Raw genomic sequence first — 115343 nt, 5'->3', positions numbered from 1 at the left:
TGTTGGTCGTCATGAAAATTAAACGCGGTTTTAGGGGTTGTTATTTTGTCAGCCAGTTTCTTGCCCCTGACAGCAATGGACAAATGCGGACACGTCCCAATGAACCAATGAGCTATTGAACTAATGAACAACGCGCTATTTATCCACAATTTAAAAATAACGCAAATGAGCTTGCATATTAAAAAATGTGTACCTATATTTGCAACCTCAAAATAAAGAAAAGAATAACAAGCTTAAGATGGCAAATCATAAATCATCCATAAAAAGAATCAGGTCAAACGCTGCGAAGCGTCTGCGTAACAGGTATCAGGCAAAAACCACCAGGAACGCTATCAAGAAATTAAGAGGTACCACCACTAAAGCTGATGCCACTCCTTTATTGTCTAAAGTGATCTCGATGTTAGATCGTTTGGCTAAAAAGAACGTTATTCACAAAAACAAAGCTTCGAACAACAAATCAAAGCTTACTAAATTTGTAAATACTTTAAGCTAATAGCTTAACTTAATAATATTTGAAAAGGGATAGTGCATATGCATTATCCCTTTTTTTGCGGCCTCTCCCCGGCCCTCTCCGAAGGAGAGAGAGTGAAGTCTTAAGGCTCTTGTTGTGTATCTTACCTTTATGAATGCTGCTGCTTTAGCACTGCCTCTGCTTTCCCCTTAAAAGGGGAACACTACTGCCTGTGCGGTTTGTACTTCCGTGAATAAGGGGTAAATAGACTTTGCTTTACCATAAATTCCCACTATTTTAGGCACAACAAATCCTAACCTCCCCTTGGAAGATTATCCCAATAAAATAAGCATAAAAAGCTGGGCCGAAGAAGACCGCCCGCGCGAAAAACTAAGCGGGCAGGGCCGCCGTGCTTTAACCGATGCCGAACTCATCGCTATACTGATAGGCAGCGGCAGCCGCGATGAAAGCGCTGTAGTGCTAAGCAAACGCATCCTGCACCATTACGAGAACGACCTGAACAAACTGGGCAAGGCCAGCATTGCCGAACTTTGTAAGTTTAAAGGCGTGGGCGAGGCTAAGGCGATATCAATTATAGCCGCACTTGAAATAGGCCGCCGCAGGGGCGATACCGAGATAAAAGTATTGGACGAAGTAAAGAGCAGCCGCGATGGGTACAACATTATGCGCCGCCATTTGATGGACCTTAACCACGAGGAGTTTTGGATAATGCTGATAGGCCGCTCAAGCAAAGTATTGGCTAAAGAACTGGTGAGCAAAGGTGGCCTTAGCGGCACCGTTGCCGACCCGAAGATCATCTTCCACATGGCCTTGCAGCACCAGGCCAGCGCCATTATTATGGTGCATAACCATCCATCGGGCAACCTTAAGCCCAGCAGGGAAGACCTCGTTCTCACCAAAAAGATAGCCGATGCAGGCCGCATGCTGGACATAAACGTGCTGGATCACCTTATCATTACCGATAGCGGATACTTTAGCTTTGGGGATGAAGGGCTTTTGTGAGCCTCTCCTCAACCCCTCTCCGAGGGAGAGGGGCTTTGAAAAAAAGTCTCCCCTTTCGGGGGAGATTTAGAGGGGGCTATATCAAACAACCAGCGCCCTGCTACGTTCTATCTCTACAAAACTTAAAACTACAAACCATGATAGAGCAACCAGAAGACCAGGACGATCAACTGCAACAGGACGATCAGCTAAGCCAAACCGAGAACGAAGACCAGATGAGTCAGCAGGATATTCACAGCAATGGCTTCGATGAAACCAACGAGGATATTGGCGAAACCGACGAAACACCACAAGCGCAGCGCGCCTACGATGCTGCCGAACCATCATATACCCTTAACCTGGATGATGATGACAACAGCACAGGCGATGATGAATAAATAATTCAAAAAATAATTCCCTCCCTTGGGAGGGTTAGGGAGGGGTTAATGGATAGCAAATTCGTTAACCCCTCCCTGCTATTACACAATCCAAACAGCCCCTTTTACGGTAGGGAATATTACTTCAAAAACCTTTCGCCTTTTACCTTTAACCTTTCACCTCCAAATCCTATCTTTGCCGATTATCATTCTCCTATAATGAAGATATCGTATAACTGGCTTAAAGAATTTATTGATACCGATAAAACCCCTGCGGAAATATCTACCATACTTACAGGTACCGGCTTAGAGGTGGAAAGCCTGGAGAAGGTGCAGGCCATCCCCGGCGGCTTAGAAGGCCTGGTGATCGGCTATGTAAAAGAATGTGCCCGCCACGCCAACTCCGACCACCTGCATGTTACCAAGGTAGATGTAGGTACCGGCGAAGACCTGCAAATTGTTTGCGGTGCCAATAACGTTGCCGCAGGCCAAAAGGTAGTGGTGGCAACCGTGGGTACAACTATATACCCCACAGTCGGCGAGCCGTTCAGCATCAAAAAATCAAAAATAAGGGGCGAGGTGTCCGAAGGGATGATCTGCGCCGAGGATGAGATAGGTTTAGGTACCGACCATGCCGGTATTATGGTGCTTGATGCGGATGTTCCCGTAGGCACACCGGCTAAAGACCACTTTAAGCTGAACGACGATTACATGTACGAGATTGGCCTTACCCCCAACCGTGCCGACGCTGCATCGCATTTGGGTACGGCAAGGGATATAGCCGCTTTTTTGAAGCTAAGCATAAAAAAACCGGATGTAAGCGCATTTAAGATCGTTAAAAAGGATAACCCGACCCAGGTAATAGTAGGGAACGAGGCTGCCGCCCCACGATATTCGGGCGTAAATATTTCGGGCCTAACGGTGGGCGAGTCGCCCGCGTGGTTAAAAGAGCGTTTGGCCGTAATAGGCGTGCGCAGCATTAATAACGTGGTTGATGTGACCAACTATGTACTGCACGAACTTGGGCAGCCCCTGCACGCCTTTGATGCCGCTGCCATAACAGGCAATAAAGTTATTGTGCAAAACGTAGCCGAGGGCACCGTATTTAAAACTTTAGATGATGTTGACAGAAAACTATCTGCCGATGACCTGATGATATGCAATGCCGATGAGCCCATGTGTATTGCCGGTGTGTTTGGCGGTGCAAAAAGCGGCGTAAGCGAAAGCACTACCAGCATCTTTTTAGAGAGCGCTTATTTTAACGCCGTATCGGTACGTAAAACATCCAAAAGTTTTGGGTTGAAGACAGACGCCTCTTTCCGTTTTGAGCGTGGTACAGACCCTGATATGACGGTATTTGCCCTTAAACGCGCGGCCCTACTCATCCAGCAGGTAGCAGGCGGTGAGGTGACATCAGAGATATTTGACTATTATCCTGCCCCGGTAGCGCCGTTTGCGGTTGAGATCACTTATAATACCATCGACAGGCTGATAGGCAAAGCCATTGGTAACGATACCATCAAAAGCATCATCACCGCTCTGGACATCAAAATAGAGAACGAAACTGCCGAAGGCCTATCTCTTAAAGTGCCCCCATACCGCGTGGATGTAACCCGCGATGTGGATGTGGTAGAAGAGATACTGCGCATTTACGGTTATAATAATATCGAGATACCTACACAGATCAGGGCATCATTAAACAACTCCATCCGCCCCGAGAAAGATACCGTACAAAACGTAATTGCCGATTTGCTGAGCGCGAATGGCTTTAACGAGATGCTGGCCAACTCGCTTACCAAACTGGCTTACTCGGATAATCCCGATGCTGCCGTAAAGATAGTGAACCCGCTAAGCAGCGACCTGGATGCTATGCGCCAAACCCTATTGTACTCGGGCTTGGAAGCCATTGCCTACAACCAGAACCGCCGAGCTGCCGATCTGAAGTTCTACGAGTTTGGTAAGGTGTACAGCATCAAAGAGGATAAGTATATCGAAACACAGCGTTTCAGTATCTTCATAACCGGTGCCGATACTCCAGAACGATGGAACCAAAAGCAAAAGCCGGTAACTTTTTACAACATTAAAGCTATTGTTGATGGTATCCTGAAACGCCTTAAAATAATCGATTTTGTGGTAGAAGATGCTACCTGCGGCAAGTTGGCCTTTGGTCTGCAATACATGCTTAACGGCAAGCAACTGGTTAAATTTGGCCCGGTAGGTGCAGTAGCCTTAAAAAAAATTGATGTAGATAAAGAGGTGTTTTATGCCGATTTTAACTTTGACCTGGTGCTGAACGCGGTGCGCAAGAACGTGATTGTTTACCAGGAAGTATCCAAGTTTCCGGCAGTACGCAGGGATCTGAGCATGCTGGTAGATAAAGCCGTAACCTTCGGACAATTGAAGCAGGTAGCCCAGCGGACAGACAAAAAGCTTTTGAAAGAAGTAAACGTATTTGATGTTTACCAGGGCGATAAGCTGCCTGCCGGCAAAAAATCGTACGCATTAAGCTTTACCCTGCAGGATACCGAAAAAACTTTAACGGATAAAGCGGTTGATGCCGTGATGCAGAAATTAATTTATAATTTAGGCAAAGAAGCAGGAGCGGAGATAAGGAAGTAGTTAGTGATTTAGTGATTGATTGAATTAGTGATTTAAAAAAAGATCGGTAATTCAGTACGTCGCAAAACAAAGCAATCACTAATTCGCTAATTCAATAAATCACTAATTAAACAATGGCCTCAGTAGCAGAACAATTAAGTAAGGTTGTAGAAAAAACAGAGCGGTTAATAGAGCTTTGTGCTGCGTTGCAGGAAGAAAATGACCTGCTTAAACTGGAAAGTGAAGCCCTGAACGTGGCCCTGAAAGCCAGCACCGATAAGACAAAAGACCTGGAAGAAAAGCTGCGTGTATTAAAACTTGCTAAGTCGTTTTCAGAAACAAATGAAAAAAGTGTTGACATTAAGCAAAAAATTAACGACTTTGTGCAGGAAATAGATAAATGTATTGTATTGCTTAAAAAGTAATGCAGAAAGTGAAAAGCTCAAATGGGAGAAATCTCAATAAAAATAAATATTGCTGACAGAGTTTACCCCTTAAAGGTAAACATGGAAGAAGAGGAAATTATAAGACGAGCAGCTAAGCTGATCAACGACCGTATAAAAGAATACCAGGAAAATTACGCGGTTAGGGATAAACAGGATCTGCTTTCGATGTGTGTGCTGCATTATGCAACATCCTCATTAAAAGCGGATAAGAAAGTTACTACGGATGATACCGAAGTAGCCGAAAAGGTTTACCAGTTAGATCATTTACTGACCGATTTTTTTTCGAAACAATAACGTTCTTTACATATAAACGAGCATTTTAAGATTTAACCGCAGTTAAATTTTAAGTTTCACTATTAAAAACTTAACGCTTCAATATCTTCGGATTACAAGAGGCATGCGTTGATCGTGTATTTAACGGGAACCCGTGATCCACTCCATCCGACAAGAAGTTTTTACAATACATGACACTTAGAAGTTTAGTTGCGGTTTTTTTATTATATATAACCTAAATAACCAATGAACAGTATATTATACATTATTATCGGGCTCCTTATGGGCGTCCCGACAGGAATAGTCATAGGGCGTTTCCTGCTACGTAAGCTCTTTAAAGACCAGGAAATAGGGGCTCAGAACAAAGTAAAAAAGATCCTTAAGGAAGCCGAGAACAATGCCGAGATATTGAAAAAGAACCGCCTTTTGGAAGCAAAAGAGAAGTTTTTACAAATGAAGGCCGAGCACGAACAGGATGTAAACGCCAAAAACAACGTATTAAACCAGCGCGAGAACGGCATCAAACAAAAAGAGCAATCTTTTAATCAGAAGCTGGAGAACATGACCCGTAAGGAAACGGAGATGGACAACGCGCGCAGGAAACTGGAAACCCAAACCGACATCCTTGTTAAAAAGCAGGAAGAGGTTGATGTTCTGAAAAATCAGCACGTTACACAGCTTGAAACCATTGCCGGCCTAAGCGCAGACGAAGCCCGCGAGCAACTGGTAGATAACCTGCGCGAAGAAGCGCGCAGCAAAGCCATGGCGCAAATAAAAGATATTGTTGACGAAGCCAAGCTAACCGCCACCAAAGAAGCCAAGAAAATTGTTATCCAAACCATACAGCGTACCGCTACCGAAAGCGCTATCGAAAACACGGTATCTATCTTCAACATCGAGAATGATGAGATAAAAGGCCGTATCATTGGTCGCGAGGGGCGCAACATCCGCGCATTGGAAGCAGCAACCGGTATCGAAATTATTGTAGACGATACCCCCGAGGCCATCATCCTTTCCGGCTTTGACCCGGTTCGCCGCGAGATAGCCCGTTTGGCTATGCACCGCTTGGTTACGGATGGACGTATCCACCCGGCACGTATCGAGGAGGTTGTTGCCAAAACCAAAAAGCAGATAGAAGAAGAAATTGTAGAGATAGGCGAGCGTACGGTTATCGATTTGGGTATTACCGGCCTGCACCCTGAACTCATCAGGATGGTAGGGCGGATGCGTTACCGTTCATCGTACGGGCAAAACCTGCTGCAGCACTCGCGCGAGGTGGCAAACTTTTGCGCAACCATGGCGGCAGAGCTGGGCTTAAACGTAAAATTGGCCAAACGCGCAGGCTTATTGCACGATATTGGTAAAGTACCTGATGATAACCCGGAACTGCCGCACGCTATTTTGGGTATGCAGCTTGCCGAAAAGTATAAAGAACACCCCGAAGTATGCAACGCCATTGGCGCCCACCACGACGAGGTAGAGATGACATCGATGCTATCGCCGATAATACAGGTTTGTGACGCTATATCGGGCGCAAGGCCGGGCGCACGCCGCGAAGTGGTAGAAAGTTATATCAAACGCTTAAAAGAGCTTGAGGAGCTTGCTTTATCGTACCCAGGTGTCGAAAAAACATTCGCTATACAGGCAGGTCGCGAATTGCGTGTTGTTGTCGAAAGCGAAAAGATAAGCGATGCGCAAAGCGAGATACTTGCAGCAGATATATCAAACCGGATCCAAACAGAAATGACCTATCCGGGCCAGATAAAAGTTACCGTTATCAGGGAAACCCGTTCGGTAGCGTTTGCTAAATAATTAGCCCCACCCAACCCTCCCCTTCAGGGGAGGGCTTTTTTATTTTCTGATGGGTAAACAACATTCAAATATTAAAACGCAACCGGTTAAGCCGGGCGATAAACGGAAGATCGACGTTTATTTCGACCGTTTAGATGCCAGTCACCAAAACCAAACCAACCGATTGCTGCACTGGTTTTTTGTACCCTTGATGGTACTGGGGTTGTTGGGTATGGCCTGGGCGCTGCCTTTTCCGCATATTGGCTTTTTAGGTAAGTATAACGGTTATTTCAACTGGGCATCGTTCCTTATTGCGTTTGCCATGTATTACTATTTAAAACTATCGCCGTTATTATCGTACTTTGCGCTGTTTTTACTGTTTGGCCTAAGCTATGGCGTAATGCAGCTGGAAGTTTACGAAAAAACAGGCGGTACCCCCTTGGCCATGGTAAGCGTATTAGTACTGTTTATTGGTTTAACCGGCCAATACATAGGCGGCAAAATAGAAGGTAAAGAGGCATCATTTAATGATGATACCAAACTGTTGGCTGTAACCCCGATATGGGTATTGTACAGTTTAACAAAAAGGTTTGGGTTGAGGTATTAGATTTCTCATCTAACCATGTCATTGCCGTCTGCTCCGGCTTCAGCCAAATATTTGCTGTTTCGGCTAAAGCCAAAAGATACATGCTGGTTTTCCGTCAGCTAAAGCAGACGGCAATGATATCTGTCCGGTTCGTCAATTACTCCCGCATCTATAAACCGACGGACAAAAATTTCAACCTGTCATGCTAAACGCATGTGAAGCATCTAATCGCCGCTGTGCATGTCCGACAATTAAAGTTCGCAATAGATCCTTCGCTATCGCTCAGGATGAGAAGAGGGGTGAAATGCAAATCCTTTAATCACAAAAATCCGCTTAATCTCGGTTAAAGGTTCTTCCCCAACTTCTCCAAAATATCCTGCGGTACTTTTTGCAGGTCAAGCACCAGGAAACCATCCAGGCAATCGGCAAATTTTGGGTCGATGTTGAAGCTGATGATATGGGCGTTAAGGGCCAGGTATTGGCGAAGCAGCACAGGCACCTTCATGTTATGCGTTTCTATTTCCGATATCAGATTATCAAGGCCCTTAAAACTGTCTCCGGCCGACATTAGCAGGTCGGTATCGATATTCTCAAAATTTACCTTAAACTTTTTACGGGGCTTTACATACTGCGCCATCTCGTGGTCAAAATGGTTGCGATTAATGTAATCCACAATTAACGATTTGCTGAACTGCGAAAAGGAGTTACTGATGCTTACCGGTCCGATCAGGTAACGGTAGCGCGGGTTATCTATCACAAACTTTAAGATACCCTTCCACAGCAGGAACAGGGGCAGAGGCTTGGTTTGGTACTCCTTACGGATCCACGAACGGCCAAGCTCCAGGCTTTTCTTCAACACCGGCGTAAACTGCTCCTTAAGCTTAAAAAGCTCATTGATATAAAATCCTTTTTTGCCCACCCCATAAAAGATCTCGTCGCCCAGGCCAATACGGTAGGCACCCACAATCACTTTGGCCTCGGTATCCCATATAAACAGGTGATGATAATAAATATCGTATTCGTCAAGGTCGGTAGCCTTGTTGGTGCCCTCGCCAACGGCGCGGAAAGTAATTTCGCGTAAGCGGCCAATCTCGCGGATAATGCAGGGGATCTTAGAGGTTGGCGTAATAAACACCTCGTAGTTTTTCTCCGTCCAAATCTTGTAGTCCTCGCGAAGCGGCTCAACCTCTTTTTCCAGTTTTTCGGAAAACGTTTCGGGCACAATGGCCTCAGGCAATTTCTTTATTTTGAAAAGGTTACGGGGATTGAAAAGCTTTTTCTCTTCATCCAAACCCGCACCCAGGGCGTAGGTTTTGGCACGCAGAAAGTTGAGTATTTTAGCACTGTTGGTATTATCCGGTATATCCTCCACCTTAATGGGCTTGCCAATGCGTAGTTTGATGGTTTGGCCCTGCTTATTAAACAACTCTGATGGCAGTTTGGCCGTGCGAAGGGCAGGGTGTATAAGGCTAAGTAAATTAAACAATAGGCCGTTATTACCATGAAAGTATATAGGCACAACCGGCACTTTCGCTTTGGCGATGATCTTGCCCACTACCGGGTGCCATAGCCTGTCGGTAACCTCTTGTTTCTCTAATTTAAAGGTAGATACCTCGCCCGCAGGGAAAATGCCTATAGGCGTGCCGTTAATCAGTAATTCGAGGGTATTCTTCAGCCCGCTGATGCTGGAGGAATGCTCAACATTCTCGAACGGGTTTACCGCTATAAAATAATCGCTCAGGTTAGGGATCTTCTTCAGCAAGAAATTGGCCATCAGTTTGGCATCGGGCCTAACCATGGTTAATATTTTTAACAGCACCATACCCTCAATACCACCGTAGGGGTGGTTGGCAATAGCGATAAAGCTGCCGTTTTTGGGGATGTGCTTTAACTCATTCTCATCAAAATCAATTTCGATACCGCAGCCTTTCAAAATAGCCTCAACAAACTCGGGCCCTTGTTTGGGCTGGGCTTGTGCAAACAGATCGTTCACCTGGTTTATTTTCATCAGCTCCATCAGCAAAGCGGCCAATCCGGGCATTTTAAGCTTATCCAGTTTGGTGGCTTTGGCAAACTCTTCGGTGGTTATTATTTTCATGCTAAAAGCAATAAATTCTCAGAAATTATTAATTTAACGGTTCAATGGCCCGTTTATGAAAGCGCAGTTCAAAACTTACATATCCCTTACAAAAAAGGAATGGAACGGTATGGTTGTGCTGCTGGTATTGATAGCGCTGGTGCTTGCCGCGCCATACGCTTATCAATGGTTTAGCAAAGATAATACAATAAACGTTACTGAATTTAACAAGGCTGTTGCAGCGCTTAACAACGCTAATCAGCGGCCTTTAAACGGATTTAAAACGCCCAAAAACTCCCTGTATAAGTTTGATCCAAATATTGCTTCGGCAAATGACTGGCAAAGGCTTGGCATCACTGCAAAACAGACGGCCATCATCAAAAATTACACATCTAAAGGAGGTAGGTTTCGCAAGGCGGAGGATCTGCAAAAAATATATAACCTTACCAGAGAAGACTACAATAGGTTGGCGCCGTATGTAGCTATCCCTGCAGAAAAAGCCGTTGCCACGGCTGTTGTAGAACTGAACACCGCCGATTCCGCAAAGCTAACAGCCGTTAAGGGCATCGGTCCCGCATTTTCCAAACGTATTATTTACTATCGTGAAAGGTTGGGTGGTTTTGTAAATAAAGAACAACTGAAAGAGGTATTTGGCATGGACGACCTGAAGTATAAGGAAATAGCAGGCCAGGTTAAGGTGGATGCCGGCCACATCCGCAAGATCAACATCAACACTATTAGTTTTGATAAGCTGCGCCTGATGCCATACCTCAGCTATAAACAGGTAAATGCTGTTATAGAATACCGCAAACAGCACGGCGATTATAACACTATCCGCGATCTGGAGAACATTGCCATTATTGATGCAGGAATTTTACGTAAAATTGAACCTTATTTAATTTATAAATGATAGAGCAGCAAATCAAAACCGCTATCCGCGATATTCACGATTTCCCGAAGCCGGGTATCATCTTTAAGGATATCACCCCGATACTGAAAGACCCGGAGCTTTGCACAAAAATTAACGATGCGTTTTTAGAAAAACTGCAGGGCCTGCATATCGACGCTGTTGCAGGCGTAGAAAGCCGCGGGTTTTTGTTTGGGCTAACCCTGGCAAACAAGTTAGGCGTGCCGTTCATCCCGGTTCGTAAGGCGGGCAAGCTGCCCCATACGGTTAAACAAAAAGTTTACGATCTGGAATATGGTACGGCCACCATTGAAGTGCATACAGACGCTTTTAACCCCGGCGACCGCATCCTCATCCACGACGATCTGCTGGCAACCGGCGGTACGGTTATGGCAACAAGCCAGCTGATACAGGAAATGGGCGGAGAGGTGGTTGGTTTTAGTTTTATTGTTGGTTTAAGCTTTTTAAACGGCATAGAAAGGATCTCGCCAATTAGCGATAACATTATCATACTGGCCGATTATTGATTTTCATGTATTATATACATTAATATTCTGCCTTATATTTTTGGCGCATTTAGCTATCAAAAACCCTCTAATTTTAATGATTAGGGGGTTTTTAGGTTATAAAAAATCTGTGACGATTGATATTGGTATGCCATGCGGTAAATGTGTTATAATTTCAGCCATTAATCCGGAACGATAACCAATTACGCTCCCGGTGTTAAGCAGGCCTAAAGCTGCTTGATAGTATCATAGCTAAACCGTCAATAAAAAGATGAAAACCAATCGCTGCATTGCCCTTGCTGTAATATTTACGGCCTGTGCCCAACTCTTATCTGCCCAAAGCCCCATAAAACAGGTTGGCAAGGTAACCGCTGTTACAGTAAACAACCAGGATATTGATATCACCACCGAAAATGCTTTTGTAAAGCTTACGGTGTATAGCGCCAGCATTATCAGGGTGCGTATGGATAAGCAAAAGCTGGCTGCCGATTTTTCGTACGCTGTAATAAGCCAACCCGTTAAAACCAAAGTAAATATCACGCAAACCAACGACGAGATAAACCTTACTACCGATTCATTAAAGGTCAACATCCGTAAAAACCCTTACCAGGTTACTTTTAGCACACTGGCAGGCGAGGTTATCAACCAGGATGAGGCCGGCCTCACCACCTCGTGGGTAAACGAAACGGTTACCACCTACAAACACATGCAGGATAACGAGCACTTTATTGGCCTGGGCGAAAAAACCGGTCCGCTGGATAGGAAAGGAAATGCTTACACCCACTGGAACAGCGATACTTACGCCTATACCACCGGGCAGGATCCCATCTATTCCACCATCCCATTTTACATAGGCGTACACCACAATGTACAATACGGTATTTTCTTTGATAACACCTGGCAATCAGATTTTAACTTCGGCGCCAGTAACAACCGGTTCTCGTCATTCGGCGCTAAAGGCGGCGAAATGAACTACTATTTTGTTTACAACACGCATATCGCTGATATTATTAAATCCTACACCTCGCTAACCGGCCTGATGAAAATGCCGCCGCTTTGGAGCCTTGGCTACCAGCAAAACCGCTACAGCTACTACCCCGAAACAGAGGTAATGCGCATAGCCGAAACCCTGCGCGAGAAGAAGATCCCGGCGGATGGTATTACCCTTGATATCCATTATATGGATAAATACAAAGTATTTACCTGGGATAAAACCCGCTTTCCTGATCCGGCTGGCCTCACTAAAAAGCTGAATGGCATGGGCTTTAAAGTAACCCTTATAGTTGATCCCGGTATTAAAGAAGAAAAAGGCTACGGCGTATACGATAGGGGTATAAAAGAAGATATTTTTGCCAAATACCCTGATGGTACCAACTATACAGGCCAGGTATGGCCGGGCTGGTGTAACTTTCCCGATTTTACAAACCCCAAAGGCCGCGCATGGTGGGGCAGCGAACTTAAAAAGTATGCGGATGAAGGTGTAAGCGGCATTTGGAATGATATGAACGAGTTTAGCACCTGGGGCCAAAAAGCGCCTGATAATATCCTGTTTAATTACGAAGGTAAAATGGCATCGCACCCGCAAGTGCATAATGTTTACGGGTTAGAAATGATCCGCGCCAGCTACGAGGGCTTTAAAGCGGCCCGCGACAATAAGCGTCCGTTCATTTTAACCCGTTCGGGCTATGCAGGTTTGCAGCGCTACGCCGCCATTTGGACAGGTGATAACCGCGCTGAAAACGACCACATGCTGTTGGGTGTAAGGCTGATGAACAGCCTTGGCCTAAGCGGAGTACCTTTTTCGGGTATGGATGTGGGTGGTTTTACGGGTGGTGCATCGCCTTCGCTATACGCGCGCTGGATGCAGATAGGTGCGTTTAATCCTTATATGCGTAACCATTCGGGCATTAATTCAAAAGCATCAGAGCCCTGGGCTTATGGTGAGGAAGTTTTAGAGATAACCCGTAATTACATCAATTTGCGTTACCGTTTGCTGCCATATCTGTATTCCAGCTTTTACGATGCCACCCAAACCGGCAGCCCCATTATGCGCTCGCTGACAATTGACTACACACACGACGACAATGTTTACAACGGCCAGTACGAGAACCAGTATATGTTTGGCAAGGCGTTTTTGGTGTTCCCTTTTGATGGTGTAACCAACTACGGCAAGTTTTACTTCCCGGCAGGTAAATGGTATAATTTTTACACCGGCGAGGTGCAGCAAGGCAACCAAAAAACAGCGCAGGACCTGAGTATTGCCAAATTGCCTGTTTATGTTAAAGAGAGCAGCATAATCCCCATGCAATCGCAAATACAAACCACGGTTGAAAAACCAACCGATACGCTGTATGTGCATGTTTACAAAGGCGGCATTAACAACAAATTTGTTTACTACGAAGATGATGGCGAAAGTTTTGATTACGAAAAAGGAGATTTTTACAAACGCGCCATTACCTACGATGCTGCTAAGAAGGTTATCACTTTTGCTAAAGCAGAGGGTTCAGCAAAATCAAAGTTTAATAATATAAAACTTTTACTGCATGGCTTTGGCGATAATGTAGCTGTTAAATTTAACGGTAAACAAACCAAAGCCGATAACGGTTTTGAAGCCTTGATGGTACCGATATCAAGGTTCGACCCTACGGGGTTATCTAACCCGGTAGAAGGCGAAAAGGTAAAAAGCGTAACAGTTAAAAACAGCAGCGATGAGTTTGCCATCAGCTATTAGTTTTTAGGATATTTAATTTGTGCATACATAAGCCTGCATCTTATTTATAAGTTGCAGGCTTTTTTATTAGTGTTTTTATAAAAATGTGGGTTTTGTAACAAACTTGGCGGATAATTAGTAATATTACGTTCAGGTAGATTTACCGGTTGATCTATAACTAAGCCTATATATAATCAGAGTTGCCAGCAAACTAATTTGAGGCAGAATAATTTTGAGGTACAGTTTATAGCTATTAATTTAAATCTCTATTTGTAATTAAATATGCGGTTTCTTCTAAGGCTCCTGTTTACACTTTTTCTTGCTTATCCTGCCATAACTATTGGCGCCGGTACAGATACCATCCTTACAACATTAAAAACAGAGATAAGCCGCAAAAACATATACGATAATGCAAAGCAGTCACGTATCCACCACTTAAAAAAACTGCAACGCTCAACCTCCAAACTCGATTATTCAAAACAATACGACCTGTGCCTGAAACTATATGACGAGTATAAATCGTATCAGTACGATTCGGCTTACGTTTATGTAAATAAGCTTAAGGATATCAGCGTAGCCATGAATGATATGTCGAGGGCGTACTACAGCCAGATTAAACTGGGCTTTATACTGCTGTCGTCGGGCATGTTTAAAGAAACGTTTGACAGCATGCGCGCGGTTGACCCTAAAGTGCTTAACGATTCGATGAAAGTGGAGTACTACTTTATCATGTACCGCTGCAACACCGACCTGGCCAAATACAACAGCGACAAATACTTTACACCCGATTATATTAAAAAAGGATACGCTTATATAGATTCGGCCATAAACCTGAGTAAGCCGGGGTCTGTTAGCCGCATTTACTACACCGGTTTAAAGCATGTTGCCGAAAACGATAACATTAACGGATCGCAGGAACTTAATAAACTGATAGCGCCAAACGCGCCAATATCTATGCATTTGCGTGCCATGATAACGTGTTCTTTAGGGCAGATCTATATAAACAGCGACCGCAGGCAGGAAGGGGTAGAACTGCTTGCACAGTCGGCCATTGCGGATATTAAATCATCTACAAAAGAAACTGTAGCCCTTTTTACCCTTGCCGAGCAGCTTTATAAAGCGGGAAACATAAAAGATGCCTACAGTTTTATACAATTGGCCAAAGCCGACGCAGATTTTTATGGGGCCAGGCAGCGTAAGATTCAGATCGGGGCCATTTTGCCATTAGTAGCTGCCGAAGAACTAAACCACTCTGAAAAAGAAAAGCAAACGATATTGATGTATTTACTGGCCATAACAGCCCTTGCATCGTTAGTTATTTTGTTTTTGGTAATGATATACAAGCAATTGGGCAAGCTAAAACATAAAGAGCGTATAATTGAAGATCAAAATATAGAGTTAAAGGATATTAACTACAAACTTGTAGAAGATGCCCATATTAAAGAAGAATATATCGGGCAGTTTTTCAAGATCATATCAAGTTATATATTAAAGCTCGAGAAGCTAAAAATGTCTGTCGATACCAAGCTCTCGATAAAAAAGTACGATGATATAAGGCTCATTATCAATAATATAAATATTAAAAAGGAACGCGAGGTATTATATTACAGCTTTGACCATATCTTCCTCAAGATCTTCCCCAATTTTATATCGGTGTTTAACTCCCAGTTTGACGAGAAGGACCAGATATGGCCGCACGAGCATGAAGTGCTAAATACCGACCTGCGCATATTCGCCCTTATACGCATGGGTATAAATGATAACGAAACCATCGCCAAAATTTTAGAATACTCGGTAAATACCATATATGTTTACAAAATGCGTATCAAGGCAAAGTCTAAAAATCCCGAGCAGTTTGAACAGTGTATAATGGACATTAAGGCCGTTGATACCATTGAATAGCAGGCAGGCCTAAGTGTATCATTTTAGATACTTTAAAAACTATATAGCGTACTTTTTTAACAAATTTAGCCTTAAAAAAGGTTAAAAACAGTTATATTTTTTACCTGAATTTTTCATTTAAATAATTGAAAATTAGGCATTTATATTTTATAAAGTCTATATTTTTTTATAATTTAGCTAAAGTAGTAGGGAATGATGCGCAGGACATACATCTTTGTATAGAGATAAAAAGTTTTAGCAAGCTATTAGTTTAGTAAAACAGATATCAGATGCTTTACAAAGCATAATAATAAACCAATATATACCGTACCATTTTTTTTAAGTTTTTACCGGATTGAAATACTACCCGGAAACCATAAATCTGAATTGCTGATTTTTATATGCAATCTCATGTTTATGAATTTAAATATAAACCATGTACTAAATTTTATATAACCAATTATTAATTAAACCACAAACTATGCAATTTAAACACTTACTCACATTATGTTTTTTTGCTTTAACCTGTTTCTTTGTTCAGCCCGTTCTGGCGCAGAACTCAGCAATAACAGGTAAAGTAACGGATGCCAAGACTAAGGAGCCACTTATCGGTGTATCGGTAGGCGCAACTGGCGGTGTTGGTACACTAACCAGTGTAGATGGTACCTTCAGGCTATCGGTACCGGCAGGTACAACCGCTTTAAACTTCACCTATATTGGTTACAAAAGTTTATCAGTTCCAATTAATGGCCAAACATCATTATCCGTATCGCTTGAATCATCAAACACAGCTTTAAACGAAGTTGTTGTAATTGGTTACGGTAGCCAGCGTGTACGCGATGCTACGGGTTCGGTATCATCATTAAGCCCTAAAGATTTTAACAAGGGCGTTATTGCTACTCCCGAGCAATTGTTACAAGGCCGTATAGCTGGTGTTCAGGTTACTCCTGCAAGCGGCGAGCCGGGTGCGGGTGCTACTATTAACATACGTGGTGCAAGTTCAATACGTGCAGGTACAAGCCCATTATATGTAATTGATGGTGTACCATTGGATAACGGTGGCACTGCCGGTGGTTTCGATAGTGGTGCAGGTAGTTCTTCAGCCCGTAACCCACTTGCATTTTTAAACCCTGCGGATATCGAAAATATCTCGGTTTTGAAAGACGCATCTGCTTCTGCTATATATGGTTCACGTGGTGCTAACGGTGTAATTTTAATTACAACGCGTAAAGGCCGCCAGGGCCAGGGTATACAGTTTGGCGCAAGCACAAGTATATCCAATGCAGCTAAAACTTACGATTTACTTGACCGCGACGCGTTTTTAAAAGGCGTTGAAAGTGTTGGTTCAAACTCAGGCCCTTCTTCAAGCGGTGGTGTTGACTATGGCGCCAATACAGATTGGCAGAAAGAGATCCTTCGTACTGCTGTATCTCAAAACTACAACATTGCATTTGGTGGTGCTAATAATACCGGTAACTACCGTGCTTCGGCCGCTTATGATAACCAACAGGGTATCGTAAAAAATACAAACCTTAAACGCCTTACTGCACGCCTTAACGCGTCTCAGTCGTTTTTTGGCGAAAGGCTTAAATTTGAATTGCAATCGTTGTTTTCAAATGTAAAAGACAGGTTTGCCCCGGTTACTAATAACGCCGGCTTTAACGGTAGCTTAATTGGTGCTGCACTGCAAACAAACCCAACCATCCCTGTTTATGACGATCAGGGCAGGTACTTCTCTTTAAATGGTTATGAGAATGGTTTTCCTAAAAGTAATACATTCAGAAACCCGGTTTCGCTGTTAAATCAAATTGACGATACAGATAACATTAACCGTTTCTTAAATAACCTTACTTTAACCTTAAGGCTTTTTGAAGGAATTTCTTACAAAGGCAATATCAGCATTGACAGGTCTAACGGTGCAAGAAATACCTTTTACGATCCTAAGATCGTAGGTTTTACCGATAACGGTAATATCCGTGGCTTTTCTTATCCATCGGCAACCGGCAATGGCCGCGCCATTGTTCAAAATACAGAGCTTAACAATTTAACTACCGAGCATACTTTAAATTATGATAAGAAGTTTGCTAACAATAGCTCACTTACAGCTTTGGTAGGTTATTCTTATGCTAACTATAAGAACAACCCTCATAATAATGTGGCATGGGGCGCAAAAAATCAAACTGCGTTTATTAAAGATTATCAAAATACACCAAACAAGTTCCCAAGAACTTTTGGCGATAGCTCTACCTATTCGCTGCAATCGTATTTTGCACGTGTTAACTATTCTTACAAAGACAAGTACATCTTAACAGCAACAGTAAGGCGCGATGGTTCTTCCCGTTTTGGTACCGATAACCAATATGCTAACTTCCCGGCACTTGCCGCTAAATGGCGTATCTCGGGCGAAAGCTGGGCACCTAAAGGGGTATTTGATGACCTGAGCTTAAGGTTAAACTACGGTAAAACCGGTAACCAGGATTATCCTTCACTGGCTTCAAGAGCGATCAGGTCGTATGATTATTACGGTGGTACTTCTGCTGATAATGCTGCTAACCCAACCCTTAAATGGGAAACGCAGACAGCTTATGGCGCGGGTCTTGATTTCTCGGTGCTTCGTGGTCGCTTAACCGGTACTATCGATTACTTTAACAAATCTCAAAAAGACCTGTTGTTTTTACAGGACGTTGCACAACCTGCTGCCGTATCAAGGTTTTGGGTTAACTTACCGGGTAACGTAAGAAACACAGGTGTTGAACTTGGTTTAAACTTTACCGCTATCCAGGCTTCAGATGCTAAAGGTTTCAGCTGGGATATCAACTACAACATGACCCTTATCAAAAACAGGATCGAGAACTTTGGCAACCGTAACGTTATTACAGGTAACATCGATGGCCAGGGCTTATCAGGTGCTTATGCACAGTTCTTTGGTAATGGTTACCCGCTGTACGAATTTAACGTATCGCAATACAATGGTTTAGATGCTGATGGTTTTGGTATTTACCCGGATGGTATAGATGCGGCTACGCCACATGGCAGCCCGCTTCCTACATTTTTTGCCGGTTTAAATAACACATTTAACTACGGCAACTGGTCGCTTAGCTTCTTCCTGAATGCACAAACCGGGTTTTACATATATAACAACACGGCCAACGCATTCTTTTACAAAGGCAACCTTGTTAGCGGTCGTAACGTAACTAAAGCAGTAGCACAAACAAACGAGAACGCACTTAACTCAGGTGAGGTGTCAAGCCGTTTTGTTGAAAAAGGCGATTTCTTAAGGTTACAAAATGCTGCGCTTGGGTACACGTTCCCAATGGGCGGTGGCGCTATCAAATCGCTTAGGCTTTCATTAACAGGCCAAAACCTGTTCCTGATAACCGGCTACAGCGGCCTTGATCCGGAAATTAACACAAATAAAGAAAGAAATGGCGTACCATCAAGAGGTATTGATTATACATCTTATCCAAGTGCACGTACATTCACATTAGGTTTAAATGCAAGTTTCTAAAAACATAAGTATGAAAAAATTGACTTTCAGAGCAGCAATTTGTAGCATGGCCATATTAGTCGCATCGGGCTGTGCAAAATTGGACGAAAAAGTATTAGGTAACAGATTTGAGGATAAAGGCGGTGCGCTTAGCGAATCTGACCTTGCAGGTGTATATTCTCAATTAGGCGGGCAGGCAGATCAGGGTAACACCTATGCCCTGCAGGAGCATTCAACAGACGAAATGATGGGCCCAACCCGCGGGACCGACTGGGGTGACTTTGGTACATGGCGTAAATTACACACGCACACATGGACACCGTCGCACAACCAGGTAAACGATACCTGGGATCAGCTTAACATTGGGGTGTTTCGTGCAACCCAGGTTATTGACAGGGCTGCCTCAGATCAGATAAAAGCTGAAGCAAGCTTTCTGCGTGCTTACTTTATGTTCCAGGTAGTTGACCTTTACGGGCAGGCTCCGTTCCGCGACCCTAAAAGCGCTAACACTGATATACCTAAAGTATACAGCCGCCCCGAGGCAACAGATTTTATTATAAAAGATCTTGAATTTGCTGAAGCAAACCTTGGTGCAGCGCCAAACATTGGTGTAGCAAGTAAGGCAGCTGCGCAGGCATTATTAGCCAAAGTTTACCTTAACAGGGCTGTTTATACTTCAGAAACAGTTGGCGGGCCTACTTTTACTTTTGCACCGGCAGACATGAATAAAGTGATTGAGTATGCCAACAAGATCATCGCTTCCGGCACTTATTCTATAGAGCCTGCAGGTAAATATTTCCAAAACTTTGCATGGGATAACTCAGAGCAATCTCATGACAATATATTTGGTTTGTACAATACACCATCAAGGCAAATGGGTAATGCAAAAAACCGCTGGAAAATGGGCTTACACTACAACCAAACGCCTGATGGCTGGAATGGCTTCACCACTCTTGCGGAGTTTTACAACTCTTTCCAACCTACAGATGAGCGCCGTGGTGTTGCTTATCCGGGCTTAACAGATAAAGTTGGGTTACGGGCAGGCTTTGCAGTTGGGCAACAATATGGGCCTAATAACAAAGCATTAACCCAACGTAGCGGTAAACCACTTATTTTTACACCAGAGGTTAACCTAAACTACTCAACAGAAGCACAAGGTATAAGGGTGTTTAAATATTTCCCGCATCCAAATGCTGATGGATCTGTTACAGATAACAGCGAGGATAACGATTATGTATTTTTCCGTTTTGCCGATGTATTGTTAGAAAAAGCCGAAGCAATTATGCGTGGCGGTACCGACCCTAACGGCCAAACTGCTTTAGCTCTTGTGAACGCTATACGTACACCTCGTGGTGCAACACCATTATCAGCCGTATCAGAAGCTGATTTACTTGCAGAGCGTGGCCGCGAACTTTACTGGGAAGGCTGGAGAAGGAATGACCTTATCCGTTTCGGTAAATTTAACGATCCGGTAGATCAGCGCCCATTGGCAACTGATAAATCGCGCACATTGTACCCAATACCACAACGTGCTGTTGATACTAACCCTAATCTGAAACAAAACCCGGGTTATTAATAAACAATTGAAACCAGTTTCCAATTAATTATATTTGATTTGATTTTTTAAACGTAGCGAAGCAATTCGCTACGTTTGTTTTTTGTATATTTTGCAATGGTAAAAAAGATTAGCCTTTTCCCCCTCCTTATCATAATTATCGGCATATCGGCCTGCCATAATAACGATGTTAAGAACCCACTTTTTACGCTGCAAAATAACGATAAATTAGGCGTTAGCTTCATTAACCAGCTGGTTGATAAAAACCAAACCAACGTATTTACTTTTCGTAATTATTATAACGGGGGTGGTGTTGCCATTGGCGATGTAAATAACGATGGGCTAAATGATATTTACCTTACATCAAACCAGGGGGGTAATAAACTTTATATTAACAAGGGGAACTGGAAGTTTGACGATGTTACCGATAAGGCCGGAGTAAAAGGTACAAAGTACTGGAGCACAGGTGTAACTATGGTTGATATTAATGGCGATGGCTGGCTGGATATTTATGTTTGCCACAGCGGTAACGTAATTGATAAAAAAGGTAACGAGCTTTTTATTAATCAGCACGATGGCACTTTTAAAGAAGAGGCCGAAAAGTACGGGCTTACCGATAACGGCCTGTCAACGCAAGCCATATTTTTTGATATGGATAACGATGGCGACCTGGATTGCTTTGTTTTAAATAACTCCTTCAGGCCTATTGGGTCGTTTGATTTTAGCCAGAATTTGCGTGCAGTAGTTGATAAACTGGGCGGAGCACATTTGTACCGTAACGATGGTGGGCACTTCACAAACATTACCCAGCAGGCAGGTATATTTTCAAGCGATATAGGTTTTGGGTTAGGCGTATCTGTTGCCGATGTTAACCAGGACGGCTACCCTGATATTTACGTTTCGAACGATTTTTTTGAACGCGATTACCTCTACATCAATCAGCATAACGGAACTTTTAAGGAAGATATACAAGCCGAAGCAGGGCACCTGAGCCTGGCCTCGATGGGGTCGGATATTGCTGATATTAACAACGATGGCAATCTTGATATTTTTACCACTGAAATGCTGCCCGAAGGTGATAAAAGGCTGAAACAGATAACCTCGTTCGAATCTTTTGATGTTATTAAACTAAAGCAGCACGATGGTTATTACAACCAGTTTATGCAAAACTGCCTGCAATTAAATAACGGCGATGGTACATTCTCTGAAATTGCATTTAATGCCGGCGTAAGCGCTACCGACTGGAGCTGGGGGGCATTGTTTTTTGATATGGATAATGATGGCTGGAAAGATATTTTTGTATCAAACGGCATATATAAAGACCTTACCGACCAGGATTACATTGAGTTTTTAGGTAACCGCGAAAGCATGGATAAAATTGCCGAAAAACAAAAATTTGATTATAAAAATTTTGCCGATAAAATGGTATCAACGCCGGTTAGCAGCTATGCATACCTAAATAACCGCGATTTAACCTTCACCAATAAAGCGCACGAGTTTGGTTTAGACCAATTATCGTTTAGTAACGGCGCCGCATATGGCGACTTAGATAACGACGGCGATAATGACCTGATTGTAAACAATGTAAACTCGCCACTTTTTATCTATAAAAGTAACGCCGAAAAGCTGCACAACAATTACATCCAGCTAAAACTACAGGGCGAAGGGCTCAATCGTTTTGGGATAGGTGCTACTATAAAAGTTTTTTCAAAAAATTCTTCTCTCATATATTACCAGCAGCCAACGCGCGGCTTTGAAAGCAGTACATCGCCAAACCTTGTTACTATTGGTGTTGGTAAAATTACACAGGCCGATTCGGTGCAAATTATATGGCCGGGCGGCAAATACCAGGCTGCCAAAAATATAGCGGTAAATAAATTGTATACTTTTAAAATGGCCGATGCAAAGCTGCAATACAATTTTACAAAACAACCTGTAAAAACGCTTTTTGTAGAAGCCGAAAAAACACTGTTCGACTCGGTACCCAAACACACCGAAGATGGCTTTATAGATTTTGATAACGAGCGCCTGATGCTGCAAATGCTATCAACAGAAAACCCTTACATGGCCAAAGGTGATATAAATAAAGATGGGCTTACTGATTTTTACTTCGGCAGTTCAAAGGATAATCCGGCAGCTATATACGTGCAGCAAAAAAACGGTCGTTTTAAGCAATACATCCCCGATGATCTGCAAAAGCAAACCTACCTGGAAAACGCGGGCGCAGCCTTTGGCGATTTTGATGGTGATGGAGATGAGGACCTGATCATTGGAGTGGGCGGTAATGCCGAAGAGGCCGGTACAAATATTTACTACCCACGGTTTTACGAAAACGATGGTAAGGGCAACTTGCACCGGAATGCTCAAAAAGCTATACCTGTGGCAATAAATGCCTCGGTAGTTACAGCCTGCGATTATGATAAGGATGGCCACCCCGATCTGTTTATTGGTGGCCGTAGCGTGCCAGGCACTTATGCAGTATCGCCAAACTCATACGTTATGCATAACGATGGCAAAGGAAACTTTACTGATGTAACCAAACAGGTATTAGGTGCCAATGTTAAACCGGGAATGGTAACAGCCGCCCAATGGGCCGATATCGACGGTAACGGCTACCCGGACCTGGTAATAGCAGGCAACTGGATGGGGATAAAAATTTACCGCAATAATAATGGCAAATTTACTTTAGATAAGCAGCTGGACAGCTACAAAGGCTGGTGGAGCAGCCTGGAAATTGCCGATATAAACGGCGACGGAAAATTAGATATCCTTGCAGGTAACCTGGGCTTAAATTCAAAATTCAGGGCAACACAGGCCGAACCCATGAAGATATACATAAAGGATTTTGACGGCAACGGTACCAAGGAGTGCATAACATCCATATATCGCCAGCATGTCCCATACGTGTTTCACATGAAACCAGATCTAACCGGACAGATCCCGGTACTAAAAAAGAAATACCTAAAGTATGCCGATTATGCAGGCAAGCCTTTTAACGAAATTTTTACCGACGAGATGTTAGCCGGAGCCGAAGAGCACGAAATTAACTATTTAGCTTCGGCAGTATTTATCAATGGCAGCGGCAATAAATTTATATGTAAACCATTACCATACCATGCACAGTTATCAAATGTAAGCACCATTTTGTGCGATGATATTGATAACAGCGGCGCGCCAAGTATTATACTGGGGGGTAATTTCTATGGTTTTAAACCCGAAGTTGGCCGCCTTGATGCAAGTTATGGTCAAATTTATAAGTACACTAAAAACGGATTTGCTTATATTCCACCCGCAAAAAGTGGTATTAAACTTAACGGACAAGTACGTTCATCATTGACGATAAAGAACAGTCGCGGAGATAAATACTATGTATTTGGAATAAATGATGATAAGCTTAAAGCTTACAAACTACGTTAAGCAGATATGCTAAAGGCTAACTTACACAAACAAATCGTAATATTTTGCTGCTTCGCATTCATAGGTGCTGTAATATTGGGTTCGTGCAAATCAAAAAAACGCGGCGACGGTATCTTTAAACTGCTTACTGCCGAACAAACCCATGTTGATTTTAACAACAAGAATACGGTTACCGATTCGATTAACATTTTAGATTACCTTTATTTCTACAATGGTGCCGGGGTAGCTTCTGCCGACTTTAATAACGATGGGCTTGAGGACCTGTACTTTGTGTCGAACCAGGGGCCTAACAAGCTTTATATTAATAAGGGCGATCTTAAATTTGAGGATATTACTGCTAAAGCTGGTGTTGCCGGTACCGGTAGCTGGAAAACCGGCGTAACCGTTGTGGACATCAATGGTGATGGGTTAAAGGATATATACGTTTGCGTGGTAGCCAACTTTAAAGGTTTTAAGGGGCATAATCAGCTATACATTAATAACGGAGATCTTACTTTTACAGAAAGCGCCGCAAAATATGGCCTCGATTTTTCGGGCTTTTCAACCCAGGCCTCTTTTACGGATTACGATAAAGACGGCGATCTGGATATGTTTCTGCTAACATCATCTGTTCACAGTAACGAGACCTACGGCGACTCGACCCTGCGTTTTAAAACCAGCCACGATGCCGGCGACCATATGTTTAGGAACGATAATAACAAGTTTACAGATGTTACCGCAAACTCGGGTATATACTCGGCACCAATAGGCTACGGCCTGGGTGTTAGCGTTGGCGACCTTAACAACGATGGCTGGGACGATATATATGTAAGCAATGATTTTTTTGAACAGGATTACTATTACATCAACCAAAAAAACGGAACGTTTAAAGAAGAATTAAAAACCGCTTTTGGCCATACCAGCTTATTTTCGATGGGTAACACCATAAGCGATGTTAATAAAGACGGCCACCTGGATGTAATTAGTACAGATATGTTGCCCGAAGATATGAAAGCCCTCAAGTCGACTATAAATGATGGGCCACTTGATATTTATAACCAGGAGGTTGATGCGGGTTATCATTACCAGTATTCAAAAAATTGCCTGCAGCTAAATGTAGGCAACGGCAAAAAGTTTATTGATCTGAGTTTGTACTCAGGTGTATCTGCTACCGACTGGACCTGGTCGCCGCTGGTGCAGGACTTTGATATGGATGGCCGTAAGGATATGTTTTTTTCAAACGGGATAAAAAAGCGTTTGAATGATATGGATTATCTTAAATACCTGGGCGATCCTAACGTAATAAAAGATTTTAAAACCAGCCGTTTCTTTGATAAGGAAAAGATCAACCTGATGCCCGATGGCGATGTGCACAACTATCTTTACCAGGGCGAGGACAAGCTGAAGTTTAATGATGTATCTGCCGGGAACGATATGAAGGATCCTTCCATCTCTGCAGGGTCTGTAGCGGTTGACCTGGATAACGATGGCGACCTTGAACTGGTAACCAACAATATGGATGCACCGGCTTTTATTTATCAGAATATGACGGTGGAAAACAGCAAGGAAACCAAACCATCGTACCTGAAGCTAAGCGTTAAATACACCCAGGCTAACCCCGATGGTATTGGGGCCAAATTGTTCCTGCGGTCGGAAAAACAGGTGGATCACCAGGAAATACAAACCAGCACAGCTTACGCAAGCACACAGGGCAACAACCTTTTGTTTACATTTTTACCAGGCGATAAACCGGAAGAGTTAATGGTGATATGGCCGGATAATTCCTATCAGTTAATAAAGGATTTTACGCTGGATAAAAAAACGGTCATTACTTACGCTAAGAGCAAAACCAAAACTGTAACCGATGTTGCCACATTGGTTAATAACTATATACAAGGTAAAAAGGAGTTTACCTATGTAGATGTAAAAGCAAAACTTTTAGCAGATATAAAGCCGTTTGAAACACCCGATTTTAATTATTACAACCTTTTACCGCACACTTATTTGCCACACACGCCGGCTATAGCCGTTGCCGATGCGAATAATGATGGAATTGAAGATATTTATATAGGCGGTGTAGCAGGCGAGGAAAAGTATATTTTAGCCGGAACAGCGGATGGTAATTTTAAAAAGATAACTGTAGATGCCTTTACTAAGTTTAAAGACCACGCTGATACCCAAGCGCAATGGGCCGATGTAAATAACGACGGTTTGCCCGATCTGATTGTTTTAAGCGCCAACTTCCCCTTTATTGAGCTGGATAAAACCATACAGCCGCGGCTTTACATTAATAAAGGTAATTACCAATTTGAGTACAAGGCCTTACCACAAATAAACGTTCTGGTGTCACACATACTGGTGTATGATTTTGATGGCGATGGGAAAAAGGATTTATTTTTTAGCAACAGCGTGCCTTTTCAGAATTATACAATGGCCGCCGCATCGGTAGTGTTGTTAAATAGCGGTACCGCAGGATTTAGAATAGCCCCAGGAAAGCAATTTGCCAATTTAACGGGGATACGTTTTATTACAAATATATCAACAGCAGATGTTGACCATAACGGCGTGGATGACATCATAATTAGTTCGGAATGGCAGCCGGTACAAATATTTTTGAACAAGAATAAGAAACTGGTCAGGTTTTCTTCGCCCTTGCTGGATGAACAAATAGGCTGGTGGCAGTCGGCAATAATTACCGATATGGATGGAGATGGCAAAGCCGACCTTGTAGCAGGTAACTGGGGTATCAATAATAAGTATAACGTAAATAGCGACCAACCACTTTATGGGTATAATAATGATATTGATAAAGACGGTAAGAACGATTTGATCTTATCCTATTTTTATAAAGGAGAGTATTATCCTTTCCGCCCCAAAAACGACCTGGAGCAGGAACTCCCTTACCTGAAGAAGGAGTTTCTGAGCTATCAGAAAATGGCAGATAAAACCACCGCAGAAATATTTAAAGATAACCTTACAGATAGCGGCCGGTTACAGGCCAATCAATTCAGCAGCGTTTTTATCAGTGATGTTTTAAACGCTAAAAAAATTACCGAATTACCTTACTTATACCAGCAAGCGCCTGTTCGGTCTATCACACCGCTTAACAATAAGCAGGGCGATGTTTTGTTAAATGGCAACTATTGGGGCGTGGTACCTTACGAGGGTAAATACGACGCTTTAGGTTTAGTAACAGCACATTATGACAGGCGTACAAAGCAGTTTTCGATGCCCGAATACTGGGTGAATGGCATGCTTAATTCGCAGGAAATAACCCATCTGTACCCGTATAAAACAATCGCGGGCAATAGCTACATAATTACCACTTATCAGGGTAAATTAATGTTGCTGACAAAGTAATTATTGGTTAATAAATTGGCCAGTAAATTTTTGTTACCCACTTAGCAGTATCTTTTTGGGCCAGCCTGTTGGTTATTAATAGTTCAAAAGGCATTGCAGGCGACATCAGCCCATGATCTTTTTGATAGTGCTTAACTTGTGAAAAGGCGTTGGTTATAGTGTTTTTACCACCGGTAACCTGGGCTTCTAATACGTTGGCGCCTTTAACCAATTTATTTATAACCGTATTGGGTCCGGGCGTTATCAATTTATTAACAGGCAGAGCTATCATTACCAGGTAACCGTTTTTTTCGTCGACGTGCACATTCATCATGGGCGAATCTAAAGCAAGCGCACCCTGCATTGATATTTGTTTTTTAAGCTCATTAACCAATTTGTATACAACAATCGGAGAAGGATAATCGGCAGTATGCGTAGTTGATGCCAGTACAATGGGATTTTTGATCTTACTCAACCTTATGCTCATGCCGTAAACATTTTTTTCGGTTTGCATGAAGCTTTTAAAATGCGTTAAGATCACCTCAATGTTTTTTGAAAGATGGGTGATCTTCACATACTGGGCTATCCGTTCAAAAGGGTTAAGGCTGCTTTGCATCTCGCCAAGCCAGGTAACTTCACACATGCCTTCGCCTGTTGCAGCATAAATTACCTGGCTGGTAAGTTTTATATCATCATGTTCAATAATCAGGTTTATATAGCTGTTAGTGCTTTCCTGTAACTTATACTTAGCGCCCTGGTATACAAATAAGTTGCTATCTGCTGTGTTGTGCTGCCCCAGCCACCATTTAGCCCAGGGTTTTTTATTCACCAAAAATTTTGATACGTTTCTGTCGGTAGCATCTATCTCAATAACATGGGAAATTTTTATTTTTTGGGGGATAACAAAATAAATACTTATAAAGGCTAAAAGCAGGATGCCCACTACGATCAGTACTGGTTTTTTCATATAAATACACAAACTTTAAACTGCAATACAAGCTTTAATAGTTAGCTTTTTTGCGCTGTAAAAGTAATTATTTAAGTGGGTTAATATCAAACAATATATGTACTTACCAATTGCCAAAAAAAAGTTATATTAGCCTCTAATCAAAGAAAATCCAATATAATTTTGATGGCCGATACCGTCATTCTTTCTTAAACCAACAATTATTATGAACCGTTTCCTGTTTTTGATTGCAGGTGTAATTTTAATATTTGCATCCTGTAAGAAAGCCGATTACCAGAAAGTTACCCACGACCCCGAACTTTACCGCGTTACCGTAAAAAAACTGAATGATATAGTACTCGAAAATAACTTCCCGCCGGTTATTGCATCGCGTAACTATGTATATGCCAATATAGCAGCTTACGAGGTTATTGCCGCCGGCGATCCGCAGCATTATCGCTCGTTAGCAAGGCAAATAAAGCATTTACCGCCCGCGCCGCAGCCCGAAAAAGGCAAACAGATCGATTTTCAGTTTGCATCCCTGTTATCATTTTGTTTTGTAGGCAATGCTGTTACTTTTCCCGAAGGCAGCATGTCGTTATATGTAGACGAGCTAAAGCAAAAAGTAAAGGATGCGGGCATGCCGTCAGATGTATTTGAAAACTCTGTAGCTTATTCAGATAGTGTGGCCAAACATATCATGAAATGGAGCAAAAAGGACAATTACGCGCAAACCCGGTCGGCAAGTAAATACACCGTTACCCGTCAGGATGGGCGCTGGATACCCACACCACCCATGTACGCCCAGGCGCTTGAACCGCACTGGGGCGAAATACGCACCATGGTTTTAGATTCTGCATCGCAAATACCTGCACCCGAGCCACCGCCCTATAACATGACCGACAAGAACAGCCCGTTTTACAAAGCCGTTATGGAAGTAAAAACTTTGTGCGATAGCCTCACGGTTGACCAAAAGCACATGGCCGATTTTTGGGATGATAATGCATTTAAGATGAACGTTGTAGGCCATGCCATGTATGCCACCAAAAAGTTTGGACCCGCAGGCCACTGGATGAACATTGCGGGCATAGGTTCAAAACTAAAAAATGCCGATTTCGGGACAACTGTTGCAGCTTACACGCAATCGTCAATAGCGCTGTTCGATGCATTTATTAACTGTTGGTATGTGAAATTCAAAGCCAACAGCGTTCGGCCGGAGACGGTTATAACCAAACTTATAGATCCCGATTGGAGACCGCGCATCCAAACCCCGCCATTCCCCGAGTACATCAGCGGGCATGCCGTAATTTCGGCAGCCGCTGCAGAAGTGCTTACCCATGCCTTTGGCGATAGCCTGGCCTATACCGATGCGTCGGAATCCGAATTTGGCATACCTACACGCAGTTTCACATCATTCAGGGCTGCGGCACAGGAAGCTTCTATGTCGCGTGTTTATGGCGGTATCCATTATAAACATGCCTGTGTTATTGGTAACATATCGGGCCGTAAAATAGGCGACATGGTAGTTGAAAAACTGAAATTAAAGATCAAGTAACGGCGTTTTTATGAAAAAAATAACTTGCCTTTTTATAGCGGTAAATTTATTTACCGCCCTTAATTTATCGGCACAAAATGTTAGCCCCTGGGTAATTAAAGCCGATAAAATAGACCCGAACAATTACTACGGAATAACCGTAGCCAACGGGATGATAGGCATCGTATCATCGCCCGAGCCTTTTAAGGTAAAAAATGTAGTGCTTGCCGGCGCTTATGACCTGTATGGCCGTGGCCGCGTAAGCAATTTCTTAAACAGTTTTAACCTGCTGAATATGTACCTGGAGGTTGACGGAAAACGCCTCGACGCCAAAATGGTAAGCAATATGAAGCAGGAACTGGATATGCAGCACGCCGCCATGACCACCACTTTTGATTATGGCGACAAGGCAAGCATCAAATACACTTACTACTCGTTAAGGCAGCTGCCTTTTACCGTGCTGATGGATGTTGCTATTACCGCTAAAAAAGCCATTAGCATAACCGCCGCCAGCGTTATGGAAGCGCCCGATGCATTAAAGGAAGTACAGAACTATTACAATGAGATTGACCGCCCGCATGTAACCATCAGCTTGTTAACCTCAACGGCTAAAAGCCCTACGGGTAAGCTGCAGTTGTGCGCTTCAACGTCGTTTTTGTTTAACGAGGAGCATGGCAAAGAACCGCGCGTTATCCACGAAATGTGGGACAATAACATGCACCTGATGAAATTTAGCCATGCCATTGCAGCGGGGCAAACCTATAAGTATGGGGTAACCGGCTCGTCAATAACCTCGGCCCACCACGCCGACCCGTTGAACGAAGCCGAGCGGCTTACCATCTTCGCCAAACTGGAAGGCCGCGACAGGCTCATCCAATTTCACAACAAGGCCTGGGACGAGCTTTGGAAAAGCGACATACAGATAGAAGGGGATGCGCAGGCACAGCAGGATGTGCACAGCATGCTGTATCACCTATATTCGTTCTCTCGCGCGGGTACTGCCTTATCGCCATCGCCAATGGGTTTATCAGGCCTTGGGTATAATGGCCACGTATTTTGGGATACCGACCTGTGGATGTTCCCGGCTATGCTGGTAATGCACCCCGAAATAGCCAGGTCTATGGTCGAATATCGTTTTGAACGATTAGAGAACGCACGAAAAAATGCCTTTTCGCATGGTTATAAAGGGGCGATGTACCCTTGGGAAAGCGCTGATAGCGGGGTAGAGGAAACCCCTGTTTGGGCATTAAGCGGCCCGTTTGAGCATCACATTAGCGCCGATGTTGCTAACGCTGCCTGGGCTTACTACTGTGTTACGCAGGATAAGCAATGGCTGCGCGATAAAGGCTGGCCGATACTTTCGGCTACTGCCGATTTCTGGGCAAGCAGGGTAGAGCGCAACGGCCCCGGTCATTATGATATTAAGAACGTAGTTGCTGCCGATGAGTGGGCCGAGAATATCGATAACAACGCCTTTACCAACGCGGCTGCGCAGGCCAACCTGATGAACGCCACGGCTGCTGCCAAAATTTTAGGTATGCAGGCCGATACTGATTGGGTAAACGTTGCCAATAACATCCCCATTTTAAAAATGGCCAATGGTGTAACACAGGAGCATGCCCAATACAAAGGCGAAGGTATCAAGCAAGCCGATGTAAACCTGCTTGCCTATCCGCTAAAAACCATAACCGACCCGTCGCAGATCAAAAAAGACCTGGAATATTACGAAACCCGTGTGCCAAACGAAGGCACCCCGGCCATGACGCAAGGCGTTTTCGCCTTGCTTTACGCTCGCCTTGGCGATGGGCAAAAGGCTTATAAATGGTTTAAGGAAGCATACGAGCCAAACCTTAACCCACCATTCCGGGTGATTGCAGAGACCAAGGGCGGCACTAACCCGTATTTTGCAACCGGCGCGGGCGGTATTATTCAAGCTATGCTGATGGGTTTTGGCGGGTTGGATATTACGCCAACAGGAATTATCCAGGTAAAAAGCAAGCTGCCAACTAACTGGAAATCGTTAAAAATCACCGGAGCAGGCATCAACAAGGCAACCTACACAGTTAAGTAAATTTATCCCCCAAATAAAAGAGTCGCAATAATTCGCGGCTCTTTTATTTGGGGGATAAATCCTCCTAACGCAAATAATATCAATTTCCTTACCGACGGAAAAGTAGCAGTTGTTAATTGATTTAAAAATCAGATCTTTTCTTTCTTTTCCTCTGCTTCTTCTTTGTCAGATGAATCGGCCTGCAAAGGTTGTTGCTCATGGTATGCACCTTCATCTAACTGAACATTCAGAAAAATTGGGAAATGGTCTGACCCGCAATTGTTAAGGCGTTTGATTTTTATCAACTTAAAATGCCTGGATACGAAAGCATGATCTAAGGGGAAGCGTATAAAAAAGTAATGGGCATGAAAAGAATTAAAAAATCCGCGGCCCCTGCGCGGGTCCAGTAATGCGCTCATTTTTAAAAATAATTCAGTAGTGTGGCTCCAGGCCACGTCGTTAAGGTCACCAGCCACTATAACCGGCAACTCGCTTCCTTTAGCCAGGTCGGCAATTAATAATAGCTCCTTATCCCGTTCGGTCGATCTTACGTTTTCGGTAGGTACAGGCGGGGTTGGGTGTACTGCATATAATTGCACTAACTGCCCGCCCTTCAATTTTATTTTAGTGTGAATAGATGGTATATCATTCTCTACAAGATACTTTACAGACGTATCTGATAATTCGAGTTTTGAGTATAACAGCAATCCGTAGGTATTTTCTAACGGCACCCGTTTAAAATGGGGATGAGTGCTTTCCAGGCTGCGTGTTTGAATGTCCCATCGCCCATTGGTTTCCAGTAATAAAATTACATCAGGGTCGGCTTTGGCAATTTCTTTTAGGCAGGCCCCTGAATTGGTATTATCCTGAAACACATTGGCTATCATTACGCTTACACTAACCTGCCGGTTATGTGGGCCCGCCTTTAATACCTGCTTTTTTGCCAGCCTGGTAAACGGAAAAATAAGCGACAGTAAATATGCTGTATTAAGCCCTAAAAGTGCAAGAAAAATGTACTTTGTTTGGGCCAGGCCTGTATAAAGCAGTAATATCAATACAAATGCCAGGCAGTTTAAAAACAATTTCTGCAACCGCGGATAATCAAATATCCTGAAGATCCAGTATTCATGCCTAATCAGCGGCATCAGCGAAAAACAAAACAGTAAGGAAGAAAAAGCAATTAAGGCAAAGTTCATTTAAAGTAAGTGTGAGGCGGTATGAATAACCCCGTAAATACGAAGCGTAGTTTAAGAATATAAAATATTACCGGGGACAAATGCCCGTTTCCCTGGCTTTTCCCTCGTAATAATACTTAAATTTAAGCTTTAATGCAGCAAAATCAAAGCTTTTTAAGTTAGGACTAAATTTAGTTCTCGTGATTTTTTAACGTATCCAGTTTAAGGAAACGGCGCGTTAAAACAAATATCATGTACACAAGTACCGGGGCGGCTACCACATCGATGGTGTAATGAATATGCTGTACCAATAAAAGCACCATTACCGCCACTATGGCTATAAAACCCAGTATTTTATCGTTGCGTTTTTCGAGACATAAAAATATCAGTACCAGGGTAGATGTATGGCCCGAGAAGAATAGGTCGCGGGTAATTACTACGTTGCCGTAAAATACACCGGTTAGGGGGTCAACAAGGTGTATCAGGCCGTTTGGCGGATCGAGGGCTACCAGGTAAATGCTTATCATCCGGGCGATATTGATGAAAATTAGCGTCCAAACGTAATTTATATATATCACCGGGTTATATAACGCCCTGATAAATATCAACAGGGCCATCCCCCATATGATAGTAAATATAGGCACCGATACGTCATAAGCAGGCAGGTGTGCCAATACCCAATCGTTCAGTACAATGCCTTTGCGTTTTTGTATAAAGCTAAAGAAAATGGGCAGGGAAGACAGTATGATGGCTACAATAAACGAGCCTATTAATAATTTATCACGTTTTTTGGGCGATTGCAGGGCAGCAGTCCAGGCTTGTTTTATAGAAGGGGTACCTAATTCCGTCACTATACAAATTAATTATGGAGCGCAAATTTACTAAAACCCTTAATATTAAACAGGAGTTAGCCGAATATTACATTTTTGTTAGAATTAAGGTGAAAGTCGCATTAAAAGCAATGCACTATTCTTTAAATCATTTCCCTATCAATCAATAGCTTAACTCACTGCTGTTGCAAACCTTTGGTGGTAAAGCAACCATCACACAAATGCGCCCGTAATCTTAATAAACACTTAAAACAATTTATTTATGAAAAAGTACATTTTAGGGATATCGTTGATGATAGCCGTTATTATTATTGCGGTTGCAGCCTGTTCAAAATCCGATAGCAACAATACTCCTCCCGAAACACCACCTACAATACCCCCGGTAACTAACCCCACATCAGCTGCCAATGTAAGCATAAAAGATTTCGCCTTTGGCTCGGCTTCGGTAACTATTAAAAAGGGCCAGGCCGTAACCTGGACAAATCAAGACAGCGCACCACATACTGTAACAGATAATAACGGAGCTTTTGACAGTGGTACAATAGCCGTTAATGCCAAATATACGCACACGTTTCCGGCTACAGGCACCTTTACTTACCACTGCACTTTTCACTCCATGATGGCAAACGCTACGGTGATAGTTACCGACTGATATTTATTTACTGATCTTTAATAAACAGGGGGCTTCCATAACCGGGGCCTCCTGTTTTTTTAGAACTAATGAGTAAAACTTTTAATACACAATTTGATGCATGCGATAAATTAATAACTTTAAACCAACCAAATACATCAAAACCGGGTATTATGAAAAAGCAAAATATAAGCAGGCGCCAATTTATTGGTACGGGAGCAATAGCGGCCAGTGGCATGCTGTTCCTTTCAAAAGCATCGTTCGCGGCCTCCGTTTTAAAAAGGGCTGATAAACCAAATTCGGTTATAAATGGGGTGCAGATAGGGGTGATCACCTATTCGTTCCGCAGCATGCCCGGTACTGCCGAAGACTTGCTGAAATACTGTATAGACTGCAATATTAATGCTATTGAACTGATGGGCGATGCCGCCGAAGCTTACGCCGGCGCACCAAAACGCGGGCAAGGACAAACCTGGACCGACTTTGCCCCTAAAATGGCCGAATGGCGCGCAGGTGTTAGTATGGATAAATTTAAGGAACTGCGCAAAATGTACAACGATGCCGGCGTAACCATTTACGCCTGGAAACCAAACGCACTTGGCGCAAAAAACACCGATGCCGAAATTGAGTACGCTTTTAACGCGGGTAAAGCGCTTGGCTGTAACCACGTTACCGTTGAACTGCCCGACGAAGCACAAACCAAACGCCTGGGCGACCTTGCAGCCAAACATAAAATGCTTGTAGGCTACCATGCCCACACCCAAGCTACCCCAACGCTTTGGGATGCTGCCCTTGCACAATCAAAATACAACGCTGTAAACCTTGATATCGGGCATTACGCAGCGGGTACAAGCAGCAGCCCGATACCGTTCATTGAAAAATACCACGACCGCATTACCAGCCTGCATATTAAAGACCGTAAGTTTCACGATGGGCCAAACGCGCCGTGGGGCGAAGGCGACACACCAATAAAAGAAGTGCTGCAACTGATGAAAAAAAACAAATATAAATTCCCGGCTACTATTGAACTGGAGTATAAGATACCCGATGGGTCTGACGCTGTGGCCGAGGTTAAAAAATGCCGCGCCTATGCAGCAGATGCTTTGAAATAGTTAAAAAAAAGGGAGCAACATGCTCTCTTTTTTGTTTACTGAGGATTATAAGCAGGGCAGTTGAAAGGCCGTTTCTTTTTATTTTGGTATTATTGCAGGAGGCATAACACACCCAGATCAAGTAACCGGCAATGAATACACAGGAAATCATCACTATTACTATAGTACTGGCTGCAATATTCGCCTACATTAATCATAGGTTTGTTAAGTGGCCGCCTACTATTGGTATAATGGCGTTATCCTTAATATCATCTATATTGCTGGCAACGCTTGGTACTTCACAATCGCTGTTATCTCAAAAAGCCATACAACTTGCACTTTCTGTTGATTTTAGGGATGTGTTAATGAACTTTATGTTAAGCTTTCTGCTTTTTGCCGGAGCCATACATATTAACGCTGCTAAATTAAAGCGCGAGCGATGGCCGGTAATTTTACTGGCAACTTTAGGTATACTTATCTCCACATTTTTGGTAGGAGGCATGACGTGGTACCTGTTTCAGTTATTTAATAAGCCCATCCCTTTTTTGTATTGCCTTTTATTCGGTTCATTAATATCACCAACAGACCCTATTGCAGTGCTGGGTATACTTAAAAAGGCAGGAATTCCATCATCCCTGGAATTAAAGATATCAGGTGAATCGTTGTTTAACGATGGGGTTGCCGTAGTAGTATTTATTAGTATTGCCGGTATCATCAACTCAGGCGCTGCCGATTTTTCGGCAGTTGAAGTGGTTAAATTATTTGCAACTGAAGCATTTGGAGGGTTAATTTTTGGTGCTTTGCTTGGCTATATTGGTTTTTGGGCACTGCGGTCTATAGATGAATACAAAGTAGAAGTTATGATAACGCTTGCCATTGTAATGGGCGGGTATCTATTAGCAAGCAAATTGCATGTTTCGGGCCCACTTGCTATGGTTGTGGCAGGTATCATAACTGGTAATAAGTCGAAATCGGAAGGGATGAGCGATCTTACCCGCGATTACCTTGGTAAGTTTTGGGAACTGGTAGACGAAATACTTAACGCGGTATTGTTTTTGCTGATAGGGCTTGAAATGCTGATAATTAAGATAGATAAAACCGTGATCCTCATTGGTTCCATATCGATATTGATTGTTCTGCTTGCCCGGTGGATATCCGTTAGTTTACCTGTTTTTTTGCTCAAATATAAAATAAAGTTCGAGCCCCATGCCATTAGTATACTTACATGGGGCGGCCTTAGGGGCGGCATTTCTGTAGCGCTTGCGTTGTCGCTAAGTTCGGCCATGCATCGCGATGAGTTTTTGCTTATTACCTATATTATCGTAGTGTTCTCAATACTGGTGCAGGGCTTAACTATAGGCAGCCTGGCAAAAAAATTGCAGCAGCCGGTTACTAAAAAAGTATAAATGACTGTTATCTGGAAAAGCATAAAAGTATTTTTATCTCATCGCTTTAATCTTCAGGAAGATAAGGCGGATGAGCAGGACATATTTGAAGCGATAAAAAAAAAATGTAGATTTTAAGGGCGCCAACGTATGGGCGCTGGTATTTGCCATTTTTATTGCATCTATAGGGTTAAATGTAAATTCAACTGCGGTTATAATAGGGGCTATGCTTATTTCGCCCATTATGGGGCCGGTAATGGGTATTGGCCTGGGTGTTGGTATTAATGACCTTGAACTTGTAAAACGCGGCGCAAAAAATTTGCTGGTAGCTACCATAATAAGTGTTATTACCTCAACCATCTACTTTTCTATTACACCTTTACACGAGGCGCAATCTGAACTGCTCGCCCGTACATCGCCATCTATATGGGATGTATTCATCGCTTTTTTTGGCGGCCTTGCAGGCATGGTGGCCGCCTCGCGTACCGAAAAAAATAATGTTATACCCGGCGTTGCTATTGCTACTGCGCTTATGCCGCCTTTGTGCACTGCCGGTTACGGCCTTGCCATTGGTAACTGGTACTTTTTTTTAGGCGCTATTTATTTGTATTTTATTAACAGCGTATTTATTGCAATAGCTACCTATTTAATAACCCGCTATCTGAAATTAAGTAAGAAGCATTTTGACAATACCGAGATCCAAAAAAAAGTTAGCAGGTATATTATTATAATTGTAATAGTCACTATCATCCCGAGTATATTTATGGCCTACCGCATTGTTGACAAAAGCATTTTTGAAACAAATGCCAGAAAGTTTGTTGAAGAGCAATTTGTATATAAAAACACCCAGGTTATTACAAAAACATATAACTACAGCAGCAGCAAAAAATCTATTGATTTACTTTTAATAGGCGAAGAACTAAGTAAAAAGACAACCGATACGCTTCGTGCAAACCTTACAAAATATAAATTAAAAGGGGTAAAACTTAATATTTTGCAAGGCCTGAATGCCCGGCAGCAACTTGATCTTTCGCAAATTAAAGCCAGTATACTGGAAGATGTATATAGTAAACAGGCCCGGGCAGATACGGTAAAGGGTAAAAATAGTTTGGAAATGGTTACCGATACGCAAGTACTTAGCGAAATAAAAACCCTTTACCCCCAGGTGAGATCGTTTGGTTTAAATAACATAGTGATAAGGCGGGTGGATACAACACTTGCCGATACTTTAAAGGTTGCTATGGCGCAATTTGGTAACCGTATGAATAAAACCGAAACAGAAAGATTACAAAATTGGTTGCGCACACGTTATAAAACAACATCGCTTAAACTGGTTATTAATTAAGATGTACCCACAACTACTCGCACATATTAAACGCCTGGTGCAGCTTACCCCTGCCGAAGAGCAATTGCTTTGCGATAGTATGGAATTGAAGAAATTTAAGAAAAAAGAGATCATCCTGGAACCCGGCCAGCATTGCAAAGGCGAATACTTTGTGCTAAGCGGTTTACTAAGGCAATATTATGTTAACGCTAAGCTGAACGAGCAGATAGTGCAGTTTGCTTTAGAAAGCTGGTGGATAGCCGACCACGACAGCATTGTGAACCATGTACCCGCCGGTACCTATATTCAAACCATCGAGGCATCAGAGGTATTGCTGTTGCATAACAAAGATAAAGGTCCGCTGCTTGAGCAAGTGCCAAAGCTGGACACTTACTTCAGGCTTACTATGCAAAGGGCGTTCATAGCGTCGCAACGGCGTATAGGTTTTTTATTTAACCAAACAGATGAGCAACGATTCCATTATTTTACGGCCATGTTCCCTGATTTTGTACAACGCGTACCCCAATACATGCTGGCATCGTATCTGGGCTTTACCCCGCAGTTTTTAAGCAGGATAAGAGCTAAGAGGTGAGCCCCCCAGCCCCCTCAAGGGGGAGCCGAATATCGAACACTGAATGTAGAATGATAAATAATGAAGTGCCTTCTTAACTTCGATATTTTAAATTGGATGTTCGATATTATATTCCCCCTTCAGGGGGTTAGGGGGCATTTTCTTAACCTCAGTTCATTTTTCGCGGGCATGTTTGTGTGCACCTTTGTCTTAACAAAAACAAAATGACAATGAAAAGGACAAATTTATTACAGACCCTTCCCGATGCATACAAAGCCATGAGCGCGCTTGAAAGTTATGTTAACAGTACCGAACTTGAACCCATACATAAAGAACTGATAAAGCTTCGCGCATCGCAAATAAATGGTTGTGCCTATTGTTTGGATATGCACAGCAGGGATGCCCGCAAATTGGGCGAAACCGAGCAGCGTATTTACACATTGCGTGCATGGCGCGATACCCCGTTTTTTGATGAAAAGGAGCAAGCCATACTTGCATTAACAGAAGAGGTTACGCTGATAAGCAAAGCCGGCGTAACTGACGATACTTATAACAAGGCCGTTGAGGTTTTAGGTGATAAATATGTAAACGAGGTAATAATGGCCGCCATCACCATAAACGCGTGGAACAGGATAGCTATCAGCACTCACCTGCAGCCTGCACTACAGAAATAACATTTTATTTCAGTTTAATAAAAAAGCCGCCATCCGTTAGCTAACGGTGGCGGCTTTCTTGTTTTATATGAGTATTTTCTATTTAAAAGCAGATACGTGTGTTGTTTTGATGCTTAAAATAAACGATTTGCCTACGCTTATCTTTACGTTTTTATCCTGGATCATCTCTTTGATCGCTTCGTCGGTTTTCAGGGCCTCGAACAGGTCGCGGGCTACTGCCGAGCCGCTGATATTGTTGGTTACCTTACCGTTTTCCATCGCGATGTTAAACGTATAGCCGGATTTTCCCCTATCGCCTGCCGACTCAAAATCGGTGATGTTCAGTTTAAAACTTTGATCTTCGTTGAGGCTCCTTTTCAGATGCAGGCGTATAACCGGGATGTATTTTCTCCAGGTTGTTAAATATTTTCTTTCTTCCATGTGTGCGGGTAAAGGTAGGTTAATTAATCGGTTACCCTAATTATTCTACCTTTTATCGATCACCGGGAACTGTGCTATGCGTAAACGGGTGCAGCCGTAGGGTATCAGCGTTAGCTCTTCTTCCTCTTTAGCAGTATCAAAATTCCATATTGTACTATATGGTAATGGCCCCGCCGAATCGTTATATAACTGCCACGATGGTATGCGCCTGCCCTTAGTTTTTAGCTGTACAGGGGCGTTTGCCTGGCTCCACGGGTAAGTGCTGAAAGCTGCTGCCGGCTGCGCTTTATAACTTTCGTCAAGCTTTTTATCATCAACGCGTATCAGCCCGTAGTTCCATGGGGTAGTGGGGCGTATTTCGGTATAGCTATCGCCGTATACATCGGCATCCTTAGTGTTTTTTACCTGTTTTACGTCTTCGCCAATTTTTAACGCGTAAACAATAGGGCCGCGCTGTACCGATATGGAATTCTCGTAACCGGTATTTTTAAACACGTGCATAGGCAGGGTTAGTTCTACCACATCACCTTGTTTCCACTCGCGGTTTATTTTCACTACCTGGTTGCCGTCAGCCTGCCGGTAATCTTTACCATTTATTTTGATGGACGCCTTACGGCACCACGCCGGGATACGCAAACTAAGCGGGAACGAAACCGCTTTTTTACTACCAAAAGTAAATTTGATGGTCTCGTCAAAAGGGTAGTTGGTTTCTTCTTTAAAGGTTACCTCGATATTATTGCCTACAATAGCCTTTACCTCGCTGGCCGAGTAAACCAGCGCGGCCAAACCCTTATCGGGCGTGGCATACCACAGGTTTTGGGCAAATTTTGGCCAGCCCTGGTGCATGTTAGATGTGCAGCAGGCATAGCCGGTAAGTATGCCGTAGCACAGGTCGGTACCATCGTGGTTGATATCAAAATTGCGGACAGCACGGGTTATCATTACCTGGTTGGCCTGCTGAAAATATTGGCGGCCTATAAAGTTCTCATCTATTTGTGTGGGCAATACATTAAAGGCTACTTTCTCCAAGTGGTCGGCATAGCCTACATCACCGGTTATGGCCAGTGTATTTTCCAGCGTGTACATCATCTCAACCGCGCTGCACAATTCCGAACCCTGCGTTGGATTGTTACCGTGCAGCGATTCATCGCCGCCAAACATACCGGGCACCGATTCATTGTATTTGCTCAGGTCCCTGAAACCCTTAGCCATGGCATCGGCATATTTAGCTTCAGGGTGGTGCTGATAATAGATTATAGGTTCTTTCATTCCCTCTGCAAGGTTTACCCCGTGGATGCTGTTATCAGTCAGCATCATTTCACTATTCAGGAAGGCGTTGGTATAATCAAATGTTTGTTTGTGGATCAGTTCGCCCAGGTCCAGCAGAAATTTATCGCCGGTTTTGTTGTACAGCCAGTAAACCATGGCAAGGTTATCGCCCCCGCGGTAGCGTGCCCAAAAGGTCCAATGGTCCAGGTGGTTTTTGGGGAGTTCCTGTAACTGGTACTTGAAATATTTGGTCATGAAGGGGATGATGCGCTTATCGCCCGTGGCCGTGTAATATTGCTGCATTACTTTCAGCATCACCATTTTTGGCCACCAGTCCTGCGCGTTGTCGCGCTGTATGCCCGCCTCGGGCGAAAGGTCCTTCGACGGGCCGAAATAACCATCGGCGCGCTGACTTTTCAGGCTCCATTCTATCCAGGGTTGTACTTTGGCTATCAGTTCTTTATCCTGCAGCAGGTAGGCAAGGGGTAGCAGGCCGTCAATCCAGTAAGGGCCGCGTTCCCACAGGTCGCCATCGCCGCCAAGCCAGCCATTACGTTTGCCCATTACCAGCGGGTACAGTTTATCCAGGTTGCCTGTAGCGCCCGTTTTCTGGCGCGTAAGCATCTCCCTTAACCATCCCTGTGGCTTTATGGCGCCCAGGGGCAGCTCGATATAAGGGCTTTGGCGCAAAGGCGCTTTAGCCTGCGTATAGGCAGCAATGGAGGTATTGTTGGTTTGCGCCACAGCATTAAAAGTAAAGGCAGCAAATAACACGGGGAGTGCAAATCTGATCTTCATAAAAGGTAGTTTAGCGTTTGGTTAACTGAATTCGACATTACAATAATAGTCAGTATTACAATTAAAACAAAAAATCGCCTGCACATCATTCCATATCGTGTTTATAATAAAGCATTCTAAAGAAATGTTAATGTTTATATAATAAAGTATCTGTATTATCGTTTACTATGTTTAAACTCCTGCACGCATGAAGCCCGTACAGCCGGCATTACATACATTAAAACCTGTTGCTGCAATTACATTGCGGACGAACAGTGGTGTGCCCGCTGCTATACTCACCGGCTTAAAGCTTAGTTATGCTTTCTTAAAAACAAGTAAGGACTTTATTAAGTAAGCCCCAGCCGTTTCTGGTTTTGGGGCCGTTTGACAAAACAAACGTTTTTGTTTCCTTATTAAAACTTACTTATGAATTTTGCTGCATCCCGTACCTGGGCAGGTATCGGTTTTATCCTGCTTTTTTTAACAAACGCCGGCCTTGTTATTACAGGCCTTATTTTCGATAATCTTTGGTGTACCCTTTCGGGTATGTTACTGGCCCTGACACAGTTTTGGCTGCAGGAGCGGATGCTCCAAAAGCAAAACGCTTTGGCAGGGCACCCCTTGTTATCTGATGCTGACCTGCGAATGGTTATCGGGCGGTCGCAAACACTTGTTCCGTTTAATCATACCCCCAGCGGTGAAAGCGTATTTGGTGCGGGCTATCGCTCGGTTCAATGTTGTGATACCAACTTACAAATAACCGGTAATATGCTTTTTACTGAAATAGGCGTGGGTAATTGCCGGATGCCCTATCGCATGAACCTGTTAAACATAGGATTGTTGAACACTGCGATACCCGATAAACCCTCTTTACTGGCGCTGTCACGGAGTGCGAAAGCCAGCGACTGCGCGGTTAACACAGGTACAGTGGGTATCGTTCCGGAATTACTCAGGGGCGGCAGCGACTTGGTATGGCGTATGGACCGTATGGAACCATATTACAGAAACCCGGATGGCACATTCAACGAGGTGGTTTTTAGGAAGGCGGCAACCCGGCCTTATATCAAAATGATAGAGGTTAAGCTAAAAGAGGCACATTTTTCACCCGATGTTTTAGAGGTATCATTAAATTGCCTCATTACCTTCCTCGAGCGGATTAAAGTACTGTCGGGTGGTAAGCCCACGGGAGTATGCCTCTCAGTAGCAGATCAAGGATTAGTTGCCAGGCTTTGCCATGTAATGGCAGCAAACGTGGTTTACCTTGATTTTGTAACCATAGAAAGCGCATCTGGTGATAAGGATGTAACCGCATTATTTGCCGCGGTAAACGCCGCACGGCTTTCTATTGATGAGCAAGCATTGCCAACCAGGGTGATTGCCTCGGGCAATCTGGCAAAAGAGCGGGATATTTTGCAGGTAATAGGGCATGGAGCCCATGCCTGTTACAGTGTGCGCCCTTTTCAGGTGGCCCTTAGCGCTGCCCGCGGACTAATAAAAACAACCACAAACAGTAAGGTGGCTGCTGTAACCGCTTTTCACCAAAATACAATGGCGGCTACTATGCGGTTGATAACAGCCTGCGCTGCAGAGCCGCAAACTAAGGTTGAAGAAGCCTCGATAAACGCTGCCAACTAACGAAATTTCACTAATTCATCCTGATATGAAAATACAATATTTAATTATGCCTGCTAAAGAGCATGAACTGTTAAAGAAGCATTGTAACCATGGAAACCTTTGCGATTACAATTTAAAAAAGCTTATAGCCGAACTTGCGTCGGCCAGTATAATACCCAGGGATCAGTTACCTGATGATGTGGTATGCCTTAACGCATCCATCCAATTTAGAGAAGTTCTTAGCGGAAGGCATTATGCTTTTAGTATAGTAGAACCTCACGAAGCAGATATCAGTCAGCATAAAATGTCGGCGCTGGCACCATTATCAATTGCTTTGCTTGGCTATCATAAAGGGGCGCTGGTTGACTGGCAAATGCCCGGCGGCGTCATGACCTTTGAAATACTGGATGTGGTACAGGATGCCTGAAATAACAAAATGAAATATGCACTTAACATTTAAAGTATGAAACAAATTATTGAGAACAGCCTGGTAGTAGGCACTTTACTGGTATTAACGGTGCTACCGTTTATAGCTATAAATAGGCGAATAAAGAAAAAGGAGGAAGCCGGCATGATTGGCAGGCTTAAAGAAGCTGCCCGAACTTATGGCATCAACCTGTCGCGTTACGAGATGATCAACGGTATTTTGCTGTGTTGGGACGAGGACAGCCGGTCGCTGTTATTTGCCTGGGGTGAAGAAAAGCCTGAACATATAAGGATTGAAGAGGTTTCGCGGTGCTATACACTAAAGAAAATGAACGGTCGCGATGTGCGTTCGGTAAGCCTGGAATTATTGGACAGCCATGGCAGGGCAATATGTAGCATCCCCTTTTACAGGCAATTTACCGATAGCGAAATGAGCCTGAATAAGGCGCTTAAATATTCAGGTGAATGGGAATTGCTCATCACAAGTAGTATCAAACAGCAGATTAAAAATACATTTAAAATGCCGGAGTTGGAAAGCTTTTAAAACGAGCACTGATTTGTGCCTTGTTAGTTAGATAATTAAAACCGCCTTAAAATTAATTAAGACGGTTATTTTAAAAGTGTTCTCGATGAGATTCGAACTCATATCGACGGCTTCGGAGGCCATAATTCTATCCATTGAACTACGAGAACAATATTTGCGCAAATATAGAATATTTTGTGGGTGACTGTTGCTAAAAAGTTTGAGTTACCGTTTTATCCGGCGCATCAAGGCGGGTGCTTTTGCGGGTGCCGTTAACCGTCATGTGTACAATGTTCAGTTGGTCGGCATACAGGCTTTGCAATAAGGTTACCTGCGCGTCTATCTTTTTTGGTGTAGCTATCTTGCCCGATTCCAGGTAAACGTTAACCGCTTCGCGATTTATTTCAAAACCAAGATACGACAGGGGCAAGGCAGCAGCAGTTGTTTTTAATTGCAGGTGGCTGTTTACGTAGTTTTTCACCAACACATCCATAGCGGTGTGCATATCGGGTTTAACAAGGTCGACCTTAGAGTGGAACTGTTTTTCGAGCGCCAGTTCAAAATCATCCGTAAAAATGGTACATATCACTTCTAACTGATCATCCTTAGCGTTAAAGCTTACATCGGTGGTGCTAACATGCAGCGGATGAAATTTGGTTTCATCAGGCGTTTTGATAAAAAACAAACTGCTGAAAATGTAACAATATAATAGAGGTTTACCTAAAAAAGCAGTCATAACGCCGGCGGGGTTCATTTATATTTAAAAGCTGTTAAATTTACGTTTTCATCATAGAAATATTATGTCTGATTTTGGTTTTTATTTCGGGCTGGGATGGAAACACATTATCAGTACCGATGCGCTCGACCATCAGTTGTTTATTTTGGCGCTGGCATCGGTTTATACTTTTAAAAATATTAAACAGGTACTGATACTTGTTACCGCGTTTACCATAGGCCACTCGTTAACCCTGGCGTTGAGCGTGCTTGATGTGATCCGCTTTCCGGGTAAGTGGGTAGAGTTTTTGATACCCTGTACTATTTTTATAACCGCTATAAATAACCTGTGGCGGGTAGATAAAAAAAATGGCAGTGTAAATGTTAATTATTGGCTGGCGCTGTTTTTTGGGTTAATACACGGCATGGGCTTTGCCAATACCATACGTATTATGCTTGCGCGCGACCAAACCATAGGCTGGGGGCTGTTTGGCTTTAACCTGGGGCTTGAGGCGGGGCAAATAGCCGTTGTAGCGGTTATATTGGTATTAGCCATGTTATGTATCAATTTTATGAAAGTAACCCGGCGCGACTGGGTGTTTTTTATATCGGCAGGTGTTTTTGCGTTATCTGTACAAATGGCGTTTGAAAGATTGCCGTTTTAAGTTAAATTTGATTTTTAAACCATAAACTATGAAGCGTTTTTTTACCAGCGTTCTTCTTTCGGTTACTATTGTGGGCGCTGCCTTTGCCCAGGATATTCAAAACAACCCAGGCAGTAATCATGGCAATAAGTTTGAGCAGTTGGGTACCATTCTGAATACGCCTAACGAGCAAAGAACGGCCAGCGGTGCACCAGGTGTAAAATACTGGCAGCAACGTGCCGATTACAACATAAAGTGCGAGCTTGATGAAAAAAACCTGAGGCTAACTGGCAGCGAAACGGTAACTTACTACAACAATTCGCCCGATCCGCTTACCTATATCTGGCTTCAGCTGGATGAGAACGAGCACAACAGTCTTAAAAATTCGGGCTACCAAAGCAGCTCGGGCATGCCAAAGGCCACAACCACGCAGAATGTTGATAAAAGTGAAGTGCGTAACGGTGATGAAGACAACGGCCTTGGCGATATGATAACCAAACTAACCGATGCAACCGGGAAAAACTTAAAATATACCATCAATAAAACCATGATGCGTATTGACCTGCCAACCCCTTTAAAATCGGGCGCGCAGTTTATTTTTAACCTGGACTGGAATTATAAAATAACCGACCGTATGACCGTTGGCGGCCGTGGAGGTTACGAGTTTTTTCCCGAGGATGGCAATTACCTGTTCACCATGACGCAGTGGTACCCACGCCTTTGCGTTTACAGCGATTTTCAGGGATGGCAAAACCACCAGTTTACCGGCCGCGGCGAATTTGCGCTTACGTTTGGTAACTTTCGTGTGCAAATGACCGTACCTGCCGACCACGTTGTTGGTGGTACCGGCGAATGTATTAACTATAGCGCGGTGCTTAGCCCTGCAAAGCTGGCCCGTTATAATAAAGCAAAAACAGCTGCAGCGCCTGTTGAGATAGTAACCCTGGCAGAGGCAAAAGCTGCCGAAAAAGCACCATCGACGGCTAAAAAAACATGGGTTTTTGTGGCTAACAATGTACGCGATTTTGCCTGGGGATCGTCACGTAAATTTGTATGGGATGGCATGGGCGCAAAAGTTGCCGGTAAAAACGTAATGTGCATGAGCTATTACGGTAAAGAAGCTCACAACCTGTACAGCAAATACTCAACCCGGTTAGTGGCCCATACCGTTAAAACCTATTCAGATTTTACTATCCCTTACCCTTACCCTGTAGCGCAATCTGTTGAGGCATCAAACGGGATGGAATACCCCATGATATGCTTTAATTATGGCCGTACCGAAAAAGACGGAACCTACAGCGAAAGCACTAAAAACGGCATGACAGGTGTAATTATTCACGAAGTTGGGCACAACTTTTTCCCGATGATAGTAAACAGCGACGAGCGCCAGTGGACCTGGATGGACGAGGGCTTAAACTCGTTTGTAGAATACCTTACCGAGGAGCTTTGGGATAACAAATTTCCGAGCAAAAAAGGCGCTGCTTACACCATTATTGATTACATGAAGCTGCCTAAGAACGAACTGGAGCCGGTGATGACCAACTCGGAGAATATTGTACGTTTTGGGCCAAACGCGTATTCTAAACCTGCCACAGCATTAAATATCCTGCGCGAAACTATCATGGGCCGTAAGTTATTCGATTATGCTTTTAAAGAGTATTCGCGTCGCTGGGCCTTTAAGCACCCAACGCCTGCCGACCTGTTCCGTACCATGGAAGATGCCAGCGGCGAGGACCTGGATTGGTTTTGGAGAGGCTGGTTCTACGGTACCGACCCTGTTGATATATCTTTAGATTCGGTTAAATATGCCAAAGCCGACCTGGACGCTAAAGTGCCTGCCATAAAGCAGGGCGGTGTTACACCAAAAGTAGCTGCACCGGCTGTGAACCGTTTCGAGGATATTTCTAAAGTACGTAACCGTACCGATAAGAACATCAAATTTCAAACAGACAGGGATACCGCCACGCAGGATTTTTACTGGAAATACGATAGGGGTATAGTAACTGTTGATACCGTCAAATTTGCGGCTATTGTAAAAGCACAACCCGCACCGCAGGCTTTTGCTGCCGAGCCGTTAACAGATGCAGATAAAACCAAGTATGGCAGCAAGTACTTTTATGAACTAAACTTTAGTAATAAAGGCGGCCTGGTAATGCCGATAATAGTTGAATTTACCTTTAAAGACGGCACCAAATGGACAGACCGCATCCCTGTACAGATGTGGAGGCTTAATGAAAAAACAGCTTCTAAATTCTACATTCACGACAAGGAAGTTGCCTCTATAAAGCTTGACCCAATGCGCGAAACAGCAGATATTGACGAAAGCAATAATTATTGGGGTAAAATGCCGGAGCCGTCAAAATTCCAGCTGTTTAAACAAAAGGTAGGTGGGCCGGTACGCGGCCAGTCTGTAGGTACCAACCCTATGCAGGTGTCATCATCAAAATAAAACAAACATTGCAATAAAAAATGCCCGCTATCAGCGGGCATTTTTTATGATCGATCAGGACTGGAAAACACCGGGTATTATTCTGCTTACCCGTTACCCACGCGTTCCATTTCGTCGGTAGCGCTGCTGCCGGGCCGCTTTGTGGTTTTGTACGATTTACCAAAACGGTAGGTGAACGATAGCGTGTACACCCTGGTATCCCGGTGCAGCAAAAAGTACTCGGTCGCATTAGGGAACGAGGTAAAGCCTTCCATGGCATTGGTGTAGAAAAGGTCACGTGCGCTGAACCTTAACGTGCCTTTTTTGCCAAATATAGGGCGCGATAAGCCCACCGATACCTGGCCGGTAGGATATAACAGCTCCTGTACATCGTTACGGGCCTTGGTAGTATAAAACCCGCTAAGTTCTGCGGTATATTTACCCAGGCCGAACTGGTTGTTTACGTTTACGTTAAGCTGATCGATCTCGGTGGTAAAACTGTTGCCGTTAAAACCGCGCAGTTGCTTATGGTTATAAAGCGCCTGTGCCGTTACCGACCACCATTTAACCGGCGAGGTAACCAACGTGGTAGACAAGCCCAGGTTATAAGTGCTGCCTACGTTGCCCTGCGTGTATAAAAGTATGGCATCGTCATTTGGTGCCGATAAAAAGATCTGCGAAAAATAATTACCGATACGGCTGTACGATGCAGTAGTAGTCAGCAATTCCTTGTAATTGTGGCTCAGCTCAAAATTCCAGCTTAATTGAGGCAATAAGAACGGGTTACCCGTACTATACGTATACTTGTTAATTATGGCGTAAAAAGGATTAAGCAGTTGAAACGGCGGGCGGTCTATCCGGCGGCCGGCCGTTAATGTAAAACTGTTAAGGGAGTCGGCCTGGTAACTGAGGTAACCGCTCGGGAAAAACTGGCTGTAGTTGCGCGAGAACGACGAATCCGCCTGAATGGCGTTCCCTGTCTGGTGCGCGTCGTAGCCGGTATACTCGTATCTTAAACCAACCTGCCCCGAAATTTTCCCTATCTTTTTATCTAACGTGCCGTAAAGGGCGTGGATATTCTCTTTATAAATAAAATGGTTTGTTTTGGTATTATCATCCTCCCAGTTGGATCCTACAAGATTTTCATAGGCCGCCAGGTTATCCGTATTGGTGAACGATGATTTCCAGCCGAAGGCAAGCGCATCCGTTTTATTTAGTTTCAGGGTGTAATCCGCCTTGCCCGAACCAATTTTTATCCCCGTAGGGATGTTACCTCTCGACATTTCGCGGTAACCGTTGGGGGCTATTAATTGGTTCTCAAAGGTTTGGTCGGCCTTTATATCGTAATTCAAATAATCAGCATTTACTTCCAATTCCTGCGAAGCAGAAATAGTATGCCTCAGGTTTACATTTATAGCACCGTATTTAAACCTGTTGCGGCTTTCGTTTGTGGTATTAATGGCCGAATCGGTGACACCCTGCGGGTTTTGCCAATTGGCGCTTGCCCGGTTGCTGCTGTTACGCTTTACCGTAGTACCGCTCACCGCGAAACCAATGGTTGTTTTTGGCGAGATATAATAATCAAGGCCGGTTTTTATGGTGTTGTTAAAGCTGTTGCCCGGCAGGTAGGAGTACTGGTCAAGCATGGCTGTCAGCGTGCCGTTGGGGTCGTAATACTTACGTAAAGCGTAAATATCCATCATGTATTCCACGTAATTAACATTGTAATTAAAAAAGGTATTTACCTTGCCAACCCGGTAATTAAGTACCAGGCTGTTGGTGTTTTTTGGATAAATACCTTGCCCTAACGCTGTGGTGAACGAGCCGTTAAACCCCTTTATGTTATTCTTTTTTGTTTTGATGTTAATGATACCCGCGTTGCCGTTTGCATCGTACCGCGCTGTTGGGTTGGCTATCAGTTCTATCTGGGCAACCTGGGTCGAGCTCATGCTGGTTAACAGATTGTTCAGGTCGGCACCCGACAGGTAGGTGGGTTTGTTGTCTATCATCACCAGTACGCCGCCTTTGCCGTTTAGCGAAATCCCCCCATTTTTATCGACCATAACCCCCGGCGATTTTTCTAAAACCTCCAGCACGGTTAGGCCGGTGTTGGTAACCGACGCGGCAACCTCCAGTATCACTTTACCTTGCTGGTGCCTTATTGGCGGCGTATTGGCAACAACACTTACTTCGTTTAAAGATGTACTGGCAGTTTTAAGTGTAACAGTAGCTGATGTTATTTTACCCGGTATTTGGTACGCTTGCGTAGTTTGCGGCTGGTAGCCCGTATAGCTAACTAAAAAGGTATATGTCCCCGGCTTTAACGCTTTGAAGTGGGCAACGCCCTTTACATCTGTAATAGCGGTTAATAAAGTAGTATTGTCTTTCTGAAGCTTGACCGTAGCAGCCTCGGCAGGCTGGGATTTTTCATTTAATACAGCTATAAAAAAATCATGGGAATTGCCCTGCTGGCAAAACGCGGAGAGCGCGCACAGGTTTAGTAAAATAAACGAAACGGCTGTTTTAAATGAAATCATCGATCAGGTTTTTGGTAAGACTTGCCAGCCGGTAAATAGTTACAAAAAAAGGCCGCTGATAAGCGGCCTTTTCTCTATTTCTGTGCATAATGGTGAGAATCACACATTGAAGCGGAAGTGCATCACGTCGCCATCCTCAACCACGTAAGTTTTACCTTCAACACCCATCTTACCGTTTTCCTTAATAACAGCTTCCGATCCGTTGAATTTTACAAAATCATCATACTTGATCACCTCTGCTCGGATAAAGCCTTTTTCAAAATCGGTATGGATAACACCGGCTGCCTGTGGTGCAGTAAAGCCTTGTGTAATGGTCCAGGCGCGTACTTCCTGTACGCCGGCGGTAAAATAGGTGGCCAGGTTAAGCAGGCGGTAAGCTGCTTTTATCAATTTATTTACGCCCGATTCGGTTAAGCCCAGGTCGTTTAAAAATTCCTGGCGTTCCTCGTACGATTCTAATTCAGAAATTTCGGCTTCTATTTGTGCCGATATGATCAATACCTCCGCGTTCTCGTCCTTAACAGCGGCTTTAACACGTTCAACATAAGCGTTACCTGTACTTACCGAGCCTTCGTCTACATTACAAACGTACATTACCGGTTTGGCGGTAAGCAGCCAGATATCTTCGATGTATTCTTTATCTTCTTCGGCAACGGGAGCGGTACGGGCCGATTTGCCCGCTAACAGGTGGTTCCTGTAAACTGTTAATACGTCGTAAGTTTTCTTAGCCTCTTTGTCGCCGCCGGTTTTGGCCATTTTCTCCACCTTCTGGATCTTTTTTTCTATCGAGTCAAGGTCCTTCAGTTGCAGTTCGGTATCGATGATCTCCTTGTCGCGGATGGGGTCAACCGATCCGTCAACGTGGATCACGTTATCGTTATCAAAACAGCGCAATACGTGTATAATAGCATTTGTAGCACGTATGTTGGCCAAAAACTGGTTGCCCAAACCTTCGCCCTTGCTGGCACCCTTAACCAGGCCTGCGATATCCACTATCTCGATGGTGTTTGGCACTACGTTCTTGGGGTTAACAATTTCTGTAAGTTTTGTAAGGCGCTCGTCGGGCACGGTAATTACGCCCACGTTTGGCTCTATAGTGCAAAACGGAAAGTTTGCCGCCTGTGCCTTGGCGTTTGATAAACAGTTAAAAAGTGTTGACTTACCCACATTTGGCAAACCCACTATACCACATTGTAAACCCATTTTTATTGTATTTGGGTTCATAGATCATAGTTCATGGTTCTTGGCAGGAATGTTTGCCATGAACTATGAACCAGTTACCATGAACTGATTTTTAAGCCGCAAAGATAACAGAAAAAACTACCTTGTAATTTGAAAAAATAAACGACTTTTGCCAGCATCACAATTGGCAGCAAAACAGGTTACAAACATGTAAAAAGAGGGCTTTTATGGAAGAGATGGTTGAGCAAATAGAATTACTACTGGAGCAGGAGGATATTACGCCGCTACAGGATTATTTGAACAACCTTAATATATCTGACGTAGAGCAACTTATAGACGAACTGCCGGAATATGGTCCCAAATTTATCGAAACCCTTTCTATCAACAGGGCGGTAAATGTTTTCAGGATCTTAGACTTCCCTACTCAGGAACGCATCATTAAAAGGCTTTCGGGTAAAAAGGTAAGCGAGATCATAAATGAGCTGCCGCCAGATGACCGTACCGCTTTTTTCAGCGAACTGCACGGCGATGCGGTTACCAAATTGATCCTGCACCTTTCGCCGGCCGACCGTAAGGAGGCGCTTTCTTTGTTGGGATATAAAGAAGACAGCGTTGGCCGTTTGATGACGCCGGATTATATCGCCGTTAAAAAAAGCTGGGATGTGAACAGGGTGCTGGCACACATCCGTCGTTACGGTAAAAATTCTGAAACTATTGATGTAATTTACGTAATTGGCGATAACGGCATTTTGCTGGACGATATCCGGATCCGCGAGATCTTGCTTGTAGCGCCCGAAACAAAGATCAGCCAGCTGATGGATGGGCGTTTAATTTCGCTGAGCGCAAACGACCCGCAGCAGGATGCTATCAACGTGTTCAGGATGAATAACCGCACGGCACTGCCGGTAACTGACGAAGAGAATATCCTTTTGGGTATTGTTACAGTAGATGATATCTTGTGGATAGCGAACGAAGAATATACAGAGGATATCCAGAAGATTGGTGGTACCGAAGCTTTGGATGAGCCTTATTTGGATATTAACCTGTTCCGCCTGGTTAAAAAAAGGGTGGGCTGGCTGGTAATACTTTTTTTGGGCGAAATGCTGACCGCAACAGCCATGGGCTTTTTTGAACATGCTATTGAAAAAGCTGTAGTACTGGCTTTATTTATCCCTTTAATTATTTCGAGCGGGGGCAACAGCGGTTCGCAGGCCTCAACGCTTATTATACAGGCCATGGCTCTTGGCGAAGTTACCATTGCCGATTGGTGGCGGGTAATGCGCCGCGAGATCATCTCGGGTTTAATGCTGGGTATAACGCTGGGTATAATCGGCTTTTTACGGATAGGCGTATTCAGCATGTTTAGCGACCTGTATGGCCCGCACTGGATGCTGGTTGGCGCCACCATTGGCTTTTCACTGATAGGGGTGGTGCTGTGGGGGTCGCTGGCGGGTTCAATGCTGCCATTGTTCCTGAAAAAATTAGGGGCCGACCCTGCTACATCGTCAGCTCCATTTGTAGCCACATTGGTTGATGTTACCGGCCTCATCATTTACTTTAGCGTTGCCGTGCTGTTTATGAAGGGCATATTGCTGTAAGCAAACTCACGTATTAAAAAAAATACCCGCCTTTTGAGCGGGTATTTTAATATCGTTTAGGTTTGTTTATATCTTAAGTTAAAAGCTGAAGTCTTCGTCGGCTTTTGCCACTTCGGCGTTCTCGCTAAATTCGTAGCGTTTTTCAACTACTTCCTGGTGGTCTTTTATATAATCTACAGTGTCTTTTAATCCTTCGGCAAATTTTTCAAAGTCCTCTTTGTATAAGAAGATCTTGTGTTTAATAAAAACCCCATCCTCCAAACGTTTTTTACTTTCTGTGATGGTCACATAATAGTCGTTTGACCGGGTAGCTTTTACATCAAAAAAATAAGTCCTCTTCCCGGCCCTCACCTTCTTCGAGTAAACCTCTTCACGCTCTCTGTTGTCAAAATCTCCCATAAATTTTTTTTATTGTAATAGTTTTGGTGGCCTAAATATATATAAAAATTCAATTGCAAGTATTAACTGCATAATAATATTGGCTTTTTAATCAAACAATTACATGTTAAATGCTATAACACTGCCTTTATATTTAAAATATAGCTTAATTGTACATTTAAAGGATACTTTAGTAACTGTTACGCCCATTGCGTAACGCATTAAACAGTACGTAAATATTTAACCTAAAAAACCAATCGCATGAAAACCGGAATACTGAAAACCTGGAACCTAACAAAAGGATTTGGATGGATAACACCAAACGATGGCAGCAAGGATGCTATGCTTTATAGCTACGCTATAATAAATGGTGATTTTAAAGCACCAAAGGTAGGCGATAAAGTTAGCTTTACGCCTGTTAACGGCCCGGGTGGGGTGTTAAACGCCGCTAACGCAACTATACTATAAGTAAGGCTTAAGCCTGCTCTTCTTCCTCAAGCAGTTGTTTTTCGTACAATTCAAAGTAAGGGCCTTTTAGGTCCATTAATTGGTTGTGGGTACCCTGTTCTGCTATTTCGCCATCATCAAGCACCAGTATATTGTCGGCATTTTTTATGGTAGATATGCGGTGCGAGATAATGATGCTGGTTTTATCCTGCATAATGCGCCCCAGGTTATTTAATATTTCCTCTTCGGTGCGGGTGTCAACTGCCGACAGGCAATCGTCAAATATCAGCACCTGCGGGTGCTTTACTATGGCCCGAGCAATGCTTACGCGCTGTTTTTGCCCGCCGGATAGGGTTACGCCACGTTCGCCGATAAGCGTTTCAAAGCCTTTCTCCAATTCCATAATGTTGTTGTAAACCGCGGCATCTTTTGCGGCCTGTTCAACCCGCGGCATATCCAGCACATCGGCGCTAAAGGCGATGTTATGCGATATGATATCCGAAAAAAGGAAAACCTCCTGCGGCACAAAGCCTATCTGCGAACGGTAATTATCAAGGTTAAGGCGGGTAAGGGGTTTATCATCAATCAGTATTTCGCCGCCGGTAGTATCATACATCCGCATAATTAAATTGCCAATGGTTGATTTACCCGACCCTGTACGCCCTATAATGGCCACCATTTCGCCGGGGTTTACCGTAAACGAAACATCTTTTATAGCGGTGATACCCGTATCCGGGTACCTGAATGTTACGTTCCTGAACTCGATTTTCCCGGCAAGGGTATGTGGCGCTGCATCAGGTGACTTGATCTCGGGCTGCTCGTGCAAAAATTCGTTGATGCGTTTTTGCGAGGCTGCCGCGCGTTGTATAAGCGAGGTTACCCAGCCCAGCGATATTACCGGGAAGGCCAGCATATTCAGGTAAACAATAAACTCGGCGATGTTGCCGGGGGTGATGTTGCCCTTCATTACCTCAACGCCGCCTATGTACATGGTAATTACATTGCTTAGGCCTATCAATAGTAACATAGATGGGAAAAACAATGCCTGAACCTTGGCAAGGGCCATGCTTTGTGTTTTATAATCTTCGCTTTCTTCGGCGAATTTACTGCGTACAAAACCTTCGCGCACGTATGATTTTATGACCCTTATGCCCGAAAAATTTTCCTGCACAAAGCTGGATAATCCCGACAGGCGCTGCTGTATACGCTCGCTGCGATGTTCTATAACCGTATTGACGTAAAAGATAATTACCGCAAGGATAGGCAGCGGGAGCACCGAAAATATGGCCAGCCGAATGTTTACCGTAAGCATGGCGTATATCACCAGTATGAATAGGATAACCGTGTTTATGGTATACATAATGCCCGGCCCCAGGTACATACGCACGCGGCTAACGTCCTCGGTAACGCGGTTCATCAGGTCGCCGGTGTTGTGGCGGCGGTAAAAAGCAAGCGATAAAACCTGGTAGTGGGAATAGATCTCGTTTTTCAGGTCGTACTCGATATGCCGCGACATCAGGATAATGGTTTGCCGCATAAAAAACAGGAACAAACCCCTTAACAAAGCCAGCACCAACACCAAAACGCCAAAAAGCAACAGGCTGGAGCCAAAAATATCATAAATAACATGCTGCCTGTTAAAGCCGTCGAACAACTGGTAAACGCCAATATTCTCGGTAACCAGGTCAAACGCTACGCGGATAACCTGCGCGGGCAGCACGCCAAAAATATTTGATATGATAACAAAAAGCACACCCGGCACCAGGCGCCAGCGGTATTTTATAAAAAATTTATTGAGGTATGCGAGATCTTTCATTAGTGTATGGCCAAAAGTAAGGTATGTTGGTTGCAATTCAAAAGGGGAAGAAGGACGGAAAGATGAAAGCTAAAAGATTTGACAAGGCTGTGTGGTAAAGTCACGCGTGCGGCGAATAAACGGAAGTCCGCGTTAGGGATATAAGCGAAAACCCCGCAATGAAGGGCTGCTTCTATCAGCAGACTGTAATGAGGAGTTGCAGCGGATAGCCCGGCCGTAGGCAACGCCCCAAAAAACAAAAAACCTTTTACTCATTACCTATTAAAACTATTAATTTTTAAACAGATGTCATTTATAAAACCGTCCTCCTTCCAAAATTAACTATAACCTACAAGCCTCCATTATATGCTTCATCTTTTGCCCATTCATCACCCATCACCAACTAAACTTTGCCACAATAAAAAAAACCTTTAGTTTTGCAGGGCTAACAAACAAATACATTTGCCGCTTTCCCCAATGCCTGTTCAACAACCAACCGATAGTATTTTTAATCAGCTCGATGCTTTCGGACACAAAAAAGTTGTGTTTTGCAGCGATCCTGATACCGGCTTAAAAGCGATCATAGCCATACACGATACCACGCTTGGGCCTGCTTTTGGCAGTACGCGCATGTGGGCCTACAAAACGGAAGGTGATGCTTTGAACGATGTTTTGCGCCTGTCAAAAAGCATGACATACAAGTGTGCTATTGCGGGGCTTAATATGGGCGGCGGTTACTCGGTTATCATCGGCGATTCGCGCAAGGATAAAACCGAGGCGCTGATGCGCAAGTTTGGGCGCTTTATCAAAAACCTTAACGGCGAGTTTATAACATCTGAAGATGTGGGCACCAGCCCTCGCGATATGGAATACATCCGCATGGAAACGCAGCATGTAACAGGTATACCCGAAAGCCTTGGCGGCAGCGGCGACCCGGCACCAATTGCGGCAAAAGGCGTATTTATGGGGATAAAGGCTTGTGTTAAAGAGCAATTTGGCAGCGACAGCCTAACGGGTAAATCGGTAATTGTGCAGGGGATAGGGCACGTGGGCGAAAGCCTGGTTAAACTGCTTCGCGATGAGAATACCAAGGTTTATATTAGCGATATTAATGACGAGCGCACGCGCCAGGTATCAAAAAAATACGGTGCCGAAGCGGTATCAAACAATTCGATATTTGATATTGATGCCGATATTTATTCGCCTTGCGCTTTAGGGGCTACTATTAATACCGAAACCATTAAAAAAATTAAATGCGGCATTATAGCCGGGTCGGCCAATAACCAGCTGCAGGACGAGCAGGTGCACGGCGAAATGCTGCTTGATAAGGGCATCCTTTTTGCACCCGATTACGTAATAAACGCGGGCGGTATTATTAATTGCTATTCGGAACTGATGGGCTTTAGTAAAAAACGTACCATGCAGCTTACCGAAAATATTTACGATGCAACCCGTAATGTTTTAAAACTTTCTAAGCTCGAAAACATTTCTACTACTAACGCGGCAAACAAAATTGCCGAAAAACGTATTGCTGATATTAAAAAAGTAAAATCAACCTATTAAAATTTATCATAGGCCGGCGATAGGCCCGGCCATAATCGTTCTTACAAAATGTTAAACAGAAGGCACCTTAGGGTAAAAGTGTTACAGTCACTGTACGCGTTCCACCAATCGGATACTAAAGAAATTAAAGCGCATGAAAAGCATTTGCTGCACAGTATCGACCAGGTTTTTGAAATGTATATATGGATGCTATCGCTGATAAGCGAGGTTATTGATTATACCGAAACTGATGCTGCAGAGCGGGCCAACAAGCATTTACCTACTGCCGATGACCTGAACGCCAGCGTGAAGATACTGAGCAATCGCTTTATCCTGTCGTTAAAAGAAAACAGGGACTACCTTATCGCCTTAAAAAAGTACAAGGTGGAGTGGTCGTTTGACCCCGAACTGGCAAAATCATTATTCACCACACTGAAAAAATCGGCGGAATATGCCGAATACCTGGCAAAAACAGACGATACCCTGCAAACCGATAAGGATATCATTAAATTTATATTTAAGAAGGTGATCCTGAAATCGTCGCTGGCCGAGCAGGTATTTGAAGATAAATTTATTTACTGGCCGGTTGACCGCGAAGTGCTACAGGCGTTGATAGCCAAAACGTTCAAAAATTTCTCATCAGATAATTACGCCGAAAATAAACTGGCCGAAATTAGCGGTAACTGGGTTGAAGACCGGGAATTTGTAGTGAACCTGTTTGAGCAAAGCATCCGCCACGATGCTGCGTACCAGGAGCTTATAGCCCAAAAAACCCAAAACTGGGAGCCCGACCGTATTGCCATGATGGATACTTTATTAATGAAGATGGCCATTGTAGAATTTATTAACTTTACATCTATCCCGGTAAAGGTTACCATTAACGAGTACCTGGAGATCTCGAAAGAGTTTAGTACACCTAAAAGTAATTCGTTTATAAACGGTATATTAGACAAGATTTTATTTGAACTTAAAGCGCAAAATAAAATAAAGAAAATAGGCAGGGGATTAATAGAGTAGTGAGTACGTTTTATCTTAAATAAAAATATACTATTAAATCAATATCCCGATAGCTATCGGGGGCAGTAAATCAATAAATAATTCTGATGAAAAAGCTGTTTTTATGTTCAATTGTTGCCGGTTTGCTATTTACAACAGCCTGCAATCAATCAAGCCACAGTGCTAAGGCGGCAGTTGCCGATAATGCAAATGTTAATGCAACCAATGCGCCTGTAATGAAGTTTGAAAAGGAAACCCACGACTTTGGCAAGATCAAAGAAGGCGACAAGGTTACTTACGAGTTTAAGTTTACCAACACCGGCAAATCGCCGTTAATTATTAAAGATGCTGTTGCCACCTGTGGCTGCACCAAGCCCGAGTGGCCAAAAGCACCTATACAACCCGGTGCCGATGGTTCGGTTAAAGTTACTTTTAACAGCGCCGCTAAAATGGGCCTGCAGGATAAGCAAATAACAATTACTGCCAATACAATACCTGCGCAAAATATGGTGCATTTAATTGGTGAGGTAACAACCGGTACTACTAAATAATATATAAATACAGATGATAACAACAGTTTTATTACAGGCGGCCGGCGGCGGCTTTGGTACACCACAATTGATAATGTTTGGCTTAATTGCCATAGTGTTTTATTTTTTTATGATCCGCCCGCAGGTTAAAAAACAAAAAGACCAGAAAAAATACGTTGAAGAGCTTAAAAAGGGCGACAAAATTATAACTACTGCAGGTATTCATGGTAAAATATACGAAGTAGCCGAAACAACCTTCCTTGTAGAAGTTGAAGGCGGTACCCGCATACGTTTTGATAAATCGGCAGTATCGTTAGAAGCTTCAAAAGCGTTGAATACACCGGTGGTTAGCAAGTAAGGCTGCCTTAAGGTAAAAGGATAAAGGTAAAAGGCGAAAGGTATTGGCACAGGTTATAACTTGCCGTATCTTTCGCCTTTCCGCTTTAAAAACTTTTCATTTAACTTTAACCTTTCGCCTTTGACCTTTTACCTCAAAAAACATGGCAATAATTAAATTATCTGCAATTGAGCGACGGCGGCTATCTGCTTTTGTTACCTGCCTGGTGCTTGCCATATTTGCGTGGTTGTTCACTTCCTTATCAAATCCATATAAATATACGGTAAGGCGGGTGGTCAGTTTCAGGAACGCCCCTCAAAAGCGGGCATTTCATCCCTTGCAGCCCGATACCGTTAACGCTATAGTTCAGGGTACCGGCTGGCAAATGCTGTTCTCCAAATTCGACGAAGATAAAAAGACGATCGATGTAGACCTGCGCACCCTGGATGTTAAAAACTATGTGGTGCTAAGTGCACAACTCAGGCAAATTAATGCTAAAAGAGAGGTAGGCCGCGAGATAATAGCTATTAACCCCGATACCTTATTTTTTGATTTTAGCAGCCGTACGGTAAAAAGGGTGCCTGTTGAACTGGTTACGGCAATAACTTATCAAAAACAGTTTTCACAATCGGGTAATGTTATTATAAAACCGCGCTATGTAACCATAAGCGGCCCTGCCGAAGCGCTGAACAGGATAACATCGTGGAAAACTGATACGATTAAACTAAACGATGCCAACGAAGACTTTAACGCCCGTGTAAATCTGCGTGGCTCAAAAGAAGGGAACTTGAATGTTTTGCCGCGGAGTGTAAGGGTGAATATCCCTGTTGACGAATACACCGAAAAAACTATTGAAGTACCGGTTAAACTGGTGAATAACCACAACTATTACGATGTAAAGATCTTCCCGCAAAAGGTTAAGGTAACCCTTACTACATCGTTAGGTAATTATCCCGACCTGAACGAGGATGATTTTGAAGCAGTTGCCGACCTTGAACTTTGGCGGCATAGTGGGTACAGCGTTCTCCCGGTAAAAGTAACGCGCCTGCCATCGTACAGCAAAGTGGTTAAAATTGAGCCGCAGAATATTGATTTTATTATAAAAAAATAATGTTTAAAGTAGGCATAACCGGTAATATAGGCAGCGGTAAAACCACGGTTTGTAAAATATTTGAGGTATTGGGCATCCCTGTTTTTTATGCTGATGATGCAGCCAGGGATGTAATGGTGACCGATGGTGAACTGATTGCCGGCATTAAACAAACTTTTGGCAGCCAAGCCTACCTTGCCGGTGGTAACCTTAACCGCAAATATATAGCAGGCATAGTTTTCAATAATAAAGAACAATTAAGCAAACTTAATGCGCTGGTACACCCTGCCGTTTTCCGCGCGTTTGATAAATGGGTTCTTGATCAAAAGGATGCACCCTATGTTTTAAAAGAAGCCGCTATATTATTTGAGAGCGGTTCTTATAAAATGTGCGACAGGTCTGTATTGGTTACCGCGCCTTTGGCGTTGCGTATAAAACGCGTCACCGATCGCGATGGCATAACCGCCGATGAAGTAAAAAGCCGCAACGACCGCCAGTTTACTGAAGAGCAGAAGCTGGCACTGGCCAATGATGTAATTATTAATGACGATACGCAACCCGTAATTCCGCAGGTATTAAAACTGCACCGCCTGTATTTGTCACTCGCCCAGCAAAATTCATGATATTAGACGATTTTATTGCTTTTAACACCAATGGACTGTATTGCCGTTACGCCGATTTTTACCTGGACCCGCAGCTGCCTGTAGAGAATGCAGTAATTTCCCACGCCCATGCCGATCATGCTAAAAGCGGCAACATCAACGTTTACACTACCGACGCTACATACGCCTTTATGCAGCTCCGTTATGGCAAAAGCTCTGCTAAGGTTAGTTATACGGTTGCCTACAACACTCCCTTCACAATTGGCGATGTCCAGCTAATCTTTATACCTGCCGGGCACATGCCGGGCTCGGCACAGGTGCTAATGCAATATAAGGGCACGCGATACCTTTACACAGGCGATTATAAGCTACAGCCCGATGCCACCTGCGAGCCATTGGAATTTGTAAAAGCCGATGTATTGATAACGGAAAGTACCTTTGCCGACCCCAATACCGCGCACCCCGACCCGGTTGAAGAGATAAAAAAACTGAACGACATTAAAATAAATATTCTGCTGGGGGCTTACAGCCTGGGCAAAAGCCAGCGTTTGATCAAGATGATAAATGACTATGCGCCGCAGAAGAAAATACTCGTACATCATCGGATAATGCCTGTCAACGCCATCTACCAAAAAATGGGCTTTGACCTGGGCGCCCACCAGGTTTATGGCCGTAAACTGATGAAGGAGCAACTGGAATATGTGTACATCGTGCCGCCGTTTACCTTCGATAGCTACTTGCGGGCAACCGGGGTTAAGCGCCTGTTTGCATCGGGATGGAAAAACCTGCAGGTAAACGCGCAGGACACCCTTTTTATATCAGACCACGCCGACTGGAGCGATATCATTAAAACCATAGAGCAAACCGGGCCTGAGCAGATCTGGACCCTGCACGGCAACGGCACACATTTAAAAAATCATTTTAATAATGATATTTTTGTGAAATTGCTTAGCTGATGCTGCAGGAAAATATAGACTATTATATAAACGAGGATGGTAATTTTGTTTTCACCAAAGAGTACCATTTAAAGCGCGGCTATTGCTGTAAAAACAAATGCTTGCATTGCCCGTGGAACTACAGGGGCGAGGATAAATCAGAACAAACAGAAAATAAATAGGTTATATTTGCAGGATATTTAAATCATGGGAATAGAGGAAGATATTAAAAGCACCAATTTTGAAGATAATTACCATAAAGCGGTAATTAACCTTTCATATACATCGGGCTGGATGAATAACCACATGCGCCCTCATTTCGAGCGTTTTAACCTTACACAACAGCAGTTTAACATACTACGCATTTTACGTGGGCAATACCCCAAACCGGCAACCGTAAACCTGTTAAAGGAGCGTATGATCGATAAAATGTCGGATGCTTCCCGCATTGTTGATCGACTGGTTCAAAAAGGCCTGGTATCGCGCTGCACCAACTCACGCGACCGCCGCGCTGTTGATATCCGCATCAGCGACGAAGGCCTGGCTATCCTCAAAAAAATGGATGCCGAATTTAAAACCAAAGATTTTTTTAAGCAAAACCTCACCGAAGCCGAAGCGGGCCAATTAAGCGATCTGCTGGATAAGATGAGAGGGTGATTTGATTTCAGATTTACGATTTCGGATTTGTGGGTGCTCTAACTAAGCACCTTTTGTTTTTAACTCCGGAGGAGTTACCTGTTTATAGCCATCAATTAAATAAGAGACCGCTCCGTAGGTGCGCCCTTAACAGATACTATTTACGCCCTAAACCCCGGCGTTACCTTTATAAATCCCACCGCAAATAATATCCCCACCAAACTGCCATAAATAGCCCCGCCGGTAACATCAAGCGGGTAATGTACGCCTACATAAACCTGGGCAAAACAAATGATGGCTGCCCAAAGCATCGTTGCAGGTAGTACCCATTTCCATCGCCTGTAAAATATCCAGCTTAAAAATACGGCTATGGCAAAATGATCGGTAGCGTGGGTAGAGGGGAAACTGTAACCTGTACCGCAGCCAACACGGTTTATATCGGTCTGCATTGTAGCCGGGTCGCGGCAGGGGCGCAGGCGGTGTGCGTAAGGCTTAATAATGCTGGCGCTGGTGTAATCGGCAAAGCCAACGGCCAGCGATAAAAAAACCAACAGTATAGCACCTTGCTTTTTATACTTCCGGATGCCGAAAACGATGATAAACAGGTATAACGGGATCCAGAATTTGGGGTTACGCATCAGGGGCATCAGCCAGTCAAAAAAAGCGTTTGAAAGGTCGTGGTTGATGAAGTAGAATAAATGCCGGTCAAAGTTTAGCAGGAAATCGGGCATTGGCTATATCAGTGTAATACTTAGTGTTCTCAACAGGGGTAAATATAGCCAATAAATTAGTGCATAAACTATCGCTTTTTTACATTTCTATCGTTTAAATATTCTTACTTTTGCGGCTTAATCATCTATACATTTTGACACTCATAAAATCAATTTCGGGCATAAGGGGTACCATAGGTGGTGCGGCCGGCGATGGCTTAACCCCATTGGATATTGTTAAATTTACATCTGCATACGGTAGCTGGGCAGTAAAGCGTACGGGTATCAAAAAGATAGTGTTGGGCCGCGATGCCCGCCTGTCGGGCAGTATGGTAAACAACCTGGTTATTGGTACACTACAGGGTTTGGGTATCGATGTGATAGACCTTGGCCTTTCAACCACCCCAACTGTAGAAGTTGCCGTGCCCGATGAAAAGGCTGCTGGTGGTATCATCCTTACCGCCAGCCATAACCCAAAACAATGGAACGCCCTTAAATTATTGAACGAAAAAGGCGAGTTCATCAGCGATGTTGATGGTAAAGAGGTTTTAGAAATTGCCGAAAACAGCGATTTTATATATGCCGATGTAAACGATCTGGGTACGGTTATTAATGATGACAGCTACCTGCAAAAACACATCGACAAAGTGTTGGCGCTACCTTTAGTAGATGTTGCCGCCATTAAAAAAGCTAACTTTAAAGTAGCTATCGACTGTGTAAACTCAACGGGCGGTATTTTTGTGCCGGCCTTGTTAAAGGCGCTGGGTGTAGAAGTTGTTCACGAGCTTTATTGCGAGCCCGACGGGCACTTCCCGCACAACCCGGAGCCATTGCCCGAAAATTTGGTAGCCTTGTCGCAGGAGGTTTTAAAAACCAAAGCTGACCTGGGTATAGCTGTTGACCCTGATGTTGACCGCTTGTGCTTTGTTTGCGAGGATGGTAGCATGTTTGGCGAGGAATACACCCTTGTAGCCGTTGCCGATTACGTATTGAAGAACACAAAAGGTAATACCGTGTCAAACCTGTCATCAACCCGTGCCCTGCGCGATGTAACGGAAGATGCCGGCGGCGAATACCATGCCGCCGCGGTAGGTGAGGTAAACGTGGTGAATAAAATGAAAGAAGTTAATGCCATTATAGGCGGAGAAGGTAACGGAGGGGTTATTTATCCCGAACTGCATTACGGCCGCGACGCCTTGGTTGGTATAGCTTTGTTTTTAACTCATTTAGCCAATTACGGTAAGCCAGTATCTGTTCTAAGGGCCTCGTACCCAAGCTACTTTATATCTAAAAATAAGATTACGTTAACGCCCGAAATGGATATAGATGCCCTGCTGTTAAAGGTGGAAGAAAAATACCAGCAGCAGCCGCACTCAACTATCGATGGTTTAAAAATAGAGTTTGATAAGCAATGGGTACACCTGCGCAGGTCAAACACCGAGCCTATAATCCGTATTTATTCCGAAGCAAATTCGGAAGCTGTTGCGGAGAGTTTGGCCAACAAGATAATTGCCGATATAAAAGAAATTTTGAATTTGAACGAATAGCAGGTAAATCTTTAGGGTTGGGGAATCCTGCTGGTTAACTGTTATTTTTACTGACCATAATAATTAAAGAAACGATGCGAGTTTATTTTGACAACGCCGCTACTACCGCGCTTGATCCTGAGGTTTTAAAGGAAATGTACAAGGTTATGGAAAGCCAGTTTGGCAATCCTTCGTCAATTCACTCGCACGGGCGCGAGGTGCGTACGCTGATAGAGCGCTCGCGCAAAACTATAGCAAGCCTGTTGCATACCTCGCCTGCCGAAATATTTTTTACCAGCGGCGGTACCGAGGCCGATAATACTGCCATCCGCTGCGGTATTGTTGATCATAAACTAACCCACGCTATTACTACCAAACTGGAACACCATGCCGTTATACACACGTTGCAGGCCATGGAAAAGGCAGGTGTTATCAAATTAAGCTACGCCGATGTAGATTGTAAAGGCAACGTTGATTACGACCACCTGGAAACTTTACTAAAAAACAACAACCGCAGCTTTGTATCCCTGATGCACGCCAACAACGAGTTGGGCACCTTAACGGATATTGAGCGCGTAGGAGAGCTTTGCGAGGCTTACAACGCCATGTATCATAGCGATACGGTGCAGACAGTGGGCCACTATAAGCATGATCTGAACAAGCTTAAATTGCATTTTATGGTATGCGCGGCACATAAGCTGCACGGGCCAAAAGGTATAGGTTTTTTACACATCAACCATAAAGTTAAAATTAACCCGATGATATACGGCGGATCACAGGAGCGCAATATGCGTGGTGGTACCGAGAACGTATACGGCATTGCAGGCCTTGCCAAAGCACTTGAAATGGCTTATGCCGATATGGATGCTCACCAGGCTTACATACAGGACCTGAAGAGCTATATGAAAGCGCAATTGGAGCAAAACGTCCCGGGTGTACAATTCAATGGCGAAACTGATCCGGCCAAAAGTTTATACACCGTGTTAAACGTATCTTTCCCCGAAATGGAAATGGCGGATATGCTGTTATTTAACCTGGACATTGCCGGTATTTCGGCATCGGGCGGCAGCGCGTGCAGTTCGGGCACGGATATTGGTTCGCATGTGTTAACGGCTATAGGTGCCAATCCCGACAGGCCATCCGTTAGGTTCTCGTTCTCTAAATACAATACCAAAGATGAGGTGGATTACACAGTAGCCAAGTTGAAGGAGTTGTGCATGATTGTAATTTAAGTTAAAATATTATCTTTATTTGAAAATAAGTTCAAACAATCTATTTGATTCATAGGTTAGTTATGTATATTAAAAACAAAACCTATGATAACTACAAACGACAACACCTGGAACAATGATTCAACTGATCAGAACCAGGGCGGAGGCTCCAACTCTTTTGGTACAGCCGGCAATGGCGAAACCGAAAATCAAAATTTTAACAATGGTACCGATACAGACAGCGGCACCGGCGAAAGCAGCAACCTTGATGATACCGAAGGTGGTGGCAACACAACAGGCGGTTATGCATCAAACCAGGGTGATGGCATGGGCAACAATACCGGCGGCAATACAGCGGGCGGCTTTTCGTCGGACCAGGGTAGCGGTTTTGGCGATAGTACAGGCGGCAGCGATGCTGACTTAGCCGGAGGTGGTGACCTGTCTGACGATGAAACGGATAGTGACGATGAACTTGATACCGATTCGGAAGATGCCGATACGGATGAAGACGTTAACGCAGATCCATCAAGCGACAGTGCCCGCCCGGGTATTGTATAATATTTAGTGCTTCATTTTGTTTTAGGATTAAAGCTTCTACCCGGATCTTTTTAATTCCTAAAACAAAATGTTGTTTTTGCCAATTGTGGCCGCGTTTTTGATTAATTATTATTAACAATTAAAAACTAAATACCATGGAAAATAACGAAAGCAAACCGGAGTACACTCCCAACCATAACCCGAACGAAAATCCTGAAGAAAGCCAATCCAATAACGAAGGCACAGGATACAGTCAGCAAACCGAGCGCGACCAGCCACGTGAAGGCGCGGATACATCCTTTAGCGAACAAAATGATGTAACACCACCCGAAAGGCACGAGTTTCCGTCTGAAGGCGCTGCGACAAAAACAGATTTTGCCAGTCGTAACCATGGCCGTACAACCGGCCGTATGGTAGGGCATGAGCCGGGTACTGAAGGGATATAGGTTTAAGATTTGTCATCCTGAGGGACGAAGGATCTAATCGCCTGCATGTTCGCATGCATAGTTCATTAATAGATTCTTCACTTCGTTCAGAATGACAATTAGGGTTAAAAAGAAAAAGGCCATTCGTAAAACTAACGAATGGCCTTTTTGTGGATTATATTTTTACTTATGCCTGCGGCTCAGTTTTTTCTTCTTTAGCAGAGACCGGCGCAAGCATTTTAAGGAATGATGCTAGTTTCTCTTTCATTTCCCTGCGGTCAACTATAAAGTCAAGGAAACCATGCTCCTGCACAAATTCCGCGGTTTGGAAACCTTTTGGCAGATCTTTTTTGATAGTTTCTTTAATAACCCTTGGGCCTGCAAAACCAATCAGCGAACCCGGCTCGGCAATGTTGATATCGCCCAGCATAGCGTATGATGCGGTTACACCACCGGTAGTTGGGTCGGTTAATAAAGATATATAAGGGATTTTAGCCTGGCTTAGCAACGCCAGCTTAGCCGATGTTTTGGCCATTTGCATTAACGAGAACGCAGCCTCCATCATCCGTGCACCGCCAGATTTTGAGATCATCAGGAAAGGGATCTTATTGGCTATGCTATGATCGATAGAACGCGCTATCTTTTCGCCCACAACCGACCCCATAGAGCCACCTATAAAGGTAAAATCCATACAGGCAATAACCAGTTCCTCTCCGTTCATTTTACCATGAGCGGCACGGATGGCATCGGTTAACCCGGTTTTGTTTTTGGTTTCCTTAAGCCTGTCGGTATATTTTTTGGTATCGGTAAAGTGCAATGGGTCGCCCGAGTGCAGGGTGGTAAACAGTTCGGTAAACTGGTTATCATCAAACAAAACAGAAAAATATTCTTTTGAACCAATGCGCAAATGGTAGCCACAGTAGTGGCAAACGTATTGGTTTTCAACCTGCTCTGAGTAATGCAACGGTTTCTTACATTGAGGGCATTTATTCCAGATGCCATCGGGGGCCTCTTTTTTTTCCTCAGTAGTCGTAATTATCCCTTTAATTTCTCGCTTAAACCACGCCATGTCTATTTCTAAGTCTTTCAAGTACTGCAAAGAAACAAAAAATATCACAACAAGTTTGTAAATGTTAACAGAAGTTAAACTTGTGATAATGCTTTTAATGGGGCGGGTAAGTGTAAAAATAACACCTTGCTTATTGTTATGCGCGCATTTTTAGGCCAATTATTGCTTTTTAAAACGTTTTGATGCTTAAAACTTTAACAATCATATAGGTAAAACCCATAATTTTTATAACTTCGAGGCCCAAACATACGCTCATGGATTTAAAAAATATTAAAGGTGTTCTGCACGGAGATCAGGTGCAGGAACTATTTGAAGCAGCTAAAAAACATCAGTTTGCTTTACCTGCCGTTAACGTTATCGGCACAAATACTATTAACGCGGTAATGGAAACAGCTGCTGCTGTAAAATCGCCTGTTATTATTCAGTTATCAAATGGTGGCGCGCAGTTTTATGCCGGTAAATCGTTAGATAACTCAAAACTACAGGCCTGCATTTTAGGTGGCGTATCTGCCGCCAAGCACGTGCATTTATTAGCCGAGCATTATGGCGTTGCTGTTATTTTGCATACCGACCATGCTGCAAAAAAATTATTACCATGGATTGATGGTTTGTTAGAACATGGCGAGAAATTTTTTGCTGAAACCGGCAAGCCGTTGTTCTCATCGCATATGCTTGATCTTTCTGAAGAGCCGATTGAAGAAAATATTGAAATATCTGCCAAATACCTTGAGCGCATGGCCAAAATGGGCATGACAGTAGAGATCGAGCTTGGTGTTACCGGCGGTGAAGAAGACGGTGTTGACAACTCTGATGTTGATAGCTCGCGTTTATATACCCAGCCGGAAGAGGTTGCTTACGCTTACGAAGAACTTTCTAAAGTGAGCCACCGTTTTACCATTGCTGCTGCATTTGGTAACGTGCATGGTGTATACAAGCCGGGTAACGTTAAATTACAACCGGTTATCCTGCACAACTCACAAGAGTTTTTAAAGGAGAAACACAAACTTACTGCCGAGAAACCTATCAATTTTGTGTTCCACGGTGGTTCGGGCTCAAGCCAGGAAGAGATCCGCGAAGCGATCTCATACGGCGCTATCAAAATGAATATTGATACCGATATGCAGTTTGCATTTTGGGAAGGCATAAGAGATTACTACCAGGCAAAAGAGGGCTATTTGCAAACACAAATTGGCAGCCCTGATGGTGACGATTCGCCAAACAAAAAATATTACGACCCGCGCGTTTGGTTACGTAAAGCCGAAGAAAGCTTTGTAAAAAGGCTTACCGAAGCTTTTGGCGATCTTAACTGTATCGACGTAAACAGCAAGCTGTAAGCGTTTAAAAACCAATAAGAATAAAAAACCGCCTTTGTGATAAACATTGGCGGTTTTTTTTAGTTGTAGCTTTAGTAATTATAAAGCTATGAGCGTTCACCATAAAAAAAAGCATTTATTTGAAAGGTTTGCCAACTGGGCTACTGTAGCAACCGGCAGCTCGGGGGCGTTTATTACCGCCATAACCGTAATTATTATCTGGATAGTTACAGGGCCAATTTTCAATTATTCGGATACCTGGCAGCTTATTATTAATACAGGTACAACTATCGTTACCTTTTTAATGGTGTTCCTGATCCAGAAATCGCAGAACAAGGATTCAAAGGCAGTACACCTAAAACTGAACGAATTGCTGGCTTCGCATGCTGGAGCAAGTAACCGCATGGTAAATATTGAGGACCTTACCGAGCAGGAACTTGACCACCTGTATAAATTTTACATTAGATTATCTAAATTAGCCGAGGATGAAGATGATCTTACCTGTACGCATTCGATAGATGCTGCCGAAGAGAATCATAACACCAAGTTATCAGGATACAAATCTAAAAAGCATTATCAAAATGCCACCGAAAGCAGAAGTAAGAAAAGTAAGTGACCCAGCCGACCTTGAAAAAGTATTTGCCATTAGGCGCGAAGTATTTGTTGGCGAACAGAATTGCCCGCCCGAGTTAGAGTGGGAATTTGAAGATGAATCGACCCATTTTTTAGCTACTGTTGATGGGGAACCCGCCGGGGCATCGCGCTGGCGCAAAACCGATAAGGGGTATAAGTTGGAACGATTTGCTGTATTGTCGAAATTTAGAGGGTATGGTGTAGGACAGGAGCTTGTAAAGGCTGTTCTGGCCGATCTGCCTGCCGACGCCACCTACGTTTACCTGCACGCTCAAATACATGCGGTAACCCTTTACGAGCGGTTTGGCTTTGAAAAAACCGGCCCCGAGTTTGAAGAAGCCGGGATAAGGCATTATAAGATGGTGAGGAAGTAATTTCGAATTTCGAATTTTCGATTTCGGATTTATTTGCTACCGCGGGTTTTCAGTCCTTGGCTTGCACCGGGATATACCACGGGATAACGCTGCGCCGATCTCGCGGCAGCGAGTTACCCAAACACTTTTACGGAGTAATCCATCGCTTCGCTTAGTTTGTCTAAATTAAGCCCCAGGTCGATGTTTTGGTGAAGCAGGTATGCTACCAGGTTTTCGGTGGCGATGTTGCCTGTAAGGTCATCTGCGGCCATTGGGCAGCCGCCATAACCTTTTAGGGCCACATCAAACCTGGTACAGCCACTTTCATAAGCGGCATTTATCTTTTCCTGCCAGGTGGCGGGAGTAGAATGCAGATGTACACCAAACTCGGTTATTGCTGATAAATTGACCAGGGCAGGGTACAGGCTGCTTATTTGCTCGGGTGTGGCTACGCCGATGGTATCTGAAAGAGCAATGTAACCAATCCCTTCATCTATCATTTTTTGCGCCCAGTGCTGTACTATTCCGGTATTCCACTCGTCCCCGTAAGGGTTACCAAAACCCATAGACAGGTAAATAAGCAGGCTTTTATTATTAGCGCTACACAATTCGTTTATCCGCTTTACATTATCAAACGCCTGCGCAATGGTTGTATTGGTGTTTCGCAGCTGGAAGGTTTCGGATATGGAAAAAGGATAGCCCAGGTAGTGGATCCCGGGGTGTACAACCGCGTCTTCGGCCCCACGGTAATTGGCTATAATAGCCAGTAACTTCGATTGGGTATTATCCAAATCAAGCTTACTCAAAACTTCGGCGGTATCTCGCAACTGCGGTATGGCTTTTGGCGATACGAAGCTGCCAAAATCAATGGTATCAAAACCCACCTGCAGCAGCAGGTTAATGTATTCGGCCTTAACAGCGGTAGGCACAAAATCATGCAAACCCTGCATGGCATCGCGGGGGCATTCGGTTATTTTAATATGTTCGGCCATTGGTTAATCGGGTTTGGAAACTTGCTCATCCTTCTGTACAAGCTCTTCGCGTTTAAAGTTACGAATTATCAGCCTGCTGCCGCCATTGTAGGTAACGTAACTGGCCACCCAGTTTATAAATACGATAACCCGGTTGCGCCCCCCCATCAGCGATATCAGGTGTACAAACATCCATATCAGCCAGGCAAAAAATCCCTGGAATTTCAGCTTGCCCAGGTCGGCTATGGCCTTGTTGCGGCCTATGGTAGCCAGAGAGCCTTTGTCATTATATTTAAAGGGTACGGTTTGTTCGCCTTTTATCAGCTTGTATATGTTTTTACCCGTGGTTTCGCCCATCTGTATGGCAACCTGCGCCACACCGGGGTGCCCTTTTGGGGTTTCGTCGGTTATCATAGCGGCAACATCACCAATGGCAAATATATTACTGCTGCCCACAACGCGGCAAATGGTATCCGTTTTAATGCGGTTACCTTTTTCAATAGCTTCTTTTGATACGCCATCGGGTACCACTCCCATAACACCTGCACTCCAGATCACGTTTTTGGTAAGGATGCTTTTGCCGCCCTCAAATTTTATCTCGTTGCCATCGTAGCTTTCTACTTTCACATTCAGCAACACTTCCACACCCATGTTTTGGAGAAAATCCTGCGCGGCTTTTGATCCTTCGTCAGAGAAAGGCCCCAGCACCTTAGGTAAAAAGTCTACCAGGTAAACTTTCATCTCGTCCTTCATCAGTTCGGGGTAATCCTTATTCAGCACGTGGTTACGCAGCTCGGCCAGTGCGCCTGCAAGCTCTACACCGGTAGGCCCGGCGCCAACCAGTACGAATGCCAGGTATGGTGCGCGTTCTTCTTTAGATGGCTTTAAAATGGCTTCCTCCAGGTTTTGCAGCACCATGTAGCGCAGGTTAAGCGCTTCGGGGATAGATTTCATGGGCATAGCATAGTGCTCTATCTCTTTATTACCAAAAAAATTAGTGGTTGAGCCCGTCGCGATAACCAGGTAATCATATGCTATTTCGCCAATGGTAGTAATAACGGTATTGCGGTTTGTATCTATCCGGTTAACCTCGGCATGGCGGAACCGCAGGTTTTTTTGCCCGTCGAAATTCTTACGCAGCGAAAAAGCGATCGACTCTGCCTCTAAGCTGCCTGTGGCCACCTGGTACAACAGGGGCTGAAAGGTATGGTAGTTATGCTTATCAATAAGGATCACCTCAACCGGCTTTTCGGCAAGTTGTTTGGCTACCTGCAAACCGCCAAAGCCGCCGCCTATGATAACTACTGTTGGGAATTTTGATGGATCAGTGGGGTTCATGATGCAATGTATGTTAGGCCAGCCCCACCCAAACCTTCTCCGCTAATTAGCGAAAGGTCCTCAATGTTTTTAAAGTCTCTCCGCTAACCAGCGGAGGAGACTTAGAGGGAGCCGGCAGTTGTTTAGTTGTAAAACAAAAAAGGCTCCAAATGTTCTTTGGAGCCTTGTATTTTATGTAAGATGTATTATCTCAGGTCTTTCTTTCCAAAGTCTACTATTACCGGTGTTGCCACGCAGATAGATGAATAAGTACCGAAAATAACACCTATAAGCAATGCAAACGAGAACCCGCGGATAACATCGCCACCAAAAATGAACAGTATCACCAATATTAATACCACGGTAAACGCGGTAATAATAGTACGGCTCAAGGTATTGTTAATAGCATGGTTAATAACCTCTTTAGGGTCATCAGTTTTTGCGTGGTGCAGTTCAAGGAACTCGCGGATACGGTCGAACACTACCACGGTATCGTTTATGGAATAACCTATAACGGTAAGCAGCGCTGCTATAAATGCCTGGTCGATATCTAAAGAGAACGGAAGGATATCTTTAAATAACGAGAAGAACGACAGTACCAGCAATGAATCGTGCGCGGTAGCAACCATCGCACCAAGGCTGAACTGCCATTTACGGAACCTGATCAATATATAAGCAGATATAACGATGATAGCCAAAATTATGGTCCATTTAGCCGAAGCCTTAACTTCGTTAGCTATGGTAGCCTCAACCTTTTGGTGAGCCTCTATCTGTTTTGCTTCAATTTTGGTAGCAGGGTTAGTTGCCAGTGCCTTTATCAGTGCCGTCTGCACTTTAGCATCGGCATCAGGCCCGTTATCATTAATAAGATAATTGGTATTGATGCTCATCTTATTATCAGTACCATAAGTTTTAACTTCGGTACCGCGGCCAAGTGTTGCATCAACAGCATCGTGAATTTCTTCGGTAGTTACCGGATGGGTAAACTTAATGATGTAAGTATGGCCGCCGCCAAAGTCTACGCCATAGTTAAAACCGCGTGTTACCATTGATACCAAACCGGCAGCAATGAATATCCCCGAGAAGGCATAGAACTTAAAGCGGTTTTTTACGAACGCGTAGTTTGCATTTTTAAAGGTATGTGAGCTCCATGGGCGTGAGAAGGTAATGTCCCAGCCTCTTTCAAGCATAAACTCAAATATCAGCCTTGAAATTAACAATGAGCAGAACAGGGTGGTAACAATACCGATCATTAAAGTGGTTGCGAAACCCTGGATAGGGCCGCTGCCGAATAAGAATAAGATCACACCTGTTAAGAATGTACTGATGTTGGCATCAAGGATAGAAGGTAAAGCGTGTTTAAAACCATCGGCAACCGCTATGCGGATAGATTTGCCTAAGCCAAGTTCTTCGCGTACACGTTCGTAAACCAATACGTTAGCATCAACAGCCACACCTAATATCAGGATGATACCCGCTATACCCGGCAGTGTTAATACAGCACGCAGGCTCACCAGTACCCCCATCAGGAAAAATACGTTTATCAATACCGCTACTACGGCAACCGTACCGGCACGTTTGTAGTAAGCTATCATGAAGATAAGGATCACCACCAAACCTAATACGCATGATAATAAACCGGCGTTGATAGCTTCCTGGCCTAAAGACGGACCTACAACGGCCTCGCCAATGATCCGGGCAGGTGCAGGTAAACGGCCTGCTTTTAGTATGTTGGCTAAATCCTTGGTATCTTCAAGCGTGAAGTTACCACCCGATATTGACGATACGCCACCAGATATTTCGTTTTGAACATTAGGGGCCGAGTAAACGTTATCATCCAACACAATGGCTATAGCCCGTTTATTGGCACCGGCAGATGCTTCGGCGGTAACGGTTTTCCATTTTGCGGCACCCTGCGAGTTCATGTACATAGTAACCTCGTAGCCGCCTTTCATCTGGTCTACATCGTTACGGGCATCGTTTATAACATCTCCTGATAGTACAGGGCCGTTTTCGGCACCCGAAAGTTTAATAGCATACAGTTCAAATACCTTTGAATTTTTAATTGGCTTAACGCTCCAAAGGACTTTCATGTTCTGCGGGATAACAGATTTGATATCCGCGCTGCGCAGGTAGCTGTTAACTTTGGCAGTATCTTTTTGGGCGGTGTATCCAACAATTGGGCCGGGGCTTAATTGCTGCTGGCCGGTTTGATCCTGGTAGGTAACCGGCGACAAAACCGCGAACAGCGGGTTAGCAGCCAGTTGGGTTTTATTTAAAGCGGCCGAATCTTTATTGGTGCTGTTTTTTAATTTGTTTACTAAAGAGTTTGCTTGTTTAGCGGCAGCAGTAGTATCTTTTGCATTGGCTGCAATTTTAGCTGTATCGGCCTTAACAGTATCTTTTTTTACAGCAGTAGCTTTATTTTTAGCAGCTAAAAGGCCGTTAATGTTGTTTAACAAACCGTAAACCTCGCTATTATCAAAAGTTTGATAGAACTCAAGCTTGGCCGAACCTTGTAAAAGTTTACGAACACGTTCAGGCTCTTTAACACCAGGCAGCTCGATCAAGATACGGTTGGTGCTTTTTTGCAGCTGAATGTTTGGCTGGGTAACACCAAATTGGTCGATACGGGTGTGTAGTACCGTGTATGATTGCTGCACCGCTGTATTTGCCTGGTCTTTAAGATAAGCCTCTACATCGCTGTTTGATGAATTGAACTTTAGTTTGTCCTGGTTATTGCTGTTGGCAAAAATGGCCGCAAGCTTGGCATTTGGTGCCAGTTTCTCATACTCGTCAACAAAAAGTGTGATGTAATCTTTTTGCTCGGTAATGCTCCTTGCCTGCGCATTTGTCAACGCCTGGTTAAAGGCCGGGTCGGCGTTATTGTTTGATAACGATGTAACCAGTTCGCGCAACGATATTTGCATCGTAACGTTCATACCTCCTTTTAAATCGAGGCCCAGGGCAAGTTCCCGCTCTACACAATATTGGTAGGTGTGGTTAAGCACCGGGTAAACCGGTAATGTTGAAACAGAATCGAGATAAGCTGTGTACTTTGCAGGATCGCCTTTGGCATACGCCTTAGCATCCTTCTCAACTTTATGGGCCACCCATGTGAATGAAAACTGGTATAAACATACCACAGCCAGCAGAATGGCGAAAAATTTGATAACCCCTTTACCTTGCATCGCGAATTAAATATGTAATTAATTAGTTTATAAGCTTTTTAAATAAGACGGCAAATCTAATAAAATTTCACAAGCATGAAATTTTTAATTGAAACAAAATATTCTGTGTTTTTGTTAACGGCGGTTTAGTGTGATAAATGAATAGGGGAGCGGGTTTTTTTCGTCCGGCTCGTTGTATACGCGGCTGGCCTCGTCCCACTTCAGGTAGTCGATCTCGGGGAAAAAGGTATCCGCTTCAAAATCCTTGTGTACAATTGTTAAATAAATGCGGTCGGTTTTGTCCATTGCTTGCCTGTAAATTTCGGCACCGCCGCCAATAAACACTTCGTCCTCGTGTGCGCAAAGCGATAAACCTTCGTCAATTGATTTTACAACCTCGCAGCCGGGGATCTCTATATCCTGCCGGGTTACCACAATATTGCGGCGGTTAAGCAGCGGCCGGCCTACCGATTCATAAGTTTTTCGCCCCATAATAATGGTACGGCCTGATGTGATCTGCTTAAAATGTTTCAGATCGTTTGGCATATGCCACAGCAACTGGTTGTTTTTACCAATGGCGTAATTTTGGGCTATGGCTACTATGATGGAAATTGTCATTGGGTCATTGGGTCATTGGGTCATTAAGTCATTGATGTTTCAATCACTTTAATGATCTCAAACAATTTAATCAGAAAGTTTTTTTAATAACTCGTAATCTTCTTTAATGATTTGTTCAACTAATTTTCTGCGCTTATCTTGAGCAGCGGTTTCGCTAAATTCTGTTATTAAAGCTAACGCTTCTGGTAACTTATCTTCCGGTAGTTGATCAATTATTTTTGTGATTTTTTCTTTTATCTCAGCAGTCTTCATACGCATCGATTTAGGTCATTGAGTCATTGGGTCATTGGGTCATTGGGTCATTGTTGGATTCTCAATAATCTTCTTACCAATATATTTTATATAGATGTTTAATTTATGATGAATGGTTTCTAACTCTTTTATAAGTTCCAGATGCTTTTCTTCAGATATCAAATTTCTTACAAGGCATTTATTTAACCATCCTTTTGTTTCTATTGATGATCCTCTGCTAAAATAACAGAAGTTTTTATTTTCCTTATAATGAAATCTCCCAAAGCCTTCTGCAATATTAGCGCTGATAGAATCTGCTGATCTTGCAATTTGTTTGCCAACCGTATCCTTAGCGAAGTAATCCCATTTCAGAACCAAGAACCATATTTTATTAGAGAAGCTATCTGCTAAGGTATAAATTTCCAAATCCTCTATTCTATTACCCATTGTTGAAATTAATAAGTAATAAAGAAACAAACTCTTTTAGAAATATCAAATTCGCTTAATGACCCAATGACCCAATGACCCAATGACCCAATGACCCAATGACCCAATGACCCAATGACCTAAACCGCAACAACCCCCTTAATATGCGGGTGCGGGTCATAATTCTCCAACGTGAAATCTTCATACTTAAACCCAAAAATGTCTTTCACATCAGGGTTGATCTTCATCGTCGGTAAAGGCCTTGGGTCGCGGCTTAGTTGCAGGCGGGCCTGCTCCAGGTGGTTATTGTAAATATGGGCGTCGCCAAAGGTGTGGATAAAGTCGCCATAGTCAAGGTCGCATACCTGCGCCATCATCATGGTGAGCAGCGCGTATGATGCAATGTTAAAAGGTACCCCTAAAAATATATCGGCGCTGCGCTGGTAAAGCTGGCACGATAACTTACCGCGTGTCTCGCCTTTCGAAGCATCCGCCGGCTGCACATAAAATTGGAACAAACTATGGCAGGGCGGCAACGCCATCTGGTTAACATCGGCGACGTTCCATGCCGATACCATCATGCGGCGCGAGTCCGGGTTGTTTTTAATCTGATCTACCACCTGGGTTATCTGGTCGATATGCCCGCCATCGGGTGTTGGCCAACTGCGCCACTGGTAACCGTACACCGGGCCAAGATTACCGTTCTCGTCGGCCCACTCGTCCCAAATGCGTACGCCGTTATCTTTTAAGTACTGGATGTTGGTATCGCCGGTTAAAAACCAGATGAGTTCGTGGATGATAGATTTTAGGTGAAGCTTTTTGGTGGTCACCATCGGGAAGCCATCCTGCAGGTTAAAGCGCATCTGGTAGCCAAACACGCTTAAGGTGCCTGTACCGGTGCGGTCATGCTTTTGCGCTCCGTTCTCCATCACATGCTGCATCAGGTCGAGGTACTGTTTCATTTTTTTAAATTTTTGTCATTAAGTCATTCGCTTCGCTGTCATTGAGTCATTGGCTTTCATTACCCGTATTCGATAATAATGACTCAATGACCTAATGACTCAATGACGATTAAATGCAAATAAAAATAATCTATTTTTGGTATCCTACTGATGTGTATAAATACATGCGGTGTTAATTGAATTTTTGATGATAGTATTCCCCAACGCGAAAATAAATATTGGCCTTAACATTATTGCCCGCCGGCCCGATGGTTACCACGACCTGGAAACTGTTTTTTACCCCGTTAAAATTAACGATGTGCTGGAAGTGGTAGAGGCCGATAAATTAAGTTTCGAATCGTCGGGCCTGGATATCCCCGGCAGGATGGAGGACAACCTTTGCATCAAGGCTTATCACCTGTTAAAAAAAGACCACGACCTGCCGCCGGTAAAAATTTTTCTGGAGAAGAATATCCCCATAGGCGCGGGGCTTGGCGGCGGATCGGCCGATGCAGGATTTTTTATCAAACTGATGAACGATAAATTTGGGCTGGGCTTAACGGACGACAGGATGGAAGACTACGCCAGGATATTGGGTGCCGACTGCGCTTTTTTTATCCGCAACAAACCTGTGTTCGCGTTTGAGAAGGGGGATGAGTTTGAACCCATCGATCTCGACCTATCTGCTTACAAAATTGTATTGGTGATGCCGGATGAGCATGTATCAACCGCAGAAGCTTACAGAGGCGTAAAACCGGCCCCTGTTCGCGATTCGTTATACGACCTTGTAAAAACGCCCTTAACGGCATGGAGAGGGCACATTAAGAATGATTTTGAGGGGCATATATTTCGCGATCATCCCGTTATACGTGGCGTAAAAGCAGAACTGTACGAGCACGGCGCCATATACGCGAGTATGAGCGGGAGTGGAGCATCTGTTTTTGGGATTTTTGAGAACACGCCAAACCTCGACGACATGAAAGAAAATTACCAGGTTTTCGAAAATGTGTAAATAACGAAGCGGCAGGTGCTATCTCATATCTAAGGTCTCATATCTCAAATCTAATCTCTGCTGATATAATCCCTGTCTTCGTCACTTAGTGTATTTTTATCTTCGCCGGCGTGCAGCTCGTCGTAGTGTTCGCCAATGTTGTATTTTTTATCTTTTGGCCTGCCGACTAACACGCCAAGGATAAAGGCAATCACCGCTACAAAAGTAAGTACCGTAACTTTCGAGATGCTTTTCTTCACAAACAAAATAGTGAACCACGCGGGGTCGGTGTTTTGCATAATAACAATGGTAAGCAATACCACAATTACCAGCGCGAAAATATTTTTGATGCTCATGATCGTCTTCCGGTTTTAGTTTCTACAATATGCAATTTTTAAATGTTTTTTAAAAGCGCGGTATTTGCCCGGATGGGAGAGAAGCTAAAAAATATTTAACAAAGCAATGAGTGGTTCCATTCCTGCAATTTTAATTTGAAAAATCCGGACATCTTAAAAAGTCTCTCGCGCAAAATTTTTTTTTGCCGGTGAGATATTGCAAGGTTTTTTTGGCACGATGATGGCATACTAAACTTTATCAGGCGTTGATTTTTAAGCTTTCGATTTGCTTAAAATTATATTTCTGTATACAAGCCGCACTACTCCCCCGATATTTTAAAAATCTCATAATTCGGGTTCGGTACACTTTCATCAAAAATTTGGTTGTTTTAATAGAGTAAACTATAGTGTTATATAGCCACACTTAAATACCTCATTTATATATATTTAAGCAATCTATTTATTCAATTGAAACCCTTATGCTATTTTTATTAGCATTTTGATTTTTTAAATATGCTTTTTACCTTAATAAATTATTTATATAACATACATATATAGTTGATTATTAATTTAATAATATTTTATTTAGTTTGACGATTTTATTATAAATTTGAAAAATTAAGGGGTTTTTGAAGGTGTTTATAACTAAATATTAATTAGCTATCCAATACACTATTTGATTTTTGAATTTGCCCCGGTTTTGAGCGAAATATTACTGACGGGAAATAACACCCTAAAAATCCAGCGTGGCCTGTAAGGGCTAAAAATGCCTTTAATTTGAATGCGTACTGTACCCCTACCCCGCGGTGGGTTGGGCGAGAAGCATCCTGTTTAATAAAGATTATACGATCAGAATTTAACGCGCACGGCGCCTGGCCACCTGTTTTTGGGCAACAGGGAATAGGAAGATAGTTGACAATATTATTATTGAACCTACCCAAAAACCTGCCGACATTTTATTCATATCGCCAAAAAAAAGGAAGGCCATAATGATGCCGTACACTGGTTCCAGGTTGGTGATAAGCGCAACCCGGAAGGCCGAAAGCTCGCGCATTACAGATACACCGGCAACATATGCAAGCGATGTGCACACCGTTCCAAGTAATATCAGGTAGCCGATATCCGCAGGCCTGGGGATAACAAAATTGGTAATGCCACCGGTGATAAGCAGGTAAATGGTGATCCATAATAATGCGCCGCTAAGCTCGTAAAAGGCTATCACGGGGGCTTCGTGTTGCTTTACCTGGCGGCCATTTATAATGGCAAAAAGGCTTGCAAGCACTGCGCTTGTAAGCCCGGCTATGATACCCTTAGTGTATTGTGTTTCAAATTTAAATATCAAAACTATGCCGGTTATTATAAAAATACCGGCGATGATCTCCATTTTTGAGATGGCTTTTTTATTAATTATAGGCTCGAAAATGGCTGTAAAAAGGGTGATCGAAGACAGGCAAACCAATGTTACCGGCACGGTTGAAAGCTTTATTGAAGCGAAGAAAAGGATCCAGTGACCGCCCACCAAAGCGCCTGTAAGCATCAATTTCAGTACCGTATTACGGTTAACTTTAAACGCCGTTTTGTTAAATTTGAAGTATAAAAACAACGATAAACTGGCAATTAATACGCGGTACCAAACCAAATTTACCGCCGAAATGGAGATCAATTGACCCAATATCCCGGTAAACCCCCATATAAAAACAGTAAAATGTAGTATTAAAAGGTTCTTGTTTACGCCTGTATTATTGCTTAAAGCAGTCATTATTTTGGCGCTTTAAGTAGCAGGATATAACCCAGTGTGCCAAATATTATATTAGGCATAAGCACTGCCGTAAGTGGCGGGAAGCCGCCTTTAATGGCAAATACCAGGGCAAATTTATTTACTACAATGTATGTAAAGCATATAAAAATACCTATCCCCAAGGGTAACCCAACACCCCCGCGTACCTTTCTGGATGCTATGGCAACGCCGATACAGGTTAATACAAACGAGGATAAAGGCTCTACAAAGCGGCGGTATTTCTCAAATAGCATATCGGTAATTACACCGGTACTGCGCGTTTTTTCTTTCTCGATACCCTTGTTTAAAGCAGAAAGCGACATGGCGCTATAGATGTTGCTAACCACATTATCGTGGGCTTCAAAATCAACCGGGCGCATATCTAAAACCGTATCAAGGTTTGGTAAATTAGATTTGAAAGTTTCTTTTAAACCGTTTACATAACGGATAGACGGCATGTTAAGGGTCCACCTGTTTTTAAGCGAATCGTATTTGATACTAAGGGATGTAAGTTTTTCCTTTAGTTCGTCGCCATCAAATTTTTCAAGAGTGAAATTATAGCCCGTTTGCAGGTCGGGGTCGTACCTTTGCAGGTAAACAAAGGTTCTTTTATCCAGCTGAATGTGTACCTCACTTTTTGATGGATCGTCGTTTTTAAAAAAATGAGCGCTTTCAAAAGCAATCTTCAGCTTGTTGGTAAAAGGTAAAAGATAAATATTGGCAAATAACGATACCGTAAATATCAACGCTGCCGATAGTGCGTAAGGCCTTAAAAAACGGTAAAAGCTGGCGCGGCTTGTTAAAATAGGGACTATTTCTGTTTGGTTGGCCATTTTAGCTGTAAAAAATATAACAGCCAAAAAGTTGATCAACGGCGATAGCAGCATCAAATAGAAGGGGATAAACCCGGCATAATAAGTAAAAACTATTTCGTTTAGGGACGAATCCTCCCCTAAAAAATTATCAAGGTGCTCGGATATATCAAATACAACCGATATCACCATAAAAATGCCCAGCGTAAACACAAAGGTGCCCAAGTATTTTTTGATGATATACCGGTCAATAACGGTTAAATATCGATGTAGGAATCGCCTCATTTATAATCTTTGGCCTAAACGGTTTACCATAATTTTCTTCCACTCGTAAAACTCACCGGCAACAATTTTATTGCGTGCTTCTTTAACTAACCATATGTAAAAGTGCAGGTTATGCAATGTAGCAATTTGCGCGCCCAACATCTCACCGCTATGGATCAAATGGCGTAAATATGCTTTTGTATAACAAGTATCCGAATATAGGTCGCTACCAGCTTCTATAGGCGTAAAATCGTTCTTCCACTTTTCGTTTTTGATGTTGATAATGCCATCCCTGGTAAACAGCATACCGTTACGGGCATTGCGGGTAGGCATAACGCAGTCAAACATATCAATCCCTAAAGCAATGTTTTCCAGTATGTTAACCGGTGTGCCCACGCCCATTAAATAACGGGGTTTATGCTCCGGTAATATATTACAAACTACCTCTGTCATAGCGTACATCTCTTCGGCCGGTTCGCCTACGCTCAGGCCGCCAATGGCATTGCCCTCGCGCTCAAACGATGCGATAACTTCGGCCGAACGTATCCGCAGATCTTTATAAACCGATCCCTGCACTATAGGGAACAGCGTTTGGCCATAGCCATATTTAGGCTGGGTGGTATCAAAGCGGTCGCAGCAGCGTTTAAGCCAGCGGTGCGTCATCTCTATCGAGCGTTTGGCATAGTTATAATCGCAGGGGTAGGGCGTACACTCATCAAAAGCCATGATGATATCGGCACCTATAATGCGCTGGATATCCATCACATTTTCGGGCGTGAACAGGTGTTTTGAACCATCCACATGAGAGCGGAAGGTTACACCCTCTTCCTTTATCTTGCGCACATCCGTAAGCGAATACACCTGGTAACCGCCGCTATCAGTTAAAATCGGGCCGTCCCAGCCGTTAAATTTATGCAGGCCACCGGCCTGTTCAATAGTGTTTAGCCCCGGCCTTAGGTATAAGTGATAGGTATTGCCTAATATGATCTGGGCCTTAATATCGTCCTTCAGCTCGCGTTGGTGTACGGCTTTTACTGTGCCGGCTGTGCCAACAGGCATAAAAATAGGCGTTTGTATAACCCCGTGGTCTGTAGTAAGCTCGCCCGCCCGGGCCTTGGAAAGAGGATCTTGTGCTTGTAAAGTAAATTTCATGTAGTGGTGCAAAATTAACAAAAGCTACCTTATTGTTGTAATGTTTGAAGGTTGTAAAGTTGTAATGTTAATGCTGAGAGTCGAATGTTTTGCACAATTTGATAAAGTAATGCCATTAACATAAAATATGTTAACATTTCAACCTTAAAACGTTACAACATTACAACCTTTTTTATCAAATTTGCACCTTATTATCAAGGGGTTTGGAAGCTTACATTCACGAGGCGTTATTTGTTCTGTTTCAGCTATGTTTTATTGTTCAGCTGTATTACCTGTTAAGTAACCACAGCCGGCTCACTCGTTATACCCCCAATGAGGCCCCGATGGCTACCGGGGTACCGCTATCCGTACCTATTTCTGTTATCATCAGTGCCCGTAACGAGGCCCGTAACTTAACCGAAAACCTGCCTTATATACTGCAGCAGAACTACCCCGATTATGAAGTGGTGGTGATAAACGATTGCTCTACCGATGAATCGGACATGATACTGCTGGAGATAAAACAGGAGTTTCCGCACCTTAAGGTGGTAACTATTACAGAGCACCAGCGTTATAAAACCGGAAAAAAATTCGCCCTTACATTAGGCATTAAAGCGGCTAAGAACGAACACCTTTTGTTTACCGATGCCGATTGCAAGCCAGCCACATTAAACTGGATAACCCGCATGGCAGCCGGTTTTACAGGTAACACGCAAATTGTTTTAGGCTACTCGCCATATACACGCACCGGTAATTTTTTAAACCCTTTTATCCGGTTCGAGACCTTAAAAACGGCTATAAATTACCTGTCAGCGGCTTTGAACGGTGATGCATATATGGGTATAGGGCGTAACCTTGCCTATACCAAATCACTGTTTTTTGGGGCTAAGGGGTTTGCATCGCATATGCATGTTATATCTGGCGACGACGACCTGTTTGTAAACCAAAACGCTACAGCCGATAATACTGCTATTGAGATACACCCCGATACCTTTACTTATACCGATGCCAAAACTACACTGGGCGGTTGGTTCAGGCAAAAAAAGAGGCATATGGGGGTAGGCAAGCTATACAAAAACAACCATAGGCGCATGCTAAGTTTTGATGCGGTTAGCGGTTTTTTGTTTTATGTTTTATTTATATTGTGCCTTGTATTTAAATTCGAACCTATATTAGCCTTAGGTGTTTTTATTTTTAGATGGATGCTGCAGCTGCTTGTGTACCGTAAGATATTTAAGAAACTGGATAGCGGCGATATGCTATGGGCCTTGCCTTTTTTTGATATGATATATTATATATATTTAAACGTGTTTGGATTGATTGGTACTTTTATTAAAACCACACGATGGAAATAAATAAACATTTCACCGAAAATGCAAAGAACGATTTCCATCTGGTGGTAAAGGCGAGAGCGGGTAACCAAAAAGCCTATGCCGACCTGATGCACCGCTATAAAGATTCTATTTACTTTATGGTGCTTAAAATGGTTAACAACAAAGAGGACGCTATGGACCTTACTGTTGAAACCTTTGCCAAGGCGTTTGAAAAGCTGGAGAAGTACCAGCCCGAATATGCATTTAGCACCTGGCTTTTTCGCGTGGCTACCAACAATTGTATCGATTTTATCCGCAAGAAAAAGCTTAACACGCAATCGATACACGGGATGATGGATGAAGATGGTGATGAAAAACCCCTTCAGATAAGATCTGACGGCTTAAACCCCGAGGAAACATCCATCAAAAAACAACAGACCGAAGAACTTAAATTACTGATAGAAAGCCTGCCAATACGCTACCGTAACCTGATAACGCTGCGCTATTTCGACGAACTATCGTACGAGGAGATAGCCCAGCAGCTTGACCTGCCCCTGGGCACGGTTAAGGCGCAATTGTTCAGGGCCCGGTACCTTTTAGGTAATATCATAAACCGATATAACAAGGATGACATCTGAGATCCTGCTCAAATATTTCCCGGATATAACTGCTGAGCAGCAGGCGCAATTTGCGCAATTGCATGAACTTTACATTTTTTGGAACAGCCAGATCAACGTGATATCCCGCAAGGATATCGACCTGTTGTACGAACGCCATGTGCTGCACTCGTTAGGGATAGCCAAGGTAATGGCTTTTTTGCCCGGCGAAAATGTGTTGGATGTGGGTACAGGCGGCGGTTTCCCGGGCATCCCGCTGGCTATACTTTTTCCCGAAACCAACTTCCACCTGGTTGATTCTATCGGCAAAAAAATAAAGGTGGTTAACGAGGTAGCAAAAGCATTGGGGCTTAAAAACGTAAGGGGCACCCATGCCCGTGCCGAAGAAATTAAGCAGCAGTTTGATTTTGTGGTATCGCGCGCGGTAACACAGCTTAAAGATTTTTACCCATGGGTGAAGGGCAAGTTCAGCAAACAATCGAACAACCAATTACCTAACGGGATATTATATTTAAAAGGCGGTGACCTTACACAAGAAATTGCCGAAGCGGGTTTAGCCGTTCAGCAATATCATCTCAAAGATTACTTTGAGGAGGAGTTTTTTGAGACCAAACAGGTGATCTACGTAAAGGGGTAGCAGTCAATAGCTTAATTTACAGATCCAGCCACTACAACTTCTCCTATAAAATTAGGCATATTTACGTCTTCGTCGGTTAAAGGTTTTGGCGAAAAAAACTTTTTACCCCCTTCTTCATCTACCAGCATAAAGGTAACCACTATTTTATATTTGCCCGGCGCTTTATCAATGGTATTGCTGTAAGTGCTTAATGCCCTTGCAGCCTCTGCATCACAGCGGGAATCAAATCCTTTTTCAACTTTAACGTCGGCTACTTTATGGTCATTATTAATAACCAGCGATAATAATACATGTCCGTTGATCTTATTATCACGGGCTATAGATGGGTAGCGGGTGTGTTTTGTCACATATTTCATAAGGTCCTCGTAAACACTTTCAAACGGCGGCGGCGGTGGCGGCGGCGTATTGTTTAATCGGGCTACTGCAGGCGGCGGTAGCTTTATCTGATCAACCACTCTCTTTTTAGGGGGTGCAGGTGGTGGTGGCGGAAGTTTTATCCGGTCGGCCTTTACCACTTTGGCCGGCTTATCGGGCACCACTACCGGTGGCGGAAGTTTTATCTGATCTTTTAACTTTTTAGGCGGTGCAGGCGGTGGCGGCGGCGGTATGCTCATCATTTTTCTTTGTTGAGGTGTTAATCCTAACACTCCTAATTGGCCCACGTAAGCATTACCGCTTGCGGCTGGTCCGTTAAGTTTAACAGTTTTGCCGGGCATGAAAAACACAACATCGGCTTTGTAGCTGCCCGCTTTATCTTTTATTGGGAAAGGAAAAGAAAGCGCGGCTTTTTCAAATGCTTCAACAAAGCCGCTGCCATCATTTTTAGAAGCTGTTACCTCTACTATCTTCCCTTTTTCATCAATTTTTAAAGTCGCAATAAACGAGTCGCCAACTTTTTTATCAAGCGCTGCCTTAGGATAAGTAGTTTTTTGGCTGATGTATTGTGCCAACTGCCCAAAGGCTTCCTTAACAAAAACAGGCGGCGGGGGTGGTGCTAACATACCGCCTGTTGGAGCCGGGTGTGGAGTGTTGGCCCGTTTTACAAAGCCTGCCATGTCGTAGTTAAAAAACTTATAGCCAAATTTATCATTTAGCATTTTACGCTCGGCGGGGGTAGCATCCGTGCTGTTGTAAATGGTTGTTTTACCACTTTTATCGGTTAATGTCAGCGTAAAATATTCCGTCTTTTTATTGATGAGGTAACCATTTTCCTGTAAAACGTAGCCATCTTTAAAAATTGCAGGCGGGCGGGCGGCAAATGCCGTATCAGGGGTTCCGTTTGTTACCAGGGGTACCTGCATTTTGGTTTTACTGTCAACATCAATAACCTCAACTTTAAGCTTACGCACTTTCATGATATGGGCTATATCCGCATCTGTTATAGTGGCAGCGTAGTACATTTTTTTAACGCCGTTCTCGGTAAAAGACAAGTTGTCCGAGTAGGCGGTAATGTCCCGGTCTGTTATCTTAAAGTACTTGATCAGGCCGGGCTTGGCTGCAGCGGCCCTATGCGGGGCCAGGTCTATCACCCCATAATCTTTACTAAACACCAGTGTTGATGCGCACAGCATCCCCGCGCAAAGCGGCAGCGCTGCCAGGTACTTTAGCCTTGCTAACTTACCCGATCGGTTTTTGTTTAACATAATTATCCTCTTTTTTAACAGGTTATAATTGAAAAATGAATGCGCTATAGATGAACCCTGTATGCCATAAGCATTGTTCAGTAAAAAAGAGGAGTAGGCGAGCGCGTCATGCCCGTTCGCGGCGGTTTGCTCATCAGCAATATATTCGTGTATGGTTTTCAGGCTGCGCTGGGTAAGGTAGATGAATGGGTTAAACCAGTTGATCACCTTTAGTACCTCCATGAAAATAATATCTACCGAATGTTTTTGGCGTATGTGCACCAGTTCGTGCGCTATAATGGTTTCGGCCTGCGGTATATTGCTGCCTATGTACAGGTAATTAAAAAATGAAAAGGCCGTATTCTCATCATTCAAATGAATAAGTTTATACTGATCCTTATACATAGAATGGTTATTGCGGGTAATGATATACAGTTTGCGCAAACGAAACAGCAATACCAGCAGTGCGGCAACCGCGCCACATACGTACAGGTACACAATGGCATCATCAAACGTAAGGTGCTCTACGGGCGGGGTTATTTTTATTTGCTGCACATGTACCGGGATAGCGGTTGCCTGTATAACAGGTTCCGAAATTTGGATTTCAGGCATAACGGGTTTAAGGATACTTAACTGTGTAACCGGCAAAATAAAAGCCATTACACAGCTAAATATCAAATAAACACGGCCCAGCATGTAGTGGGTATCGCGGTTTAAGAACAGGCAATAACACAAATAAAATACACCCAGGTATATATTTGCCTCGATAAGGTAATGCAGCCAGCTCATTTTTTTTGAGATTTAAGTTTATTAATTAACTCGGTCAATTCATCCAGTTCCTTAAGGCCCAGGTCTTTTTCGTCGGCTATGAACGATACCAGGCTTTTGTAGGAGTTATCAAAATAATTGCTCATCAGCTTATCAAACGTAAACTTTTTGTAATCATCCTCGCTAACGAGCGGGAAGTAAACATGCGAGTTACCGTAAGCTTTATGGTCTATAAAACCCTTACCTTCCAGTACGCGCACTACCGTTGATACCGTGTTATAAGCTGGTTTTGGTTCGGGGATCTTCTCCAAAATATCCTTTACTATTCCTTCGTTCAGTTGCCACAGTATCTGCATGATCTGTTCTTCGGCTTTGGTGAGTTCTTTTAGTTTCATAGCAAACTATTTTTATAGTTAGGCTAAGGTAAAACTATTTTTATAGTTTGCAAACTATTTTTGTAGTTTTTGTAAGATTATTTTTAAGCAAATATATTTCACCTATAAATGCTAATTTTATTAGGATAATTTATACTTTAGGGCATCATAAAAAACGATGTCGTTATTACACCAGGTTGCCCTAACATATCTTAAAAGCATTGGCTGTACATATGCCAAAAGCCTTGTTGCCCACGTGGGCGATGCCGAGGAAGTATTTAAAACACCCAAGGCGAAATTTTTAAAGATCCCCGGCATTGGTGAAAAAAAAATTAACCTGATAGATTTTGATGAAGCCTTACGCAAGGCAGAGCAGGAGCTGAAATTCATCGAAAAGAACGCGATAGACGTTTTGTTTTATACGGATGCCCGCTACCCCCGCAGGTTAAAAAACTGCCACGATTCGCCCGTGTTATTATACAGTAAAGGCAATGCTAACCTTAACCCATACCATTGTGTAAGCATTGTAGGCACCCGCAACGCTACAGATTACGGCAGGCAGCTTTGCCGGCAACTGGTAGAAGAATTGCAGCAATACAATGTTTTGGTAGTTAGCGGCCTTGCTTTAGGCATTGATGTGGCCGCGCATAAAGAATGTATCAGGCTGGGTGTGCCCACCGTTGGCGTACTGGGGCACGGGCTGGATAAATTGTATCCTCATCAAAACCGCGGCACAGCCGATAAGATGCAGGAGAACGGCGGTTTGTTGTGCGAATACCCATCGGGTACCATCCCCGACAGGGAAAACTTTCCGCAGCGTAACCGTATAGTGGCCGGCATGGCCGATGCTACCATTGTAATAGAAGCCGGGTTAAAAGGAGGTGCATTGATAACCGCCGAAATAGCCAACAGCTACAACCGGGATGTATTTGCTTTCCCCGGCAGATTGGGTGATGAATACTCGGAAGGATGTAACTTCCTTATCCGTAACAATAAAGCAGCCCTGCTTACCTGTGTTGCCGACCTGGCATACAGCCTGGGCTGGGAAAAGAATACCGATGTAAAAGATGCACCTCAACAATTGTTAATGCCGATAGATTTGTCCGCCGATGAGCGTGCAGTATATGAGATTATCCGGCAGAATAAAAACCCGCTGGCCATTGACGATCTTTCCATCAAAGCCAATATGCCCATGAGCCAACTGGCCATGACCTTGCTGGATATGGAGCTGCAAGGTTTTATCCGGTCGCTGCCGGGGAAGATGTATAAGGTGAATTAGCCCCCCAGCCCCCTGAAGGGGGAGATTTTGAAACGCATAAAGCCCTTTATTTTATTAAAGGGCTTATCTGTTTTTAAACTTTGCTCCCCCTTCAGGGGGCTGGGGGGCTCGGCGTATCGTAATGAGTAAGTTTACCGCTTGCCTCATGTACCTCGGCCCAGCTATCGGCATCAAACTCAATTAGCGCTACCGCGCATGGCGGTACTTCTTTAATGGCCCCGCTTAAATAATAAAGCACCTGGCTTATGCCGGGGTTGTGCCCCACAAGCGCTATAAGATCGTGCGTATCGGGTAAGTTGTAAATTACTTTAAGCAATGCGTTTTCGCTTGCATCGTAAATATCCTTATTGGTGATAGCCTGCGGTAAACCTAATACTTGTCCAAAAACATTAGCTGTTGATAATGTGCGCAGGGCAGGGCTTGATACCAGTATTTGTGGCTGTATGCTGTTTACCTGTAACCTTGCGGCCATTAATTCGGCTTGCATAAAACCTTTGTCGGTAAGCGGGCGTTCAAAATCAGTAAAGCCGGTTTCGTGTGTTGCTTTTGCGTGGCGTATCAGCAGTAGTTTCTTCATTTTGCCCTAAAATAAAAAAAACGGGGCATATGCTCCGCTTTTAATAAATTATTGTTTGCTAATTAGAATTTAAAGCCAACAGAAACACCGAATACACGGTTTTTTGTTGAGAATGAGTTTTCGTTAGCAATGTTTGATAAACCAAGGTCGTAGTTAACACCCAGTATAAAACCGTTGTTAAACTCCAGGCCGGCAATACCATTTAAACCAAAATCAGTTCTTTTGATATCATCCTGGTCATCACCAAAAGTAATGTCTTCGCTCACAGACGAACCATTTTCGGTTATTGTAGTTTTTCCGGATACACCAACACCTACATAAGGGCCGCCACCAAAATAAACGTTACCAAATACCGCAGGAACATGGTAAACTAAATTTACCGGAACTTGCACATAGTAAGTTTTAATTTTAGTTGTGCCGCCGTTGCCGCTATCACCTTCGCCACCTTTACCTGTATAGTTTAAAGCAGGTTGTAATGATAAACTACCGAATTTAAAATCGGCAAATACACCAACTGCAAATGTTGTAGTTGAGTTTGTTGAAGCAGTTAAGTTACCGTTTGAAGCCGAAATTTTAGCGAAATTTACGCCACCCCTGATACCGAAGCTTGGTACTTGTGCAAAAGCTGTTGAAGCTGCAAACGCGCAGCAAAGTAATAGTAGAATTTTTTTCATGTAATAAGATTTTATTGTTTTTGCAAAAGTAAGCATTTAAATGAAAATAACTTTCCTGTTATTTAATATTTACAAAACCGGCGATAGGTTCTTCGGGCATATCATACATGCATTTGAAATGCCCAAGCGGGCATTTCTCTAACCCGAACTTTGAACAGGGGCGGCAACTGAGGTCGATACCGGCAACCATCGCATCCTTCACCATATAAGGTTGCACGCCTAACAGATCGGGCACGGTGCCGCCCCAGATAGATACGATTGGTTTATCAAAAGCTTCGGCAATATGCGTAAGGCCGGTATCAAAACCAATGATACTGTGCGCTTTGGATACCAGGAAAACCGATTCATCGAGCGTGGTTACACCGCAGGCGTTATAAATATTATTCCCGATCGCAGCCGCTATTTCATCGCCGTTAGCCTTAACATCGGCCCCGCCCAGTAACACTATAGGAAAGTTAAGCTGCCTGCACAGGTTGATGATCTTTTGGTTAGGCATTCGTTTGGTAAAATGCGTAGCGCCAATAACAAAGGCCACGTAATTGTTTTGGTGCGATGCCGGCAGCAGGGCAGGCAGTTGGTGGTCTTTTTTAATGTAATAATCAATGGGCTGCCCATCATTGGTCACCCCTAAAAACTGTACGGCTTTTAAATACCGGTCCACCAAATGCACGGGCGGCACCAGTTTTAAGTTAAGCTTAAGGCTTAACCATTTGCGGATAGTTTGTTTTTTATATGTGGAGGACTGGATACCGGTGCGCAGTTTAATGATAGCTGTACGCAGGTTATTATGCAAATCGATGATGTGATCGTATCCTTCGGCCTTGATATCGGCGATGGTATCTGAGAGGCTTGGTTTTAGCAGCAGCAGTTTATCAACGTAAGGGTTGTTATCGTAAATGTATTTAAAAGCTGGCTTGGTTATAAAGTGCACCTCGGCATCCGGCAACTGCTTTTTAAGGCAGCGTACAATGGGCGTAGTGTAAATAATATCGCCCATAGAACTAAAGCGGATAACGAGGATTTTCATTTATTTATTTCGGATTTCGGACGTTCGATTTCGGATTTAGTAAGTTAATAATTTTAGAACCTTTTAACTTTCAGCCTGGCTCTGCGCCCTTATTTTATTGATAATAGATGTAGAAGAATACCCTTCCACCAAAGTAATGGTTTTTACTTCCCCGCCGTTGGCCAGCACTTCTTTGGCGCCGGCAATATTTTCAACGGTGTAATCAGCGCCTTTTACCAGTACATCGGGCAATAGTTGGCTGATCAGGTCCCGCGGGGTATCTTCTTCAAATAAAATAACGGCGTCAACAAAAAACAAAGCGGCTAACAGGGCGGCGCGGTTGTTCTGGTCGTTTACGGGGCGGTTTTCGCCCTTTAAGCGTTTTACAGATGCATCGGCATTTAAGCCGATGATCAGCTTGTCGCCAAGTTCGGCAGCTTTTGAAAGATAGGTAATATGCCCGAGGTGCAGCAGATCGAACACGCCGTTGGTAAATACCACTTTTTTGCCTTGACTTTTCCACGCGGCAATGCCTGTGGTTAACTGCGGCAGCGTAGCTATTTTATCAAGAAGCGTTTTTTCCAGATCGTGGCGCATGGTGGTAAGAATTATTCTGAACTCGAATTAAACGAATTTTATAAATTTATAGAATAAGTAATCAAAAGTAACATTCTGAAAATTCGTTAATTCAAAAGATCCCGGTTCAGACAAGTTAATAAGCATCATCCACCGCCTTGCACAGGATATGGCCTATCAGGATGTGCATTTCCTGGATACGCGCGGTAATATCCGATGGAATAACGATGTTCAGATCGCATAAACCGTTCATCCTGCCGCCATCCCTGCCTGATAAACCCAGGGTTTTGCAGCCTATTTTACCCGCCGTTTCAAACGCGTTTAATATGCCCTGACTGTTGCCGCTGGTGGAGATGCCGATGAACAGGTCGCCGGGTTGTGCCAGCGCCTCTACCTGGCGCGAAAATACGTGGTGGTAGCCATAATCGTTAGCTATAGCTGTAAGCGCCGATGTATCAACTGTTAAAGCAATGCCCGGTAATGCTTTACGCTCTTTTTCAAATTTACCGCTTAGCTCGGCGGCAATATGCTGTGCATCGGCGGCACTACCGCCGTTACCGGCAATTAAAACTTTTTTACCATCCTTTAGTACGGCAACAATAGTATTGCAAGCAGTCTCGATATCGCCCGAAAGGGTTTCGATAACCTGCTGTATTAAATTACGGTGCTCGTAAAGCTGTTCAATAACCATCTTTTTTAGTCATTATGTCATTGAGTCATTGGGTCATTTTTCGTGACGGGCAATACTCAGTTTTTGTCCTTTATCTTATCGTCCTTTGTCTCTTTCTATGTCTTCCAGTATCTCGTTAATAGTGGTGACAGCGCTGCCGGTTTGCCTTATTACAATGGCGGCGGCGTGGTTGGCCAAGTCGCAGGCTTCTTCTACATTAAGGCCCTGCGCCATAAAGTAGGCCATAGTTGCCAGCACCGTATCGCCAGCGCCGGTAACGTCAAACACCGATGTGGCTTTTACAGGCAGCAGTTTGTGCGCCAGCTCGCTGATGATAACCATGCCTTGTTCTGACAAGGTAACCACAATATACTCGGCACCGGTTTGTTTAATGATGATGCGGGCTGCCTGCTGCAGCTCGTCGATATTGGTAATACGTTCTGTTTTGGCGGCCTCGGCCAGTTCCTTACGGTTTGGCTTGATGATATAGGCGCCTTTATACTTGCCATAATTAAGCCCTTTTGGGTCGATAATTACTTTTTTATTTTGCTTGTTGGCTTCCGCAATAAGCTGTTGGGTAAGCGTTTCAGAAAAAAGGCCCTTGTTGTAATCAGAGAATAACACAATATCTGCCTGCGCAATGCTTGCGTTTACGCGCTCAAAAAAATCGTGCTGCAAACTATCCTCCAAAGGGGTGGTAACTTCCCTGTCCACACGTACCAATTGGTGGCTGCCGGCCATTACACGGGTTTTTACCGTAGTAGGGCGGGTGCTGTCTTTAAAAATGCCGTCAACATTAATACCCTCATCTGTTAAAATAGTAGTTAAGCGGCCAGCGTCAGCATCATCGCCCGTAACGCCAGCCAGCGAGATCTTAGCCCCCAGCGATAACAGGTTTTGCGCTACATTAGCCGCGCCGCCGGGAGTGGTAAACTCTTTTTTTATGTTCACAATAGGCACAGGTGCTTCTGGTGAAAGCCTGGTGGCATCACCTATAATATAGTGATCTATCATCAGGTCGCCTATAACCAAAATATTTGGCACCGGTCCCGATTGCTGTAGCTTACGTACTTTATCTGTTAGCATTTGTTTGGGTCATTGGGTCATTGAGTCATTACCTGGCTGTTCAATTATTTTCTTCCCAATATATTTGATGTAAATATTTAATTTATGGTGGATGGTTTCTAATTCTTTTAAAAGTTCCTGGTATTTGTCTTCACCTATTAAGCCTCTTACTCTGCTCTTATTTAACCATCCCTTTGTTTCAATTAACGAGCCCCTGCTAAAGTAACAGAAGTTTTTATTTTCCTTATAATGAAATCGCCCAAAGCCTTCTGCAATATTGGCGCTTATTGAATCTGCCGATCTCACTATTTGCTTGCCCACGGTGTCTTTAGCAAAGTAATCCCATTCGGAAACTAAAAACCATATTTTGTTAGAGAAATTATCAGATAAGGTATAAATTTCTAAATCTTCTATTCTATTACCCATTATTAAAATCGATAAGTAATAAAGAAACAAACTCTTTTAGAAATATCAAATTCATTAATGACCCAATGACCCAATGACCCAATGACCCAATGACCCAATGACCCAATGACCCAATGACCCAATGACCCAATGACTCAATGACTCCTTTTCCTTTCAAAAACTTTACTTATCTCTGCTAAAGATAGTGCGTTTAGGCACATTTCTTTAGTTAATCCGCCTTTGCGGGCAACATTTGTACCGTATTCCATATCGTGGAAACCGCTGTTACGGTGCGCATCGGGGTTTATGGATAACATAACGCCTTTATCCAACGCATATTGGTGCCAGCGCCAGTCAAGGTCGAGCCTTAGCGGGTTGGCATTTATTTCTATCACCACATTATTGGCCGCGCAGGCATCGATCACTTTTTTGTGGTCGATATCGTACCCCTTGCGGCTAAGCAGCAGCCTGCCTGTGGGGTGGCCAAGTATGGTTGTGAAAGGGTTTTCAATCGCTTTTATGATCCGCGCGGTAGCTTTATCCTCCTGCATTTTAAGGTTAGCGTGTACCGATGCCACAATAAAATCAAACTTTTTCAGGATCTCGTCCGGGTAATCCAGCGAACCATCATTTAATATATCCGATTCGATACCTTTAAAGATATGGAAGCCGGTAATTTTTTTATTCAGGTGATCTATCTCTTCCTGTTGCTGTAAAACGCGTTCGATGCTAAGGCCCTTGGCGTAAAAGGCGCTTTTGCTGTGGTCGCAAATACCTAAATATTCCAATTTAAGTTCGTCGCGACAGTACAGGGCTATTTCCTCCAGCGTGTTTACCCCATCACTCCAGGTACTGTGGTTGTGCAGCGTGCCCTTCAGGTCGTGGTAGCTTATCAGGGTTGGCAGTTTGTTTTCGGCCGCTTTTTCGATAAAAGTTGTGCCATCACGCAGTTCGGGCTGCATCCAGGCCAGGCCTGCTTTTTGGTAGATCAATTCTTCAGTTTCGGGCTGCTCCAGCGGGATGTTGATGCGCGAAAGTACGGCTTCCACATGTTCCGTATCGCCGGTATTCATAAACAACTCGTAGTAATAGTCGGCTTTGTCAACACAAATAATGTCAACCAGCAGGCCGTTGGTTAATTCGGCAGAGATGTGGGTGCCGTTAAGGTTTACATTTTGCAGGGTATCCAACTCGGCCAATGCGTTAAAAGCAATTTCCTGGTTTAGGCTGCCAACTACGATCACCAGTTCGCTGATGATCTCGTTGAGCCTGCGAAACTCGCCGGCAATATGCTTTAAAGCATCCGGGAAAATACCTCGGATCTCCTCCATCAGGGCTATAACATCCTTCTCTACCTGGGCGTAAAGGAATTTACCGTTGCCGGCCATCCTAAATTCGATGACTTTCTTTATCTCCTCCTGTGTTTTTAAACCAAAACCTTTTGCCTCGATAAGGCGGTTCTCGTTACAGGCGTAATACAGTTCGCCAACGTTCTCTATCCCCAGTTCCTTCCATATAATGGCTACTTTTTTTGGCCCGATGCCTTTGATGCCCATCATTTCTACAATACCCTCGGGGGTTTTATCTTTAAGATCCTGTAGTTCGGCCATGGTACCGGTTTCCAGCAGTTCGGCAATTTTAGCGGCAAGGCTTTTGCCAATACCGTCTATCTTTTCCAATTCGGGTACGGTTTTGCCGGCAACAGGGAAGGGCAGCTTATCTACCTTAAAGGCAGCATTAGCTATCGATTTTATTTTGAAAGGATTTACATCGTGTAATTCCATCAATTGCGACAGGAAACGAAGCGTACGGGCTATGGTTTTGTTCTCCATAATTTAGTTGTGGCGTAAAAATACAAAAGAGGAGGGGGAGTTCATAGATAATAGTTCATAGTTTCCATAGCACATAACGTACCATTAACTATGAAACATCAACAATAAGCCGTATTATTTTATCACCACATCGTAGCTCATACGGGCCTGCGGGGTGCGCATCAATTTGGTAACGCCTTTTATTTGTTCGTAATAGCGGTAGTTTTCGCCAAGCTCGGCTTTTACAAAATGGGCCTTTACTTCGGCGCTTAAGCCTTCGCCAAAGCGGTCGAGCGTGCTTTTTTGTTCGGGGTATGATACTATCTTATAATCTTTAAGTTTGGCTTTTTTAGCGGCAGACTTTACAGCATCATTGATATTACCCAGGCGGTCAACCAATCCGTTCTGTAAGGCCTGGGTACCCGTCCAAACGCGGCCCTGCCCAATGCTGTTGATATAGGCCTGTGTTTTGCCGCGGCCTGTTGCCACTGCTTTTGTAAAATCGTCATATCCGCGGTTAACACTGTTTTGCAGTATCAGCCTTTCTTCGGGTGTAAGCGGGCGGCTTACATCGCCCAGGTCGGCATACTTGCCGGTTTTTACACCATCAAAGGTAATACCCAGCTTATCGTTAAACAGTTTTTGCATGTTTGGCAACACGGCGAAGATCCCAATCGAACCGGTAATGGTATTGGGTTCGGCAATAATCGAATCGGCGGCGCAGGCAATGTAATAACCGCCAGATGCAGCCACATCGCCCATAGATACGATGATAGGCTTAACCTTTTTGGTAAGCATAACTTCGCGCCAGATCACATCAGATGCCAGCGAACTGCCTCCGGGCGAATTAACGCGCAATACCACAGCCTTCACGTTATCATCTGTGCGTACCTTACGCAGCGCTTTTGATATGGTTTCGGAACCGATACTGTTATCGTCGCCATCGCCGCCGGCAATTTCGCCCGATGCATAAATTACCGCTATCCTGTTTTTAGATGATACCTCTTTTGGGTCGGTGGTAGCGGCTACATTGCTTTTTAAATAGTCGTCCAGGTCAACACTTGCCAGGTCATCTTTTTCCTTTACGTCTGTACGTTGTTTAAGTTCAGAGAGTATCTCGTCCTTGTATTTTAAGCCGTCAACCAGTTTATATTTCAGGGCATCTTCGGGTTGCTGTATGCGGCCGCTGTTGGCATAATTAAACAGCGAATCTTTATTGATATCGCGGCTTTTGGATATACCTGCCAGGAAATGATCGTACATCGACCCCAAATACGAGGTAACCTGCAAACGGTTGGCATCACTCATTTTGGTTAATACCAAGGGTTCAACGGCGCTTTTATAGGTACCTACTTTTATGATCTGCGCCTCGATGCCCAGCTTGTCCAGCGCACCCTTAAGGAAGGTAACTTCGGAGCTAAAGCCCCTAAACTCGAAGATCCCTTTCGGGTTGATATACACCTTATCGGCAACAGAGGCTAAGTAATAAAAGGCCTGTGTGTAAATTTCAGAATAAGCGATAACAAACTTTTTTGATCTTTTGAAATCGATAAGCGCGTTGCGGATCTCTTCGGTAGTGGCCTGCCCGTTCATCATGTAACTTTCATCAAGGAAAATGCCTTTGATGTTATCGTCGTTTTTGGCTTTTTTTATACTCGCTAAAATATCGTTAAGGCCCAGGTCGCGCTTTTTATCGCCAAAAAACGGCAGATTGTTGAATGGGTTATTAGGCGTACGTTCGTTTATCTGGTAATCAAACTTGATGTGTAGTACAGAATTTGCATCAACTTCTACCGCTTTTTCGCTGCTGGCCACACCAATTATCCCCAATAAAATCGCAAACCCAATAACAACAATAACGGTGAAACCAACTATAGTGGCAAATACAAATTTGAAGAATTGTTTCATTAACTGTTATAAATAATCTATATATGCAAACTTAGTAATTCACATACTATTAAGAGCCTTACATATAATATTTGTTACAACATGATTAATGTTTTTTTACTGCTGGGGAGCAACCTTGGCGACCGTAAGGCGTTTTTAAACAAGGCGATAGAACGCATTGAGCAGGATATTGCACCTGTGGTTAAAACCTCGGCAGTTTACGAAACCCAATCATGGGGAAAAACCGACCTGCCCGACTACCTGAACCAGGTAGTTATACTGCAAACAGGTTTGCCGGCACAGCAGGTTTTACAAAAGATACTGCAAATTGAAACAGAAATGGGGCGCATGCGCGAGGAAAAGTGGGGGTCGCGCACTATCGATATCGATATTTTGTTTTATGGGGACGAGGTAATTAACGACCCTAACCTTACGGTACCGCACCCGGAATTGCATAACCGCAGGTTTACTTTAGAGCCTTTGGGAATGCTGGCGCCCGATTTTATACACCCGGTGCTAAATAAATCTGTTTTAGAACTGAAAAACAACCTTAAAGACAACTTGATCGTAAAAAAGTTATAATTTTGATTTTATAAACCTTTGCAATGTCTGATAATTTACCAACCCCGGACCTCGACCTCTCTTTCTTATATGAAATAGCCGATGGCAGCGACGAATTTATTGTTGACTCGATAGGGATGTTCCTGGAGCAAACACCACAACTGCTGGATGCTATTACACAGGCCATAAACCAGGGTGACTGGGTGGTTGCGGCGCAATCATCACACAAACTTAAACCCAACCTTGGTTTTTTTGGGATGCCCCAAAGCCAGGCCAATATACAGGAGGTTGAACTGGCCTGCAAAGCAGGTGGCGCCAACCCTGCGGAGATAACCGCTAAATTTAACGCGGTAAAACAGGTGGTAGAAGCTAACCTTGTAGAACTGGAAAAAATTAAAAAAGAGAAGGCAGCGAACCTATAGAAGTCGAAAGTTTAAAGTCGAAAGTTTTAAGTCGAAGTTATATAAAAAGGGAAAGACAATCACATGTGATTGCCTTTCCCTTTTTATATTTATAAGCTGCATTGCCACTTGCAACGGACTTTCGGCTTTAAACTTTCGACTTAAAACTTAAGCTACTTCCACCAGCTTAAAGCTGTAGCTTTCCATGATCAGGTTGGCTAACAGGTTTTTGCAGGCCTGGTCAACTTTGGCATTAGCGGTTTCGGTGCTGTCGGCATCTATCTCAAGCGATATGTGTTTGCCAATGCGTACGTTCTGTATCTCGGATAGGCCCAGGTTTTTCATGCTGCCGGTTACGGCTTTTCCCTGCGGGTCAAGTATTTCTTTCTTCGGCATTACATCAATTTCGGCCAGGAATTTTTTCATCGGGTGTTTGTTGTTAGATAATGATACCAAATAAGCGCTTAATAATTCTTTTTGTGGCCGCTTACCAGGGTGCCATCTTCAAATTTAAGTTGAATTAACGATAAGGTGATGTACATTACGATAACCACCGGAACTGCCGCAAATTTAAAAAATAGAATGAGTATTGCCGAAAATAACAGCAATATATAGCGATAAAAATTTTTAGTGAAATCGCGGTTCTTAAATTTAAGCGACATTAAAGGGATCTCGGCCACCAGCAGTACGCACATTACCACAATAAACAGCGATAAACCGTAAGGGTTAAGTATGTAGCGCGATAAGCCGTTGTATTGTGCCAGTATTAATGGTATAGATGCTATCAGAATGGCATTTGCAGGGGTAGGGAGGCCAATAAAGCTTTCGGCCTGGCGCGTATCGGTATTAAACTTGGCCAGCCTTAGCGCCGAGAAAACGGGGATCAGGAAAGCTATGAAATTAAGATACTCGCTTATGTGGTTTATTTGCGGTGCCCGTAAAAGCAACTCGTACATAATGGCCGATGGCAAAACGCCGAAACTCACCATATCTGCCAGTGAATCAAGGTCTTTACCTATGCCCGAAAAGGACTGTAGCACACGCGAGGCAAAGCCGTCGAAAAAGTCGAAGATAGCTGCCAGGAAAATGGCATAGGCGGCAAATACCAGGTTATCCTGAAAAGTAAAAACAATACCGATGCAGCCACTAAACAGGTTTGCGCATGTTATTGCATTTGGAAGATGTTTTTTTACCCGTCGCCTCATTATGTTATGAAGGTATCATAAATTTTACAAAAACCCAAAGGAGTTACAATTAACCTTGTGTTATTTATAACTCCTTTAAGTGTAAAGATATTATGAATTCATCGATATCAAAAATTCTTCGTTGGTACGGGTGCCTTTTATTTGCGCCTGTAAAAATTCCATCGATTCCTGCGAGTTCATATCTGCAAGATGGTTACGCAATATCCAGATGCGCTGCAGGGTGTCGCGGTCAAGCAGCAGATCGTCGCGGCGGGTGCTTGATGCCGTGATATCAATAGCCGGGAAGATACGTTTGTTAGATAATTTACGATCAAGCTGTAACTCCATGTTACCTGTACCTTTAAACTCTTCAAATATAACCTCGTCCATTTTCGATCCGGTTTCGGTAAGGGCTGTAGCAATAATGGTTAACGAGCCGCCATCCTCGATGTTACGGGCCGCGCCGAAGAAGCGTTTTGGCTTGTGTAACGCGTTGGCATCAACACCACCCGATAATATTTTACCAGATGCAGGCGCTACCGTATTGTAAGCACGTGCTAAACGGGTGATAGAATCTAAAAGGATAACCACGTCGTGGCCGCACTCTACCATACGTTTTGCTTTTTCGAGCACAATGTTGGCAATTTTTACGTGGCGCTCGGCAGGTTCATCAAAGGTTGATGATACCACTTCGGCGCGTACGCTGCGGGCCATATCGGTAACCTCCTCGGGGCGTTCGTCAATCAGTAAAATGATCAGGTAAACCTCGGGGTGGTTTTTGGCAATCGCGTTAGCAACATCCTTTAACAGCATGGTTTTACCTGTTTTTGGCTGTGCAACAATTAAACCGCGCTGGCCTTTACCAATAGGCGAGAAGAGGTCCATGATACGGGTAGAGTAATTACCTGCATCTGTAAACAAGCTCAATTTTTCTGACGGGAAAAGCGGTGTTAAGTGGTCGAATGGTACGCGGTCGCGCACTTCGGCAGGTATGCGGCCGTTAATAGCCTCTACACGTACCAAAGGGAAATATTTTTCGCCCTCTTTTGGCGGGCGGATGCTACCGCGAACGGTATCACCTGTTTTTAAGCCAAAAAGTTTTATTTGCGATTGCGATACGTAAATATCATCGGGCGAAGTAAGGTAGTTATAATCAGACGAGCGCAGGAAACCATAGCCATCTGGCATAATCTCAAGCACGCCTTCGTTAACAATTACGTTATCAAAATCAAGGTTTATGGCAGGCTCCTGGTTTTTGGCCTGGTTTTGATTAGCACGGCGGTCAAATTTTTGAGGGCGGCTATCGGTAGCCGGTTGTTCCTGTTCGCCTGCTTGTTCGGTTTTTTCGCCGGCCTGCTCTTCAGTTGTTTCTGCGGCAGGTGCGGCTTCGGTAACAGCATTTGCATTATTACCGTCGTTATCATCAGTTTCGGGTTCGTCATCCTCCTGGTTAAACAGGTTGGTATCATCCAAAGGCACCTCGATACGGGGCTGGTCTTTTGTTTTTACAGAGCGGATGCGTTTACGTGTTTTCTCTATATTTTCGGCGGCTGGTGCAGCCGGTTTTTCAGCATAGTTGCTTTCAACGGTATTTTGTTGGTTCCGGGCGGTTTCAATTAACTGTTTTTGTTCAACAATTTTAGTGATCAGCTGGGCTTTTCTAAGCTCATCTGCCTCTGCAATACCCAAACTTTTAGCAATTTCGCGCAACTCAGAAACGAGTTTGTCGTTCAATTCGATTGTATCAGACATGATATGAATTATAGTTCAAAAGGATTTTTTATATGAAAGATTGTTTTGAAACCCTGATTATGCAATAGTAAGCCCAGGTAATGTATTAGATAATAAATAACGTGGAGATCAAAATTGTTTCTTTAGTGCAAGAAATAATGCAGGAAAACACTGCAATTTTAACGAAATTAAATTACAATGCAAATTTATTAAAAAAATAAGCTGTTAAGTTTAATTTTTTAGTTTTGCAGCACCATAACAAATTCAAAATCTACATGATATCCCGTGCGCAACTCATCGAACAGATCAAACAGAAAAAATCATTTTTATGCGCTGGCCTCGATACCGATATTGATAAGATCCCGGAATTTCTATTGGAATACCCCGACCCGGTTTTTGAATTTAACAAACGCATTATTGATGCTACTAAAGACCTTTGCATAGCCTACAAACCCAACGCTGCTTTTTACGAAAGCCGCGGACTGAAAGGCCTGCAAAGCCTGATAAGCACCGCGCAATACCTGCCGAAAGATATTTTAAGCATTATTGACGCCAAGCGCGGCGATATAGGCAATACATCTGATAATTACGCCAAAGCCTTTTTTAACGAGGAAACATCGGGTATGAGCTTTGATGCCATTACCGTTACGCCTTACATGGGTAATGATAGTGTTACGCCATATTTAAAATACGAAGGTAAATGGGTGATCATACTCGCGCTTACCTCATCTGTAGGCAGCCAAGATTTCCAGTACCTGAATACCGGTGATGGTTACTTGTACGAAACGGTGATACAAAAGGCCAATACCTGGGCCGGTGCCGATAGGCTGATGTTTGTAGTGGGCGCTACCAAAAGCACCGAGTTTACCGATATACGTAAACACGCGCCAGATAACTTTTTGCTGGTGCCCGGCATTGGCGCGCAGGGTGGAAGCCTGGAAGATGTTTGTAAATACGGGATGACCAAAGATTGCGGCCTGATCGTGAACTCGTCCCGCGGGATCATTTACGCCGGCAACGGCGAAGATTTTGCTGACGCCGCCCGCGCCGAAGCCCTGAAACTGCAGCAGCAAATGCAGGCGGAGCTGGAGAGAGCGGGGGTTATATAAAAAGCCCCACCCAAACCCTCCCCGAAGGGGAGGGCTTAAGAAGAGCGATATTTTAAAAGTCTCCCCTTTCGGGGGAGATTTAGAGGGGGCTTAAACTTCAAGTTTCCCCTCTATCGAATCATCAAGTGTTTTGCCAATAGCCGCGCCTACCAGTTGTTTTACAAAGGCTACAGCATTGCCATGTTTGTTATCCCAATAGTAGCCCTGTGTTGGCGATACTTTTATAACCGAGATCCTCGGGTCGTCGATACCTTCGGTGAACCAGGTTTTTAAAATGGGTTCCCATAATTCCTTAATCTTTTCCTTGTCCTCGCTTATTTCGGCTATACCGTAAATGTTCAGAAAATCGGAATACTTCGATCCCTGGAACAACAGCTGCACCATAGGGTCGGTTGCAATCTCGGCGTTTTTGTGGCTGTCGTTTGCGCTCAGGAACCACAGGTCGCCGTTGTCGTCAACCTTTTGGGGCGACATAGGGCGTGTAGAAAAGGGCAGCCCGGTTTTAATATTGCTGCAAAAAAAGCAGCTGGTACCCTCGGCCATTTCCTTTAATTTTTTCCAGGCATCGTTACCTTCCAGGTTCTCAAAATTATCTTCGGGTTGATTTTGGTTAATACTATCCATTATAGTTTTTATAAGTTTTTATGATAATATATTAACCCTCGGGAAATTTATTTGTTTTGAAGGAATGGAAGATATTCTCAATTTGTCATGCTGAATGTAGTGAAGCATCTACTCGCCGACATGCAAAGTTCGCGAATAGATCCTTCGCGATGCTCAGGATGACAAATGGATTCATCTTGGGCTCGTCTGCGACGAGTGCTTAACGTGGTCGGGCGATTATATCGCCCTTATCAATCGCGTCACAAACGCTAAACAATTTTAAGCACTCGTCGCAGACGAGCGCAAGGGAAAATGATAAAGTGATATAGCATTATAAATGATGCTGATGGTGACACTGTTTTGTCAGTACTTTACTCATCAACTATCTCACTATTAGCAATTTGCAAAAAACGTACCTGGTTGTGCAAACGTGAACGTGAACATTTTGGCTCTTTTTAGCAAGGGTTTGTCCCCTTACTTACGCAGAAAAACTCACCTTACGCTGTGGGAACCGCTCGGCGTAGCCGGTTACAATGTTGCGGATATAATCGTTACCCGGGTAGGGTGTAAGGTAATTTTTTAACGCCTGTATATTATCCGCATCGTAATAGTGCGAAATATAGCCCATGCCATAAAAACGGCCTTCTTCTATCAGTATGCAGCTGTGCTCGTCGCTGGTGCGGCCCTCGTCGCGGATGGCAAAGGTGGGCAGGGCTTTCTTTAATTCGTTCAAAGCGCCCTGTATACGCTCATTATAAACTTCAGGATCTTCGTGGCCTTCGCAAGCGCAGGCGCCGGTATTGCTGCCGGTGCAGGTACTGTTGTTGTTTTGTATGAAACAAAGCTTGGGGCACAAACCAAAGGTATCTATCAGGTTCAGCAAAAGGTTACGCCCTTCGTATAGCGAATTGCATGCATATACAGACGGCATATGCTTGCGGTGCTTATCAACCACCAGGCGCATATAGCCGCGCTGGTCTTCAAAAACATAAAGCCCAAAAGTATTTTCGAACCGCTTAAGCGACCGGTTGTACTTTGGCCAAAGGCGTTTTATCTCCACAGCCTCCAGTACAAAGGCAATCAGTTCCGTACCGCAAACCTGGTGACTGATGCGGTAGATATTCTTTAAAAACTCCTGCCGCTGCAGGTTGGGGTTGTTGCCGGTAAAATGGCTGCATACCCGCTTTTTGATATTTTTTGCTTTACCTACGTACACCACTTTCCCTTTTTGGTCGTGAAAATAATATACACCGGGGGCAGCAGGCAGTGCTTCGATATCCGTTTTGGGCAGGTTGGCAGGCAATACCTGCTCCTTGCTGTTTTGCTTTAAGGCTGCGCCAATGTGGTTATCGGTATCGCTTTTTAACAGCATGCCAAATAGTTGGGCGGTAGCCTCGGCATCGCCCATAGCACGGTGGCGGCTATTGTTCTGGATGCCAAGATGGGAGCAAAACTTACCCAGGCTGTATGATAACAGTCCCGGCATTATCTTGCGGCCAAGGCGAACGGTGCAAAGCTTGTTGGCCTGCAACTCGTAACCTGCCGCGTTAAGGTGGTATCTTAAGAATGAATAATCGAAATTTACGTTATGGGCCACAAAGATCTGGCCTTTTAGCATGTGGTAGATCTCGTGCGCCACGTCCTCAAAAACAGGAGCGGTTTGCACCATTTCGTTGGTGATGCCGGTTAGGGCACGGATGTAAACCGGGATATCGCGCTGGGGGTTAACAAGGGTCTCGAAACGGCGGGTTATCTTTTTGCCATCGTGTATGCATATAGCAATCTCTGTAATGCCATTAGCGCTGGCATGCCCCCCGGTCGTCTCGATATCCACAATTGCATACATGGTTTCAAATGTAAAACATTTTTGCTAATAAAATTAGTTTGAAATGTGGAAAGAAAAGAAATATTTAAATTTATTTTAACAAGCGGTCACTAATTACATTGCCGTTTTCATCAATGATATACTCGTAATTTTGAAAATCAACAAGTTTTATTTGTTCGCCAATTATTTCAAATTCTTTGTGACTGTTTAAATTTACAAAGATATCTCTCGCACTAAATTCCCATTTGATTTCAGAGTTTGCGGTAATTCTGAATATTGACATCTCCCCGTGGATGATAAAGTCGTCTTTGAACGTATAAATTTCGAAGTTTGTAGCTTGGTCAATAGCTTTATACCAGTTTAATGTTAGTTTAGGGAGTTTGAGCGAATAAACCATTTCGCTACAGCAAATAAATATATCATCGTTTTTTATAACGAAAGAATTTTCATGGACTGTAATCCCACCGCCATTACCAACAAGTAAAGCACTTGAAACTTTTTTATCATTTTCAGATACATTAATACCATGTTTAGTTTGATAGTTATAATTGCCATCACTGTAAATTGCATCGTATATATTTATGTTATCTGTTGAACCTAATTCATAGTTCGACTCATTAATGAATTCAACAACAAGACCTTTATATTTGCTAATCATTCTGCAATTTAATCTTATCCAACAAAAAACCCACAGCTTTTAGCTGTGGGTTTCCATCATCTAAGTAATTAATCTCTAATTAACTAATCACCAATTTCTATTTCTTCTTTGCCTGCACTTGTTGTTGCTGGCGCATCATTTCTTCGAGTTTGGCACCGAAGCCTGATTTTTTCTTTTTAGGATCATCAGGTTTCTTTTTATTCTCCTGGATCTGCGCGTGGATCTTTTTATCATCAACCATAAATTTGATCATGTATTGCTGTAAAAAGGTTAGCATGTTAGCTAAAAAATAGTAATAGTTTAAGCCCGACGGGTAGCTGTTAAGCGTTGCAAGGAAAATGATAGGGGTAATGTAACCTATATATTTCATTTGCCCGGTAGCGCCCGAGATCTGGTTATTGAAGTAGGTATATATCAATGTAGATATCGTCATCAGCAAACACATTAAACTGATGTGGTTACCAATAAAAGGTATAGTGCCAAATGTAATTACCGCATCATAGGTGGATAGATCGTGCATCCATAAAAAGCTTTCGCCCCTAAGCTCAAACAAGCTTGGGAAGAAGCGGAAGAACGCGATTACGATAGGCATTTGTATCAGCAGCGGCAAACAACCACCCAGCGGGTTTACCCCGGCTTTTTTATAAAGTTTTAAGTATTCCTGCTGTAAAAGGGTAGGGTTATCTTCGCCAACTTTGCCTTTTATCTCGTCCATCTCGGGCTTAAGCACGCGCATTTTTGCCATGCTCAGGTACGATTTATAGGTAAGCGGCGCTAATACCACTTTAAGCACAATGGTTAATATCAGGATGATGATACCGTAGTTCCAGTTAAACTTATTCAAAAAGTTAAATAACGGTAACACCGCAAACTGGTTTATATATTTTAATGGCCCCCAGCCCAGGTTTACTAATTTTTGCAGGTCGTTACCTTGCTCTTTCAAGGTGTTGAAACGGTTGGGGCCAAAGTAAAACTCAAGCGGCAATGAGCCATCGGCGCTGCGGTTAAGCGTAAGATCGGCCTTCATCTGTTTTACGTCGCTGGTATCAGCTACATTGGTAGATACCGCAAGGTCAGATTTTGTGATACCGTCCTTAGTGATCAGCACATTCGAGAAAAAATGCTGTTTAAACGCTACCCACTGGATCTTTTTATCGGCAATTACCTTTTGGTCGTCCTTGGCTTCGCTCAGGTAATCCACCTCGTTATCGGTGTTTTTAAAATACACGGTGGTGTACTGGCGTTCCTGGGCAATATCTTTTTCCTGTTTTGGCAAACTTGCCGACCAGTTAAGATTATATACCGTGCTGGTACCCACAACCTGCTCAAGCCCGGTCGATTTAATGGTTAAGCCCAGTTTAAAACCTGTACCCTTAAGCGTATATATATAATCGATATACTGCGTAGGGCTGTAGCTTAAACGCATGGTAACAGAGCCCGAATCCTTTTCGGCAACCTGTAGCGAGGTGGTGCTTGGGGTAAAATAAAGGTCGTTGGTGTTCAGTGTCCTGTCGCCGGCTTTAAGTGTTAAACCAAACTTATTATCCTTCCCATCAAACAAGATCAATGGTTTTTTATTGAAGGTTTTATAGTTTTTTAGCTCGGCAGTAAAAATTCGACCGCCTTTGGTAGATAGCTTCAGGCTTAATTCTTTATTGCCGATGGTTACAAATTGCTCGGTACCCACGGTAGCAGCGCCAAAAGGCGATTTTAAAACGGCAGAATCAACAGCGCCGTTTTTTTTAACGGTATCGGCCTTGGCAACGGTTGCGGTGGTAGCGGCCGGTGTTTTTATCAGGCCTTTTTTTATCGAGTCCTGGTGAACGGTAAGCTGTTCTTTTTTGATATCAGCTTCAGAAGGTTTCATGAAATATATGGAAGCGCCCATAATTATCATGATCAGGAATAACCCTGTAAACGTATTTTTATCCATTATGTATCGTATCGTACTATTAATCAGTTCTTGCGGGCATAACCCAGCGAAGCGGCGACAAAGTTAATAAAAAGTGGGTGCGGATTAGCAACTGTTGATTTTAATTCGGGGTGAAACTGCGCGCCTACAAAAAACGGGTGGTTTTTAAGCTCAACAACTTCCACCAGGCCATTATCCGGGTTAATACCCGATGGCGTTAAACCGGCGTGCTCGTAATCCTTTAAATATTTGTTATTAAACTCGTAGCGGTGCCTGTGGCGCTCGCTGATGTGGGTTTTGCCGTAAGCTAAGGCCGCTTTGCTATTCTTTTTCAAATCGCATGGGTAAGCGCCCAAACGCATAGTGCCGCCTTTATTTACAATACCCTTTTGCTCTTCCATCATATCAATAACCGGGTTAGGGGTATCGGGGTTCATTTCGGTGCTGCTGGCATCTTTTAGGCCCAAAACATTGCGGCCAAACTCTACCACCGCGCATTGCATACCCAGGCATATGCCAAAGAAAGGGATATTGTTTTCGCGCACGTAGCGTATGGCTTCTATTTTACCTTCAAAGCCGCGCTCGCCAAAGCCGGGCGCAACCAGCACACCATGCAGGCCGCGCAGCTTTTCGATGGCGTTGCCCGGCGTTAATTGTTCCGACGGGATGTATTGCACGCGCACCTTACATTCGTTTTTGGCACCGGCATGTATAAATGCTTCTATAATGGATTTATAAGCATCGGGAAGTTCAACATATTTACCTACAAGGCCAATTTTTACTTCGGATGTAGGGTTTTTTAAGCGACCAAGAAAATCTTTCCAGTTATCAAGGTTAGGCTCGCTTTTGTGCGATAGCTTTAGTTTTGTTAAAACGGTTTTGTCCAGTTGTTCTTTCAGCATCAGCAACGGCACATCGTAAATGGTTGATGCATCCATCGATTCGACAACGGCGTTGATGTTAACGTTACAAAACAGCGCGATTTTTTTCCTGATATCCATATTGATATGGTGCTCGGTACGGCAAACCAGTATATCCGGCTGTATCCCATACTCCAGCAGCATTTTAACCGAGTGTTGTGTAGGCTTTGTTTTTAACTCGCCGGCTGCAGCAAGGAAAGGGATAAGGGTAAGGTGTATAACCAGCGCGTTGCCGGGGCCTGCTTCCCATTTAAACTGCCTCACGGCTTCCACAAACGGTAACGATTCGATATCACCCACGGTACCGCCAATTTCGGTGATCACAATATCGTAATCGCCCGTTTCGCCAAGTATGCGCATGTTGCGTTTTATCTCGTCGGTAATGTGGGGTACAACCTGCACGGTTTTACCAAGGAATGCGCCTTCGCGTTCGCGGTTTATCACATTCTGGTAAATGCGGCCGGTGGTAATATTATTGGCTTTTGAGGTAGGCGTATTTAAAAAACGCTCGTAATGGCCAAGGTCAAGGTCTGTTTCGGCACCATCCTCGGTCACATAGCATTCGCCATGCTCGTAAGGGTTTAAAGTACCCGGATCAATGTTAATGTAGGGATCGAATTTTTGGATGGTTACGCGATAGCCGCGTGCCTGTAAAAGTTTAGCTAATGAGGCCGAAATAATGCCTTTTCCTAACGATGAGGTAACTCCACCCGTAACAAAAATGTATTTAGTCATGATTTTTTTGAAATCCGGTAAGCGGTTTTTAAGCCGAAACCAATTGTTTGTGTACGGGATACAAAAGTAGGAATATTTACGGGATTTATGGGCTCAAATCACATTTGTGGAAAAGGTTTTTGTTGGGGAAAATTTGGGTGTGTTAAGGCATGCAAATAATCGGTTAGCATTTTTAAGAGAATTGATGTATGATATGTTATCTTTAACCAAACCTCAATCATGAAGATCCGCCCACAAATTTTAATACTCTCACTTTTTATTGTTTTAAGTTCACTCAAAACAGAGGCGCAGCGTTTTCCTTTTAAACCTAAAGATTCGCTCTATAACAGTAGTTATTTACCTGGCTTAACGGTTGACAAGATAGCCCCCGGTTTTACCACCCTTGCCGATCTAAAGAACGCCGGGTATAAATTGTCGCGGGTAAAGGTGAATGATTTGAATATGGGTGACATAGATAGCATAAACGCCACTTTACAAGGCAGTAGCTGGGGGAGTAATGTTTTAAGCCATGGCTATACCATAAAACCGGGCATGGTTGTATTACAGGGAAATGATAGCACGGAGGTTATTACCAAAATAAGATTACTGAAAGGTTTTTCGGGAAATATAAGGGGATTTAAAACGGAGCCCGGGATAACAACTGTAAAAGATGTAGAAAAGGCCTTCCCCAATTTTGAATGGTCATCTACCGATGCGTCACGATATTTTTATTACACTAATAAGGATAGTATCGGTTTTTATGTAGCTAAAGATACTACGATTAAGGTATGGCCTTTTGATGAAAAGTTTTATTCGAATAAGGTAATAAGCGCTGTTGAAATTATTAATTGGAAGGGTTTTTATAATCAGGAATATGGCGCAAATAATATTAATTATCAAAAACCCCTGTATGCCCCTTTGAATGACACCCACTTAAATTGCTTTGTTATTGTAGAAAAGCAGCTTACTGCTGCTGCGGCCATAATCGGTAAAAATCAATATTACGAAGTTCGGCTTGGCAGGTGGCAGGAGTATTCACCAGAGCATAAATTGATTTTTGACGCCGAATTTGATGATACAGGAAAAGTTATAAAAATGATACTTCCCATTAAATAGTTCAGGAAAAGAATGTAGGCGGCCATAAGCGGGCACACTTGCGGTAGCTATGGATAATTTGGCCTTTGTTGGTGTTGTCACCAACAATATTTAGGACGGCTAAATGAAAGGTTCGGATGCACGGCGATTTGTTGGTGACAACACCAACAAAGACGAAAGCGCCCGACAGGGGATTCTGCTCCGTTAGAGTTATCGCTTTGTAGCCAGTAGCAGGAAATGATTAGTTGCTCCGTAGATGCAACCCAAAATAGAAAGGCAAACAAAGGGTAGCCTCTACGAGGCAAAGAACGTTGAATTTTTTTCTACAGAGCGGTAGCTCCTAACGGAGCATGGGAAAATCGAATTTAAAATAACCCGTTCACTTCGCGCTCTATCAAATTCACAATAGTGGCCATATCTTCGGTGTTATTGGCAAAGTCCAGGTTGTCTTTATCAAGCACCAGCAGTTTACCCAGGTTATAGCCTTTTATCCATTTGTCGTATTTCTCGTTCAGTTTGGACAGGTAATCTATGCGGATGCCTATTTCGTACTCGCGGCCGCGGCGCTGGATGTTGTTTACAAGAGTAGGTACAGATGCTTTTAGGTACACCAGCAGGTCGGGCGGTTTAATAAACTCGGTAATGTTATCAAACATGCTTTGGTAGTTCTCGTAGTCGCGGGTGGTCATCAGCCCCATATCGTGCAGGTTCTCGGCAAAAATGTAGGCATCCTCGTAAATGGTACGGTCCTGGATAATATCGCGGCCATTTTTTTGAATATCGATGATCTGGCGGTAGCGGCTGTTAAGGAAATAGATCTGCAGGTTAAAGCTCCAGCGCTTCATTTCGTTATAAAAATCTTCCAGGTAGGGGTTATTATCAACCGCCTCGTAAAGGGGCTCCCATCCGTAATTTTTAGCTAACATTTCGGTAAGGGTAGTTTTACCGGCGCCAATATTTCCTACAATAGCTATGTGCATATTCTTATTATTGCGATTTTTGTTCATGGTTAATAGATCATAGTTCATGGTTGGAAACACCGCCCATAAACTACAATAGCTACTTGGCTAATATACGCTATGAACCATGAACCATCAACTACGAACTTCCTAAAAATTCCTGAAACCAATAATTTCCCTTACTTCCTTAATGGTTTTTGAAGCGCTTTCGCGGGCTTTGGTGGCGCCATAGCGGGCTACCTGCCTTAATAAAGGGGCATCGTTTGCTATATCCTGTATTTTTTCGCGGATGGGCGCCGTGGCGATGATCATATCCTCGGCAAGCTGTTTTTTCAAGTCGCCGTATCGGATGGCGCAGGTATTGTACAGGTTATCAAAATGCTCCAAAGTATCCGGTGTGGATACCACCTTCATCAGATCGAACAGGTTTTGGATCTCCTGTGGTTTTGGCTGGTTATCCTGTGTTGGGCCGGCATCGGTTACGGCACGCATCACTTTTTTGCGGATGGCTTCGGGCGTATCCGACAGGAAAATAGCATTGCCCTCGCCTTCGCTTTTACCCATTTTGCCCTTACCGTCAAGTCCGGGTATTTTTACCAGGCTCTCGCTAAAGTTAAACGCGTAAGGCTCGGTAAAATAATCGTTGTTATAAAGCCGGTTAAAGCGGTTGCCAAATGTGCGCGACATTTCCAGGTGCTGTTCCTGGTCTTTACCAACAGGCACTTTGGTAGCGTGGTGTATCAATATATCGGCAGCCATTAAAACCGGGTAGGTTAACAGGCCCGCGTTAACGTTATCGGGGTTGGCGCGTACCTTATCTTTAAACGATGTGCTGCGTTCCAGTTCGCCCTGGTAGGCGTTCATATTCAGGTACAGGTAAAGTTCTATTACTTCGGGTACATCGCTTTGCAAATAAATGGTAGCTTTTTCGGGATCGATGCCCGCGGCCAGGTACTCCACCAAAACCTGTTTGGCAGTGCCGTGCAGGTTGGCAGGGGTGGGGTGCGTAGTCAACGAGTGCAGATCGGCTATAAAAAAATAGCACTTGTATTCGTTCTGCATTTTCACAAAGTTTTGTATCGCCCCGTAGTAATTACCCAGGTGTAAATTCCCGGTAGAGCGTATGCCACTAACAACAGTTTCCATATAGGGGGCGAAAGTAAGTATTTTTAGCCTCACCCCAAACCCATCTCCGGGGGAGATGGGCTTTTTTTTAAAAAGTACGCTCACAAGCCTCACCCCAAACCCCTCTCCGAAAGAGAGGGGCATTAAGAAGGCAAGTCTCCCCTATCGGGGGAGATTTAGAGGGGGCTTAGCTATGCCGTTTAGAGGGGGGCTTAATTTTTAGCCTCACCCCAAACCCTATCCGAAAGAGAGGGGCTTTAAGAAGGAAAGTCTCCCCTATCGGGGGAGGTTTAGAGGGGGCTTAGCTACGCCGTTTATAGCGGGGCTTAGCTACGCCATTTACAGGGGGCTTGAATAGTTACTATTTTTTCTATTTTTGGGGTCGATGAAAATTATATTGAAGAAAATGCACCTGTACCTTTACCAGGGCAGCGTGGGATTTTTCTACTTTTTGCTATGGCCTTTCCTTTATTATTTTTCGCGTAAGCCCGAAACGTATAAAAACATGACTGCTATGCGCCGTGTTTGGGGGCAGGTAAGCTCGTTTTGTGTGGGGATCAGGTATCGCTACCATTTCGAAACGCCTGTAAACTGGAGCAATACCTATATAGTTTGCCCTAACCACACCTCAAATTTAGATATTACGGCCATGAGCCTGCTGGTAAAAAGCAATTGCTGTTTTATGGGTAAGCAGGAGCTACAGGACGGTATAGTTACCCGCCTTTTCTTCCGTACGGTAGATATCCCGGTGAACAGGGAAAGCAAAATGGCGTCCTTCCGCGCATTTAAAGCCGCAATGGACAGGCTGGAGAAAGGTGTTACGGTTATTATATTCCCCGAGGCAACTATACCCGACAGCTACCCGCCGGATCTGCACCAGTTTAAGAACGGGCCCTTCCGCATGGCTATCGAGCTTAAAGTGCCTATCATCCCGGTAACATCTGTAAACACCTGGAAAGTTTTATGGGATGACGGTAAAAAGTATGGCTCGAAACCGGGTGTATGTGATATATTTGTACATAAGCCTATCGATACGGCGCATTTAACTATAAATGATGCAGACGCCCTGCGCGACCAGGTGCACGCCATCATCAGTAAAAAGATTGAAGAACATGACCATAGACGAACAAACGGTTGATAAAATTGCACACCTGGCCAGGCTGGAACTTGCACCCGGCGAAAAGCAGGAAATGATCAAAGACATGAACAAGATACTGGGCTTTATGGATAAGCTGAACGAGGTAGACACCACCGGCGTTGAGCCCCTTGTTTATATGACCGCCGAGCCAAACATGCTGCGCGAAGACGTAGTAAAACAAGAAATTACTACAGAAGAGGCACTGCTTAACGCGCCCGACCATGATAAAAGCCATTTTTTAGTAGCGAAGGTGATTAAATAAGTCTTAAGTCGATAGTCGAAAGTCCGAAAGAAAATAAATCCGAAATTGAAAATTCGAAATCCGAAATAAGACTGTAACATTTTATACCACT

Annotated in this window: 104 protein-coding genes and 1 tRNA gene (1 of these 105 running past the window's edge); 58 read left to right on the top strand and 47 right to left on the bottom strand. The window is 43.7% G+C overall.

What is annotated here, in order from left to right:
* A protein-coding gene (locus tag EWM62_RS10640; protein WP_129876651.1) for a class I SAM-dependent methyltransferase crosses the window boundary here: on the bottom strand, positions 1 to 13 show its 5' end (the start). 752 nt of this gene lie to the left of the window's left edge; the window shows 13 of its 765 coding nt (coding positions 1-13); it begins with the start codon at positions 11 to 13; its stop codon lies off the left edge, out of view.
* 225 nt (positions 14 to 238) lie between these two features.
* On the opposite strand from EWM62_RS10640, the gene rpsT reads away from it, so the two are divergent.
* From rpsT to EWM62_RS10600, 8 genes are all read left to right on the top strand, one after another.
* A complete protein-coding gene (rpsT, locus tag EWM62_RS10635; protein WP_129876650.1) occupies positions 239 to 493 on the top strand; it encodes a 30S ribosomal protein S20 in 255 nt (84 codons plus the stop codon).
* Between the two features lie 282 nt (positions 494 to 775).
* Positions 776 to 1474 carry a RadC family protein gene (gene radC / locus EWM62_RS10630; RefSeq protein ID WP_129876649.1) on the top strand — a complete coding sequence of 233 codons (699 nt, stop codon included), beginning with the start codon at positions 776 to 778 and terminating at the stop codon, positions 1472 to 1474.
* 137 nt (positions 1475 to 1611) lie between these two features.
* Positions 1612 to 1851: a hypothetical protein gene (locus tag EWM62_RS10625; protein ID WP_129876648.1), complete on the top strand. Its 240-nt coding sequence runs from the start codon at positions 1612 to 1614 to the stop codon at positions 1849 to 1851.
* A 198-nt stretch (positions 1852 to 2049) separates the two neighbouring features.
* Positions 2050 to 4449 (top strand): phenylalanine--tRNA ligase subunit beta, encoded by a 2400-nt coding sequence (pheT, locus tag EWM62_RS10620; protein WP_129876647.1) that lies wholly within the window; start codon positions 2050 to 2052, stop codon positions 4447 to 4449.
* Positions 4450 to 4562: 113 nt separating this feature from the next.
* Positions 4563 to 4853 (top strand): hypothetical protein, encoded by a 291-nt coding sequence (locus EWM62_RS10615; RefSeq protein WP_129876646.1) that lies wholly within the window; start codon positions 4563 to 4565, stop codon positions 4851 to 4853.
* Positions 4854 to 4874: 21 nt separating this feature from the next.
* Complete coding sequence (locus EWM62_RS10610; RefSeq protein WP_067052895.1) at positions 4875 to 5168, top strand: cell division protein ZapA; 294 nt, start codon at positions 4875 to 4877, stop codon at positions 5166 to 5168.
* 225 nt (positions 5169 to 5393) lie between these two features.
* Positions 5394 to 6959, top strand: coding sequence for a ribonuclease Y (gene rny / locus EWM62_RS10605; protein WP_129876645.1), 1566 nt, complete (start codon positions 5394 to 5396; stop codon positions 6957 to 6959).
* Positions 6960 to 7008: 49 nt separating this feature from the next.
* The gene (locus tag EWM62_RS10600) at positions 7009 to 7545 is read left to right on the top strand and encodes an Mpo1 family 2-hydroxy fatty acid dioxygenase (protein WP_129876644.1); all 537 of its coding nucleotides are present in this window, start codon (positions 7009 to 7011) and stop codon (positions 7543 to 7545) included.
* 322 nt (positions 7546 to 7867) lie between these two features.
* Here the strand turns inward: EWM62_RS10600 and EWM62_RS10595 are convergent, their stop codons facing one another.
* Positions 7868 to 9622 carry a lysophospholipid acyltransferase family protein gene (locus EWM62_RS10595; RefSeq protein WP_129876643.1) on the bottom strand — a complete coding sequence of 585 codons (1755 nt, stop codon included), beginning with the start codon at positions 9620 to 9622 and terminating at the stop codon, positions 7868 to 7870.
* 55 nt (positions 9623 to 9677) lie between these two features.
* On the opposite strand from EWM62_RS10595, the gene EWM62_RS10590 reads away from it, so the two are divergent.
* The 8 genes from EWM62_RS10590 (at position 9678) to EWM62_RS10555 (ending at position 27403) form a co-directional block, all read left to right on the top strand.
* Positions 9678 to 10511, top strand: coding sequence for a ComEA family DNA-binding protein (locus EWM62_RS10590; RefSeq protein WP_129876642.1), 834 nt, complete (start codon positions 9678 to 9680; stop codon positions 10509 to 10511).
* On the top strand, positions 10508 to 11035 hold the full coding sequence (locus EWM62_RS10585; RefSeq protein WP_129876641.1) for an adenine phosphoribosyltransferase: 528 nt from the start codon (positions 10508 to 10510) through the stop codon (positions 11033 to 11035). Before EWM62_RS10590 ends, EWM62_RS10585 begins: the two co-directional genes overlap by 4 nt.
* Positions 11036 to 11285: 250 nt before the next feature.
* Positions 11286 to 13745 carry a glycoside hydrolase family 31 protein gene (locus EWM62_RS10580; protein WP_129876640.1) on the top strand — a complete coding sequence of 820 codons (2460 nt, stop codon included), beginning with the start codon at positions 11286 to 11288 and terminating at the stop codon, positions 13743 to 13745.
* Between the two features lie 261 nt (positions 13746 to 14006).
* Positions 14007 to 15626 carry a DUF6377 domain-containing protein gene (locus EWM62_RS10575; protein ID WP_129876639.1) on the top strand — a complete coding sequence of 540 codons (1620 nt, stop codon included), beginning with the start codon at positions 14007 to 14009 and terminating at the stop codon, positions 15624 to 15626.
* Between the two features lie 460 nt (positions 15627 to 16086).
* Positions 16087 to 19113: a SusC/RagA family TonB-linked outer membrane protein gene (locus tag EWM62_RS10570; protein WP_129876638.1), complete on the top strand. Its 3027-nt coding sequence runs from the start codon at positions 16087 to 16089 to the stop codon at positions 19111 to 19113.
* A gap of 46 nt (positions 19114 to 19159) precedes the next feature.
* A complete protein-coding gene (locus EWM62_RS10565) occupies positions 19160 to 20668 on the top strand; it encodes a RagB/SusD family nutrient uptake outer membrane protein (RefSeq protein WP_203235029.1) in 1509 nt (502 codons plus the stop codon).
* A gap of 96 nt (positions 20669 to 20764) precedes the next feature.
* Positions 20765 to 24064, top strand: a complete 3300-nt coding sequence (locus EWM62_RS10560) for a VCBS repeat-containing protein (protein ID WP_129876636.1) — start codon at positions 20765 to 20767, stop codon at positions 24062 to 24064.
* Positions 24065 to 24070: 6 nt separating this feature from the next.
* Positions 24071 to 27403: a VCBS repeat-containing protein gene (locus EWM62_RS10555; protein WP_129876635.1), complete on the top strand. Its 3333-nt coding sequence runs from the start codon at positions 24071 to 24073 to the stop codon at positions 27401 to 27403.
* Between the two features lie 7 nt (positions 27404 to 27410).
* Here EWM62_RS10555 and EWM62_RS10550 read toward each other — a convergent pair whose 3' ends face one another.
* Positions 27411 to 28349 (bottom strand): hypothetical protein, encoded by a 939-nt coding sequence (locus EWM62_RS10550; protein WP_129876634.1) that lies wholly within the window; start codon positions 28347 to 28349, stop codon positions 27411 to 27413.
* A gap of 205 nt (positions 28350 to 28554) precedes the next feature.
* On the opposite strand from EWM62_RS10550, the gene EWM62_RS10545 reads away from it, so the two are divergent.
* Positions 28555 to 29883: a vanadium-dependent haloperoxidase gene (locus EWM62_RS10545; RefSeq protein ID WP_129876633.1), complete on the top strand. Its 1329-nt coding sequence runs from the start codon at positions 28555 to 28557 to the stop codon at positions 29881 to 29883.
* A 10-nt stretch (positions 29884 to 29893) separates the two neighbouring features.
* Entirely contained in the window at positions 29894 to 31933 is a 2040-nt protein-coding gene (locus EWM62_RS10540; RefSeq protein ID WP_129876632.1) for a glycosyl hydrolase family 95 catalytic domain-containing protein, read from the top strand.
* Between the two features lie 128 nt (positions 31934 to 32061).
* Here the strand turns inward: EWM62_RS10540 and EWM62_RS10535 are convergent, their stop codons facing one another.
* Complete coding sequence (locus EWM62_RS10535) at positions 32062 to 33057, bottom strand: endonuclease/exonuclease/phosphatase family protein (RefSeq protein ID WP_238989326.1); 996 nt, start codon at positions 33055 to 33057, stop codon at positions 32062 to 32064.
* Positions 33058 to 33278: 221 nt separating this feature from the next.
* On the bottom strand, positions 33279 to 33938 hold the full coding sequence (locus tag EWM62_RS10530) for a phosphatase PAP2-related protein (protein WP_203235028.1): 660 nt from the start codon (positions 33936 to 33938) through the stop codon (positions 33279 to 33281).
* 241 nt (positions 33939 to 34179) lie between these two features.
* On the opposite strand from EWM62_RS10530, the gene EWM62_RS10525 reads away from it, so the two are divergent.
* From EWM62_RS10525 to EWM62_RS10500, 6 genes are all read left to right on the top strand, one after another.
* A complete protein-coding gene (locus tag EWM62_RS10525) occupies positions 34180 to 34569 on the top strand; it encodes a cupredoxin domain-containing protein (protein ID WP_129876629.1) in 390 nt (129 codons plus the stop codon).
* A gap of 152 nt (positions 34570 to 34721) precedes the next feature.
* Positions 34722 to 35660, top strand: a complete 939-nt coding sequence (locus EWM62_RS10520) for a sugar phosphate isomerase/epimerase family protein (RefSeq protein ID WP_129876628.1) — start codon at positions 34722 to 34724, stop codon at positions 35658 to 35660.
* 131 nt (positions 35661 to 35791) lie between these two features.
* Positions 35792 to 37045, top strand: coding sequence for a cation:proton antiporter (locus EWM62_RS10515; protein WP_129876627.1), 1254 nt, complete (start codon positions 35792 to 35794; stop codon positions 37043 to 37045).
* 136 nt (positions 37046 to 37181) lie between these two features.
* Complete coding sequence (locus tag EWM62_RS10510; protein WP_317127812.1) at positions 37182 to 38369, top strand: TIGR00341 family protein; 1188 nt, start codon at positions 37182 to 37184, stop codon at positions 38367 to 38369.
* Position 38370: 1 nt separating this feature from the next.
* Entirely contained in the window at positions 38371 to 38940 is a 570-nt protein-coding gene (locus EWM62_RS10505; protein ID WP_129876626.1) for a Crp/Fnr family transcriptional regulator, read from the top strand.
* 209 nt (positions 38941 to 39149) lie between these two features.
* Positions 39150 to 39593 (top strand): carboxymuconolactone decarboxylase family protein, encoded by a 444-nt coding sequence (locus EWM62_RS10500; protein WP_203235027.1) that lies wholly within the window; start codon positions 39150 to 39152, stop codon positions 39591 to 39593.
* Between the two features lie 78 nt (positions 39594 to 39671).
* Here the strand turns inward: EWM62_RS10500 and EWM62_RS10495 are convergent, their stop codons facing one another.
* Together EWM62_RS10495 and EWM62_RS10490 are read right to left on the bottom strand one after the other, a co-directional pair.
* A complete protein-coding gene (locus tag EWM62_RS10495) occupies positions 39672 to 40013 on the bottom strand; it encodes a hypothetical protein (RefSeq protein ID WP_129876624.1) in 342 nt (113 codons plus the stop codon).
* 45 nt (positions 40014 to 40058) lie between these two features.
* Positions 40059 to 42080 (bottom strand): beta-L-arabinofuranosidase domain-containing protein, encoded by a 2022-nt coding sequence (locus EWM62_RS10490; RefSeq protein ID WP_129876623.1) that lies wholly within the window; start codon positions 42078 to 42080, stop codon positions 40059 to 40061.
* Positions 42081 to 42485: 405 nt separating this feature from the next.
* Between EWM62_RS10490 and EWM62_RS10485 the strand changes: the two genes are divergently transcribed.
* Genes EWM62_RS10485 through EWM62_RS10475 form a run of 3 tightly spaced genes read left to right on the top strand, consistent with a single transcriptional unit; the run spans position 42486 to position 44643 of the window.
* Positions 42486 to 43694 (top strand): hypothetical protein, encoded by a 1209-nt coding sequence (locus EWM62_RS10485; RefSeq protein ID WP_129876622.1) that lies wholly within the window; start codon positions 42486 to 42488, stop codon positions 43692 to 43694.
* 25 nt (positions 43695 to 43719) lie between these two features.
* Complete coding sequence (locus EWM62_RS10480; RefSeq protein ID WP_129876621.1) at positions 43720 to 44100, top strand: GreA/GreB family elongation factor; 381 nt, start codon at positions 43720 to 43722, stop codon at positions 44098 to 44100.
* A gap of 36 nt (positions 44101 to 44136) precedes the next feature.
* Positions 44137 to 44643, top strand: coding sequence for a hypothetical protein (locus EWM62_RS10475; RefSeq protein WP_129876620.1), 507 nt, complete (start codon positions 44137 to 44139; stop codon positions 44641 to 44643).
* A 77-nt stretch (positions 44644 to 44720) separates the two neighbouring features.
* On the opposite strand, the gene EWM62_RS10470 is transcribed toward EWM62_RS10475, so the two are convergent.
* Together EWM62_RS10470 and EWM62_RS10465 are read right to left on the bottom strand one after the other, a co-directional pair.
* Positions 44721 to 44792 (bottom strand) — tRNA-Arg (locus EWM62_RS10470).
* A gap of 41 nt (positions 44793 to 44833) precedes the next feature.
* Entirely contained in the window at positions 44834 to 45307 is a 474-nt protein-coding gene (locus tag EWM62_RS10465; protein WP_129876619.1) for a DUF6702 family protein, read from the bottom strand.
* 115 nt (positions 45308 to 45422) lie between these two features.
* On the opposite strand from EWM62_RS10465, the gene EWM62_RS10460 reads away from it, so the two are divergent.
* Both EWM62_RS10460 and EWM62_RS10455 read left to right on the top strand, forming a co-directional pair.
* Positions 45423 to 46001 (top strand): HupE/UreJ family protein, encoded by a 579-nt coding sequence (locus EWM62_RS10460; RefSeq protein ID WP_129876618.1) that lies wholly within the window; start codon positions 45423 to 45425, stop codon positions 45999 to 46001.
* Between the two features lie 28 nt (positions 46002 to 46029).
* On the top strand, positions 46030 to 48429 hold the full coding sequence (locus tag EWM62_RS10455) for a M1 family metallopeptidase (RefSeq protein WP_129876617.1): 2400 nt from the start codon (positions 46030 to 46032) through the stop codon (positions 48427 to 48429).
* Positions 48430 to 48515: 86 nt separating this feature from the next.
* Here the strand turns inward: EWM62_RS10455 and EWM62_RS10450 are convergent, their stop codons facing one another.
* Positions 48516 to 50945: an outer membrane beta-barrel protein gene (locus EWM62_RS10450; RefSeq protein ID WP_129876616.1), complete on the bottom strand. Its 2430-nt coding sequence runs from the start codon at positions 50943 to 50945 to the stop codon at positions 48516 to 48518.
* Positions 50946 to 51044: 99 nt separating this feature from the next.
* Positions 51045 to 52148 (bottom strand): redox-regulated ATPase YchF, encoded by a 1104-nt coding sequence (ychF, locus tag EWM62_RS10445; RefSeq protein ID WP_129877041.1) that lies wholly within the window; start codon positions 52146 to 52148, stop codon positions 51045 to 51047.
* 206 nt (positions 52149 to 52354) lie between these two features.
* On the opposite strand from ychF, the gene mgtE reads away from it, so the two are divergent.
* Positions 52355 to 53725: a magnesium transporter gene (gene mgtE / locus EWM62_RS10440; protein ID WP_129876615.1), complete on the top strand. Its 1371-nt coding sequence runs from the start codon at positions 52355 to 52357 to the stop codon at positions 53723 to 53725.
* A 78-nt stretch (positions 53726 to 53803) separates the two neighbouring features.
* Here mgtE and EWM62_RS10435 read toward each other — a convergent pair whose 3' ends face one another.
* Positions 53804 to 54124, bottom strand: coding sequence for a DUF3276 family protein (locus EWM62_RS10435; RefSeq protein WP_129876614.1), 321 nt, complete (start codon positions 54122 to 54124; stop codon positions 53804 to 53806).
* Between the two features lie 240 nt (positions 54125 to 54364).
* On the opposite strand from EWM62_RS10435, the gene EWM62_RS10430 reads away from it, so the two are divergent.
* Positions 54365 to 54571 (top strand): cold-shock protein, encoded by a 207-nt coding sequence (locus EWM62_RS10430; protein WP_129876613.1) that lies wholly within the window; start codon positions 54365 to 54367, stop codon positions 54569 to 54571.
* A 7-nt stretch (positions 54572 to 54578) separates the two neighbouring features.
* Here EWM62_RS10430 and EWM62_RS10425 read toward each other — a convergent pair whose 3' ends face one another.
* A complete protein-coding gene (locus EWM62_RS10425; RefSeq protein WP_129876612.1) occupies positions 54579 to 56366 on the bottom strand; it encodes an ABC transporter ATP-binding protein in 1788 nt (595 codons plus the stop codon).
* A 456-nt stretch (positions 56367 to 56822) separates the two neighbouring features.
* Between EWM62_RS10425 and EWM62_RS10420 the strand changes: the two genes are divergently transcribed.
* The 9 genes from EWM62_RS10420 to EWM62_RS10385 all read left to right on the top strand — a co-directional run bounded on the left by EWM62_RS10420 (position 56823) and on the right by EWM62_RS10385 (position 63034).
* A complete protein-coding gene (locus EWM62_RS10420; RefSeq protein WP_129876611.1) occupies positions 56823 to 57908 on the top strand; it encodes a Glu/Leu/Phe/Val family dehydrogenase in 1086 nt (361 codons plus the stop codon).
* 48 nt (positions 57909 to 57956) lie between these two features.
* Positions 57957 to 58904, top strand: coding sequence for a transcription antitermination factor NusB (gene nusB, locus EWM62_RS10415; protein WP_129876610.1), 948 nt, complete (start codon positions 57957 to 57959; stop codon positions 58902 to 58904).
* Between the two features lie 86 nt (positions 58905 to 58990).
* Positions 58991 to 59434 carry a DUF1573 domain-containing protein gene (locus EWM62_RS10410; protein ID WP_129876609.1) on the top strand — a complete coding sequence of 148 codons (444 nt, stop codon included), beginning with the start codon at positions 58991 to 58993 and terminating at the stop codon, positions 59432 to 59434.
* Positions 59435 to 59447: 13 nt separating this feature from the next.
* Positions 59448 to 59771: a preprotein translocase subunit YajC gene (gene yajC, locus EWM62_RS10405; RefSeq protein WP_129876608.1), complete on the top strand. Its 324-nt coding sequence runs from the start codon at positions 59448 to 59450 to the stop codon at positions 59769 to 59771.
* A gap of 142 nt (positions 59772 to 59913) precedes the next feature.
* Complete coding sequence (locus tag EWM62_RS10400; RefSeq protein ID WP_129876607.1) at positions 59914 to 60861, top strand: YbbR-like domain-containing protein; 948 nt, start codon at positions 59914 to 59916, stop codon at positions 60859 to 60861.
* Entirely contained in the window at positions 60861 to 61463 is a 603-nt protein-coding gene (gene coaE, locus EWM62_RS10395) for a dephospho-CoA kinase (RefSeq protein WP_129876606.1), read from the top strand. Before EWM62_RS10400 ends, coaE begins: the two co-directional genes overlap by 1 nt.
* Positions 61460 to 62398, top strand: coding sequence for an MBL fold metallo-hydrolase (locus EWM62_RS10390; protein ID WP_129876605.1), 939 nt, complete (start codon positions 61460 to 61462; stop codon positions 62396 to 62398). Before coaE ends, EWM62_RS10390 begins: the two co-directional genes overlap by 4 nt.
* Positions 62398 to 62559 (top strand): DUF5522 domain-containing protein, encoded by a 162-nt coding sequence (locus tag EWM62_RS19325; protein ID WP_162499826.1) that lies wholly within the window; start codon positions 62398 to 62400, stop codon positions 62557 to 62559. The genes EWM62_RS10390 and EWM62_RS19325 overlap by 1 nt, the downstream gene beginning before the upstream one ends.
* A gap of 25 nt (positions 62560 to 62584) precedes the next feature.
* Complete coding sequence (locus EWM62_RS10385; RefSeq protein WP_129876604.1) at positions 62585 to 63034, top strand: MarR family winged helix-turn-helix transcriptional regulator; 450 nt, start codon at positions 62585 to 62587, stop codon at positions 63032 to 63034.
* 140 nt (positions 63035 to 63174) lie between these two features.
* Here the strand turns inward: EWM62_RS10385 and EWM62_RS10380 are convergent, their stop codons facing one another.
* Positions 63175 to 63744 carry a phosphatase PAP2 family protein gene (locus EWM62_RS10380; protein WP_129876603.1) on the bottom strand — a complete coding sequence of 190 codons (570 nt, stop codon included), beginning with the start codon at positions 63742 to 63744 and terminating at the stop codon, positions 63175 to 63177.
* Between the two features lie 134 nt (positions 63745 to 63878).
* Between EWM62_RS10380 and glmM the strand changes: the two genes are divergently transcribed.
* The 4 genes from glmM to EWM62_RS10360 all read left to right on the top strand — a co-directional run bounded on the left by glmM (position 63879) and on the right by EWM62_RS10360 (position 67443).
* Positions 63879 to 65270, top strand: coding sequence for a phosphoglucosamine mutase (glmM, locus tag EWM62_RS10375; RefSeq protein ID WP_129876602.1), 1392 nt, complete (start codon positions 63879 to 63881; stop codon positions 65268 to 65270).
* A gap of 74 nt (positions 65271 to 65344) precedes the next feature.
* Positions 65345 to 66481, top strand: coding sequence for a cysteine desulfurase family protein (locus tag EWM62_RS10370; RefSeq protein ID WP_129876601.1), 1137 nt, complete (start codon positions 65345 to 65347; stop codon positions 66479 to 66481).
* Positions 66482 to 66565: 84 nt separating this feature from the next.
* The gene (locus EWM62_RS10365; RefSeq protein ID WP_129876600.1) at positions 66566 to 67018 is read left to right on the top strand and encodes a hypothetical protein; all 453 of its coding nucleotides are present in this window, start codon (positions 66566 to 66568) and stop codon (positions 67016 to 67018) included.
* A gap of 134 nt (positions 67019 to 67152) precedes the next feature.
* On the top strand, positions 67153 to 67443 hold the full coding sequence (locus EWM62_RS10360; protein WP_129876599.1) for a hypothetical protein: 291 nt from the start codon (positions 67153 to 67155) through the stop codon (positions 67441 to 67443).
* A 166-nt stretch (positions 67444 to 67609) separates the two neighbouring features.
* On the opposite strand, the gene accD is transcribed toward EWM62_RS10360, so the two are convergent.
* Entirely contained in the window at positions 67610 to 68491 is an 882-nt protein-coding gene (accD, locus tag EWM62_RS10355) for an acetyl-CoA carboxylase, carboxyltransferase subunit beta (protein ID WP_129877040.1), read from the bottom strand.
* Between the two features lie 254 nt (positions 68492 to 68745).
* Here accD and fbaA point away from each other — a divergent pair, with 254 nt between their 5' ends.
* From fbaA to EWM62_RS10340, 3 genes are all read left to right on the top strand, one after another.
* Entirely contained in the window at positions 68746 to 69825 is a 1080-nt protein-coding gene (fbaA, locus tag EWM62_RS10350; protein WP_129876598.1) for a class II fructose-bisphosphate aldolase, read from the top strand.
* An 88-nt stretch (positions 69826 to 69913) separates the two neighbouring features.
* Complete coding sequence (locus EWM62_RS10345) at positions 69914 to 70420, top strand: low affinity iron permease family protein (protein ID WP_129876597.1); 507 nt, start codon at positions 69914 to 69916, stop codon at positions 70418 to 70420.
* Positions 70386 to 70811, top strand: a complete 426-nt coding sequence (locus EWM62_RS10340) for a GNAT family N-acetyltransferase (RefSeq protein WP_129876596.1) — start codon at positions 70386 to 70388, stop codon at positions 70809 to 70811. Before EWM62_RS10345 ends, EWM62_RS10340 begins: the two co-directional genes overlap by 35 nt.
* 113 nt (positions 70812 to 70924) lie before the next feature.
* Here EWM62_RS10340 and EWM62_RS10335 read toward each other — a convergent pair whose 3' ends face one another.
* The 7 genes from EWM62_RS10335 to EWM62_RS10305 form a co-directional block, all read right to left on the bottom strand.
* Positions 70925 to 71782, bottom strand: coding sequence for a hydroxymethylglutaryl-CoA lyase (locus EWM62_RS10335; protein WP_129876595.1), 858 nt, complete (start codon positions 71780 to 71782; stop codon positions 70925 to 70927).
* Positions 71783 to 71785: 3 nt separating this feature from the next.
* On the bottom strand, positions 71786 to 73099 hold the full coding sequence (locus tag EWM62_RS10330) for an NAD(P)/FAD-dependent oxidoreductase (RefSeq protein WP_129876594.1): 1314 nt from the start codon (positions 73097 to 73099) through the stop codon (positions 71786 to 71788).
* 185 nt (positions 73100 to 73284) lie between these two features.
* Positions 73285 to 76269: a protein translocase subunit SecDF gene (gene secDF, locus EWM62_RS10325; protein WP_129876593.1), complete on the bottom strand. Its 2985-nt coding sequence runs from the start codon at positions 76267 to 76269 to the stop codon at positions 73285 to 73287.
* A 114-nt stretch (positions 76270 to 76383) separates the two neighbouring features.
* On the bottom strand, positions 76384 to 76866 hold the full coding sequence (locus tag EWM62_RS10320; protein WP_129876592.1) for a dihydrofolate reductase: 483 nt from the start codon (positions 76864 to 76866) through the stop codon (positions 76384 to 76386).
* Between the two features lie 66 nt (positions 76867 to 76932).
* A complete protein-coding gene (locus tag EWM62_RS10315; protein WP_129876591.1) occupies positions 76933 to 77118 on the bottom strand; it encodes a hypothetical protein in 186 nt (61 codons plus the stop codon).
* A gap of 39 nt (positions 77119 to 77157) precedes the next feature.
* Positions 77158 to 77544 carry a four helix bundle protein gene (locus EWM62_RS10310; RefSeq protein WP_129876590.1) on the bottom strand — a complete coding sequence of 129 codons (387 nt, stop codon included), beginning with the start codon at positions 77542 to 77544 and terminating at the stop codon, positions 77158 to 77160.
* Positions 77545 to 77663: 119 nt separating this feature from the next.
* Positions 77664 to 78485: a thymidylate synthase gene (locus EWM62_RS10305; protein ID WP_129876589.1), complete on the bottom strand. Its 822-nt coding sequence runs from the start codon at positions 78483 to 78485 to the stop codon at positions 77664 to 77666.
* Between the two features lie 187 nt (positions 78486 to 78672).
* Here EWM62_RS10305 and ispE point away from each other — a divergent pair, with 187 nt between their 5' ends.
* A complete protein-coding gene (gene ispE, locus EWM62_RS10300; RefSeq protein ID WP_129876588.1) occupies positions 78673 to 79476 on the top strand; it encodes a 4-(cytidine 5'-diphospho)-2-C-methyl-D-erythritol kinase in 804 nt (267 codons plus the stop codon).
* A gap of 50 nt (positions 79477 to 79526) precedes the next feature.
* On the opposite strand, the gene EWM62_RS10295 is transcribed toward ispE, so the two are convergent.
* The 4 genes from EWM62_RS10295 to tgt form a co-directional block, all read right to left on the bottom strand.
* Positions 79527 to 79811 carry a hypothetical protein gene (locus EWM62_RS10295; protein WP_129876587.1) on the bottom strand — a complete coding sequence of 95 codons (285 nt, stop codon included), beginning with the start codon at positions 79809 to 79811 and terminating at the stop codon, positions 79527 to 79529.
* Positions 79812 to 80646: 835 nt separating this feature from the next.
* A complete protein-coding gene (locus tag EWM62_RS10290) occupies positions 80647 to 81549 on the bottom strand; it encodes a DMT family transporter (protein WP_129876586.1) in 903 nt (300 codons plus the stop codon).
* Positions 81549 to 82664, bottom strand: coding sequence for an LptF/LptG family permease (locus EWM62_RS10285; protein ID WP_129876585.1), 1116 nt, complete (start codon positions 82662 to 82664; stop codon positions 81549 to 81551). The genes EWM62_RS10290 and EWM62_RS10285 overlap by 1 nt, the downstream gene beginning before the upstream one ends.
* Complete coding sequence (gene tgt, locus EWM62_RS10280) at positions 82665 to 83795, bottom strand: tRNA guanosine(34) transglycosylase Tgt (RefSeq protein WP_129876584.1); 1131 nt, start codon at positions 83793 to 83795, stop codon at positions 82665 to 82667.
* A 203-nt stretch (positions 83796 to 83998) separates the two neighbouring features.
* On the opposite strand from tgt, the gene EWM62_RS10275 reads away from it, so the two are divergent.
* The 3 genes from EWM62_RS10275 to rsmG are packed head-to-tail and all read left to right on the top strand — an operon-like array spanning position 83999 to position 86341.
* On the top strand, positions 83999 to 85129 hold the full coding sequence (locus EWM62_RS10275) for a glycosyltransferase (RefSeq protein WP_129876583.1): 1131 nt from the start codon (positions 83999 to 84001) through the stop codon (positions 85127 to 85129).
* On the top strand, positions 85120 to 85725 hold the full coding sequence (locus EWM62_RS10270) for an RNA polymerase sigma factor (RefSeq protein ID WP_129876582.1): 606 nt from the start codon (positions 85120 to 85122) through the stop codon (positions 85723 to 85725). The genes EWM62_RS10275 and EWM62_RS10270 overlap by 10 nt, the downstream gene beginning before the upstream one ends.
* The gene (gene rsmG, locus EWM62_RS10265) at positions 85715 to 86341 is read left to right on the top strand and encodes a 16S rRNA (guanine(527)-N(7))-methyltransferase RsmG (RefSeq protein ID WP_129876581.1); all 627 of its coding nucleotides are present in this window, start codon (positions 85715 to 85717) and stop codon (positions 86339 to 86341) included. The genes EWM62_RS10270 and rsmG overlap by 11 nt, the downstream gene beginning before the upstream one ends.
* An 11-nt stretch (positions 86342 to 86352) precedes the next feature.
* Here rsmG and EWM62_RS10260 read toward each other — a convergent pair whose 3' ends face one another.
* Together EWM62_RS10260 and EWM62_RS10255 are read right to left on the bottom strand one after the other, a co-directional pair.
* A complete protein-coding gene (locus EWM62_RS10260) occupies positions 86353 to 88752 on the bottom strand; it encodes a M56 family metallopeptidase (RefSeq protein WP_129876580.1) in 2400 nt (799 codons plus the stop codon).
* Complete coding sequence (locus EWM62_RS10255; protein ID WP_129876579.1) at positions 88749 to 89126, bottom strand: BlaI/MecI/CopY family transcriptional regulator; 378 nt, start codon at positions 89124 to 89126, stop codon at positions 88749 to 88751. The genes EWM62_RS10260 and EWM62_RS10255 overlap by 4 nt, the downstream gene beginning before the upstream one ends.
* A 157-nt stretch (positions 89127 to 89283) precedes the next feature.
* Here EWM62_RS10255 and dprA point away from each other — a divergent pair, with 157 nt between their 5' ends.
* Positions 89284 to 90384, top strand: coding sequence for a DNA-processing protein DprA (dprA, locus tag EWM62_RS10250; protein WP_129876578.1), 1101 nt, complete (start codon positions 89284 to 89286; stop codon positions 90382 to 90384).
* A gap of 91 nt (positions 90385 to 90475) precedes the next feature.
* Here dprA and EWM62_RS10245 read toward each other — a convergent pair whose 3' ends face one another.
* The 9 genes from EWM62_RS10245 to sppA all read right to left on the bottom strand — a co-directional run bounded on the left by EWM62_RS10245 (position 90476) and on the right by sppA (position 99076).
* The gene (locus EWM62_RS10245) at positions 90476 to 90961 is read right to left on the bottom strand and encodes a SixA phosphatase family protein (RefSeq protein ID WP_129876577.1); all 486 of its coding nucleotides are present in this window, start codon (positions 90959 to 90961) and stop codon (positions 90476 to 90478) included.
* 62 nt (positions 90962 to 91023) lie between these two features.
* Positions 91024 to 91635 carry a porin family protein gene (locus EWM62_RS10240; RefSeq protein ID WP_162499825.1) on the bottom strand — a complete coding sequence of 204 codons (612 nt, stop codon included), beginning with the start codon at positions 91633 to 91635 and terminating at the stop codon, positions 91024 to 91026.
* A 58-nt stretch (positions 91636 to 91693) separates the two neighbouring features.
* Positions 91694 to 92662: a glycosyltransferase family 9 protein gene (locus EWM62_RS10235; RefSeq protein WP_129876575.1), complete on the bottom strand. Its 969-nt coding sequence runs from the start codon at positions 92660 to 92662 to the stop codon at positions 91694 to 91696.
* Between the two features lie 63 nt (positions 92663 to 92725).
* Positions 92726 to 93238, bottom strand: a complete 513-nt coding sequence (rfaE2, locus tag EWM62_RS10230) for a D-glycero-beta-D-manno-heptose 1-phosphate adenylyltransferase (protein WP_129876574.1) — start codon at positions 93236 to 93238, stop codon at positions 92726 to 92728.
* Positions 93239 to 93353: 115 nt separating this feature from the next.
* Positions 93354 to 93908, bottom strand: coding sequence for a D-sedoheptulose 7-phosphate isomerase (locus EWM62_RS10225; RefSeq protein ID WP_129876573.1), 555 nt, complete (start codon positions 93906 to 93908; stop codon positions 93354 to 93356).
* Positions 93909 to 93983: 75 nt separating this feature from the next.
* Positions 93984 to 94973 carry a D-glycero-beta-D-manno-heptose-7-phosphate kinase gene (gene rfaE1 / locus EWM62_RS10220; RefSeq protein WP_129876572.1) on the bottom strand — a complete coding sequence of 330 codons (990 nt, stop codon included), beginning with the start codon at positions 94971 to 94973 and terminating at the stop codon, positions 93984 to 93986.
* Between the two features lie 9 nt (positions 94974 to 94982).
* The gene (locus EWM62_RS10215) at positions 94983 to 95378 is read right to left on the bottom strand and encodes a four helix bundle protein (RefSeq protein WP_238989325.1); all 396 of its coding nucleotides are present in this window, start codon (positions 95376 to 95378) and stop codon (positions 94983 to 94985) included.
* A 134-nt stretch (positions 95379 to 95512) separates the two neighbouring features.
* Entirely contained in the window at positions 95513 to 97189 is a 1677-nt protein-coding gene (locus tag EWM62_RS10210) for a DNA polymerase/3'-5' exonuclease PolX (protein ID WP_129876571.1), read from the bottom strand.
* A gap of 114 nt (positions 97190 to 97303) precedes the next feature.
* A complete protein-coding gene (gene sppA / locus EWM62_RS10205; RefSeq protein WP_129876570.1) occupies positions 97304 to 99076 on the bottom strand; it encodes a signal peptide peptidase SppA in 1773 nt (590 codons plus the stop codon).
* An 81-nt stretch (positions 99077 to 99157) separates the two neighbouring features.
* On the opposite strand from sppA, the gene folK reads away from it, so the two are divergent.
* Both folK and EWM62_RS10195 read left to right on the top strand, forming a co-directional pair.
* Positions 99158 to 99637, top strand: coding sequence for a 2-amino-4-hydroxy-6-hydroxymethyldihydropteridine diphosphokinase (folK, locus tag EWM62_RS10200; RefSeq protein ID WP_129876569.1), 480 nt, complete (start codon positions 99158 to 99160; stop codon positions 99635 to 99637).
* Positions 99638 to 99660: 23 nt separating this feature from the next.
* Complete coding sequence (locus EWM62_RS10195) at positions 99661 to 100038, top strand: Hpt domain-containing protein (protein WP_129876568.1); 378 nt, start codon at positions 99661 to 99663, stop codon at positions 100036 to 100038.
* Positions 100039 to 100185: 147 nt separating this feature from the next.
* On the opposite strand, the gene purS is transcribed toward EWM62_RS10195, so the two are convergent.
* The 3 genes from purS to rho form a co-directional block, all read right to left on the bottom strand.
* A complete protein-coding gene (gene purS, locus EWM62_RS10190; protein ID WP_129876567.1) occupies positions 100186 to 100443 on the bottom strand; it encodes a phosphoribosylformylglycinamidine synthase subunit PurS in 258 nt (85 codons plus the stop codon).
* Between the two features lie 38 nt (positions 100444 to 100481).
* The gene (gene pssA, locus EWM62_RS10185; protein ID WP_129876566.1) at positions 100482 to 101222 is read right to left on the bottom strand and encodes a CDP-diacylglycerol--serine O-phosphatidyltransferase; all 741 of its coding nucleotides are present in this window, start codon (positions 101220 to 101222) and stop codon (positions 100482 to 100484) included.
* Between the two features lie 90 nt (positions 101223 to 101312).
* The gene (rho, locus tag EWM62_RS10180; RefSeq protein ID WP_129876565.1) at positions 101313 to 102953 is read right to left on the bottom strand and encodes a transcription termination factor Rho; all 1641 of its coding nucleotides are present in this window, start codon (positions 102951 to 102953) and stop codon (positions 101313 to 101315) included.
* Positions 102954 to 103210: 257 nt separating this feature from the next.
* Here rho and pyrF point away from each other — a divergent pair, with 257 nt between their 5' ends.
* Entirely contained in the window at positions 103211 to 104041 is an 831-nt protein-coding gene (pyrF, locus tag EWM62_RS10175; protein WP_129877038.1) for an orotidine-5'-phosphate decarboxylase, read from the top strand.
* A gap of 90 nt (positions 104042 to 104131) precedes the next feature.
* On the opposite strand, the gene EWM62_RS10170 is transcribed toward pyrF, so the two are convergent.
* From EWM62_RS10170 to EWM62_RS10150, 5 genes are all read right to left on the bottom strand, one after another.
* Entirely contained in the window at positions 104132 to 104665 is a 534-nt protein-coding gene (locus tag EWM62_RS10170; RefSeq protein WP_129876564.1) for a pyridoxamine 5'-phosphate oxidase family protein, read from the bottom strand.
* A 457-nt stretch (positions 104666 to 105122) separates the two neighbouring features.
* A complete protein-coding gene (locus tag EWM62_RS10165; protein ID WP_129876563.1) occupies positions 105123 to 106490 on the bottom strand; it encodes an exonuclease domain-containing protein in 1368 nt (455 codons plus the stop codon).
* A gap of 70 nt (positions 106491 to 106560) precedes the next feature.
* Positions 106561 to 107127: a hypothetical protein gene (locus EWM62_RS10160; protein WP_129876562.1), complete on the bottom strand. Its 567-nt coding sequence runs from the start codon at positions 107125 to 107127 to the stop codon at positions 106561 to 106563.
* Between the two features lie 97 nt (positions 107128 to 107224).
* Complete coding sequence (gene yidC, locus EWM62_RS10155) at positions 107225 to 109060, bottom strand: membrane protein insertase YidC (RefSeq protein WP_129876561.1); 1836 nt, start codon at positions 109058 to 109060, stop codon at positions 107225 to 107227.
* Between the two features lie 23 nt (positions 109061 to 109083).
* Positions 109084 to 110694, bottom strand: coding sequence for a CTP synthase (locus tag EWM62_RS10150; protein ID WP_129876560.1), 1611 nt, complete (start codon positions 110692 to 110694; stop codon positions 109084 to 109086).
* A gap of 219 nt (positions 110695 to 110913) precedes the next feature.
* On the opposite strand from EWM62_RS10150, the gene EWM62_RS10145 reads away from it, so the two are divergent.
* Entirely contained in the window at positions 110914 to 111789 is an 876-nt protein-coding gene (locus EWM62_RS10145; RefSeq protein WP_129876559.1) for a hypothetical protein, read from the top strand.
* A gap of 344 nt (positions 111790 to 112133) precedes the next feature.
* Here the strand turns inward: EWM62_RS10145 and EWM62_RS10140 are convergent, their stop codons facing one another.
* Both EWM62_RS10140 and trpS read right to left on the bottom strand, forming a co-directional pair.
* Positions 112134 to 112748: a deoxynucleoside kinase gene (locus EWM62_RS10140; protein ID WP_129877037.1), complete on the bottom strand. Its 615-nt coding sequence runs from the start codon at positions 112746 to 112748 to the stop codon at positions 112134 to 112136.
* Positions 112749 to 112877: 129 nt separating this feature from the next.
* The gene (trpS, locus tag EWM62_RS10135; RefSeq protein ID WP_129876558.1) at positions 112878 to 113873 is read right to left on the bottom strand and encodes a tryptophan--tRNA ligase; all 996 of its coding nucleotides are present in this window, start codon (positions 113871 to 113873) and stop codon (positions 112878 to 112880) included.
* Positions 113874 to 114237: 364 nt separating this feature from the next.
* On the opposite strand from trpS, the gene EWM62_RS10130 reads away from it, so the two are divergent.
* Positions 114238 to 114990 carry a lysophospholipid acyltransferase family protein gene (locus EWM62_RS10130; RefSeq protein WP_129876557.1) on the top strand — a complete coding sequence of 251 codons (753 nt, stop codon included), beginning with the start codon at positions 114238 to 114240 and terminating at the stop codon, positions 114988 to 114990.
* Positions 114965 to 115252, top strand: a complete 288-nt coding sequence (gene gatC / locus EWM62_RS10125) for an Asp-tRNA(Asn)/Glu-tRNA(Gln) amidotransferase subunit GatC (RefSeq protein ID WP_129876556.1) — start codon at positions 114965 to 114967, stop codon at positions 115250 to 115252. The genes EWM62_RS10130 and gatC overlap by 26 nt, the downstream gene beginning before the upstream one ends.
* Positions 115253 to 115343: the final 91 nt, after the last annotated feature.

The sequence above is a fragment of the Mucilaginibacter terrigena genome, assembly GCF_004168255.1.
Taxonomy (GTDB): Bacteria; Bacteroidota; Bacteroidia; order Sphingobacteriales; family Sphingobacteriaceae; genus Mucilaginibacter; species Mucilaginibacter terrigena.
Note: the sequence above shows the minus strand (reverse complement) of the source record. Positions and strands in the feature narration are given on the sequence as shown.

Bases quoted from the DNA above. Each gene is read 5' to 3' on its own strand.
- EWM62_RS10570 (WP_129876638.1), top strand. From the start codon at position 16,087: ATGCAATTTAAACACTTACTCACATTATGTTTTTTTGCTTTAACCTGT.
- EWM62_RS10260 (WP_129876580.1), bottom strand. From the start codon at position 88,752: ATGAGCTGGCTGCATTACCTTATCGAGGCAAATATATACCTGGGTGTA.
- EWM62_RS10335 (WP_129876595.1), bottom strand. From the start codon at position 71,782: ATGGCCGAACATATTAAAATAACCGAATGCCCCCGCGATGCCATGCAG.
- EWM62_RS10500 (WP_203235027.1), top strand. From the start codon at position 39,150: ATGAAAAGGACAAATTTATTACAGACCCTTCCCGATGCATACAAAGCC.
- EWM62_RS10540 (WP_129876632.1), top strand. From the start codon at position 29,894: ATGAAAAAAATAACTTGCCTTTTTATAGCGGTAAATTTATTTACCGCC.
- EWM62_RS10595 (WP_129876643.1), bottom strand. From the start codon at position 9,622: ATGAAAATAATAACCACCGAAGAGTTTGCCAAAGCCACCAAACTGGAT.
- EWM62_RS10305 (WP_129876589.1), bottom strand. From the start codon at position 78,485: ATGAAACAGTACCTCGACCTGATGCAGCATGTGATGGAGAACGGAGCG.
- EWM62_RS10240 (WP_162499825.1), bottom strand. From the start codon at position 91,635: ATGAAAAAAATTCTACTATTACTTTGCTGCGCGTTTGCAGCTTCAACA.
- EWM62_RS10480 (WP_129876621.1), top strand. From the start codon at position 43,720: ATGAAAATACAATATTTAATTATGCCTGCTAAAGAGCATGAACTGTTA.
- fbaA (WP_129876598.1), top strand. From the start codon at position 68,746: ATGGATTTAAAAAATATTAAAGGTGTTCTGCACGGAGATCAGGTGCAG.
- EWM62_RS10495 (WP_129876624.1), bottom strand. From the start codon at position 40,013: ATGGAAGAAAGAAAATATTTAACAACCTGGAGAAAATACATCCCGGTT.
- EWM62_RS10505 (WP_129876626.1), top strand. From the start codon at position 38,371: ATGTACCCACAACTACTCGCACATATTAAACGCCTGGTGCAGCTTACC.
- EWM62_RS10430 (WP_129876613.1), top strand. From the start codon at position 54,365: ATGAAAACCGGAATACTGAAAACCTGGAACCTAACAAAAGGATTTGGA.
- EWM62_RS10590 (WP_129876642.1), top strand. From the start codon at position 9,678: ATGAAAGCGCAGTTCAAAACTTACATATCCCTTACAAAAAAGGAATGG.
- EWM62_RS10400 (WP_129876607.1), top strand. From the start codon at position 59,914: ATGGCAATAATTAAATTATCTGCAATTGAGCGACGGCGGCTATCTGCT.
- EWM62_RS10435 (WP_129876614.1), bottom strand. From the start codon at position 54,124: ATGGGAGATTTTGACAACAGAGAGCGTGAAGAGGTTTACTCGAAGAAG.
- folK (WP_129876569.1), top strand. From the start codon at position 99,158: ATGATTAATGTTTTTTTACTGCTGGGGAGCAACCTTGGCGACCGTAAG.
- EWM62_RS10600 (WP_129876644.1), top strand. From the start codon at position 7,009: ATGGGTAAACAACATTCAAATATTAAAACGCAACCGGTTAAGCCGGGC.
- EWM62_RS10330 (WP_129876594.1), bottom strand. From the start codon at position 73,099: ATGAACCCCACTGATCCATCAAAATTCCCAACAGTAGTTATCATAGGC.
- EWM62_RS10315 (WP_129876591.1), bottom strand. From the start codon at position 77,118: ATGAAGACTGCTGAGATAAAAGAAAAAATCACAAAAATAATTGATCAA.
- EWM62_RS10565 (WP_203235029.1), top strand. From the start codon at position 19,160: ATGGCCATATTAGTCGCATCGGGCTGTGCAAAATTGGACGAAAAAGTA.
- EWM62_RS10310 (WP_129876590.1), bottom strand. From the start codon at position 77,544: ATGGGTAATAGAATAGAGGATTTGGAAATTTATACCTTAGCAGATAGC.
- EWM62_RS10215 (WP_238989325.1), bottom strand. From the start codon at position 95,378: ATGGGTAATAGAATAGAAGATTTAGAAATTTATACCTTATCTGATAAT.
- purS (WP_129876567.1), bottom strand. From the start codon at position 100,443: ATGAAAAAATTCCTGGCCGAAATTGATGTAATGCCGAAGAAAGAAATA.
- EWM62_RS10380 (WP_129876603.1), bottom strand. From the start codon at position 63,744: ATGCCCGATTTCCTGCTAAACTTTGACCGGCATTTATTCTACTTCATC.
- EWM62_RS10170 (WP_129876564.1), bottom strand. From the start codon at position 104,665: ATGGATAGTATTAACCAAAATCAACCCGAAGATAATTTTGAGAACCTG.
- gatC (WP_129876556.1), top strand. From the start codon at position 114,965: ATGACCATAGACGAACAAACGGTTGATAAAATTGCACACCTGGCCAGG.
- EWM62_RS10550 (WP_129876634.1), bottom strand. From the start codon at position 28,349: ATGAAAAAACCAGTACTGATCGTAGTGGGCATCCTGCTTTTAGCCTTT.
- rfaE1 (WP_129876572.1), bottom strand. From the start codon at position 94,973: ATGCTAACAGATAAAGTACGTAAGCTACAGCAATCGGGACCGGTGCCA.
- EWM62_RS10460 (WP_129876618.1), top strand. From the start codon at position 45,423: ATGTCTGATTTTGGTTTTTATTTCGGGCTGGGATGGAAACACATTATC.
- EWM62_RS10270 (WP_129876582.1), top strand. From the start codon at position 85,120: ATGGAAATAAATAAACATTTCACCGAAAATGCAAAGAACGATTTCCAT.
- EWM62_RS10455 (WP_129876617.1), top strand. From the start codon at position 46,030: ATGAAGCGTTTTTTTACCAGCGTTCTTCTTTCGGTTACTATTGTGGGC.
- EWM62_RS10585 (WP_129876641.1), top strand. From the start codon at position 10,508: ATGATAGAGCAGCAAATCAAAACCGCTATCCGCGATATTCACGATTTC.
- EWM62_RS10365 (WP_129876600.1), top strand. From the start codon at position 66,566: ATGATAACTACAAACGACAACACCTGGAACAATGATTCAACTGATCAG.
- EWM62_RS10130 (WP_129876557.1), top strand. From the start codon at position 114,238: ATGAAAATTATATTGAAGAAAATGCACCTGTACCTTTACCAGGGCAGC.
- EWM62_RS10320 (WP_129876592.1), bottom strand. From the start codon at position 76,866: ATGACAATTTCCATCATAGTAGCCATAGCCCAAAATTACGCCATTGGT.
- EWM62_RS10520 (WP_129876628.1), top strand. From the start codon at position 34,722: ATGAAAAAGCAAAATATAAGCAGGCGCCAATTTATTGGTACGGGAGCA.
- rsmG (WP_129876581.1), top strand. From the start codon at position 85,715: ATGACATCTGAGATCCTGCTCAAATATTTCCCGGATATAACTGCTGAG.
- EWM62_RS10515 (WP_129876627.1), top strand. From the start codon at position 35,792: ATGAATACACAGGAAATCATCACTATTACTATAGTACTGGCTGCAATA.
- EWM62_RS10195 (WP_129876568.1), top strand. From the start codon at position 99,661: ATGTCTGATAATTTACCAACCCCGGACCTCGACCTCTCTTTCTTATAT.
- EWM62_RS10535 (WP_238989326.1), bottom strand. From the start codon at position 33,057: ATGCCGCTGATTAGGCATGAATACTGGATCTTCAGGATATTTGATTAT.
- EWM62_RS10295 (WP_129876587.1), bottom strand. From the start codon at position 79,811: ATGAGCATCAAAAATATTTTCGCGCTGGTAATTGTGGTATTGCTTACC.
- sppA (WP_129876570.1), bottom strand. From the start codon at position 99,076: ATGAAACAATTCTTCAAATTTGTATTTGCCACTATAGTTGGTTTCACC.
- EWM62_RS10150 (WP_129876560.1), bottom strand. From the start codon at position 110,694: ATGACTAAATACATTTTTGTTACGGGTGGAGTTACCTCATCGTTAGGA.
- EWM62_RS10160 (WP_129876562.1), bottom strand. From the start codon at position 107,127: ATGATTAGCAAATATAAAGGTCTTGTTGTTGAATTCATTAATGAGTCG.
- EWM62_RS10290 (WP_129876586.1), bottom strand. From the start codon at position 81,549: ATGACTGCTTTAAGCAATAATACAGGCGTAAACAAGAACCTTTTAATA.
- rho (WP_129876565.1), bottom strand. From the start codon at position 102,953: ATGTCTGATACAATCGAATTGAACGACAAACTCGTTTCTGAGTTGCGC.
- tgt (WP_129876584.1), bottom strand. From the start codon at position 83,795: ATGAAATTTACTTTACAAGCACAAGATCCTCTTTCCAAGGCCCGGGCG.
- EWM62_RS10385 (WP_129876604.1), top strand. From the start codon at position 62,585: ATGGGAATAGAGGAAGATATTAAAAGCACCAATTTTGAAGATAATTAC.
- EWM62_RS10370 (WP_129876601.1), top strand. From the start codon at position 65,345: ATGCGAGTTTATTTTGACAACGCCGCTACTACCGCGCTTGATCCTGAG.
- EWM62_RS10475 (WP_129876620.1), top strand. From the start codon at position 44,137: ATGAAACAAATTATTGAGAACAGCCTGGTAGTAGGCACTTTACTGGTA.
- EWM62_RS10485 (WP_129876622.1), top strand. From the start codon at position 42,486: ATGAATTTTGCTGCATCCCGTACCTGGGCAGGTATCGGTTTTATCCTG.
- accD (WP_129877040.1), bottom strand. From the start codon at position 68,491: ATGGCGTGGTTTAAGCGAGAAATTAAAGGGATAATTACGACTACTGAG.
- rfaE2 (WP_129876574.1), bottom strand. From the start codon at position 93,238: ATGCGCCACGATCTGGAAAAAACGCTTCTTGATAAAATAGCTACGCTG.
- EWM62_RS10580 (WP_129876640.1), top strand. From the start codon at position 11,286: ATGAAAACCAATCGCTGCATTGCCCTTGCTGTAATATTTACGGCCTGT.
- pssA (WP_129876566.1), bottom strand. From the start codon at position 101,222: ATGAGGCGACGGGTAAAAAAACATCTTCCAAATGCAATAACATGCGCA.
- coaE (WP_129876606.1), top strand. From the start codon at position 60,861: ATGTTTAAAGTAGGCATAACCGGTAATATAGGCAGCGGTAAAACCACG.
- EWM62_RS10210 (WP_129876571.1), bottom strand. From the start codon at position 97,189: ATGGAGAACAAAACCATAGCCCGTACGCTTCGTTTCCTGTCGCAATTG.
- rpsT (WP_129876650.1), top strand. From the start codon at position 239: ATGGCAAATCATAAATCATCCATAAAAAGAATCAGGTCAAACGCTGCG.
- trpS (WP_129876558.1), bottom strand. From the start codon at position 113,873: ATGGAAACTGTTGTTAGTGGCATACGCTCTACCGGGAATTTACACCTG.
- ispE (WP_129876588.1), top strand. From the start codon at position 78,673: ATGATAGTATTCCCCAACGCGAAAATAAATATTGGCCTTAACATTATT.
- EWM62_RS10245 (WP_129876577.1), bottom strand. From the start codon at position 90,961: ATGAAGAAACTACTGCTGATACGCCACGCAAAAGCAACACACGAAACC.
- EWM62_RS10145 (WP_129876559.1), top strand. From the start codon at position 110,914: ATGAAGATCCGCCCACAAATTTTAATACTCTCACTTTTTATTGTTTTA.
- ychF (WP_129877041.1), bottom strand. From the start codon at position 52,148: ATGGGTTTACAATGTGGTATAGTGGGTTTGCCAAATGTGGGTAAGTCA.
- EWM62_RS10235 (WP_129876575.1), bottom strand. From the start codon at position 92,662: ATGAAAATCCTCGTTATCCGCTTTAGTTCTATGGGCGATATTATTTAC.
- EWM62_RS10625 (WP_129876648.1), top strand. From the start codon at position 1,612: ATGATAGAGCAACCAGAAGACCAGGACGATCAACTGCAACAGGACGAT.
- dprA (WP_129876578.1), top strand. From the start codon at position 89,284: ATGTCGTTATTACACCAGGTTGCCCTAACATATCTTAAAAGCATTGGC.
- EWM62_RS10490 (WP_129876623.1), bottom strand. From the start codon at position 42,080: ATGAAGATCAGATTTGCACTCCCCGTGTTATTTGCTGCCTTTACTTTT.
- pheT (WP_129876647.1), top strand. From the start codon at position 2,050: ATGAAGATATCGTATAACTGGCTTAAAGAATTTATTGATACCGATAAA.
- EWM62_RS10225 (WP_129876573.1), bottom strand. From the start codon at position 93,908: ATGGTTATTGAACAGCTTTACGAGCACCGTAATTTAATACAGCAGGTT.
- secDF (WP_129876593.1), bottom strand. From the start codon at position 76,269: ATGCAAGGTAAAGGGGTTATCAAATTTTTCGCCATTCTGCTGGCTGTG.
- EWM62_RS10450 (WP_129876616.1), bottom strand. From the start codon at position 50,945: ATGATTTCATTTAAAACAGCCGTTTCGTTTATTTTACTAAACCTGTGC.
- yidC (WP_129876561.1), bottom strand. From the start codon at position 109,060: ATGGATAAAAATACGTTTACAGGGTTATTCCTGATCATGATAATTATG.
- EWM62_RS10360 (WP_129876599.1), top strand. From the start codon at position 67,153: ATGGAAAATAACGAAAGCAAACCGGAGTACACTCCCAACCATAACCCG.
- EWM62_RS10545 (WP_129876633.1), top strand. From the start codon at position 28,555: ATGAACCGTTTCCTGTTTTTGATTGCAGGTGTAATTTTAATATTTGCA.
- EWM62_RS10420 (WP_129876611.1), top strand. From the start codon at position 56,823: ATGCCTGTTCAACAACCAACCGATAGTATTTTTAATCAGCTCGATGCT.
- EWM62_RS19325 (WP_162499826.1), top strand. From the start codon at position 62,398: ATGCTGCAGGAAAATATAGACTATTATATAAACGAGGATGGTAATTTT.
- EWM62_RS10410 (WP_129876609.1), top strand. From the start codon at position 58,991: ATGAAAAAGCTGTTTTTATGTTCAATTGTTGCCGGTTTGCTATTTACA.
- nusB (WP_129876610.1), top strand. From the start codon at position 57,957: ATGTTAAACAGAAGGCACCTTAGGGTAAAAGTGTTACAGTCACTGTAC.
- EWM62_RS10575 (WP_129876639.1), top strand. From the start codon at position 14,007: ATGCGGTTTCTTCTAAGGCTCCTGTTTACACTTTTTCTTGCTTATCCT.
- EWM62_RS10340 (WP_129876596.1), top strand. From the start codon at position 70,386: ATGCCACCGAAAGCAGAAGTAAGAAAAGTAAGTGACCCAGCCGACCTT.
- EWM62_RS10165 (WP_129876563.1), bottom strand. From the start codon at position 106,490: ATGTATGCAATTGTGGATATCGAGACGACCGGGGGGCATGCCAGCGCT.
- EWM62_RS10425 (WP_129876612.1), bottom strand. From the start codon at position 56,366: ATGAAAGATCTCGCATACCTCAATAAATTTTTTATAAAATACCGCTGG.
- EWM62_RS10255 (WP_129876579.1), bottom strand. From the start codon at position 89,126: ATGAAACTAAAAGAACTCACCAAAGCCGAAGAACAGATCATGCAGATA.
- EWM62_RS10560 (WP_129876636.1), top strand. From the start codon at position 20,765: ATGGTAAAAAAGATTAGCCTTTTCCCCCTCCTTATCATAATTATCGGC.
- EWM62_RS10345 (WP_129876597.1), top strand. From the start codon at position 69,914: ATGAGCGTTCACCATAAAAAAAAGCATTTATTTGAAAGGTTTGCCAAC.
- mgtE (WP_129876615.1), top strand. From the start codon at position 52,355: ATGGAAGAGATGGTTGAGCAAATAGAATTACTACTGGAGCAGGAGGAT.
- EWM62_RS10285 (WP_129876585.1), bottom strand. From the start codon at position 82,664: ATGAGGCGATTCCTACATCGATATTTAACCGTTATTGACCGGTATATC.
- EWM62_RS10390 (WP_129876605.1), top strand. From the start codon at position 61,460: ATGATATTAGACGATTTTATTGCTTTTAACACCAATGGACTGTATTGC.
- yajC (WP_129876608.1), top strand. From the start codon at position 59,448: ATGATAACAACAGTTTTATTACAGGCGGCCGGCGGCGGCTTTGGTACA.
- EWM62_RS10140 (WP_129877037.1), bottom strand. From the start codon at position 112,748: ATGCACATAGCTATTGTAGGAAATATTGGCGCCGGTAAAACTACCCTT.
- rny (WP_129876645.1), top strand. From the start codon at position 5,394: ATGAACAGTATATTATACATTATTATCGGGCTCCTTATGGGCGTCCCG.
- EWM62_RS10555 (WP_129876635.1), top strand. From the start codon at position 24,071: ATGCTAAAGGCTAACTTACACAAACAAATCGTAATATTTTGCTGCTTC.
- EWM62_RS10615 (WP_129876646.1), top strand. From the start codon at position 4,563: ATGGCCTCAGTAGCAGAACAATTAAGTAAGGTTGTAGAAAAAACAGAG.
- EWM62_RS10610 (WP_067052895.1), top strand. From the start codon at position 4,875: ATGGGAGAAATCTCAATAAAAATAAATATTGCTGACAGAGTTTACCCC.
- EWM62_RS10525 (WP_129876629.1), top strand. From the start codon at position 34,180: ATGAAAAAGTACATTTTAGGGATATCGTTGATGATAGCCGTTATTATT.